Annotated in this window: 69 protein-coding genes, 1 pseudogene and 1 riboswitch (1 of these 71 cut by a window edge); of the genes and pseudogenes, 44 read left to right on the forward strand and 26 right to left on the reverse strand. The window is 62.9% G+C overall.

What is annotated here, in order from left to right:
- The first annotated feature begins 550 nt into the window (after positions 1-550).
- A complete protein-coding gene (locus S6FBBBH3_RS06815) occupies positions 551-2,065 on the forward strand; it encodes a flavocytochrome c (RefSeq protein WP_120177032.1) in 1,515 nt (504 codons plus the stop codon).
- A gap of 115 nt (positions 2,066-2,180) precedes the next feature.
- Here the strand turns inward: S6FBBBH3_RS06815 and S6FBBBH3_RS06820 are convergent, their stop codons facing one another.
- Positions 2,181-2,906, reverse strand: a complete 726-nt coding sequence (locus S6FBBBH3_RS06820; protein WP_120177033.1) for a carbonic anhydrase — start codon at positions 2,904-2,906, stop codon at positions 2,181-2,183.
- 482 nt (positions 2,907-3,388) lie between these two features.
- On the opposite strand from S6FBBBH3_RS06820, the gene S6FBBBH3_RS06825 reads away from it, so the two are divergent.
- The 6 genes from S6FBBBH3_RS06825 (at position 3,389) to S6FBBBH3_RS06850 (ending at position 11,980) form a co-directional block, all read left to right on the forward strand.
- On the forward strand, positions 3,389-4,537 hold the full coding sequence (locus S6FBBBH3_RS06825; protein ID WP_120177034.1) for an AraC family transcriptional regulator: 1,149 nt from the start codon (positions 3,389-3,391) through the stop codon (positions 4,535-4,537).
- A 412-nt stretch (positions 4,538-4,949) separates the two neighbouring features.
- On the forward strand, positions 4,950-6,206 hold the full coding sequence (locus tag S6FBBBH3_RS06830) for a M20 metallopeptidase family protein (RefSeq protein ID WP_120177035.1): 1,257 nt from the start codon (positions 4,950-4,952) through the stop codon (positions 6,204-6,206).
- A gap of 324 nt (positions 6,207-6,530) precedes the next feature.
- Entirely contained in the window at positions 6,531-8,651 is a 2,121-nt protein-coding gene (locus S6FBBBH3_RS06835; protein ID WP_120177036.1) for an acetate--CoA ligase family protein, read from the forward strand.
- Between the two features lie 267 nt (positions 8,652-8,918).
- Entirely contained in the window at positions 8,919-9,665 is a 747-nt protein-coding gene (locus tag S6FBBBH3_RS06840; protein ID WP_120177037.1) for an invasion associated locus B family protein, read from the forward strand.
- A gap of 672 nt (positions 9,666-10,337) precedes the next feature.
- Complete coding sequence (locus S6FBBBH3_RS06845) at positions 10,338-10,949, forward strand: hypothetical protein (protein WP_120177038.1); 612 nt, start codon at positions 10,338-10,340, stop codon at positions 10,947-10,949.
- A gap of 206 nt (positions 10,950-11,155) precedes the next feature.
- A complete protein-coding gene (locus S6FBBBH3_RS06850; RefSeq protein WP_120177039.1) occupies positions 11,156-11,980 on the forward strand; it encodes a ZIP family metal transporter in 825 nt (274 codons plus the stop codon).
- Positions 11,981-12,655: 675 nt separating this feature from the next.
- On the opposite strand, the gene S6FBBBH3_RS06855 is transcribed toward S6FBBBH3_RS06850, so the two are convergent.
- From S6FBBBH3_RS06855 to S6FBBBH3_RS06870, 4 genes are all read right to left on the reverse strand, one after another.
- Positions 12,656-12,967: a hypothetical protein gene (locus tag S6FBBBH3_RS06855; protein WP_120177040.1), complete on the reverse strand. Its 312-nt coding sequence runs from the start codon at positions 12,965-12,967 to the stop codon at positions 12,656-12,658.
- A gap of 229 nt (positions 12,968-13,196) precedes the next feature.
- On the reverse strand, positions 13,197-14,393 hold the full coding sequence (locus S6FBBBH3_RS06860) for an amino acid aminotransferase (protein ID WP_120177041.1): 1,197 nt from the start codon (positions 14,391-14,393) through the stop codon (positions 13,197-13,199).
- Between the two features lie 707 nt (positions 14,394-15,100).
- On the reverse strand, positions 15,101-16,798 hold the full coding sequence (locus S6FBBBH3_RS06865) for an amidohydrolase (protein WP_232008750.1): 1,698 nt from the start codon (positions 16,796-16,798) through the stop codon (positions 15,101-15,103).
- Between the two features lie 82 nt (positions 16,799-16,880).
- The gene (locus S6FBBBH3_RS06870; RefSeq protein ID WP_120177042.1) at positions 16,881-18,272 is read right to left on the reverse strand and encodes an APC family permease; all 1,392 of its coding nucleotides are present in this window, start codon (positions 18,270-18,272) and stop codon (positions 16,881-16,883) included.
- 195 nt (positions 18,273-18,467) lie between these two features.
- Positions 18,468-18,645, reverse strand: a riboswitch (Lysine riboswitch).
- 844 nt (positions 18,646-19,489) lie between these two features.
- On the opposite strand from S6FBBBH3_RS06870, the gene S6FBBBH3_RS06875 reads away from it, so the two are divergent.
- The 6 genes from S6FBBBH3_RS06875 to S6FBBBH3_RS06895 all read left to right on the forward strand — a co-directional run bounded on the left by S6FBBBH3_RS06875 (position 19,490) and on the right by S6FBBBH3_RS06895 (position 25,035).
- The gene (locus S6FBBBH3_RS06875) at positions 19,490-20,392 is read left to right on the forward strand and encodes a universal stress protein (protein ID WP_120177043.1); all 903 of its coding nucleotides are present in this window, start codon (positions 19,490-19,492) and stop codon (positions 20,390-20,392) included.
- A gap of 164 nt (positions 20,393-20,556) precedes the next feature.
- Positions 20,557-21,333 carry an AlkZ-related protein gene (locus S6FBBBH3_RS11260; protein WP_232008751.1) on the forward strand — a complete coding sequence of 259 codons (777 nt, stop codon included), beginning with the start codon at positions 20,557-20,559 and terminating at the stop codon, positions 21,331-21,333.
- Between the two features lie 139 nt (positions 21,334-21,472).
- Positions 21,473-21,793, forward strand: a complete 321-nt coding sequence (locus S6FBBBH3_RS11265) for a DMT family transporter (protein WP_232008752.1) — start codon at positions 21,473-21,475, stop codon at positions 21,791-21,793.
- 384 nt (positions 21,794-22,177) lie between these two features.
- Entirely contained in the window at positions 22,178-22,825 is a 648-nt protein-coding gene (locus S6FBBBH3_RS06885; RefSeq protein WP_120177044.1) for a TetR/AcrR family transcriptional regulator, read from the forward strand.
- Between the two features lie 217 nt (positions 22,826-23,042).
- Positions 23,043-23,783 carry an aspartate/glutamate racemase family protein gene (locus S6FBBBH3_RS06890; protein WP_120177045.1) on the forward strand — a complete coding sequence of 247 codons (741 nt, stop codon included), beginning with the start codon at positions 23,043-23,045 and terminating at the stop codon, positions 23,781-23,783.
- 397 nt (positions 23,784-24,180) lie between these two features.
- Complete coding sequence (locus tag S6FBBBH3_RS06895) at positions 24,181-25,035, forward strand: PI-PLC domain-containing protein (protein WP_120177046.1); 855 nt, start codon at positions 24,181-24,183, stop codon at positions 25,033-25,035.
- A 176-nt stretch (positions 25,036-25,211) separates the two neighbouring features.
- On the opposite strand, the gene S6FBBBH3_RS06900 is transcribed toward S6FBBBH3_RS06895, so the two are convergent.
- Entirely contained in the window at positions 25,212-26,168 is a 957-nt protein-coding gene (locus S6FBBBH3_RS06900; protein WP_120177047.1) for a DUF2156 domain-containing protein, read from the reverse strand.
- A gap of 199 nt (positions 26,169-26,367) precedes the next feature.
- On the opposite strand from S6FBBBH3_RS06900, the gene S6FBBBH3_RS06905 reads away from it, so the two are divergent.
- Entirely contained in the window at positions 26,368-27,270 is a 903-nt protein-coding gene (locus S6FBBBH3_RS06905) for a LysR family transcriptional regulator (RefSeq protein WP_120177048.1), read from the forward strand.
- A gap of 237 nt (positions 27,271-27,507) precedes the next feature.
- Positions 27,508-29,322, forward strand: coding sequence for a flavocytochrome c (locus S6FBBBH3_RS06910; RefSeq protein WP_120177049.1), 1,815 nt, complete (start codon positions 27,508-27,510; stop codon positions 29,320-29,322).
- A gap of 185 nt (positions 29,323-29,507) precedes the next feature.
- Here S6FBBBH3_RS06910 and S6FBBBH3_RS06915 read toward each other — a convergent pair whose 3' ends face one another.
- Entirely contained in the window at positions 29,508-30,761 is a 1,254-nt protein-coding gene (locus tag S6FBBBH3_RS06915; RefSeq protein WP_170143859.1) for an AAA family ATPase, read from the reverse strand.
- Between the two features lie 479 nt (positions 30,762-31,240).
- Here S6FBBBH3_RS06915 and S6FBBBH3_RS06920 point away from each other — a divergent pair, with 479 nt between their 5' ends.
- The 4 genes from S6FBBBH3_RS06920 (at position 31,241) to S6FBBBH3_RS06935 (ending at position 34,830) form a co-directional block, all read left to right on the forward strand.
- Entirely contained in the window at positions 31,241-32,242 is a 1,002-nt protein-coding gene (locus S6FBBBH3_RS06920) for a bile acid:sodium symporter family protein (RefSeq protein WP_408646501.1), read from the forward strand.
- Between the two features lie 470 nt (positions 32,243-32,712).
- Positions 32,713-33,429, forward strand: a complete 717-nt coding sequence (locus tag S6FBBBH3_RS06925; protein ID WP_120177052.1) for a CatA-like O-acetyltransferase — start codon at positions 32,713-32,715, stop codon at positions 33,427-33,429.
- 379 nt (positions 33,430-33,808) lie between these two features.
- Positions 33,809-34,048 carry a hypothetical protein gene (locus tag S6FBBBH3_RS11150; RefSeq protein WP_120177053.1) on the forward strand — a complete coding sequence of 80 codons (240 nt, stop codon included), beginning with the start codon at positions 33,809-33,811 and terminating at the stop codon, positions 34,046-34,048.
- Between the two features lie 182 nt (positions 34,049-34,230).
- The gene (locus S6FBBBH3_RS06935; RefSeq protein ID WP_120177054.1) at positions 34,231-34,830 is read left to right on the forward strand and encodes a lipocalin family protein; all 600 of its coding nucleotides are present in this window, start codon (positions 34,231-34,233) and stop codon (positions 34,828-34,830) included.
- 126 nt (positions 34,831-34,956) lie between these two features.
- Here the strand turns inward: S6FBBBH3_RS06935 and S6FBBBH3_RS06940 are convergent, their stop codons facing one another.
- Positions 34,957-35,274 (reverse strand): hypothetical protein, encoded by a 318-nt coding sequence (locus S6FBBBH3_RS06940; RefSeq protein ID WP_120177055.1) that lies wholly within the window; start codon positions 35,272-35,274, stop codon positions 34,957-34,959.
- A 618-nt stretch (positions 35,275-35,892) separates the two neighbouring features.
- Here S6FBBBH3_RS06940 and S6FBBBH3_RS06945 point away from each other — a divergent pair.
- Complete coding sequence (locus S6FBBBH3_RS06945) at positions 35,893-36,567, forward strand: TetR/AcrR family transcriptional regulator (protein WP_170143860.1); 675 nt, start codon at positions 35,893-35,895, stop codon at positions 36,565-36,567.
- 203 nt (positions 36,568-36,770) lie between these two features.
- Here S6FBBBH3_RS06945 and S6FBBBH3_RS06950 read toward each other — a convergent pair whose 3' ends face one another.
- The 13 genes and pseudogenes from S6FBBBH3_RS06950 to S6FBBBH3_RS07010 form a co-directional block, all read right to left on the reverse strand.
- Positions 36,771-38,096 (reverse strand): L-cysteine desulfidase family protein, encoded by a 1,326-nt coding sequence (locus S6FBBBH3_RS06950; RefSeq protein WP_120177057.1) that lies wholly within the window; start codon positions 38,094-38,096, stop codon positions 36,771-36,773.
- A gap of 227 nt (positions 38,097-38,323) precedes the next feature.
- A pseudogene (locus S6FBBBH3_RS06955) lies at positions 38,324-39,058 on the reverse strand (PaeR7I family type II restriction endonuclease).
- The gene (locus tag S6FBBBH3_RS06960; protein ID WP_120177058.1) at positions 39,055-40,659 is read right to left on the reverse strand and encodes an Eco57I restriction-modification methylase domain-containing protein; all 1,605 of its coding nucleotides are present in this window, start codon (positions 40,657-40,659) and stop codon (positions 39,055-39,057) included. Before S6FBBBH3_RS06960 ends, S6FBBBH3_RS06955 begins: the two are co-directional and overlap by 4 nt.
- A gap of 505 nt (positions 40,660-41,164) precedes the next feature.
- The gene (locus S6FBBBH3_RS06965; RefSeq protein ID WP_120177059.1) at positions 41,165-42,022 is read right to left on the reverse strand and encodes a pyridoxamine kinase; all 858 of its coding nucleotides are present in this window, start codon (positions 42,020-42,022) and stop codon (positions 41,165-41,167) included.
- 474 nt (positions 42,023-42,496) lie between these two features.
- A complete protein-coding gene (gene potE / locus S6FBBBH3_RS06970) occupies positions 42,497-43,813 on the reverse strand; it encodes a putrescine-ornithine antiporter (protein ID WP_120177060.1) in 1,317 nt (438 codons plus the stop codon).
- 127 nt (positions 43,814-43,940) lie between these two features.
- On the reverse strand, positions 43,941-46,121 hold the full coding sequence (gene speF / locus S6FBBBH3_RS06975) for an ornithine decarboxylase SpeF (RefSeq protein ID WP_120177061.1): 2,181 nt from the start codon (positions 46,119-46,121) through the stop codon (positions 43,941-43,943).
- A 1,210-nt stretch (positions 46,122-47,331) separates the two neighbouring features.
- Positions 47,332-48,051: a hypothetical protein gene (locus S6FBBBH3_RS06980; RefSeq protein ID WP_120177062.1), complete on the reverse strand. Its 720-nt coding sequence runs from the start codon at positions 48,049-48,051 to the stop codon at positions 47,332-47,334.
- A gap of 83 nt (positions 48,052-48,134) precedes the next feature.
- Positions 48,135-50,585 carry a TraM recognition domain-containing protein gene (locus S6FBBBH3_RS06985; protein ID WP_123957660.1) on the reverse strand — a complete coding sequence of 817 codons (2,451 nt, stop codon included), beginning with the start codon at positions 50,583-50,585 and terminating at the stop codon, positions 48,135-48,137.
- Between the two features lie 293 nt (positions 50,586-50,878).
- Entirely contained in the window at positions 50,879-53,617 is a 2,739-nt protein-coding gene (locus tag S6FBBBH3_RS06990) for a TraI domain-containing protein (protein WP_170143861.1), read from the reverse strand.
- Between the two features lie 851 nt (positions 53,618-54,468).
- On the reverse strand, positions 54,469-57,018 hold the full coding sequence (locus S6FBBBH3_RS06995; RefSeq protein ID WP_123957662.1) for a vWA domain-containing protein: 2,550 nt from the start codon (positions 57,016-57,018) through the stop codon (positions 54,469-54,471).
- Between the two features lie 620 nt (positions 57,019-57,638).
- The gene (locus S6FBBBH3_RS07000; protein WP_170143862.1) at positions 57,639-58,817 is read right to left on the reverse strand and encodes an AAA family ATPase; all 1,179 of its coding nucleotides are present in this window, start codon (positions 58,815-58,817) and stop codon (positions 57,639-57,641) included.
- 1,066 nt (positions 58,818-59,883) lie between these two features.
- Complete coding sequence (locus S6FBBBH3_RS07005) at positions 59,884-60,309, reverse strand: peptidase dimerization domain-containing protein (protein WP_232008754.1); 426 nt, start codon at positions 60,307-60,309, stop codon at positions 59,884-59,886.
- A gap of 12 nt (positions 60,310-60,321) precedes the next feature.
- Positions 60,322-62,049 carry a zinc-binding metallopeptidase family protein gene (locus S6FBBBH3_RS07010; protein ID WP_170143863.1) on the reverse strand — a complete coding sequence of 576 codons (1,728 nt, stop codon included), beginning with the start codon at positions 62,047-62,049 and terminating at the stop codon, positions 60,322-60,324.
- A 543-nt stretch (positions 62,050-62,592) separates the two neighbouring features.
- On the opposite strand from S6FBBBH3_RS07010, the gene S6FBBBH3_RS07015 reads away from it, so the two are divergent.
- Complete coding sequence (locus S6FBBBH3_RS07015) at positions 62,593-63,267, forward strand: GNAT family N-acetyltransferase (protein ID WP_120177067.1); 675 nt, start codon at positions 62,593-62,595, stop codon at positions 63,265-63,267.
- Between the two features lie 346 nt (positions 63,268-63,613).
- On the opposite strand, the gene S6FBBBH3_RS07020 is transcribed toward S6FBBBH3_RS07015, so the two are convergent.
- Entirely contained in the window at positions 63,614-64,216 is a 603-nt protein-coding gene (locus S6FBBBH3_RS07020; RefSeq protein WP_120177068.1) for a hypothetical protein, read from the reverse strand.
- Between the two features lie 421 nt (positions 64,217-64,637).
- On the opposite strand from S6FBBBH3_RS07020, the gene S6FBBBH3_RS07025 reads away from it, so the two are divergent.
- Both S6FBBBH3_RS07025 and S6FBBBH3_RS11085 read left to right on the forward strand, forming a co-directional pair.
- The gene (locus S6FBBBH3_RS07025; protein ID WP_120177069.1) at positions 64,638-68,063 is read left to right on the forward strand and encodes an SMI1/KNR4 family protein; all 3,426 of its coding nucleotides are present in this window, start codon (positions 64,638-64,640) and stop codon (positions 68,061-68,063) included.
- Between the two features lie 69 nt (positions 68,064-68,132).
- Positions 68,133-68,306: a hypothetical protein gene (locus tag S6FBBBH3_RS11085; protein WP_170143864.1), complete on the forward strand. Its 174-nt coding sequence runs from the start codon at positions 68,133-68,135 to the stop codon at positions 68,304-68,306.
- A gap of 169 nt (positions 68,307-68,475) precedes the next feature.
- Here S6FBBBH3_RS11085 and S6FBBBH3_RS07030 read toward each other — a convergent pair whose 3' ends face one another.
- The 3 genes from S6FBBBH3_RS07030 to S6FBBBH3_RS07040 form a co-directional block, all read right to left on the reverse strand.
- Positions 68,476-75,897, reverse strand: a complete 7,422-nt coding sequence (locus tag S6FBBBH3_RS07030; protein ID WP_120177070.1) for an autotransporter outer membrane beta-barrel domain-containing protein — start codon at positions 75,895-75,897, stop codon at positions 68,476-68,478.
- A 320-nt stretch (positions 75,898-76,217) separates the two neighbouring features.
- A complete protein-coding gene (locus S6FBBBH3_RS07035; RefSeq protein ID WP_120177071.1) occupies positions 76,218-76,805 on the reverse strand; it encodes a hypothetical protein in 588 nt (195 codons plus the stop codon).
- Between the two features lie 219 nt (positions 76,806-77,024).
- Positions 77,025-77,306 (reverse strand): HU family DNA-binding protein, encoded by a 282-nt coding sequence (locus S6FBBBH3_RS07040; RefSeq protein WP_120177072.1) that lies wholly within the window; start codon positions 77,304-77,306, stop codon positions 77,025-77,027.
- Positions 77,307-77,735: 429 nt separating this feature from the next.
- Here S6FBBBH3_RS07040 and traA point away from each other — a divergent pair, with 429 nt between their 5' ends.
- The 17 genes from traA to S6FBBBH3_RS07140 all read left to right on the forward strand — a co-directional run bounded on the left by traA (position 77,736) and on the right by S6FBBBH3_RS07140 (position 111,156).
- Positions 77,736-78,155 carry a TraA family conjugative transfer protein gene (gene traA / locus S6FBBBH3_RS07045; RefSeq protein ID WP_123957663.1) on the forward strand — a complete coding sequence of 140 codons (420 nt, stop codon included), beginning with the start codon at positions 77,736-77,738 and terminating at the stop codon, positions 78,153-78,155.
- A 28-nt stretch (positions 78,156-78,183) separates the two neighbouring features.
- Positions 78,184-78,462, forward strand: coding sequence for a type IV conjugative transfer system protein TraL (traL, locus tag S6FBBBH3_RS07050; protein WP_120177074.1), 279 nt, complete (start codon positions 78,184-78,186; stop codon positions 78,460-78,462).
- A gap of 215 nt (positions 78,463-78,677) precedes the next feature.
- Positions 78,678-79,310, forward strand: a complete 633-nt coding sequence (locus tag S6FBBBH3_RS07055; RefSeq protein WP_120177075.1) for a TraE/TraK family type IV conjugative transfer system protein — start codon at positions 78,678-78,680, stop codon at positions 79,308-79,310.
- A complete protein-coding gene (locus tag S6FBBBH3_RS07060; RefSeq protein ID WP_120177076.1) occupies positions 79,307-80,746 on the forward strand; it encodes a TraK domain-containing protein in 1,440 nt (479 codons plus the stop codon). The genes S6FBBBH3_RS07055 and S6FBBBH3_RS07060 overlap by 4 nt, the downstream gene beginning before the upstream one ends.
- Positions 80,739-82,250, forward strand: coding sequence for a TraB/VirB10 family protein (locus S6FBBBH3_RS07065; RefSeq protein WP_120177077.1), 1,512 nt, complete (start codon positions 80,739-80,741; stop codon positions 82,248-82,250). Before S6FBBBH3_RS07060 ends, S6FBBBH3_RS07065 begins: the two co-directional genes overlap by 8 nt.
- A gap of 2,219 nt (positions 82,251-84,469) precedes the next feature.
- A complete protein-coding gene (locus S6FBBBH3_RS07085; protein WP_120177081.1) occupies positions 84,470-85,492 on the forward strand; it encodes a hypothetical protein in 1,023 nt (340 codons plus the stop codon).
- The gene (gene traV, locus S6FBBBH3_RS11340) at positions 85,489-86,586 is read left to right on the forward strand and encodes a type IV conjugative transfer system lipoprotein TraV (RefSeq protein WP_120177082.1); all 1,098 of its coding nucleotides are present in this window, start codon (positions 85,489-85,491) and stop codon (positions 86,584-86,586) included. Before S6FBBBH3_RS07085 ends, traV begins: the two co-directional genes overlap by 4 nt.
- Positions 86,587-86,833: 247 nt before the next feature.
- Positions 86,834-89,734: a TraC family protein gene (locus S6FBBBH3_RS07095; protein WP_120177083.1), complete on the forward strand. Its 2,901-nt coding sequence runs from the start codon at positions 86,834-86,836 to the stop codon at positions 89,732-89,734.
- A complete protein-coding gene (locus tag S6FBBBH3_RS07100) occupies positions 89,731-93,141 on the forward strand; it encodes a hypothetical protein (protein ID WP_123957664.1) in 3,411 nt (1,136 codons plus the stop codon). Before S6FBBBH3_RS07095 ends, S6FBBBH3_RS07100 begins: the two co-directional genes overlap by 4 nt.
- 87 nt (positions 93,142-93,228) lie before the next feature.
- Positions 93,229-95,577 (forward strand): hypothetical protein, encoded by a 2,349-nt coding sequence (locus tag S6FBBBH3_RS07105; RefSeq protein WP_120177085.1) that lies wholly within the window; start codon positions 93,229-93,231, stop codon positions 95,575-95,577.
- On the forward strand, positions 95,577-98,300 hold the full coding sequence (locus S6FBBBH3_RS07110) for a TraU family protein (protein WP_232008755.1): 2,724 nt from the start codon (positions 95,577-95,579) through the stop codon (positions 98,298-98,300). Before S6FBBBH3_RS07105 ends, S6FBBBH3_RS07110 begins: the two co-directional genes overlap by 1 nt.
- A 72-nt stretch (positions 98,301-98,372) precedes the next feature.
- Positions 98,373-99,296, forward strand: coding sequence for a hypothetical protein (locus S6FBBBH3_RS07115; RefSeq protein ID WP_120177086.1), 924 nt, complete (start codon positions 98,373-98,375; stop codon positions 99,294-99,296).
- A 136-nt stretch (positions 99,297-99,432) separates the two neighbouring features.
- A complete protein-coding gene (locus S6FBBBH3_RS07120) occupies positions 99,433-101,145 on the forward strand; it encodes a hypothetical protein (RefSeq protein WP_120177087.1) in 1,713 nt (570 codons plus the stop codon).
- Positions 101,142-104,141 (forward strand): conjugal transfer protein TraN, encoded by a 3,000-nt coding sequence (gene traN / locus S6FBBBH3_RS07125; protein ID WP_120177088.1) that lies wholly within the window; start codon positions 101,142-101,144, stop codon positions 104,139-104,141. The genes S6FBBBH3_RS07120 and traN overlap by 4 nt, the downstream gene beginning before the upstream one ends.
- A gap of 106 nt (positions 104,142-104,247) precedes the next feature.
- Complete coding sequence (gene traF, locus S6FBBBH3_RS07130; RefSeq protein ID WP_120177089.1) at positions 104,248-105,747, forward strand: conjugal transfer protein TraF; 1,500 nt, start codon at positions 104,248-104,250, stop codon at positions 105,745-105,747.
- Between the two features lie 787 nt (positions 105,748-106,534).
- Positions 106,535-108,100 (forward strand): conjugal transfer protein TraH, encoded by a 1,566-nt coding sequence (locus tag S6FBBBH3_RS07135; RefSeq protein ID WP_170143866.1) that lies wholly within the window; start codon positions 106,535-106,537, stop codon positions 108,098-108,100.
- On the forward strand, positions 108,097-111,156 hold the full coding sequence (locus S6FBBBH3_RS07140) for a conjugal transfer protein TraG N-terminal domain-containing protein (protein WP_120177091.1): 3,060 nt from the start codon (positions 108,097-108,099) through the stop codon (positions 111,154-111,156). Before S6FBBBH3_RS07135 ends, S6FBBBH3_RS07140 begins: the two co-directional genes overlap by 4 nt.
- 52 nt (positions 111,157-111,208) lie before the next feature.
- On the opposite strand, the gene S6FBBBH3_RS07145 is transcribed toward S6FBBBH3_RS07140, so the two are convergent.
- Positions 111,209-111,535: a hypothetical protein gene (locus S6FBBBH3_RS07145; protein WP_120177092.1), complete on the reverse strand. Its 327-nt coding sequence runs from the start codon at positions 111,533-111,535 to the stop codon at positions 111,209-111,211.
- 154 nt (positions 111,536-111,689) lie between these two features.
- On the opposite strand from S6FBBBH3_RS07145, the gene S6FBBBH3_RS07150 reads away from it, so the two are divergent.
- From S6FBBBH3_RS07150 to S6FBBBH3_RS07165, 4 genes are all read left to right on the forward strand, one after another.
- A complete protein-coding gene (locus S6FBBBH3_RS07150; RefSeq protein ID WP_120177093.1) occupies positions 111,690-112,841 on the forward strand; it encodes a GIY-YIG nuclease family protein in 1,152 nt (383 codons plus the stop codon).
- Positions 112,842-112,967: 126 nt separating this feature from the next.
- Entirely contained in the window at positions 112,968-114,110 is a 1,143-nt protein-coding gene (locus S6FBBBH3_RS07155; protein ID WP_120177094.1) for a BMP family ABC transporter substrate-binding protein, read from the forward strand.
- 228 nt (positions 114,111-114,338) lie between these two features.
- On the forward strand, positions 114,339-115,175 hold the full coding sequence (locus tag S6FBBBH3_RS07160) for an HNH endonuclease (protein WP_120177095.1): 837 nt from the start codon (positions 114,339-114,341) through the stop codon (positions 115,173-115,175).
- A gap of 128 nt (positions 115,176-115,303) precedes the next feature.
- Positions 115,304-115,343, forward strand: partial view of a hypothetical protein gene (locus S6FBBBH3_RS07165; protein WP_120177096.1) — the 5' portion only. The gene runs 263 nt beyond the window's last position; the window shows 40 of its 303 coding nt (coding positions 1-40); it begins with the start codon at positions 115,304-115,306; its stop codon lies beyond the right edge, outside the window.

The following is a 115,343-nucleotide window of genomic DNA, read 5'->3' on the forward strand; positions in this document are numbered from 1 at the left end:
CGAACTCGGTTCGAACGCGGGGAGCGCCGTCGCAGAATCTGCATGACGGCGACAACAGGCGCTCGGATTCGTGACGCTCGGGGCGTTGCGAAGAAGGTTCGACATGATGTTTGGAAAGGCGTGTAAATGGGTGATTACCGAATACCTGACGAATTCTATCGGGATAACCCGTACGTTGCCTCGTACAAAAGTAGTAGTCTGCGTATCGGTTTGCAACGCATCGTTCCGTATTGACGGCTAAAATCAAACAACATGTTCGGAATTACCAAACATGAATGCGTTGACATATCTGATCAATATCTCCTTTCCTGCACGCGTTTTCAATGCGACCGAACCCCTACGGGAAGCATCCCACTTCGGGTCTACATAGTGTCTACGGGGTACGACAACCCCCGGTCCGCAAATGTCGGACTTCTAGGCACTTTCCTTAGGATATGCGCTCGAACCGAAAGCGCATACTTCAAACAAGCGCACGGGCTCGGGGCCCCGCGGCTTGGCCGTCGGAACACCGGGAAATCACACTGCTCGGGCGCAAACAAGGAGGAAAGTTATGTCCACTCAGATTTCTCGTCGCCATCTGCTCGGTTCCGCTCTCGCGGGCGGCGCCGCCGTCGTTGCTTCGCCGTTGATGGCCGCCCCTGTTCCGCAGAAATGGGACGAAACGGTCGACGTTCTGATCATCGGGTCGGGCTTTGCGGGTCTTGCCGCCGCCATCGAAGCGAAGAAGGCGGGCGCGGACGTGCTCGTCGTTGAAAAGATGGCCGCCTTCGGCGGGAACTCCATCATCAACGGCGGCATCCTGACCGCCACGGGTTGCCCGCAGCAGAAGATGCACAAGATCGAAGACTCGGTCGACCTTCTCGAAAAGGACATTCTCGTTGCCGGCCTCTACATGAACGACCCGAAGAAGGTGCGCGTCCTCGCCGAACACGCGCTTTCGAACTACGAATGGACCGTCAAGGAATTGGGCGTCGAATATCTGCCCGATGCGATCGGGCAGGAAGGCGGCCACTCCGTGCCGCGTTACGTGACGACCAAGAACGGTTCGGGCTCGGCCATCGTCACGAAGGAACTCGACAAGTGCAAGGAACTCGGCGTGAAGCTTCGCAACCGTTGCTACGTCGAACACATCATCCGTGACGAAAAGGGCGTCGTGCAGGGTCTGCAGGTCCGCGAAGGCTATCGCTTCCCGAAGAAGGACTCGGGCAAAACCAAGTTCATCAAGGCGACGAAGGGCGTCATTCTCTGCTACGGCGGGTTCGCCGCGGACGTGAAATTCCGCATGTACCAGGACCCGAAGCTGAACGAAACGCTCGACACGACGAACCAGCCGGGGGCGACCTCTGAAATGTGGCGTGAAACCGCCGCTATTGGATGCCTGCAGGTTCAGGCCGACTGGATTCAGTGCGGCCCGTGGGGGAACCCCAAGGAAAAAGGCATGGGGATCGGCTGGCAGTTCAATCAGACGGCCGCCGCCGAGTACGGCATTTGGGTAAACTCCGAGGGAAACCGCTTTGTCAACGAACTCGCCAATCGCAAGGTTCGCGCCGACGCAATCATGGTCGAGCAGGCGGGCGGCAAGAAGTGCTACGCCATTTGCAATGAGCCTAATTGTACTCCCTTCAAGAAACAGCGCCCGGGCTTCCAGGATCGCATGCTTGAGATGAAGATTCTCGACAAGTACGACACGCTTGAAGCGCTTGCGAAGGGCTCGGGCATCCCGTACGAGAACCTTAAGAAGACGGTCGACGCCTTCAACGAAGCCGTGAAGTCGAAAAACGATCCGCAGCTTGGTCGTTACATCAACAACGACCAGGTTCCGATGGTCGAAGGCCCCTGGTACATCGCCGAATGCCAGCCGAAGGTGCACCACTGCATGGGCGGAGTCATGACCGACATGGAATGCCGCGTCATCGACGTTCAGACCGACGAACCGATCCCGCACCTCTACGCTGCGGGTGAAGCCGCGGGCGGCGTGCACGGTGCCGTGCGTCTCGGCTCGGTCGCCATTCTCGACTGCCTCGTCTTCGGGCGCATCGCGGGCCAGACGGCCGCCAAGGCCTGACCTACGTCTCCTCATCTCCTCGGCATCCCTCGTAGGTTGGTCAGTTAGTTGAGGGATGCCACTCAAAAGCCGGCGACAGTGATGTTCGCCGGCTTTTTTTGATTGGGGTTGAGGGTTAATTTTCCGCGGTCCCCGCCGCCTTCCCTTCTTCAACAAGCCCCGTAAAGAGCCCCGTCGGCGAACACGCTTCGCACCGGCCGCTTTCGGAAAAGTGCCAGCTCGGCACGAAGTCTTCGCGCTGCGCGTCCCAGACGAGCAGGTTCCCGTCGTGCATGTCGTAGTAGAGGGCGTGAAGTTTCAGCGACCCTTCCGTCACGCGCTTCTTGATCCAGGGGTAAGAGAGGAGATTTTCGATCGAAAGCAGAATCGCCGCCTCCTCGCACCGACGACTGCGATCCGCATCGGTCGCGTCGGCCTCGACGTGCGAGAGGTCGTGGAGAACGGGACGGGCGTGCTCGAGCCAGCCGGCAATGTAGTCTTCGTCCGCCACGGCTTCGGGATGCATGAGCCCGTGAATACCGCCGCAGTTCGAGTGGCCCATCACAATCACGTGCTCGACTTCGAGGTGCTTGACGCCGTACTCCACCGCCGCCATGACGGCGTCGGCCCGTGCAGCTTCGCCGCAGGCGGGAACGAGTGCCGCGACGTTGCGCACGACGAAAAGGTCCCCCGGTCGGCAACCCGTGAGGAGCGCGGGGTCGACCCGACTGTCGCAGCACGCGACCACCAACGTTCGGGGATTCTGGCCCGACTTGAGCGTTTCGAAGAATTCGGCTTCCCGCAGCAGATAGTCTTCGCGGAAGTTGCGGAAGCCCTCAATGAGTTCGTGAAAGTTCGTCATGTTGTCGTTGTTCGTAGGAGCGGTTCCCGCCCGGAGGGATTCGGGGAAACACGGAGACGGAATATAGCGCTTTCGTCGCTCGTTTGCCGATACCTCGGGCGAGTCTCACGCCCGCGCATGCACGTTCCCGCTGCTTCCGAGAGGATCGGGCAGGCTCCGTCGCAAGCGTTTTTCCGACCTCGTCGCGGCTGCGGCGACCCGCCGCACCTTCTTGGTGAAGCAAAACCTCCGCACCATCTGTTGAGCCCCCCTCCAAAACGCCGAAAACGGGCTTTTGCCCGGTCCGAGCACGACGGGCCCTCCCTGCAGCCCGACCGCTCGAAGCGATCACGGTCGATATAATCGGGCAAGCTTTTGCGCATCCTGCCTCTTTTCTTCGCCCGGGCGCCGCGGGAGAATATTCGGCAACAGACAAGAGTTCCCCAAGGCGACTCGGGGTCTTCGCCCGCGGGTCGCCCTTTCTTCTTTGGAGACGAACAACCATGTCCGAAAGAACGCTTCCGTACGGTTCCTCGGCGACACCCTCCCCGACCGACGCGCAAGCCATCGACGCTTATCGGAGTTTCGGCACGCTCCGATCTTCCGCGAACGGTGCGAGTCTTGCTCCCGAAGGGGACAAACGACCCCTTCCGCAGCTCGTTCCGGCGGAAAACCTCATGGCCGAGCGCGAACGCGCGGCCCGCACGTCGGCTTTGCTCGACGAATTGGCCGCCCTGTTGGGCCGGCTCGTCCTCAAAGGCGGCTCCTACTCGACGACGATTCCGGACCTGACGATCACGGTGCGCGACCACCTGAACGAGAGCGCCTGCGCGGTCTACGACCGTGCTATCGGTCTCATGGTGAGCGGTCGGAAATGCTCCGTTATCGGGAACCGCCGCTACGAATACGGGCGCGGCGACATTCTCATCACGACGGTTGATATGCCGGCCCTCTGGCAGGTCCTCGAAGCCTCCGAAGCCCGCCCCTTCATGGCGGTCTCCGTTCGACTCTCGGAAGAAATCTTGCGCGACCTCACGAGCTCCGTTGAGGTCTCCTCGGATTCCGCCGAGGCCGCCCGCGAGGAAAAGACGGACGACCTTACCGATGAGAATGTCATCCCCGACACCGACACCGCGCACGTGGCCGCTGCGAGCCTCACCGTCACGCCGCCCGAAATGGTGGACGCGTACCTGCGACTCGTGAAACTCCTCGAGGCGCCCGAAGAAGAACGTCGTGAAATCGCACCGCTTCTCATTCGCGAAATTCACTATCGCGCCCTGAAGAGCGCCTCGGGTCCCGCCCTCGTGCAGCTCTTTTCGCGCGACTCGCGTGCGAACCGCATCTCGCGCGCGGTCGAATGGTTGCGGGAAAACTTCCGCGAACCCCTGTCCGTTACGGAGCTCGCCGACAAGGTGCACATGGCGCCTTCGACCTTCCACCGGCACTTCAAGGCCGTTACGAGCCTCTCGCCCTTGCAGTACCACAAGCGCCTGCGCCTTCACGAAGCGCGCCGCCTCATGATGGTCGAGCACGTCGACGCCGCTTCCGCGGGCTTCGCCGTCGGATACATGAGTCCGACTCAGTTCTCCCGCGAATACAAGCGCCTCTTCGGGGCGCCCCCGAAGCGGAGCCTCGAGCAGCGACCCGAGTGAGATCCAATCCCGGATCACGCAATGCCAAGCACCCGACCTCGTTGGAGATCGGGCGCTTTTGTTCGCAGGCGTTCTTCGTACCGGTTGTTCCCGACGACGGTCCTAGCCTCAAGCCGGAGCTGCCGGCACCAATTGTAGCGGGCAAGGGGTTCGGGCTCCCGCCCGATTTTCGCCTTAGCCGGCCCGTTCGGGCTTTTCAGACCGTCCGGGCCTTTCGGGCCGTTCTGACTCTTTCGCCTTCGCCCTTCGTTGATCTTCCGCCGCCCGTCTGCGCACTTTGCGGTAGGACCGTCGGGCCTCCTCCCTATACGATCGAAAGACACACTTCAATGTCCCGGGGAGAAGCAGACGGCTCTGCCCGCAACCCTGCTCTCCATCCCCTACGCCTTCTTCGCTCGAAAAGGAGACTTCCATGACCGCTTCTTCCGACTGCACTTCTTGCGATACGCCCTCTTCCAAGCCCGACGACGCCGCTCGCTTCGCGATCGACCCCGCGATCCTCGCGCGTGCGGAGGAGCTCGCGCGCTTCCGACGCGACATTCACGCGCATCCCGAGCTCGGATTCGAGACGCACCGCACCGTCGCGAAAGTGCGTGAGGTTCTGCTTGCCGCGGGCATTCCGGAAACGGCGCTCGACACGACGAGTCTTGAGGGGGCGCTCTTCGTGCGGCTCGAAGGCAAGGGCGAAGGCCCCGTCGTCGCGCTTCGCGCCGACATGGACGCCCTTCCGATGACGGACCTCGGAACGAATCCCTGGAAGAGCACGGTCGACGGGCGCGCGCACGCGTGCGGCCACGACGGTCACACGACGTGGCTTCTGGGGGCCCTTTTGCGACTCCATGAACTGCGTGACACCTGGTCGGGGCGCGTGATCGGCATTTTCCAGCCCTCGGAAGAAATCGGCAACGGCGCCGAAAGCGTCGTAAAAACGGGGATCTTCGAGCGCGAAGGGATTCGCGAAATCTACGGCGCGCACGACGAACCGTCGATTCCCGTCGGAAAGTTTGGCGTCAAAACGGGGCCGCTCCAAGCCGCGGCCGACTTTTTCTACCTCACCGTGAAGGGCAAGGGCTGCCACGGCGGGCGCCCGCACATGGGCATCGACCCGATTCCCGTCGCGGCGCAGTTGGTTGCGAACCTTCAGACGATCGTCGCCCGGAAGGTGAACCCCGTCGAAAACGCCGTGGTGTCGATCTGCTCGCTCAATGCCGGGCGCTTCGAAGCTCCGAACGTCGTTCCCCCCGAAGCAACCCTCTCCGGGACGGTTCGAACGTTCTCCCACGAAGTACGCGCCCAAGTCGAATCGGAAATCCGCACGATGACAAAAGGCATCTGCGAAGCGAACGGCTGCGGGTACGAGGTCCGCTACGACCGCCTGGCGTCCCCCGTCATCAACCACCCCGTCACCACGGACGCGGTGCGCGAAGTCGTCGCGAAAGTGTGCGGCGAAGAAGCGGTCGTTCCCAACTACCCCGTCACGATGGGGGGCGAAGACTTCTCCGAATACCAGAAGGTCGTGCCCGGCACGATGATCCGCGTCGGCATGGCGGACGATGAGCACACGGTGTCTCTGCATCACCCGAGCTTCGACTTCAACGATCGGCTCACTCCGATCGTCGCGACCGTCTTCGTCGAGACGGCGCTGGCGCGACTGAAGGCCTTGGCCTGAGACGGACGACAACGCGCTGTTTCCGATCCCGTCCCCGGAGGCCCGCCCCTCCGGGGCTTTTCGTTTTCTTTTCCTTCGAACGCCGTTCGAGCTCCCTCCGATCGCCCTTCCCGAGCCGGAGAGCCGCATCCTCGGGAATCTCCCTCACCGCGAACGCGCTAATGCGCGCGCACGGCACGCGTCCCGAAGTCCCCGAAGCGCGCCCGCCGTGCTATTGTCGCTACTATTCGCGCTCCCCTGCGAGCGCCGCCACATGCGTTCGCTCGGGCCGCACGCAAGCCGAGCCCCGGACGCACACCACTGCCCCGGAGGAATTTCACCATCATGAGTTTGTCCCACATCATGAAGCCCCGCGCCGTCGCCGTCGTCGGCGCGTCGACCCGTCCGCACACGATCGGCAACGACATCCTGAAGCGCCTCCTCGAGTACGGTTTCTGCGATCCCGTCTATCCCGTGAACCCCAAGGGCGGCACGATCGAGGGGCTCACCGTTTATGAACGCGTCGCGGACCTGCCCGACGGGGTGGATCTCGCGATCGTCGTCGTCAATTCGAGCTTCGTCCTGTCGGTCGTCGACGACTGCCACGCGAAGGGCATCAAGGGTCTCGTCGTGATTTCCGCAGGCTTCAAGGAAACGGGCCCCGAAGGGGCCGCGCTCGAAGCGACGCTCGCTGAAAAGGTGCGCGGCTACGGCATGCGCTTGGTCGGCCCCAACTGCCTCGGCGTCGTGAACACGCACCCCGCGGTGCGTCTCGACGGGTGCTTCGCCGAGAGCCTTCCCGAACGCGGTCACATCGGGTTCGTGAGCCAGTCGGGCGCCTTGGGGGGCGGGATTCTCAATATCCTTCGCGACCTCAACCTCGGTTTCGCGCAGTTCGTCTCGATCGGCAACCAGGCGGACGTCGACGCCGAAGACGCGCTCGAATATTGGGAAAACGAAGAGGACGTCACGCAGATTCTCCTTTACATGGAGTCGATCCGCGACCCGAAGAACTTCCGCAAGCTCGCCTCCCGCATTTCGAAGAAAAAGCCCGTGCTCGCCTTGAAGGCAGGTCGCAGCGCCGCGGGCGCTTCGGCCGCCTCTTCGCACACGGGGTCGCTTGCGGGCGCCGACCGTGCGGCGGACGCTCTCCTGAAGCAGTCGGGGGTCATTCGTGAGAAAACGCTTCGCGACCTTTTCTCAAGCGCGAAGGTCTTCGCCACGTCTCCCATCCCGAAGGGCGACCGCGTGGCGATCGTCACGAATTCGGGCGGCCCCGGGATTATGGCTACGGACGCCGTGAGCGAATACGGTATGCGCATGGCGGAACTCTCCGACGAAACGAAGGCACATCTGCGCTCGTTCCTCCCGGCCGCCGCCTCCGTCAAGAACCCCGTCGACATGATCGCTTCCGCCCCGATCGAACACTACAAGGCGACCGTCGAAGCGGTGCTCGCCGATCCGGGCGTCGACATGGTGATGGTGATCTACCTCCCGTTCCTCGGGCTCAAGGATACGGACGTCGCGCAGGCGCTTTGCGACATCAAGCGCGCGCACCCCGAAAAGCCGATCGTGGGCGTTTTCATGACGAAGAGCGAATTCTTCTCGGGGTTGGCCGACTCGGAACCCGAGATGCCCTTTTACATGTACGCGGAAGAAGCGGCCGAAGCCTTGGAGCGCCTCAACCGTCAGCGCCTCTGGGTTGAAAAGCCCGCGGGGGTCGAGCCCGCCTTCGAAGTCGACCGCGCCGCCGCCCGCAAGCTCTTCGCCAAAGCGAAGGCCGAGGGGCGTGCCGAACTCACCACGCGCGAAAGCATCGACGTTCTCGCCGCCTACGGCATTCGCACCTGCGGCGCGGGCTTTGCGAAGTCCGAAGAAGAAGCCGTCGCGATCGCGAACCGCATCGGCTACCCCGTCGTCATGAAGATGACCTCGAAGACCACCTCCCACAAGACGGACGTGGGCGGGGTGCGCGTCAACATCGGCTCCGAAACGGCGCTGCGCGTCGAGTACCGCGACCTCATGATGCGCCTTGAAAAGCTCGGTCTCTTGGACGGGCTCGAAGGCGTTCTCATCCAGGAAATGGTGAAGGGCACGCGCGAACTCGTCTGCGGCATCGCCACCGACCCGCAGTACGGTCCCATGATGATGTTCGGTCTCGGGGGCGTTTTCGTGGAAACCTTGAAGGACGTCACCTTCCGCTTGGCGCCTTTGACCGACATCGACGCCTCCGAAATGGTGCGCTCGGTCAAGGCCTTCAAGCTCCTCGAAGGCGCCCGCGGCACGACCCCCGCTCAGATCGACAAGGTTGAAGAGACGCTCCTGCGTCTCTCGCAACTCGTCACCGACTTCCCCTTCGTCGACGAGCTCGACATCAATCCCCTGATGATCTCGGAAAAGACGGGTGAGCCGATTGCGGTCGACGGTCGCATGAAGATGCGCCTCGACGAAGTCCGCCTCGACTGACACGGGCGCCGCGGGACGCTCGAAAAGAACGTCTCGCCTGCGCTTTTCCTCTCAACGAACCGCAACGGGCGAAAGTCTTTCGGGCTTTCGCCCGTCGGCTTTTCGGCGTCTCCCCGAAGGGCTCCCGACACGCCTCCCCACGCATTTTTCGAAATTAACCCTAGTAAAAACCCCAACTCCCTCCGTTTGTCGTTATACTCGCCCTCGCGCGACGCCCGAGCCCTTCGGCTCCGAAAGTACGTCGCACGCCCATTTCCGGAGGACCCCATGCCGACACGCAGCTGCCGCGACCGAACGACAACTCGCGCATCGAATTGTTCGATTCCCCCCACGAGTCCGACGCTTTCGGTCTTTTCGACGCACCCGCGTGCGCGCCTTTTCCAACGCACCCAACGCACCCGCCGTACCGCCGGGGTCGCCTCCCTCCTGACAGCAGGCTTCGTCGCGGCGCTTTCGCTCGCGGTCGCCCTTCCCGTCTCCGCCCGCACGAACGTACCGCGCTCCTGTGCCGACTGCCGATTCATCCGCAGCGAATCGGGTTTTCTCACCTGCATCGAGCGCTGTCTCGCGGGCGACGTCTGGTGCGGCGAAGACCGCATGACGCTCGCGCGCTGGGAAGGCTGGAAATTCAACCAGTCGCGCACCGTCGCACGACGCGAGAGCGAAAACGATTTCGAGGCCCTCTTCGGCGAACGCCGTCACGGGGTGCTCGAAGTGAAGCTCCACAACGGCAAGCCCGCCGTCGCATTTGCGATTCCCGAACTCGTTTTTCCGCTGCACGACCCGACCGTCACCATACGGGTCGAGGGTGAGAAGACCCGCACCTACCGGGGCGAGCGCTGGTCGGACAACATCCTGATCGTGACCGACCCCGAGCTCGTTCGCGCCTTCCGGCGCGGCTGCCGCGTGCGCGTCTCGACCGTCCCCTTCGGGCACGAGCGCGTCGACCTGCAGTTCGACCTCGCGGGCTTTCGCGATGCGGCGGACGTGGTCTTCGGCGGGAAGGCTCCGTAATCGGGCACCCGCATTTCCGATTCAAACAAAGTAAAGCGGCGCAACGGGCTTCGACCTCCGTTGCGCCGCTTTGTTTCCGAGTCTCCCGACGAGACTCAAGACCGGCAGAGAAAGCGCACGGCGGGTTTCGCGGGAGAAGGGATACGCAGATCCCCGAAAACGGCGAAAGCCCGCGGTACGTGCGGGCTTTCCGTAATGTGTTCGATCGCTTCGTTCTTCTTCGTGCGTTGCGTTTTCCTCGGAGCTTTCGTCGACGACGGCGTCGTCAAAAGCGCGGATGGAGAAACGTCAGCAGGAAGAAAGGTGCACCGACCGAGCCCGCTCGACCTCAAACGTCGAGCGGCTAAATCGGCCGGGGAGAGTCCGACGATCGAGCGTCGGATTCATGGTGACGGAAGGGGCGGCGGGTACCGAAGACCCGACTTGCGCCCGGATGAGAAGCGTAGTCATACGACTACTCTACCCGAAGTGCGGCCGCGCGACCTCGGGCGTCCGACCTAGGGGCTATCCCGAAAGCCGACGGCAAAGCGACGTGCGGACTCGGGTGCTCGCACAGCACGCATGTCAAGCCTTTGCGATTTTCCGGCTTTCGGTCCCGAAACCCGCTTTGTTAGAATGAACCCGAGGGCATCCGGTCGACCCGACACCGGTCCCGCTTTCGGAGGGACTCCCATGTTCGACCCCAATCGCTTTCAGCTTTTCGATGCCGCACGAACGTTGACGCTCACGATCGGCCCCGTTTCACGCTCCGACGTGCTCGCGGACTTTCCCGCCGAGCTCATCGTGTCGGACGACGTGCTCGCCGCGCGTCTCGGGGTCGAACCCGTGCCGCCTTCCGTCATCACCGCCCGCATCCCCGAGCTGAAGGCGCTCGACGAAGAGTCGGTGAGGCGCCTGTGGGTGAACCCCGTTCCCACGTCGGACGGGCGTACGGTGTTCGTGTCGCCCGTCGACGCTCTGCCCGACACCGGGGACGCGGCGGACTGGGGGTTGCGCTCCGCGGGCTTTCTCGTTTCGGACCCGGCGGTCCTCGGCGACTGGGTGGAAGAGAATTACGCTTCGGACGACATCGCGGCCGCCCTCTCGCACTTTCTCTCGATCGACCTGCTGCGGTCCGAGTCGGCCGTCCGTTTGACGGAAACCGCCACGGGGAACGTGCTGGCCCTCTGGCCCGTTCGAAACGACAACCCCTTGAAGGCCTTCGCCCGCGCGACCGAAAGCTATCCCGAGGTGCGCTACGACGACGAAGACTTCGAATTCCGACTGATCGAGCCCGGGCACTGAGTCGGCTTCGAATCCGTTTCGAGAATTCCGCTCCGCCTTCTCCCGGTCACTTCCCGGCCGCGCCGTCTATCATTTCGCCTCCGCTTCGTCCCCTCGTCCTCGAAACGACGACGGAAGCCGAATGCTTTCCACCCATCGCGCCCCCGTTTTGCTCGCTATCGGGCTATACTTCTCAATTGAGAATTACTATCATTTAGGAACCCCTCATGGATCTCACCGCTCTTCTTCCCGACTTGGACGGAAGCAATCCCTTCACGTATGCCCTCTTCGGGACGCTTTTCACGTTTCTGTGCACCATGCTCGGTGCCGCCACCGTTTTCCTCACGACGAAGAAAAGCTCCGCGCGTCTTGAGACCGTGTCGCTCGGCTTTGCCGCGGGGGTCATGATCGCCGCTTCCGTCTGGAGTCTTTTGATTCCGGGAATGGAGGCGGCCGAAGCCGCGGGGCACACTCCGTGGCTCGTCGCCTCGGCGGGACTTTTCGGCGGGGCGCTCTTTCTGAAGCTCCTCGACTCCACGATGCCGCACCTTCACTTCGGGAGCAACGAGCCCGAAGGGCCGAAGACGAAGTTGCGTCGTGCGCAGCTTTTGTTCCTCGCGATCACGCTTCACAATCTTCCGGAAGGGGGTTCCGTCGGGCTCACCACGGGCGTAGCCGCGCTCGCGGGCGAACCCGAAGCCATGGCGAGCGCCCTGGTGCTCGCACTCGGTATCGGGATTCAGAACATCCCGGAAGGTGCGGCGGTGTCGCTGCCGATGGCGCAGCAGGGGATGAGCCGCACGAAGGCCTTTCTCTTCGGGACGCTCTCGGGCCTCGTGGAGCCCATCGCCGCGCTGATCGTCGTTGCGGGTCTGGGCTTTTTCGCTCCCGCCATGCCCTTCCTTCTTGCCGCAGCGGCGGGCGCGATGCTCTACGTCGTCGTTGAAGAACTCATTCCCGCCTGCCACTTGTCGGAGCACGCCGACCTCGGCACCTTTGCCGTGATCGCAGGGTTCACCGTGATGATGGCGCTCGATACGGCACTGGCTTGAGTGCCGGCTTGAGTTTGAGACTCGGAAAGAAGAACGGGCGCCCTCCTCTTCTTTCCTTCGAGGTCTTCGCTGGAATCCCCTTCGGGCGGTCGGTCCGGAGGGGATTTTTTTCGTCGGACTCGATTCGTACGAGTTCGGCGGGTTCGGGTGAGAGCGCAGCCGGAACCCTACGTTTCACGGACCCTCGACGTCCCGGCGGCTGCGACTTCGCGAAATGATCAGCAGAGGTCCAGCGGGCGGCGAAAGCCCCGGGAATCGGGAGCTTCGACACCCTTCGCATTTTGTACTACGTTATTTTCCCGACGGGCCCTTTCCGGGAGTCGGGGTTCGAACCGCGAAAGAAAACCCGCCTCGCGGCCCGTCCGTTAGCGACAAGGGGATGTTGGAGTTGGGTTTGAGGCCGGCCGGCGGGCTTCGTTGGAAACGCAATACAAACATCGATACTTATGTTCAAAAGCTAGAGCCGAAAAACGGGTTGACCGGTCCGCGCAGCTCGACTTTTCGGGGTGGCGATCGGCGGGGAGGCTCGTGGGGAGGTTCCGGCGAGAGGCCGGCAGAGGGACGGTCGCCGCGAAAATCGCCCTATTCTGGGGCGGCGGCGCGGGCGGGGATGCGGAAACGGTGCGGACGAAAGAAAGCGCGCAGGTCCGAGCAATTTGGGCTGCGCGCGCAGGATCAATAGCCGTTCTGAACCCAGTTGTTGTATTCTTCGACGGCTCTGTTCGCCTTGTCGCGGGCTTCTTCGGCCGCCTCAATCGCTCGACGGGCGTCGTATTCGGCGTTCTCCATGTATTCCTCGGCTTTTCGAACGTATTCCTCCACTTCGTTGCGGTAGCGTTCGGCCTCGTATCGGTTGTTCCCGTAGGGTTTCGACGGCGGAAACTCGCTGAATTCAGGATAGTAATACCCGGGGAGGTTGGAGCCGCCCGCGACGTACGCCTGAGCGCAGAGCGGCGCGAGGCAGAGGAGAAGTGCAAAGGTGCGCATGATGAGGGTCTCGTGAGTTGACGTTTGAGTTGATCTTTGAGTCGATGCTCGGGTCGGCCTCTTTCGCCAACCCGCGGATCTTTCGGAAAGTATAGAGAGCCCCTCCCGAAGCGTCGGGGCCGGACCGAGCCCACCCGAAACACGCGTCCCACAGGCGCATGAAAAAACTCCGCGACGACCCGCAGCCGTCACGGAGTTTCTTTCATTTCAAAGTGCGGAGAATGAACCGTCAGCGGTCCGCCAACACCTTCGCGAAGGCCTTCGCCGCGTAGTCGACGTTCTTCGTGGTGAGGCCCGCAACGCAAATGCGCCCGTTCTCAACGCCGTAGACCGCGAACTCTTCGCGCAGGCGCACCATTTCGGCCTTGGTGAGACCCGAGTAGGAGAACATCCCCTTCTGACGAAGGACAAAGGAGAGGTCCGCCCCGTGGGCCTTACCCGCTTCGGCGAACGCGACGCGCATCGCGAGAATGCGTTCGCGGGCGCTCTCGACTTCGCTCTTCCAGAGGGCAAAGAGCTCGGAGTCGTTCAGGACTTCCGCCACGATCGCACCCCCGTAAGCGGGCGGGTTCGAGTATTCGCTGCGAACGAGCGCTTTCAGAATCGAGCGGATCGTTTCGGCTTCCTCCGCGTTCGACGCAACGACGTGGAGCGCCCCGGCGCGTTCGCCGTAGAGACCGAAATTCTTCGAGGACGACGTGGCCGCGAGGAAATTGATCCCCGACCGCGCGAAAAGACGCAGGGCCGCCGGGTCTTCGTCGAGCCCTTCGCCGAAGCCCTGGTAGGCCATGTCGAGGAAGGGCACCAGGTTCCCCTGTTCGACCACCTCAAGAATACCCTTCCATTGTTCGATCGTGAGGTCGATCCCCGTCGGGTTGTGGCAGCAGGCGTGGAGCACCACGAGCGTCTTTTCGGGCAAAGCCTTCAGGTCTTCGATCAAGCCCGCGTAGTCGAGCGACTCCTTTTCGGCGTCGTAGTAACGGTACTTCGCAACGCCGAGGCGCGCCTCGTCGAGAATCGCGATGTGATTTCCCCAGGTGGGGTTCGAGACGACGGCGCGCGTGAGGCCGAGGTACTCGTGCGCGAAGGCGCTCCCCAACTGAAGGCCCCCCGTGCCGCCCAAGGTCTGAACGGTCGCGATGCGGGCGTGGTCCGTCGAATCGCCGAAGACGAGCGTCTTCACGGCCGCGTTGAAATCGGGATTCCCCTCCATGGGACCGTAAGCGTGGGGGCGCTTGCGCGCAAGGAGTCGCTTCTCGGCTTCGGCCACGGACCGGAAAAGCGGCACCTCGCCCGAGTCGTCGAGGTACATCCCGACCGAGAGATTCACCTTTTCGGGACGCGGGTCCGCACGGTAGGCGCTCGAAATCCCCAGAATGGGATCGTCGGGTTTGGGTTCGAGATTCGAAAAGAGATTCGTGACCATGGGGCTCGTCCTTCGGGCGCTCGGGCTTGTAAAACAACGAGGACCGCGACCCGAGCCGTCGTCGGTCCCGAATTCCGGTCCGCTTGGGGCGAACGGAATCTTCTTCTTTCAAGGATAGAGGACCTTTCCTTCGGCCGCCTTAAGAAAAACGCCTAGTGCGCCGCTTTTCGGCCCGATTTTCGGGCTTTTTCGCGATTTCACCTCCTCAAAACGTCCTACCCGCGCGAACGGTTTGCGCGCTCCAACGGAACAGCCTTTTCCCCATCGCCCTCCTCTCGAGCGCTTCCCTCAGTCAAAAAAACGGGACCGTCGTCCGAGGGTCGGACGAGAGGTCCCGGTGGGTCCGCGGCGGCGTTCTCCTTGAGGCGCGAAAGGAGACCCGTGAGTCATCTTTCACCGCCGAACGGCGCCGAGCGAACCCGAATCTTCTTTCCCGATCGGCCCGAAGACCCTTCGGGAAAGAAGCGAGAAAACTGTCGGCCTGTCAAAGTCGGGAAGCAACCGGACGCCCGGCACTTCGCGAAAAACGTCAACACCGCGAGCGGTATTCCCGAGGGAGAGAGCCCAGGCCGGAAACCCTCTCCCTCGGGGCTCGGAAGTCGGTGTTGCGCGTTGCGGGGTATCCCGAGGGAGCGGCTCAGGCCGGAATCCGCTCCCTCGGGGCTCGGAAGCTTGAAAGCTTGTTTCGAAAAATCCTCAGTCGAAGCTCAGTCGAAATTCACGTCGGCCTCGCCTTCCGTATTCCAGACGATGCGCCCGCCCGTCATGGTGAGAACGGCGCGCGTACCGGCAATGCGGTCGGCGAGCTCCCCGGCAGGGAGCGCAAAGAGGTCCGTGTCGCAGACGACGAGGTCGGCGAGGTACCCGGGGAGAAGCCGCCCCTTCGTCTGCTCTTCGAAGCTCGCGAAGGCGCTGCCCGTCGTGTAGGCGTCGATGGCGTCGGCCACCGTCACGCACTCTTCGGGGTGCCAGGGGGCGGCGTTCCCTTCAAAGCGCGTGCGGGTGACGGCGCTCGCCAGGTTCTGCCAGGGGTTCAGGTCTTCGACGGGGCTGTCGGTGCCGTAGGAAACGGGGATCCCGATCTCGTTCATCGTGCGGAAGGCGTAGCTCGTCGCGGCGAGTTCGGGCCCGACGCGATCCTCGACGATCGTCGTATCGTACTGAAGGAAGATGGGTTGCACGTGAGCGAGAATCGAGCGGCGGGCCATGCGTTCAAGCAACGCCCGGTCCGTGATCTGCACGTGCACGATCCCGAGACGCGCGGGGTTCGAGCCCGCACCCGCGTTTTCCGTCGTGTGCGCTTCGTAGGCGTCGATCACGCGTTCGATCGCACCGTCCCCGATCGCGTGGATGGTCGTCTGGAGACCCGCCGCCACAGCGCGGTCGACGAGCGCCGAGAGTTCCGCGGGGGTGAGAGTCGCAATGCCCGAGGTCGTCGGGTCGTCGCGGTAGGGGGCGCGCAGCAGTGCCGTGCGGGCGCCCAGGGAGCCGTCGACGAAGAGCTTCAGGGGGCCGACCCGGTTCATCCGGTTCCCGGTCGCCCCCGCCGCATCCCCCGTGCGAAGGCCCGAAACGAGGAAGTTCTCGAGGAGCTCCGGCGTCATGAAGCACATCTGGTGATTGACGCGCAGGGTGGGAAGCTCGGAGAGGACCGTATCGTAGTCTTCGAGCGTCGCCCGCCAATTGTCCCCCTGGACGTCCATCGTATGAACGCTCGTCACGCCCGAAGCGGCCGCGTGACGAAGCGCCGCACGGAGGTGCCGGCGCCGGGCCGCACGGTCCACGGGCGGAATCGCCGCGTAGATCTGCGCGAGCGCGTTTTCGGCGAAGATCCCGTTGGGTTCGCCCGCTTCGTCGTGCCCGATGTCGCCGCCCGCGTTCGGGACCGTGTCGCGGGTGATGCCGGCAGCGCGCATGGCGACCGTATTCGCTACCGCCACGTGACCGCACGTGCGCTCAAGAACGAGCCCCACGTCGGGCGCAACCGCATCGAGGTCCGACGCAAGCGGCATGCGCGCGACGTCTGTGAAGAAGTCGTGATTCCAGCCGCGCCCGTGGAGGACCGTTCCCGGAGCGGCCGGGTGCGCCTCAATGTAGGCGCGGATCGTCTCGAGCATTTCTTCGAGGCTGCGCACGCGTTGCAGATCGATTTCGTCGAGCGTGCGGCCCGCCGACATCAGGTGGCAGTGACTGTCGTTGAAGCCCGGGATCACGAGACGCCCTCGGGCGTCGATCGTGCGGGTGCCTTCCGGGGCGGCGCGGCGCAGGGCCTCGGCGGGACCCACGGCGCGGATCGTATCCCCGACGATGAGGATCGCTTCCTCGAACCGGTTCGTGTCCGCATAGACGCGGGCGTTCTCAATCAGGGTGGCCACGGGGGCGCTGTGGGTGTTCGTGTGTTCCATGATCGTCATTCCTAAATTCACAATTCGCTTTCGGTGAGCGCGCCGGTGCGCGCTCGGAAGTTGTCTTTTCGGGGGCAGTCCGTCAGTCGTCGGCGGCGAGGACCGGCCGGGCCGAGCTCGTCTCGGTGCGGCGGCGGGCCGCTTCTTCGGAGGACTTTTCAAAGAAGACCTTGAAGATCACGAGCGCAATCGCCGGAACGATGAGGTTCAGCATCGCGGTGAAGGGGTCTTCGAGGAGGGTCGAAACGAGGAGCCCGACCATCACGGCGATCACGGCCCAGATGAGGTACGGATAGAGCCAGACCTTGTAGGGGCGTTCCATCGTGGGGTAGCGACGACGCAGAACAATCACGGCGTAGAACGTAAGACCGTTGAAGATGATCCCCGAGACCGCGACAAGGCTCGTCAGCCCCCCGAGGTCGCGCATGAAGACAAGACCGATCGAGATGGCGGCGGAAGCGAGAAGCGCGTTCACCGGAGTACGGAAGTTGCCGTGCAGCGTGCCGAGCGCTCGCACCATCGCGCCGTCGCGCGCCATCGCGTAGTAGACGCGGGGGAAGACCATCACGCAGCCGTTCAGGGAATTGAAGATCGCGAGAATCATCGCCGCGGCGACCACGGTGCCGCCGAACGTGCCGAAGAGGACGTTCGCCGCTTCGCGACCGAGGTAGTAGTCGCCCCCTTCGATCATGGCGCGAATCGTTTCGTAGGGCAAAACGCGGAAGATCGAGTAATTGAAGAGGACGTAAAGGAGCGTGACGCCGACGATCGAGAGAATGATCGCCAAGGGGAGCGTACGGCGCGGGTTCTTGATTTCTTCCGCGATGCTGTTCAAGTTCGTCCAGCCTTCGTAGGCCCAGAGGGTCGCGACGACCGCAAAGGCCACGGTGGAAAGGAGCGTCCCGACGGAGGGAAGTTCTTCGGGCATCGTGAGAATCGGCGTTTCAACGTCGCCGAGAATGAACCCCGCACCGAGAATCACCGCGATCGGAAGGAGCTTCAGAACCATGAAGACATTCTGGACGGCCGCACCCAAGCGCACGCCCCGGATGTTCACAAGCGTCAGAAGCAGGATCGTGCCTGCGGCAAGGAACTTTTGCGCCCAGGGCCCCATCGGAAAAACGGTCGAGAGGGCCGCGGCAAAAGCGACGGCGAGCGCCGCAATCGACGCGGAAGCGGAAAGGACGAAGCTCGAAAAGCCGCTCACAAAGGCCGTCCGTTCGCCGTAGGCTTCGCGAAGGTACACGTACGAGCCGCCGGCCTTGGGCATCATCGCGCCCAATTCCGCGTAGCAAACGCCGCTCATGAGCGTGATCAAACCGCCCGCGATCCAAACGAGAAGAGCGAGCCCCAAGTTCATGCCCGAACGCTCGAGCACGATCCCGCCGATATAGAAGATCCCCGAGCCGATCATGATGCCCGCGAGGACCGATATGCCTCCGAAGAGGCCGATTTCACGACGAAGTTCCGTCATGGTGAGTCTCCGAAAGATGAAAAAAAAGAAGCTGCATCGCGTATCGATGCAACTTCTTCTCCTTTCGGAGGCCGAAGGACCGCGTCTCGGGCGGATTCCGGCTGCAGGGTCGATGCGACAAACGCCCTGCCGGAACCCTCGATGGCGGTTTCGGCCGCCCTCCCGGAGGCACACTCCGAGAAAGCGAGCGTCGTCGCGATCGATAGCTCCTCCAAAAGCCCCTGCGGACTTTCGGGAGTCGCGGAAGTATTTCTCCCGCGCCCAACGCCCGACCGACGCCTCGATCGGAGTTTCGGCGGTTTGGCCTTTCCCGGGGATCGTCGACTGCCGTCTCCCACCCGGTACTCATCCGCACCGCGCCTCTATCTGCGAATGCGCCCCGCCTTCGAACCCGTGTTCTTCGGGAGGGACGGGTGCCTTGAAACGTTTCCGCCTCAGGGCGCCCTTTGTTTCCGGGAAGCGCGTTTTGCGTCTCCCGTTGCTTTTAATTTGCACGAATTCTTCGTAGGCGTGGTCCCATCCCAACCCGTTTACCCGACTTTTTTGCCCGCCCCGACCGAATTGATGATGTTCGGCAACGAAGCTAAGCCCTATTGCCTAAACGATTCCGCCGAGCTTTGCGCCTCGGGCGATTTTAAGAGTGCTCGGCGGGCGAGGGGCGACCGAAGAGCGTCAAAAAGCAGAAGACTCGAACGAAAAACCGAAAAAAACGCTCGGTGCCTTGACAATTCGATTCATTCGTCCTACGATCCGCGGCAAGCGTACCCCGCACAGCTCCGACTCGTCCGTGAGGACGGGACGTCTGCAACAAGCGGGGTCTTTTTTTTGCTTGTTTTTCGGGCTCTTCCGACGTGTCGGAGAAGAAGGACTTCCGGGCGCTCGAAAACCCTCAAAAGCCAAACCCCCGCACCGATCGTCGTTCGGTTCGACGTTCGGTTCGACGTTCAATGCGAGGGCCCGACCGTCACGCGACCTTACCTCGCTCCGCGCTCGCAGCTCCTCGAAGCAGTCTCCCTCATTCCCCTCGGGCGTAATCCAACCGTCTTCCATGTTAAAACGCCTTGGAAAACGCGCTCCCGCGCAAAGAGACGCGTTTCGACGGCCTTTCGTCGGGTTTTCCTCCGCGCGTCCTGCGCGCCGCGCGCTCTGCGTTATGTCAGAATGGAAATAAGGAATCGAGCTTCTCCGGCCCGATTTTCACCCCAGGAGGTAAGTCTATGCGCATTCTCGTTCCCGTCGACGGCAGCAACCACAGCCGCAAAGTCCTTCAGTTCCTCGCCGCCCGTCGGACGCTGCTCGGTTCGAGCCCGACGATCGACCTCGTCAACGTTCAGCATTCGGTTCCCGCGGCCGTGATGCAGTTTCTTGACCTGCAAGCCGTGCGTTCGGCCTCCGAGGCCGAAGGCCGCAAGGTGTTCGACGCTATCAAGGCGGACGTCGACCTTTCGGGCCTCGAGCCCGAAGAAAAGGTGATCCTCGGCGACGCGGGCACCGCGATTGCCGAAGAAGCCGACCGCACCGAGGCGGACCTCATCGTGATGGGGACGCGCGGCCTCAACCCCGTGAAGGGCCTTTTCCTGGGTTCCGTTTCGACGAGCGTCTTGGCCCACACGAAGACCCCCTTGCTTCTCATCCGAAACGACACGCCCGTTCCCGAAACGAGCGACGTCAAGGTGGGCATTGCGGTCGACGGCTCTGAAAACGGCATTGCCGCCGTCGAATACGTCCTCTCGAACGCCGAATTCTTCGGCCCGAACGCGACCTTTGAAATCATTCACGCGACGCCCGCCTACCATACGCTCCTTTCGACCTCGGCCTACATGGTCGATACGATCGGGCCGCTCGTGACGGAAAAGGAATTCAACGACGGTCAGGAAAAGCTCTTCGAAGAAGCCGTCGGACCCGCGGTCGACCTCTTCCGCGCGGCGGGTCTTCCCTGCGAAGCGCGTCACTTGACGGGCGACGCCGCCGTGGCGATTGCCGAATACGCGGACAAGAACCTCGACATGCTCGTCATGGGCTCGCACGGGCGCGGGAACTTCTCCTCGGCCGTGATGGGTTCGACCGCGATGCACATCGCCGCCGAAACGAAGGCGCCGATCCTCATCGTCCGTAAATAACCCGAGCACCCTTCGCCCTTTCCGGACGGCCCCCGGGCGGACCGTCCGCGCTTCGTCGAAGCCCAAGGCCGGAAACGCTCTCACCCGTGCATCGCACCGAGGCGCCGTTTCCGGCCGTTTTGCTTAATCGTTCATCGAGCACTCTTCACCGGAGGCACTCTGCCATGCGTGCACCCGTCACCGTTCGCAGCGGTCGCGACATCGCGGCCCTCGTGCATGAAATCGGCTTTCTGCCGTTTTATTCGACACCCGTCCCCGGCTTTTCGCTGCGGGACCTCACCGATCCCGCGATCTGGATTTCGAACGACCAGCGCGTCAACCCCTGGTACTACCGTCAGGACGTGGCGCTCGACGACCGGATCGTCTACGGGAAACTCTTCGACGGGAAGATGGGCTTCGTCGACCTCGACCTTTTCCCCGACTTCGTGCGCGTTCGTCGCGACGGGCGCGACGCGCGCGAGATGCTCGAGGCAGAGCTCTTGAAACCCGTCGACCTCGCGGTGCTCGATGCGATCCCCCACGGCGAAAGCCTCACCGAACCCCTCATCAAAGAGAACCTCATCGTCGAGCCGAAGGGCGTGCCCGCCGCGCTCGCTCGCCTTCAGACGGCAACCTTCCTCTATACGGCCTCCTTTGAATACAAGCTCACCCGCGGAGGGCGCCCGTACGGGTGGCCGCTTGCCGCCTACATGCGGCCCGAAGAAGAGCTCGGGCACGAACGCGTCTTTCCCGCGCCCGAGCGCTCCTACGAGGCGGCGCGCGCGACGCTCCTCGAGCGCGTGCTTGCGGTTGTTCCCGACGCGCTCGAACGGTCGCCCGAGGGCGTCGTGCGCCTCATCGACTTCGCGATGGGACCGAAGGCCCGGAAGGCGAAGGCGGCGCCCGAAACCGAAGAAGCAAAGACCGCCAAAGCCACTCGCAAAGGGAAGGCCCGAAAGTGAGTCCCTACTGCGGCGGATCACCCGTGCGCCCTGCGGTCCCGACTGCGGGGCTTTTTTCGACACCCGAAACAAACCGAACGCTCGTTATGTTAGGATTCGGGCTTCGCTTTTTTATTTCTTTTGTTTCGTGAGGTTCGTCGTGTACGGCTACCTGCTTCTCACCGCCGCCATCGTTTCCGAAGTCTGCGGCACGACCTGCTTGGGAAAGTCCGCGGGGTTCTCGCAACCGGCTTGGGCCGCCGGCGGGCTGCTTTTCTACGCCGTGTCGTTCGTGCTCCTTTCAAAAGTTATGACGTTGATGCCCGTTGCCGTCGCGTACGCGCTCTGGGCGGGACTCGGCAACGTCCTCGTGCTTCTCGTCGGATGGGTCGTCTTTTCGCAGACGCCCACGCTCTGGACCGTTGCGGGCATCGGGCTCATCGTCTCGGGCGTAGTCGTTCTGCAGCTTGCCGGGAAGTGAGTGCCCGCCACCGCGAAGGAGGCGGCACCCCGCATGCGGTCTTGCGTTTTCCCACCGATTCGGATAACCTGGGAAATGAATCCCGTCGGCTCCCTCGCTTGCTCGGCTTCTGGTAGAGCTTGCGAGCGTAGGCGCAGAATTAAGGAACGCTGATCTGCGTACACTCGACGGACTCCCATTTCGGAAGCCGCCGCCGTTACGGCAGAACGAACGAAAGAGCGGCTTCCTCACCGCGAGCCTCGGCCTCATGCGACGCCGGGGCTTTTTCGTTGGTGCGCCCCGAACGCGTTGCGCATGACGGTGTATGGCGACGTATGACGGACGAGCGGTGACTTCGCGGTAGACTTCTTCCTCTCTTCCTCGACTCTCGCCCCGGAAACCCCGATGTCGGAACCGGAAAGCTCGCAAAACCAGACCATGACCGCATCGAACGACGCATCCCGACGCAATGCCCGCAACGCCCACAAGCGCCCCAAGAAACCCGCCGAAGTGCGTCGCCGGGTGCTTGAGGTCGCCGAGGAGCTCGCGAGCACGGCGGGCGCCGAGGGGGTGCGGTTTTCCGAGGTCGCAAAGCGCGCCGACGTCACGACGGGCGGGATCGTGCACCACTTCCCGAACAAGCACGCGCTCCTTGCGGCCGTGGTCGAACTCCTCACCGAGGATATGGAGCGCGACGTCGATGCGGCGATCGAGCGGGGCGACCCCGCTCCTTATCTTGTGACGCGCGTCTATGTGAAGCATGCCCTCACGGAAACGAACGCACGCTTTGCGGCGTTGATGCGCCTCATGCTCTCCTCGGGCGAGCTCGGGAACCTCTGGAATCTCGGACTTCAACGGATGCTCGAGCGCGCTCACCCGACGGACCGCTCGACCAAAGCCTACCTCGTGCGCTGTGCCGCGGACGGGCTTTGGCTCGAAGGCATTGCGACTTCGGGTGCCGTATCGGACGCGCACCGGGAGGCCGCCCGGGCGCTTGCAAGCGAACTCGAAACGCTCGCCGCCGAAGCATCTGCCGCGTCCGAGGTCCTGTGAGACCGTCCCCGGCGGAAAGCCCGCCGATCGGGGAGAACGATCCGGTCGTCGGACGACCGTAACGAAACGTCGCACCCGTTGCCGATCGTTCAATCCTCCTTCCTTCGGTTCCGCAGCGGGAACGCCTGCGCTACGATGGTTCTCGGACGCCCGTTCCGAGGCGCTCCGCGCGTACGTCAGTACGCGACTCGCACGAATAAGAAGAAGGAGACTTTTCATGAAAACCATCGGCATTCTCGGCGGCATGTCCTGGGAATCCACCGTCACGTACTACAAGGTCATCAACGAACTCGTACGCGGCCGTCTGGGCGGGCTCCATTCCGCGCAAATCGTCCTTCGGAGCCTCGACTTCGAAGAAATCGAACGCTGCCAGAGCTCGGGCGACTGGGCCCGGGCGGCGGAAATCCTCGCCGAGGCCGCGCGCGGACTTGAAGCGGCGGGGGCGGACGTGATTCTCATTGCCACCAACACCATGCACAAGGTCGCGCCCGAAGTCGCGCGTGCCGTCACGGTGCCGCTTCTTCACATCGCCGAAGCGACGGGCGCCGCGCTCGCGCGCCGCGGGATCCGAAAGGTAGGCCTTCTCGGCACCAAGTACACGATGACGGAGGCCTTCTACAAGTGTCGCCTCGAAGCGCAGAATTTCGACGTCCTCATCCCGTCGCCCGAGGACATCAATCTTGTGAACCGCGTCATTTTCGACGAACTCTGCCTCGGCACGATTCGTCCCGAATCGAAGGCCGAATTCCTGCGCATCATCGAGGACCTGCGCCGTCGCGGCGCCGAGGGCGTGATTCTCGGCTGCACCGAAATCGGACTTCTCGTGACGCAAGAAGATACGGACCTTCCCGTTTTCGACACGACGCTCATCCATGCGGAAGAAGCCGTGCGCTTCGCGCTCGGGGAGTCGTCCGACGAAACGAAGGACACGAACGACACAACCGCCGAGAAGGCCTGAGGCGCGCTATTCGGACACGATTCGAAGACGAACGGCGCGCGAAGTAAGCGCCCCCTCACGAGCCTCCGCTTTTCCCCTAAGCGGGGGCTTTCCGCTGTTTTGCGCCCGCTTTTTTCCGTTTTCCCGTTGTTTTTCACGCACCGCCCCGCTTCCCTCGACCTTGACGGCAGTTGACCGCCGTACACCCCGCGAATTTCGTTAGAATAGCGCACCGAGGATTGAACAACCGTTCAGGCACTTTTCCCGACCGCCGCGCCCTCCCCGTTTTCCCGCACGCATTTCGACCCCGACCGCCATGACCCGCCGTTCGACCACAGAAGAAGACATACCCGGCGCTTTGCGCCGTCATCCCCAAGGCGAGATGCCGCCCGAACGCGCGTCCTGCGGCCAAGGGAGGATGAGAAAAGCGATACGCTTTCTTTGTCGAACCGCCGCGGCGGGTGCGGTCCTTTTCGTCGCGTCCTTTGCGTTACTCGAAACGAAAGCGGGCTTTACCAAAATCGTCGACTGGGGGCTCTACGAGATCGAACCCTCCTGCACGCTCTGCGATCGGCTCCCCGAAGCGTCCGCCGTCGACCTCATCGCGCATGCGGGCGGAGAAATCGACGGCTTCACCTACACGAATTCCCGCGAAGCGCTTGCGGCCTCGCTCGAAGGGGGATTTCGCTTCGTCGAGCTCGACCTGCGCCGAACGCTCGACAACCGCTACTTTGCCGCCCACCGCGTGAAGGAATTCAATGCGATGACGGGCCACCCCGAGCAGTTTGAGATTCCTCCCACCGCGTCGGACGTGCGCGAACGGACGATCGACGGAAAGTACACGCCGATTCTTCTCGAAGACCTCGTACCCGTTTTTGAAAATCACCCCGAGCGCGTGCTCGTCACCGACAAGGCGAACCGCTACCGCAAGCTTCTCGACGAATTTCCGCTGCCCGATCAGCTGCTCGTCGAAGTGCGGAACGTCGACCAATACGTGGCGGCCAAATTGGCGGGCGTCCCGAACGTCGCGGTCGACACGGCGGACCCCGAGCTCGTGCGTCGCTACGGGATCGAACTCGTCGTCGTGTCGGCGGACCTTCCCGCCGAAGCGCTCAAGGCGTTGCGCGACACGGGCGCGAAGGTGCTCCTTTCGACCTACGACAATTGCAACGACATCCCCGCGTCCGCCCGGGAGCTCGCGTCGCTCGCGTACGTGGATACCTGCTCCACGGGTCGGGTCGAAACGAAAGAGGCCGACCCGCAGCGGATCTGACGACGTCGGACGGACGCCGCGCGATTCCGATCGACAACCTCGAAAAGGCGGCTTCTCTCTGCGGCAGCCGCCTTCTTCTTTTACGGGTCGGACGAATCTCGAACGCAGTTCGGATGGAATTCGAACGGGATTTGATTGGAATTCGGTCGGGGCGGCGCTTCCCTTCTCGCGACGAATCAGAGCGAGAGAAGTTCGAGAACCCCTTTTTGCACGTCGCCGAGCGGCGCCCACTGCAATTTCGCGCGGCGCAGCCCCGGGACGTTGATGTCCTCCTCTCGGTTGAGGATGCGAATCGCTTCGGGGAGAGACGCCGCAAAGGCCGAGGAGAGCGCGGGATAGACGCCGGGGTCGCGACGGCCCTTTTCGATGTGCACGGCCGCCATCCGCGGCGTCAAGCGTGCGCCGTAGGAAAAGCCGTCGACGCGCGCTTCGGGCGTCCCGTCGGAAAAGAGGACGCCCCCGAAAAGTGCCGGAGCGATGTCGGGCGAAAAGGCGCGGTGGATCGTGGCGCGCTCTTCTTCGAGACTCGCGGAAAGCGCCCCGCCCTCGGTTTCGGTTGCGTACCAGACGTCGAGAAATTCGAGGGCCCGTGCGATCGTTTCCTCGTCGACCGTGCCGTCTTCGCGCACGAAGGGACGGAAAACCGCTTCGGGGTTCGCGGTGCGATAGCGTTTCGCGAGATTGCGCTTTTTCGCCATCGCGCGCCCCTCGAGCGTTTCGATGCGATCGCGCCGGTAGAGGTAGTCCCAGTCGCCCGAACTCGACACGACGCGGAAGCGCCGCTCGGGCACCGCACGCTTGACGGCACGCAGCAGATCGTCGACGGGCCCGTAGAGGCGAAGAGGCGTGCCGCCTTCCTTTGCCGCAATACCTTCGAGCATCTCGACGTGCGCGGCCGTGAGGTTCGTGCCGATCGGGAGGTAGTAGACCGGTTCCTCGACCGAAATCGACACGGTGCGAAGCCACAGAGCGCCCTGCGCCTGCGCCGCGGCCACACCCCGCTCGATCCCGCGCGTCAGAAGCGACACGATCGAAAGGTTGCAGTCGCCTCTGCCGCCCGCGGGCAGGTAGGTTTCAAGAAGCGAACGGCTTGCGGGGGTGAGCGGCTGAAAGTCGAGCGTGTCGGAAGACATAAGGAATTTCTAGTGTTCGGCGGAAATGCATAAATTCTACCAATTTCCAACCGCGTTGCTTGAGGCGAAATATCCGCGAACATTGCCCGATTCCGCCGCTTGAGCGCTCTCCCGTATACTTTCCGCATCGACCACCGCCTGCGGGCCGGAGGACGAGCGGCCCCGTTTCGTTCGTCGACCCGCACCATTTCGACCCGCCATGCATTACGACCTCACCGACCTACGCATGTTTCTCGCGCTCGCGCGCACGCTCAACATGGCTGCCGCCGCCGTCGAATCGGGCCGCTCGACCGCGGCCCTGAGCCAGCGACTCAAGAAGTTCGAAGCCGAAGTCGGCACCCCGCTTTTCGTTCGCGAAGCGCGGGGCCTCGCGTTGACGAGCGCCGGCCACGCCTTGAAGCCGCTTGCCGAAGACGTGCTCGCAACGAGCGCCCGAATGGAGTCGGCGCTCGCCGCCTTTCAACCGGGGAGCCGCCCGGTTCTGCGAATCGCCTCCAATACGTCCGGCATTCAAAACCACCTGCTTCCCGCCGTAGGCGCTTTTTTGCGCGAACACTCGGTGCGGCTCGTTTTTCTCGAGCGGCAAAGCCGCGCCGCCGTGGAAGCGGTGTTGGCGGGCGAGGCGAATCTCGCCTTTTCCGTCGAGCGCGCGGCCCGCGAATTCGAGCCCGAAGCGCACGTCGTGCCGTTCACGGTGGACCGCCACGTGCTCGTCGCCGACCCCGACCATCCGCTCGCGCGGGAAGAGTCCGTACGGCTTCGAGACATTATCGATTTCCCCTATGTCGGCCTCCCCGAAACCGCCCCGATGGGACGCGCGATGCGGGAGCGCACCCGCGCGCTCGGTCTTCGGTACGAACCCGTCGTCGAGGTGCCCTCCTTTTCCCTCATGCTTCGGCTCGTTCTCGACGGCGCGGGGATTGCGGTCGTTCCGCGGTCGGCGCTTCGCCCCTTCGGCGGGCTTGAAAAGCTCGCCGTCGTACGCATCGAAGAACCCTGGGCCCTGCGCCCGCTCGTTTTTGCCTACGCCGCAGCGCGTCCGCCCGTGGGGGCCGCGCGGGATTTTCTGGATTTTCTCGGGCGGGGCGGTCGCATCGGGTGAGGTTCGGGCGGCCGATGTCGGGGGCGCATCTCGATCGGATCTCGGTTGAGCCCCGGGTTGTGCCGGAGGATGTTTCAACACCCCGCTTAAGTCTTCGTTAAGTTTTTTCGAAGCGACGCGTACGTCGAAAGTCGTAGAGTGCGCTCACCGTGAAGAACGTCGAAGCGCACCGAAGCTCCTGAGGCTCTCGAAGCTTGCGACGTTCTCCATTTGCCCCAACACTCAACGGAGACCCCCATGTTCCAACTGAAAACTTTGATTGCCGCGCTCGGCTTCGCCCTCGCGGGCTCGGCCTTTGCCGCGGGCGCCGACCTCGCCTCGTTCCATTCCAAGATGGGCGGCTGCGCCGTCTGTCACGACACGAATACCGTCACGGCCGCCGCCGTTCCCGACGACGAACGCGACTTGAACGCGAAGTGCAACACCTGCCACGGCGGCTACAAGGCGCTCGCCGAAAAGTCGAAGAACCTTCCCTTCAATCCGCACGCTTCGCACCTCGGCAACATCAACTGCACCTCCTGCCACAAGGCGCACGAAGAGCCGAAGCTCGCCTGCAACGACTGCCACTCCTTCGACATGAAGATGCCGTTCGCGTCGAAGACCGACAAGAGCGCGAAGGCGACCGACGCTCGCAAGGCGGGCGAAGGTTCCTGGGACGAACGTATCGACGAAAAGGCGCTCGCCGCCGCGCTTGCCGCTCCGGCACGCGAAACGGTCGACGTAGTCGTGATCGGTGCCGGGAGCACCGGCTACAACGCCGCGATCAGCGCGAAGCGCGCGGGCGCCAACGTGCTCCTTCTTGAAAAGCACGCCTTCTCGGGCGGCAACTCGATGCTCGCCGCGGGCGGCTACAACGCCGTCGGCACGAAGCAGCAGGCGAAAAAGGGCGTTCACGACACGGTCGAATCCTTCATCGCCGACACGATGAAGGGCGGCCGCGGCAAGAACGACCCCGAACTCGTTCGCATTCTCGCCGAAGAAAGCGCTGCCGGGATCGAATGGCTCGAGTCGCTCGGCGCCAACATGGACGACCTGAAGCGCTCGGGCGGCGCCGCCCACGACCGTACGCACCGTCCGGCGGACGGGAGTTCCGTGGGGCCGCACATCATCGACGTCCTTCGCGCCGCGGCCGAAAAGGAAGGCGTTCCCGCCCGCGTGAATTCCCGCGTCGTGAAGATCAACCTCGACGCCGACCACAAGATCGAAAGCGTCATCGTGCACGGCAAGCACTCGGGCTACTACAAGTTGGCCGCCAAGGCCGTCGTGCTCGCGACGGGCGGCTTCGGGATGAATAACGAGATGGTGAGCTTCTACCGCCCGACCTTTAAGGGCATGACGAGCTCGAACAACGTGACGAGCACGGGCGACGGCCTTCGCATGGCGCTCGATATCGGCGCCTCCGCGACCGACATCGACTGGGTGCAGGCGCACCCGACGGTCGGCAAGGAAAGCCGCATCCTCATTTCGGAAACCGTTCGCGGCGTGGGTGCCGTGATGGTGAACGTCAAGGGCGAACGCTTTGTCAACGAACTCACGACCCGCGACCGCGCTTCGGACGCGATCCTCGCGCAGCCCGAACGCTCCGCGTGGTTGGTCTTTGACAGCCAGCTCTACAAGAAGGCGAAGATGGTGCGCGGGTACGACCACCTCGGGATGCTTCGCAAGGCCGATACGGTCGAAGGGCTCGCGAAGGCGATGGGGGCCGATCCGAAAACCCTCGAAAAGACGCTCGCCGACTACAACGCCTACCGTGCCGCCGGCAAGGACGAAGCGTTCGGGCGCGCCGACATGCCGCTCTCGATCGACAAGGCTCCGTTCTACGCCGTCGCCGTCGCACCCGGCATTCACCACACGATGGGCGGCGTTGCCATCTCGACCGAAAGCGAAGTGCTCGACATCCAGAGCCGTCCGATTCCGGGCCTTTACGCTGCGGGTGAAGTGACGGGCGGCGTGCACGGCTTCAACCGCTTGGGCGGCAACGCCGTCGCCGACACCGTGGTGTTCGGCCGCCGCGCGGGCGAACACGCTGCGAAGTACGCCCTCAGTAAGTAAGGGAAGTACGAACCCTCCGTGCGCGTCGTCCCGAAACGCGCACGGGGTGTAGCACTCAAGAAGCCGTCCGTTCGGATGCGATCCATGCGTCCGACGGGCGGCTTTCCGTTTTTCGCTTTCCGCTTCGTTCCTTTTTGTCCCGCTTCGTCCTCCTTTTCCTGCCGTCGTTTGTGCGGGCTGCGAGCTCATCGACCCGTCTTCTGCCACAGGATCGAAGCGCCCGCAAGCGGGGCCGAAAACGCGAGAACTCCGGGCACGCGTCTGTAAATAAGTCCTTTCTTCGTCATGCGTGTCACTTGGCGTGAAAGCTCGCCCTCTGTTTTTCCAAGAAGCGTCGCCACATCGGCCGCGGAGCACGTTTCGGAGCCGCTCTCGGCCGTCTTTTCCGCCATCACTTCAAGCAGCGCCATTTCCGCAGCCGTCGCCCCGTCGAGCGCCTCCGCGTAGAAGTCCCGATCCAAGGTGCGAAGAGCCTCGGCACGCGTCGCCTCGAAGTCCGCTGCCGTGAGGGTATTTGCTTCCCGTACCGCTTCCGGTCCGCCGCCGGCCGTCCGCTCGCACCAAGCCTTCCAAGCCGCAGAAGCCCACATCTGAAGAAAGAACGGATACCCCCGTGTTTCGCGAGCCAAGAGCTCGAGAGCCTCCTCCGTCACGGTCGTGCCCGAAACCGTAAACGCTTCAAGAGGCTCGACGATCGCGCGGCGCACGGCTTCAAGGTCCAAAGGCCCGAGCTTGCAAAAGCGAAAGAGTCGTTCGGCATAGGATTTCGCGTCGCCCGTCATCCGCAAAATCTGCGGGAGGCCCGTAGCAACGAACATAACAGGCAATTCGAGCTGCCCGACCCTATGAACGGCGGCCAGAAGCGCGGCGAGGTCTTCTGCATTCAACAGCTGAAGATCGTCGAGTGCAATAAACCAACCGCGGCCCGCTGCATGAAACGCATACCCGAGCGCTTCGAACAGCTCCGGGAGATCGACTTCGAGGCTGCCTGTTATGACTACATCGAAAGGATCTTCGTCGGGTTCGAACCGGTCGAAGCTGTCGCCCTCCCCGACCCCGTACGTCGCCTCGAACCGACACAGAGCAGAAAGGAATTCGTCGGCCTCGGCGCTTCCGAAACCATCGGAAAGTAGAAGCCACGTCGCCGCCGCCCGAATCTTCGGAGCGAGCAGAGCCGCGAGGTCCCTTTCGCTCTCGTCCTTCGGGCAATCGATGCTCGATACGACAAACCCGTACATCGACGCTTCTCGTGCAATCGCCCGCAAAAGCGCGGTTTTCCCCATGCCGCGATCACCGATGAGAAGCACGGGGCGACCCGAGCGGCCTTGGAGGAGCCTGCCGCAGGCCGTGAGCGCGGACGCAAGCGCTTCGTCGCGGCCTGCGAGTACGGGAGGCTCCGCTCCACGGCGGGGCGTGAAAGGATTTCGACGGGTGTCCATGAGCATTCCTCCGGGGGTGAAGATCTTCGGGGCGATTCGAGGCGACTCAGGGTGACTTGAAATGCAGGCATGGTACCGCGACGGGAAGTGCGGTGCGCGGCCTTCCGTTCGGCCTTCCGCAGCGCATAAGGAAAAAGTCGAATCCCCTTACTCGACATTTCGCCTAATCCAATCCGCCGAGCCCTCTTGCGCGGACGCAGGACTCGGACGAATTCCGTTTTTTTCGTGCACTTCGCCCTGAAAACGCGGAACACGAAATTATATCCCTCCGATAGATTGAAAGAACCGCGACGCAACTTGAGTGCCCGCAGCCGCCCGAATCCTTTCCATCACGGGGCGGCCCGAAGGCCCGCTCGCGGGACTTTCTCACCGAGGGCTCACCCCCTCACCTTTGGAACCATTGACATGACCCGAATGAACTTCCGCTTTGGGTTCCCGGCCGCAAAACGACCGGGATTTAGTAAGGAGTAACAACAATGTTGCAGGTTTTCGCTACGCTCAGCCGTTTGGCCAACAAATTCTTTGCCGTCCTCGTCGTCATTGCGGGCGTGATCGGCTTCATTTTCCCGGAAACCTGCAAACTCATTGCCCCCTACATTTCGATTCTGCTTGGCGTCGTGATGTTCGGGATGGGTCTTACGCTCTCACCTGACGACTTTCGTGAAGTCGTGCGCCGTCCGCGCGACGTCGCCCTGGGCGTTCTCGGGCAGTTCGTGATCATGCCCGTTTCGGCCTACGTCCTCTGCCTCGTTCTCAACCTTCCGCCCGAACTCGCGGTGGGTCTGATGTTGCTCGGCTGCTGCCCGGGCGGCACCGCCTCGAACGTGGTGACGTTCCTCGCCCGCGGCGACGTGGCGCTTTCCGTCACGATCACCTCGTGCACGACGCTTCTTGCGCCTCTTGCGACGCCCGCCCTCATGTGGTTCTTCGCGAGCGAATGGTTGGCCGTCGACCCGACCGCGATGTTCCTCTCGATCGTGCAGATCATCCTTCTTCCGATCGCTGCGGGCGTGCTCGTTCACAAGGCGCTCGGCTCGAAGCTTGACAACGTCGTCGCCGCTCTGCCGCTCGTTTCCGTGACCGCCATCGTCCTGATCGCCGCTGCGGTCGTGGCAGGTACGCAAAAGCAGCTCCTGAACGCCGGCCTCCTCGTCTTCACGGCGGTGTGCCTCCACAACGCCATGGGTCTTGCCTTCGGCTATCTCCTCGCGAAGGCCACGGGCATGGGCCTTGCGAAGCGCAAGTGCATGGCGATCGAAGTCGGCATGCAGAATTCGGGCCTGGGCGTGGCGCTTGCGACCGTGCACTTTGCTGCGAACCCGATGGCGGCGCTTCCGTCCGCGATCGGCGCCCTCTGGCACAACGTGACGGGTCCGATCCTCGCGTCGGTCTTTGTGAACTGGCGCGAAGAAGGCGAAGCGCCTTCCTTCTTCGACCGACTCGACGCCTCCGCTCGGAAGCCCGAAACGGAAGCAGCGTAAGGGATCAACTCGCTGCGCACGGGCACGAACGGCCTCCGAGTCCGACGTGCTCCACCATGAAATCAATCCCCCGACCGACGGAAGCGGCCGGGGGTTTTGCTTTTTCGGGCGCTCCGGATTTTCCCTTTTCCGACCGTTTCGGAGGTTGTCCGTCGGGGCTTCGTTTCTCGGAGAACATCCTTCGATGCGAACAACGCACCGGTCCGAAACGCTTGCGTGCAGTATTGCGGCACCGACCGCGATCCCGAGCGTCATGCGACGAGCCTCGTCTTCGAACCGTCGTATTCTCTCAAACGAACCGAAAAGTAGCACCGTAAACAAACTGAGATGGTGTTCCTCCTCTCCCTCGAGATTGGGTCTGTGTCCCGTGGTGAAGATGTCCGCGGAGTCCGCCCGAGGCCAGCTCCGAGGGAAGGCCATCACGCGGGTGGTAGACTTCGGGCTTTCGAAACCTCGACCCTCACCGACCCATGACTGCCTCCCCATCCGCTTTCTCCAACGCAGCCGCTCGTCTGGAGCCCGTTGACCTCGATCGCCTTCCCCGCGCCGACCATTTCCGCGCCTTTACCCAGGCCGTCCCCTGCACCTTCGCGATGACCGTGCCGCTCGACGTGACGGGCGCCGTGGCGCGACACCGCTCCAAAGGCGTGCCCCTCTATGTGCTTCTCATGCACGCCGTTCTCGGCGTCATGAACGCTCCCGACCTTCCCGAATTCCGATTCGATTGGTGCACCGGTCAACGCTCGCCCGACGGCAAGAGCGAGAGCAAGGATGACATACCGGGCGTCTGGTCTCGGGTCGGCGCGAATTTCACGCACATGAATCCCGAAACCCAAACCTTCATGTCCCTTTGGCTTCCCTGGGTCGAGGACGAGACCGATTTCGTCGCCCTATACCGCGAGACGATCGAGCGGTTCGGCCGGTCGCCGCGCATGGTCCCCCAAGGATCGATTCCGCCCAACAACGTGCCGATTTCGATGATCCCCTGGACGGCCTACACGGGCTTTCAGGTGAATTTCCCCAATTTCCGGTACCTGCGTCCCGTCGTCACGATGGGAAAGTTCGGACCGTCCGCCGCGGACCCCGCACGGCTGACGCTTCCCTTCACGCTTCAGCTTCACCATGCAACCGCCGACGGGTGGCACGCCTCGGAAGCCCACCGGCGCATCGAGCTCGCAACGCGTTGACACTTCCTCCGACTTCCCCGTCCGCCCTCCGACATTTTTCCGACATTTCTCTCTCAAAATTACAAAACTGTGACGGAAGGTCGGCGGGGCCGAGTCGCCCATGGCACGATTCGCTCGCGACCTTGAAAGCCCCCGATCGGGAAGCTCGGATATACGGTGAAGCCCCCGAAGTGCCCTTTTCCGCCCCCCGCAGATGCCTTCGGGCGGGGGCCGTAAGGCGGAAACATTCGGTTGCGGCTCGTTGCCTCGCGACACCCGCAAGGAATCCGATCGGGCTTAATGTAGACACATAGACGCAGACGAAAGCGTGCGAAGCACCCTCTCCGACGGCTTCCCGCTTTCTTCTCCCCTGTCCCGACAAAAACCAATGAGGTACACCATGCTCAAGCAATCGAAGAAGACCATCCTCTCGACCGTTGCACTCTCGGCGCTTCTCATGACGGCTCTTGCCGGGTGCGAACAGTCCGCTCCGACGGCGCCCGCGACCGAACCCGCTCCCGCGGCTCAGACGACCCCGGCTCCGGCCGAAGCGCCTGCTGCTCCTGCGGCTGAAACGCCCGCTCCCGCGGCCGAAGCCCCCGCCCCGGCTCCCGCCCCCGCCGAAGCTCCGAAGTCCTGATGATGTGATCTCAGGCCGTCCCGAGACGTCGAAAATTCCGAAGCTTTGACGCTCGAACATCCCCGCCCGGGGCGTGTCGCACACAGCGCGCACGCCCCGTTCGTGTAAAAGACGCCCGTAGGACAATCGCTTCGAACTTTGCTTCGTTTTCTCTTCGATCCTCTTTTCCCGAGCTCGCCGCCATGTCCCGTACCGAACACTCTTCGAACCGCAAGCGTTCGCCCTTTGTGCGCAACGCCTTCTTCCTTCTCGCCGCGGCGGTCTTCACGTCTCCGCTTCTTGCGGGTTGCGCCTTCAACCACGAGGCGGATCCGGAAACGGCGGCAGCGACTGCCGCGCAGTCGTCCGTCAAAGCCACGGCCGAAAACCGCGCCGTACTCGAAAAGCTCGCGGGTACGTGGCTTGCGCCTATCCCAGGCCAGCCCGGAAACGACTGGGGGTACGTGTTCGAATCGACCGGGGCGGCGCGCACGGTGAACGCCGCAACGCTCCAAGTGAAGCGCTGGTCGCTCGATGCCGCGGGGAAGCGCCTGACGATGGAAGGGGAGAGCATCGGAAACGGCATGACGACCCCCTTCATCCGCATCTATGAAGTGGAGGCGGTCGACGACACAACGCTCGTCCTTTTGAACGGGACGTTGAGGGAAACCTTCCGCCGCGCGCCCGATGCGGCTGCGGCAACTGAACCTGCGGACGAACCCGCGGCGACTGCGCCCGGGGCGAAGAGCGAGACCGAATCCCGGACGACGCTCGATACGCTTGACATGCTCGAAAAGCCCTGAGCGCTCTCAACCCTCCCCCGGGGTTGAGCCTCGGGGACTCCGTCGAGGACCGCAGCTCCGATAAAACAAAACCCCGCCGGGTCGTGGTACCCGAGCGGGGTTTTTCATTCGAGCGAACGAGCGAAATTACTTCGCTTCTTCCTTCGCGCCCTGTTCGACCGCAGCCGGAGCTTCCTGCTTGGGCTGCAGACGGCCCGTGAGGTAGCGGTACATGGAGACGTCCTTCACGCGAACGCCGAAGTGCGGGTCGTTCTTGGGCGAGAACCAGACGTCCTTCTTTTCGCGCCAGGCGTTGATGAAGGCGACGTAGTCGGCCGGGATGTCGGTCGAGTTCGTCACGGCGTTGAGCGTGAATTCCTGACCGCCGACGAGCGAGACGATCAGACGATGAACGACGGGTTCCTGAGCGGCCGCGGCGGGAGCGGTCTTCTGTTCTTCAGCCATTGGAATGTACCTCCTGAATCAGACAACGGGCGGATGCTCCGAAAAAAGAGCGGGCAGCCGCCCCGGAAAACGAAACCCCGACCGAGTCCTCGGCCGGGACGTATCGGGTGTCGGGCTTGCGGCCCGACCGTTAGGAAACATTTTGCCAGAGGGTTCGCGGGCCGTTCTGCTCGTTTTCCTGTATATCGGCCTGAAATACGATCCCGATCAAGGGTCGGGCAGGTTCGGGCAACGCGTGCCCGCTTGAGCTCTCGCAACGAAACGACCTCCGGGCTTGAAATTACAACAAAATTACAGCAAAATTACTTTTCCATACCCTATAAAGGTTAAGTACCACCCCGATAGGTAGTTTTGCGCGATCTTCGAAGATCCCCGTAAACCCGAATACTCAACGCAATACTTTAAAATTCCCGAACACCGTGCGGAAAAATCCGCACGAAAACCGGGAAATCGGTCATAATTACTTTGTAATTTTTTGCCCACCCGTTGGGTCGCCACTTCAAGAAAAAGAACACCATGCTTACCCGCACTCCACGTACTCCCGCCTTCGTCCCTACATGCGCAAAGGCGACCGGGCGGGCGGCGCCGCAAGCTCGATTTCGACGGGTTCGTCCCTACATGCGCAAAGGCGACCGGTCGCGCCGCGACATGCTCGACGCCGCCCGCCGTCTGATCCTTGCGGGCGGTCTCGAAGCCGCGTCGCACGCCGCGATCGCGGGCGAACTCAACCTCTCGAAGGGCGCGGTTCTCTACCACTTCCCGACGAAGCAGGCCCTCTGGAACGGCCTCATCGACGAGTACGCGAACCACCTCGCCGACGACGTCGTGCGCTTCTCGCAGCCCTTCCGCGATGCGGGCTTCACGTTCGAAGATTCGATCCTGCCGGCCCTTTACATCTGGTTCATCTACGACCGCGACCGCCACCCGATGTGGAAGGAAATCGGCATCGTGCTGATGAGCCTGCACCACAGCGACTCGAGCCGCTTGTCGCCCATCGGTCGCTTCTGGTACGACGCGGGCGAACGCGTCCTTTCCTCGAACCTCCCGCGCGCCGAAGCATACTGCACGCTCATGGCCTTCCACGGGTTCTTCCTCTCGATCATGCTCGGCAGCGTTCCGATGACGCCCGAAAAGGTAACGGAAACGATGCTCGCGATGGTGCTCGAGCTCTACGGCGACCGCGCCGAAGAACTCCGCAAGCTCATCGAATCGATCGACTTCGACGCGATTCCCCCCTCGCCCGATTCGGTCCGTCCGAAGCAGCTTCTGAAGTCGAAGTATCTGCGCCGCTAAGACGCCGCCGCTTCGCATCCGAGAGAGGCCTTTCCTTCCCGCAGCTCTGCCCGATCCTGCGGACAACGGAAAGGCCTTCGTTTTTTCGGGCTCCTCCGGAAAGCCCCCCCCCGGCAGCAGACGCAAAAAGCCACATGTGAAAAGCCCGAGCGGTGCGCCGCCCGGGCTTTCGGTTCAGATGGGTGTCAAGCTTTCGGCTGCGGTCACTTTTCGCCCAACATCACGCGAATGATTTCGCGGTCGGTCGAGACCATGCCGCGGCTTGCGATGCGCCCGACCGCTTCGGCCGTCTCGTCGACGGAGTGTTGCACGATCCCGTCCCCTTCGCGGAAGACCTGTTCGTTTTTCACCATGTCGAGTGCGACGAGCGCCCCTTCGACGCTCATGGCGATCTTCGCGGCGCACGAGGACTTGGCGCCGTCGCAGATGAGACCCGAGGTGATCGCGAGCGCATTCGTGATGACGCTCTCGATCGCACGGTCGTCGTAGCCCTTCAAAAGGGCGATCCCCGCGCCGCTCCCGCAGCCCGCGCTCACGGCGCCGCAGTAGGCGGAAAGCTTCCCGATCCCCTGCTTCAGGGCGATCGTGACGAGGTCCGAAAGGAGCACCGCACGAAGGCGCGCCTCCTCGTCCGACTTGAGGCTCTCGGCAAAAATGACGACGGGAACGCTCGCGGTGATCCCCTGGTTGCCGCTTCCCGAGACGATGACGACGGGAAGTTCGCACCCGTTCATGCGGGCATCCGAGGCCGCAGCCGCCCAGGCGCGGGCCTTGACGGCGGGGTCGTCGGGATTGCGCTTCAAAAGAACCGCACCCACCCGGGCGCCCCAGCCGCCTTTGAGACCTTCTTCGGCGATCGCCATGTTCATCGCGATCTGACGCTCGAGCAAGGGGCGCGCCGCATCCAAGGGCATCGTGCGCGCCGCGGCGATCAACGCCGCAATGCTCCAGTGTTCGCCCGAAGTCTCTTCCGCATGGGCGTCCCCTTCTTCGAAGACCGTCACGCCGTTTTCTTCGATGCGGGTGACGTTCGTGTGACAGGTGCGGATCGTGACCGAAACGGTTTTCCCGTCGCGCGTCCCCGTTACCTTGATGAAAAAGACGTCGGGTTCTTCGGTCGCGTGAACGCGAACGGGCCACCGGTCGGGCGCGTTCATGCGTTCGTGCACGATCGCCTTTTCCTCGTCCGAAACGACGGAGAGCACCTGAAGCCCTGCTTCGGGGCGCGAGACGGCAAAGCCCGCCGTCACGGCCGCTTCGATGCCGCGGAGCCCATCCGTGTTGGGTACGACGACGCTCTTCACGTTCTTCACGATGTTGCGCGAAACCTCCGCGTCGACCGTATCGGGCAAACCCCCGAGACGCGCGCCCGCAATCGCGGCGGCGTACGCGAGCGCGATGGGTTCGGTGCACCCCATGGCGGGAAGGAGTTCCGCGGCGAGCGCCCGGTTGTAGGAGGCGCAGGCGCGCTCGAAATCCGAAAGAGCCCCGTCGGTGACGTGGGTCTCGTCGTGGGTGGAGGTCGACATGATTTACGGTCTCCCGCAAGTGTTTATATGAGGCGCATTGTAGCGAAAGCGAGCGTCTCCGAACGTTTCGAAAGTACCGATTTTGTCCTCGCGGGACAAGCACAACCGCCGCTTTATAGGCCTTGCACGGTCATGCACAAGCCTTTTCGGGCACCCTCAATAGCGAAACCCCGGGGTTCGACGTTCCGGAGAACGCGCTGTGCCCGGGGCTTCTGTTTCGGCTTTTCTCAGAGGGGCGACGCCCAGCCACCCTTTCTCGCGGCTCGATGGATTCGAAGACCGGAAACGAGGTTCTCGCGGAACACCTCGTACGTCATGGCCTCGTCGGGCTCAACGACGCTCCCCGAGACGGGATCGGCGACGACAAACCACACCGCGTTGTAGAGGCTCGCTTTGCGAAGGCGTTCGCAAAGGAGACGGAACCGCTCGAGGAAGGAGGCGTTCTCGAACATCGGGTCGATTGGAAAGTGCGGCGAATAGACCGTCTTCCCTCGGTTGCGGCTCTCCGGACAATCGCGCACGATCATCACGTAGCCCATGACCGGAGGAATCTTGCAACTTCCGAAGAGTTCGCTCTTAAAGGCTTCCAGGATGTCGACAGCCGACCCGATGGACTCCTCCGCGCGGTTGTTCGCGTTGTTGCCGAAGGAGCTCCCTATGCTCTTAAGCTCGATGGCAGCAACAAGCTCGCCGCAATCGAACGCAAGCAAGTCCCAGTTTTTGGTAGGTCAAAACCAGCCCGGAAGCACGCATTGGCGCCCGGTGTCGAAAATTTCGTCGGGATTGAAATCCCTGTCGATCAAGTCGTTCTTGATGATCCGAACGAGCGGATCGAGGTGCTTGCCGGACGTGATGCCGCTTCGCCGCCCCTGATCCCTGTGTCCCTGCTTCGACTGCTCGTCCGCCGCACGTTGAATGGCTGCGTACATTCCGAGAATGGCTTGAGCCAAATCTTCCCTCATCGCAACACCTCCTCGTAGGCCATCTCCGCAAAGTAAGTGGCCGCATCCCGATTCTTTTCGTCAAACGCCCGCCGCAGGCCGTCACGGACCGTCTCGTCGAGCGACTCGTAGCGCGGCAGCCGCAGGAGCCTCAGATACTGCGCCTGAAAGCGCAGCGTCCCGCCGCGCATCTTGACGCCGAGCGCGTCGATGAAGCGTCGCGTCGTGTCGGCCATGAGAAAGCCGCCCAACACCCGAAGGTCCCAGGTGTCGGAAGCGATCCAATAGGTGTTGTGATGCGGGTACTTGCCGCGCGAAAGCACGGGATCGGGCTCCGCCGCCATGTCGGGCATGAAGAGGAGATCCCGCTCGACGAGTCCCGGCGTCAGTTTGTCGATCGTCCGATACCAGGCCGCAGGATTTTTCTTCGCGACGTGACGCATGCCGAGCCGTTCGCGATGCGCCTCCAAATAGGCTTTGAGCTTCGGATAGTGCTCGAGCTCGACAAGCCGTCCGTCGGTCGTCCACGGATTCACCAACCAGCGCTCCCGATTCAAGCGGCCGCGACGATAGTCGCGCATAAAAAAGAGCGGGAGCATCCGTTCGGGCTCGACGAGATGTTCGTCGTCGGTCAGGAAAATTTCATCGCACCCCGTGGCCACACCGATCCCGAGCCGAATGCCGGCCTCTTCAGGGTCGGGAAGCGCGGCGCGCGCTTTTGTCACGAACTCAACAAGCTCGGAACTTCCCAGAGGATAGACGTCGTCGCCCTCGGGGCGGGTGATCTCGAAAGCTTCGAAACGTTCGCCCTTCATGTTGCCCGAAGGATCGGCCAACCAGTCAAGAACGGCGCGCGTATCGCGTTCCGCGTCGACCTTCGCAAAGTCGCTCACGCAGTTGATGAAGCGAATCGGACCATGGGCAGCTTCTTTGCGAATGAGCGTGATGGCGGGATAAGCGTCCACATCGTCTTCGAAGGCGTCCACCCCGTGCATCCGCACGAGCGCTTCGAGGTTGCAGCTCGATCCCACGCGCCGGCGGAGCTTCCGCCCGTAGGCGTTCTGCAACCATCGGTCGGCGCACACAAATCCGAGACGTCCTTCCGGACGCAGGATGTCGAGACCGCGATCGAAAAAGCCTACATAAAGGTCGCAGCCGCTCGTCATAGAAGGAAGCGCCGAACAGTAAAGCGCGCGCTTCTCGCGGTCGATCTCGGTCGCCCGCACGTACGGAGGGTTGCCGACAACAAAGTCGCACTCGGGCATCGGATCGAGCAGAAAGTCCGCGCGGCGCAGCCACCCGCGGGCGATCTCGCGCGCCTCCTCTTCGGGGCAGCCGCGCGCGGCGAGCGTTCGGGCGACCTCGGCTTCGCAGCGCTCGAGCGCCTCGGCGTCGATGTCGAGCCCCAGGACGGATGTGCAAATGCGGTCCCAATCGCCCGTAGCAGCCACTTCGTCGGCAAGGCGCTCGGCAATCACGGTAAGAAACGCCCCGCAACCGCAGGAGGGCTCGACGATCTTCTTTTGGACGAGCCCCGTGCCGGAGCGGTAGCCGACCATGTCGAGTATCGTCTCAACTACCCATCGCTTCGTATAAACAACGCCGTGTTCGCTTTCTTTCATAAAAAAACGGGCACGACCTCTCCGTCCGTTCGGGAGATCGACATGCCGCCCTTGTTGGTTGAAGAAGGTGTTCCTTGAGGGGCGCCCTCAAAAGAAAGAGGATTGTACGGACGAGACGCATGTTAGCACCGCGCGTTTTTATGACGAGGGGCTCGCCGCGCGACGCAGAAAACGACGCAACCTGAACAAACGCCCCCGGCGCGGCTTGCATCGGGGGCGTTTTCGATTCTTTCATTCTGCGGACCGCTAACCGACGGTCCTCTCCGGGCCGCCCGCGTCGTCTCTTCGCGGAGTGACAAACGAAAACGCCAACCCTCACTTGTCTCCCGTGTCTGACAAGATTTTGGATTGGCGCCCTACGGCTTCACGAAGTTTGAACACCCTTGTACGGTGTCACGGCCTCAGAACGGGGTGTACCTCGTTGAGAGCTTTCGTTTTCGTTACGACAACGTTAACACCTTGCCGCGTCCATAAATTCCGTAAAACTACTTATTTTTCAATAGGATCAGTTCGTTCCGGAGCGCAGCCGCATAAGTTCGTCGAGGCACGGTTCCACGAGCACGCCTTCGCGCGGGTCGGTACCGACGTCGATCGTGTACTGAATGATGTGCGAGAGGAAGTGCATCGCGTCGGAGACCGCCGTTTCGAGCGACCGGCCGCAAAGGACCGCACCCGTCACGACGCTCGTGAAGATGTCGCCCGTGCCGCAGGTCGAGAAGGGCAAACGCGGCGTTTCGAATTCCATGAAGCGGTTCGTGGCAGCCTCGTAGGACGAGACCTTGATACGGTTCCCGTCCGCGGGAATGCTCGTAATAACGACGTTCGGGGAGCCGAGCTTCGCGAGTTCGCGCGACATCGCTTCGACGGCGCCCGCTTCGGGAAGACCCGCGTCGTAGGGTTTGTCGAGAAGGAAGCACGCTTCCGTGTAGTTGGGCGTGATGATGTCGGCCTTGCTCGCAAGGCGGCGCATCCGCTCGACCATCGCATCGGTGTAGATGGGATAAAGCTTCCCGTCGTCGCCCATCGCGGGGTCGACGACCGCAAGGCCCCCGTCGCGCTCGCGCAGCAAGCGGTTGATCGAGTCTTCGACGATCTCCATCTGTTCGACGTCCGCGAGGAACCCGCTATAGACCGCGTCGTAGCGGAAGCCGAGGCGAACCCACTGGTCGAGAATCCCCGGCATGTGTTCGGTGAGGTTCGTCGAAACGAAGGACCCGAACGTGAAGTTGTTGGAGAAAACCGCCGTCGGGAAGGGACACGCCTGGTGACCCATGGCCGAAAGAACGGGAACGGCGGCCGTAAGCGAGCACCGACCGAACGAGCACAGATCGTGAACGGCAAGAATGCGTTTGGGTTGGTTCATTTGTTTCCGCCTACCTATTTAAGAATGGGTTTCGAAAGAAGCCCGGGACTTCGGGCCGAGCTTCCGCGGTCGCGCGCGGCCCCTCGTGTGCGTGCGGCCGGGGCGCTTCTTGACCGACGAACGTTGCGGGCGCGGCCGGAGCCTGACGCAGGTCCCCCGCCCCCGCAACCGAGAAGCTCAATAATACCGAGATCAACTGCGGGCGCCGTCGTGATTTTTGTCACAATGTTCGGAAAAACCGTCAGGCTCGGATCCGCCCGCATCAATGCCCTCGGGAAAAACTTCGGCCGAAGCCGAACGAAAAGAGGCCCGCCCGCAGACGCCCGGAAATGTCGGGCGTCTCCCCGGGCGAGCCCGTTCGTAAGAGATCGGCGAGAGAGCCCTCGGAGAGAAAGGGCTCTGCTCCATCGACTCGGTCGATTCGAACGCCCTTCCCCCGCAGGTCTTTCGGCCGTCCTCAGCGTTCTCGGCTCATCAGGCCGCAACCTTCTTGATGAAGTTGTGTTCCGCAGCCATACCGTAGACGGCCCAGCCGAAGAACGTGGCGAGCGACCCGTACATCATCGCTTCGTAGCCCGCGGCGTAGAGCGCATAGAGGCTGTAAACCGTGCCGACGAAAGCGCAGAACTTGATGACGGTGCTCATGCCGGCGGAAACCTTCTCTTCCTTGAGAAGCACCGGAACCGCGGCCATCGAGAGGAGGTACGGCATCACGTTCGTAACAACAGCCAAGTCAACGAGCATGTTGAACTGTTTGTAGAGCGACGGGCTGATCGTGAGGAACGAAAGGCACGTCTGCGTCACCGTGATGATGATCATGCCGAGCACGGGCGCGTCGTCCTTCGTGACCTTCGAGAAGGCGCTCGGGAAGAACTTGGCATCCGACAGGGACTTGAAGACCTGAGCGATCGTGAACTGCCAGGAAAGGAGCGACCCGGCGCACGAGACGACCATCATGCCGATCACGACCTTGCCGACCGTTTCGTTGAACATCGAGGCGAAGACGAGACCGAACGGAGCCGTCGACTTCACGAGTTCGGCGTTCCCGACGATGCCCGCACAGATGTTCGTCGACAGGATGTAGATGACCGCCACGCCGATCGTCGCACCGAGCACGGCCTTCGGGACGTTCGTTTCGGGATTGTCGACGGCTTCGGAGTTGGCGCAGGCCGACTCAAGACCGAGGAAGGCCCAAAGCGTCATCGAGATGGAGGCGCTCAGCGCGTCGAAGAACGGGATGTTGTTCGGGTTCCAACTTTCGGCGTAGAGGGTCGGGCTGAACCAAAACCAACCGAAAATAGAGAGACCCGCAACCGGAATGATCGCCCCCCAGGCGGAGAAGTTCGAGATGTACCCCGTGATCTTCGGACCCTTGAAATTCAGGGACGTGCACACCCAAAGCGTGACGATCGTTGCCAGGCAAGTCCCGATCGGAGAAAGCTCGACGTCAAAGAATGCCGTGAGATAACCGACAACCGTAATCGCAATGGCGACATTCGCAATTACGAGCGAAACGGCATAGGTGTAATTCGCAAGAAAATTACCCGATTTTCCGAAAGTATATTCGGCGTAACCGCCCATACCACCTTGTTTACGTGAAAGCATGCCGCATTTTGCAAATGCGTAAGCGAGTGCCGTCGACCCCGTAGCAGTCACCAACCAGGACAAAATTGAGAATGTACCGACTTCCGCCAATTTGGTTGGCAACATGATAATGCCCGAGCCCATCATGTTCAGTGCGGTAAGAAGCGTGAGCTGAGTCACACTCATTTTATTGTTGTTGGAAGACATGGATTTTGTCTCCTCATTAAGAAATGAATTTCAATGAGGACGCACATTCGAGATTCAATGTGCGTCCTATTGGGTTTATGAATTTCGATTTCGCCGGATTGCCTCAATCGAATCCATTTACACGAACTCAGTCGACAAGCTCGGCTTCCTTTTCGCGTTCGAGCACGTAGCCGTAGGCGCGCTTGCGACCGTCGTCGTCTTCGCGGACGTACACACCCTGAAGTTCGGGCGCGAAGCCGGGGAACCGGTTGATGCCTTCTTCGAGCGCGAGGAAGTAGCGGAGAGCCGAGTCACCCCAGACTTCGCCCGGAACGACGCAAAGAACCCCCGGCGGATAGGGGAGCGCCCCTTCGACGGCGATGCGACCTTCGGCCTTTTCCAAGGGCACGAGTTCGGCGTTCCCGCGGATGAACTCGTAGTGCGCGGCCTGCGGCAGGAGCGGCGCCTTCGGGAGATGGTCGTGGCGGAACATTTCTTTCTGGAGCTGCTTCACGTTGTTCGACTTGTAGAAGTCGTGCATTTCCTGACACAGCATGCGGATCGTGTAGCCGCGATAGCGCGCTTCGTTCGCGCGGTAGATCGACGGGAGCACTTCTTCGAGCGGCGCGTCCGCATCGAGGAGCGCTTCGAAGCGGGCGATCTGCGAGACGAGATGCGCCATCTTCGCGTCGTCTTCCGCCGGCGTCATCAGGAAGAGGATCGAATTCAAGTCGCACTTTTCGGGAACGATCCCATTTTCACGGAGGTAGTTCGCGAGAATCGTCGCGGGCACGCCGAAGTCGTCGTATTCACCCGTTTCGGCGCGGATACCCGGCGTCGTCAGGAGGAACTTGCACGGGTCGACGAAGTACTGATGCTTGCCGTAGCCCTCGAAGTTGTGCCACGAGGCGCCCGGTTCGAATTCGAAGAAGCGCAGGTCGCGGGCGATCACGTCCGTGGGATGCTCTTCCCAGGCGCGGCCGTCGACTTCCTTCGGGATGAAGGGAAGGATGTACTTGCAGGTGCGAAGGATCTGCTTGCGCGCTTCGATGCCGACGCGCACGCAATCGGCCCAAAGGCGACGGCCCGATTCGCCTTCGTGCATCTTGGCGTTGACGTCAAGCGCCGCAAAGAGCGCGTAGAAGGGGCTCGTCGAGGCGTGCATCATGAAGGCGTTGTTGAAGCGCTTGTGCGGGCAGTAGCGGCGCTGGCCCTTGATGTGCGAGTCCTTCTTGTGAATTTGGGAGGTCTGCGAGAAGCCCGCCTGCTGCTTGTGAACGGACTGCGTCACGATGATGCCGGGATCGTCGGGACCGAGTTCAAGGAGAAGCGGCGAGCAATCCTTCATCATCGGGATGAACTGTTCATAGCCGACCCAGGCGGAGTCAAAGAGAATGTAGTCGCACAGGTGACCGATGCGGTCCACCACCTGACGGGCGTTGTAAATCGTGCCGTCGTAGGTGCCGAGCTGAATGACGGCGAGACGGAAGGGGCGCTTTTCGTCGGCGCGCTTCGGGTTCACTTCGCGGATGAGACCGCGGAGGTACTCTTCCTCAAAGCAGTGATCGTCGATCCCGCCGATGAAGCCGTAGGGGTTGCGGGCGGTCTCGAGATAGACCGGAACGGCACCCGCCATGATGAGCGCGCCGTGGTGATTCGACTTGTGGTTGTTGCGGTCGAAAAGCACCAGATCGCCCGGGGCGAGGAGCGCGTTCAAGACGACCTTGTTCGAGGACGAGGTCCCGTTCAGAACGAAGTACGTCTTGTCGGCATTATAGATCTTAGCCGCAGCCTGCTGCGCGGCGCAGGGAGCGCCTTCGTGAATGAGGAGGTCCCCCATCGCGACGTCGGCGTTGCAGAGGTCGGCGCGGAAGACGTTTTCACCGAAGAAGTCGGCGAATTCGCGACCCGCGGGGTGACGGCGGAAGAAGGCCCCGCCCTGGTGCCCCGGGCAGTCGAACTGGGCGTAGCCGCGACCGACGTAGTCTTCGAGAGCGCCGAAGAAGGGCGGCAGGACGCGCTTTTCGTAGCCTTCGGCGAGCGTGTCGATCTGGCGACCGAAGAAGTCGCGGTCGTTCGGGTTGCGGGTGATGACGGTATCGGCACGACCGACGAGCGTGTCGGGGAGCTTTTCCCCTTCGGTCACGACGGCAACGGGAATGCCAAAGCCCGTTTCGTCGAGCTTCTTGAGACCCCGAGCGGCTTCGGCGGCCGTCAGGACGACGGCGGAAACCTCGGTCAGATCGGCGTGGTCGAAGTCGACGATCGGACGCTCGCAACGGAAAGCCGTTGCGGCTGCGGGGGTGGCGGCAATGTGGAGCTTACGCATGGAAATACCTCTTTGGTGGTTGCGTTTGCTTAACACCCGCGGTCGAGGTACAATTGCTCCTGGCAATCGAGTGCCATAACCACGGGCTTCGTTTTGCCAAATCGAATCAAGGTTCAATCGTGTCTGCGAAACACAACTGTTCCTCGAGGAGAAAACACGAGCTGCAACCTCCGAAGCGAGCAAACTTGACGAGGTTGCGGCTCTTTTCTTTTTTATTCGATTTGACTTGGGAGTTTCCGGCGCAACAGTTCGGCGAGACCGAGTCACGACGGACGGACGGTGGTCTCGATGCGAATATCGAAACCACGGAAGACGCGAGGCTTAGAGCCTGCCGGTGGTGTAGCAATCGAGTGCCATAACCACGGGCTTCGTTTTGCCAAATCGAATCAAGGTTCAATCGTGTCTGCGAAACACAACTGTTCCTCGAGGAGAAAACACGAGCTGCAACCTCCGAAGCGAGCAAACTTGACGAGGTTGCGGCTCTTTTCTTTTTTATTCGATTTGACTTGGGAGTTTCCGGCGCAACAGTTCGGCGAGACCGAGTCACGACGGACGGACGGTGGTCTCGATGCGAATATCGAAACCACGGAAGACGCGAGGCTTAGAGCCTGCCGGTGGTGTAGCGATGGTAGTCGAAGCAGGAGCGGACGGCAAAGCACATGATGTGCTGCCGACGCCTGAGACCGATGTTATAGATTTGCATGATTCAACCTCGTTGTTTCTCATGCCCGAAAACCGGGTTTATCCCTGTGCGCGGGAAACTCGCGGAATATCGCCGAAGCCCGCGGGAAAACCCTCCGTGTCGGTTCGAAAACACTCGCGAAGCGAGCACTAACCATCGACAGGAATATAATGCAATCTCCCTAAGGGTTTTGTCAACATCTTTTTTCGATTTATTTGTCAAATAGCCGGAATGGGCTATTCAAACCGACCGCCGTAGGATAAATCGCGAAAAATCCACGCAAAAAGAGCGAAATTCCGAGCAGACCCTCGCAAAAAACCCGCAAAAGAGAAGCGGAATTTCCTCGACAAAAGTCACCGAAACGCGAGCGTCCAATAAGACACTTCCCCCTCGTCCCCTCTCCCGCAGCCGATCGAACCGGTGCACGGCAAGCGAACGAAATCCTCGTCCGATCTGTTCGACCCCCTCGAACAGATCGTTCGGCCGATTCGACCCATCCTCTTCGCCTCTTTTTTCGTCTCGTTCGCCTCACCGCCCCGTCGACCGATGCCGCACGATCGTCCGCAAGGCCGCCGCCGTGAGGAGTGCCGGCACGGGAAAGAACCAGAAGAAGGGATCCGTGAAGACGACGGGAACGAGCGTCGCCCCGTGCGCGAGCGCGACGATGAGGGCGAGAGCGCATTTGGCCCTTGCGTGCATCAGAGGGTTCGGAGGAATCCCCCGCATTTCGGCGCGGCGCCTTGCGGCCCGCCCGTCTGCGACGGCTGCGGGAATCAGGGGAAAGAGAAAGAAGAAGGCGGCCGCGAACTGCCCCATCCGGTTTTGCGCGAGCCTCAGGAGCGCGGCCGCGTCGAGGATCAACGGGTCCCGAGCGTGCCGGGCGAAGAAACTTTCCACGGCCGCGTTGTCGCGCACGGCACTTTCCGCCCCTTCGCCCGTAGGGGCTACGCCCTTCGCGCGGTAGTTCGAGGCCCAAAAGGTGAAGAAAAACCGCACCGCGTCGACGGGCGCTTCCGCAGCGCGCGTCGCAAGGCGCACGACCCCTTGGGCGTCCCCCGCGTAGCGCGCGTAGACGACCGTTCGGGTTTCTTCGCGCAGAATCGCATCGATCCGCGCGGAGTCGACGGCGGAAAGCACGTAGAAAAACTCGACGAGAAGAAGCAAAAAGAGTACCCCGACGAATCCCCCGGGGCGCCCGACGGTGTCGAGCCGTGCATCGCTCGAAGATCCGGAAACTGCATTCGGCATGGCGGTGTCCTTGATGTGCGTACCTTTGTTCGGCCTTTGTTCGGCCTCTGTGTGTTGTTCGTGTGTTTCTCCTGCGGCGTCGGTCAGCCGTTTGCTTTGAGCCACTCGCTTTCCGTGCGTGCTTCGCCCGTCCAGCGCGCCGCTTCGCGGGCGGCGACGGCGTTTTCGATCCGAACGCGCGCGGCGCGGGGCAAAAGACGTGCGAGCGCAAGGCGCAGACGTTCCCCGAACCTGCGGGCGGGCTTGGGTGCCCCGGCCGCGTTCAATGCAAGGCGCGCCGGCACCCCGGAACGGATCTGAGGAAAGCGCACCTTCCACACGGCCCCCGACAGAATCACGAACGCTTCCTGCGGAGGGAGCGTTCCGAGGTCCGCGGGTTCGACGAGCGGCACCTCTTCGGCGTCGATGCGGGTGCTTTTCGCGGCCGACCGATCCCCGAGGCGGGTGGTCGTGGCGCTCCTCCCCGCGGTCATGACGGGAACGCGCACGCGCTCGACGTGCTCGCACACCCACTCCTGGGTCGTGCGGTCTTCGGTATTGCAGACGATCACGTTTCGAAGGTTCCCGAGAACGGCCTCCGCCATTTCGCGGCTCCCCATGCCGATCCCGAGGTCGTTCACGGTCTGGGCGACGATCGTCAGGTGCATGCCCGCTTCGAGCCCCTTGTTGGCGATTTCAAGAAGCGGTCGGTTTGCGACGTTCGAGACTTCGTCGATGAAGAGTTCGATGGGATCGGCGTGCGTGCCCGACGAGGCCGTGTTGTAGAGGTCGCCCGCCAGGGTTACGAGCCCCGCGAGGAGGAGTCGCCCCACCGTGTCCGCGAGGTCGCGGTCTTTGAGGGCGTCGAGGCTCGCATAGAGAATCCCCCGACCGCGTACGATTCGCTCGAGCGTCACCACCGTGGCGTCGATCCGATCGACGCTAGGGGAGAGCAATCGCCCGAGTTCGCCTTCCGTCAATTGCGAAAGGGGCTTTCTCAACGACGAAATCGTCTTTTCCCGGTGCGTCACGTCGTGCCGGAAGTCGGAAACGAGTTCGCTCATCGCCTTTTCTTCCGCTTCGAGCCGCGCGGCGGCGGGATTGCCCCGTTCGCCCGCAAGGGTCGCAGCCCTCTCCGCTCGCATCGCGCGCCAGAGCATCGTGACGGTGCCGCGCAGTGCGAGAGCTTCGTCGGGATCGGTTTGGTCGAGTGCTTCGGCTTCCGGCTCAATCAGATGAAGCGGTGCCTTCACCGCCCCGGGACCGAGAAACGCCTCCCAGAAGGCGACCTTTCTGAGGGTGTCCGCGGATCCCGCACCGAGTTTTCCCCCGCGTCCCGGGATTTCTTCCGGAATCAGAGCCTTGAGCCGCTCGCGCGCCGCCGGGTAGCGTTCGATCCAGGGGTCGACGACGCGGTCGGCAAGGCGCGTCATGAGGCTCTCCAACCCGCCAGCACCGAATACGGCGTAGTGGATGGAGCGCAACGTCGGACCTTCCCCCAACACCATCATCGCTTCGCACACGACCGAGACGGCGAGAAGGCAGTAGCTGCGAAAGTCGGACGCTTCCATGCCCGTGGCGTCCACGATGCGCGTCGCGATTTCACCCGCGCGTTTGGCGCCCGCCAAGAGGTCGATCGCGACCGAGTCGGCTGCGAGCGGGTGAAAGCGAAACGCGTCCTTTCCGACGGCCTCGGCGCTCGCACGCACGAGGTCCCACATGCGGGGGCTCGATTTGGGGTCGACGACGACGGTCGTACGGCCCCAGAAGATCGACTGCGAAACGAGGTTCGTGAGAACGACGCCCTTCCCCGTTTGCGTTCCCCCGAGAATGACGGTTCCGGCGGGCACTTCCCCGATTTCGCGGACGATCAGGCGCTCTTCGCCCCCGCCCACGCCGTGCACGCGCCCCGAGGCGGTCTTTTCATTCCCGCGGCGACGTTCGTTCCGAAGCCACGCATCGCTCCATTCGGGCAAATGCCAACGGGCTTCGTCGGTGGCGCGCAAGCCTCGAAGCAAAATCGCGTGCCTGCGCGTCCACGGGAACCCCGAGCCGTAGACCACATGCCGAATGCGTGCGGCTTCGGAGGGCGTGATCCGAGGGGTTTTTCCGGTCGCGGCCGCGCGCAGTGCCGCGTGCAGGTCTTTGGCGCGGGCAATCGCCTCCGCTTCCGGAGCGGGATCGGGGTCGCTCGAAGGCAGCGCCCCCGCCGAAGCTCTTCCCGATGCAACACCCCCGGACGTCGCAGAAACCGAGGGAACGGAGGGCGCTGCGGGAAGCGTTCTTTCGAGCGTTTTTTCAAGTAACCCGACACCGCGCCCTTCCCCCGCCGTCCGCGTCCCTCGGGCGGTTTCCCGGTACATGAGCCCCGAACGAGCGCGATCTGGTCTTCCAAGCTCCAGACGAGCGGCAAATAGCCCGTCAACGAGGCCCGTGCCTTCCAGGCCGAGAAAGCCGACCGCCACCGAAGCAATGCCGCTGCGCCCGTCGCCGCACAGACCGTTCCGGTGAAGGCCGGGGGCTCGTCCCAGAGCGGCAGGAAAAACCCGATCCACGCGACTCCGACCGTGAGCCAAAGGGCGCTCGCCGCTTCGGGGGCCGTGCGGTAAAAGTCGGATTCGGTGATTTCAAGAGCGGTTGTGGCGTCCGACTCGGGGTGAGCGCCCGAGAAACGCCGCACGAAGCTGCGGGGAAGGAACGCGGTGCAGCGAAGAGCGGCGTTCAACACGGGATGGCGCTCGCGGAATTCGGGCGCGTGAGAGGAGGTTGGAGTTGGCTCGGAAAACATGGCAGTTCTTGGTCGAAAGGAAACGCTTGTGAGCGGGAGAGTCGTCGGACGTCGCAAAGGTCACTCTTCGCCCGCGAGCCGTCTCCCCGGCGCGGGCCAGGGCATTTCGGATTCGCGACCGTTTTTCCAGCGGCCGACGATCCGAACGCGCGTGGCGGGAATGACGACACCCAGGCGATCCGACGGGGCCGAGGGGCGCGTGCGCGGTTTCATCGGTTTCGCGGGGTTGGAGAACTTCGCTCCTCCCTCGCCCGCGGCGTTTCGAGCGGAGATCGCACCGCCCGCGATTTCATCCGCGGCCCAGAGCACGTCGAGCCCCTCGCGGTCGACCCGAGGACCGCGGGATTTGCGCTCGTTGAGGGAATTCCGGACGGAGTCGGACCCCGTCGCCCCGTTCGACGCCCCCGGGAGCACCGCACGCCCCGCGCTCGTACGCATGACAAAGAGGCCCGAGAGACGCAGCAAGGGTTCGATGTCGGAAAGATCCCCGTCGGGGAAAGCCGACTCGGGAATGAAAAGACCGAGGTTCGTCGCGAACCGCTCGGCATCCGGTCGATCGTTGAGGACGTCGACGGCGTCCGCGACGAGGCGAGCCACGGCGGGCGACGTTTCCGACCCCGTTCGCACCACCCACACAAGCCTCGGGCGCCCCGCCGCTTCCGGGCGCTCGGGGCGCCCGAGCGAGGGATCGCGCCCTTCGGCAAAGGCGCGCTCGCGCTCTTCGTCGCGCAGGATTTTCGTAACGGGCCCTTCGATCGGCTTCACTTCCACGCGACCCCGCGCGCTTTGAATCGCGAGGTCCACAAGAGCCTCGGGGTGCGCAAACGCAAGCGCATTCCAGGAGCGGATGCCCGAGGGCAATCCCAAGGCTTCCGCATCCCACCCGTCCGGGCACTCGACCCGGTGGAGAACCGTTCCCGCCGCGGCCGTACGCACGATCCCCGCTTCCGCCATGACGGCGGCAACAAGATGGATGTCGTCGGGCAAGTCCGTAAGACCGAAATGCTCCCGCAGGTAATTGATGACATCGATCGCCGTTTCGGGAAACTTCCCGTAAAGGCCGTCCGAGCCCCAGAGAAGCGCCCGCACGAAGGGTTCTTTCGTGCGGTCGACCAACCGATCGACGTCGTCGAGGTCGTCCCAGGCGTCGGCGTTCTCCCCGTGCGCTCCGTGCGCCCCTTCCGCGTCGTCCCTTCCGTTTGCCCCCGCACCGATCCGCGCCTCTTCCGGGTTGATGCGCCAGGAGAGATCCCGCACGAGCCCTTCGACCGCCTTTTCAATGAGGTCCGCAAAGGCGTAGTGGAGCTGCGTGCGCCCCGAAATCCGCACGGCCGCGGCGTCGCGGCGCTTCATGACATCGAGATGCGCCCTCAGGACCGCTTCGACGAGAATCCGCACGTCGCGCGCCAGGGGGCCGGCGGAAACCGCGGCCGAAGAGCGCAGAAGCACGCACTGCAAGGCCGCATAGACGGGTGCTTCGTCGATCCACGCGGAGGCGTTCCCCGTCAAACCGGAGTCCCCCGCATCGCGCGCCCCGGGTAGGCGCGTGCCGTGCGCGAGCCAGCGCACCGTGGCGCTCGGAAGGAGCGTCGGGAGAAGATGCAACACGAACGACCTCCCGTAAAACGCGTCCGCCCGCGGGGACGGCCGGTTGCGCGCGGCAAAGGCCGCCCAATCGGCGTCCGAAAGAGCGGAGGGCTCCGAATCGTCGGACGAATTTCCGAATCCCGGACGGCCCTCTTCGGCGTCCTTTTCCTCTTCGCTCGCGCCCGAATCGTCCTCGCGGATTTTGAGCGCCAACACCGCTTCGCGCCGCGCGCGCTCTTCGAGGACGGACTTCGTCCACACGAGCTCCAGGACGAACCCCGCATGGCGCTTCGCGAAGTCGCAGAGGGTCTCGGCCATGGGCTCGAACACCACGCGCCGCGTCGGAAAAGCAAAGGGATCGGCCGCCGGCGACCCCGCCCTCTTTGCATCCGCTTCGGGAATCGCTTCGATTCGAAGCGACTCGAAAACGCCCGCGTCGTAAAAGAGCCCCGCCGCACAGGCCGCAACCGTCATCTTGACGGTGTAAAGACGTCGGGCTTTGGGCTCCAGGTCCGTTCTCGGCAGCATCGCGTTGAAGTGTTCCACCGACCGCACCGCGGTTTCAAGCCCCGAGCGAAAGAGCCCGCCCTCTTCCGAAAAGGGACCCGACGGACTTCGAGGGAGAAGTTGCGCCGCTTCGGCCCACCGTACGACGAGGGGCCAGACGTGCGCGTAAAAAAGCGCTTCGTCCCCGACCGCCGTCGAAAGACGTCGCAAGACGCCCTCGTTCAACGCAAGAATCCGCTCGGGGGCTGCGGGTGCCAAAATCGGGCGGTGCGCTTCGTCCCAGGTCCAGGCGGGAATCGCTCGACGAAGCCGCGCCTTGGCGGCGCGCTCGGCTACGTCCTCGCGCTCGCGCTTTGCCAAGGCTTCGCGATCGCGCACATCGCCCTTCCCCCGGGACGAACGGGGGCCTTTTTCCGCACCCCGCGCGGCCTCGGCGACCGAAGGAAAGAATTTGAGTACGGGCGCCATTGCGGAAAGCAATGCCGACACCACGGCGGGGCGTGCTTCGGGCGGGCGGCTTCCCCGCTCGGGGGCGTCCTCGTCCTCCCGAGCGCGCCAGGAGCGAACGAGCACCTTGAGGCGCTCGTCGACGGCGCTCGGAGCGATGCGGGGGTGTTCGAGAAAACGCTCGACTTCGCGCGCAGACGAAGCGTCCGAGACGGAACTGAGGTCGGAGTGAAATTCGGGATGGTTGGGGTCGTGCATGGGAGGCGTGCGGCACGGACGGATCGGCGACCCCGCCCCGAAGCTGACGACCGACGATTCGCCGTCCGAAGCTCGACGGGCGGCGTCGCGTCGTATGGGGGGATCGGCCTTTCCGGGGCGATGCCCGAAGAGAAACTCGAAGAAAAAGTCGGAAAAAAAGTCGCAGAGAAGCTCGAAGAAAGGCCCGAGGCGGACGGCCCCGGGCGAAGGAATGAACGGGCGAAAAAGAAAGCGACGGAAAGGAACTGCAAGCGCGGCAATCGTCGCCGGCAGTTGAAGTCGTTGGGAAGAAGGGCGCGGGGCATCGGCCGGCACAAGCGGCACAAGAGGCACAAGAGGCACAAGCGGTACAAGCAGCACCGGCGGCAAAAGCGGCGCCGCCGCTCCCGCCTTCCGAACGATTCGTCGAAGGCCCGCCGCGGGGCTCGACGAAAGATCGATGAAGCGTTGAAGAAAAAGAAGATGGCCGCCTCGCGGAAAGCCCGACCGTCGGAGCCGAACGGGAGTCCGATCGAGGCACGAAGCCCCGAAATCGGTTTTCCCGTCCGAACCCCGGAAACGGTCGGAACTTTCCTCGAAGTCGGTATCCGCAGTCAAAGTCGAAATGCGCGCGCGACGAGGCTTTGCGGCCCCAAGACGAAGGGCGGCGGCGGAAAGCATGTTTCTCCCCGACCGCACGTCCTTCGAGCTCGCACGGTGCTCCCCGATTCGTTCCCGTAAAAGGGGATCGAAAACCGCGAGGCCGGGCCTCGGGGGCAAGCCCCCGAGACGGGCGACGCTTCCGACGGGAAGCGAAAGCGACGTTTCGAAAAAACGAACCGGAGACGAATCGAACGAAGCCCGAAAGAGCCTCAGCACCCGCGGCCTCGCGTCCCGTCGAGCGTACGCCTTACGAGAAAACGCACGCCCTTGGGGATCGATTCCACGCGGTCGACGAACACCGTCGGGAACCCGTAGATGTGGTCGCCCGACATGACGTCGGCCGGCTGCTCGACACCTTCCGGGCGCCCCACAAGGAGAAGCCCGAGTTCGATCCCGCTCATCCGAAGTTCGTCCGCGTAGCCTTGGAGCTGCTTTTCCGGAAACTTTCCGTCCGAGAGGACGAAAAGGATCCGACGTTCTTCGCGGCGTCCCGAAAGACCTTCGAGACCCCAGAAGGCCGCCTCCTGCACGGGCGTGGGCCCTCGCCCCGGAATCGGAGCGATGCGCACGTACGTGTCGTCGGCGGGCGTGTCCCAGTCGGAGACCGCGATCACGCCCATGCGCGTCCTCGAGGGAAAGACGGCGGTTCGCGCCGCAAGGCCCCGCGTCGTCTTGAAGACTTCTTCAAGACGATAGGCCGCGCACTTCAGAATCGCACCCGTTTCCGCGGAGACCGACCCCGAGAGGTCGACCGCGATCTGAAGCGCGACGGAAAAGCCCGGCGCCTTCCCCCGCACTTTGAAAACCCGAGAGTTTCCGGTGCGAAGGCGAATCGTCGCGTCCTCGAGCAACGTCCTCCCGCTCGTCCCCTTCCGAACGGGTTGGGTGACGGGCCGGCGGATGTCGTCGAGAAGCGCGGCGCCGAAGCCGAAGGTCTTCGTGCGAAGCTCTTCGGTCACCTGGAACGCGATCCGCGCTTCGAGAGCGTTCGAATCGTGCCCGGCGTGCTTTTCCCAAGCCGCGTAGGCGTCCCGTTCGGGAACGTAGCCGCGGGAGCGGTAGGCTTCGATAAAAAGCCGTCCCGCTTCCAAGCCCATGGCGAGCTGTTGCGCCTGCGAAACGTACTCCGCTTCCGGAATCGCGTAGGTCACTTCACCCACAAGGTTCCGAAGAGCGGAGGCGATCGGATCGGAGAAGTCGTCCGATCGCTCGCTTTCGCGCGCGACCGTTCGCAGGGCCCGCAGCCTTTCGAGCTTCGCCTCGGGCGAGTCCGCCCCTTCCGGAGCGGCCGCACCCGAGACGGAACCGTCGGGAGCAAAGAGGGCCGGCTGATCGGCCGAGTCCGCGTCGTCGAAGGAATCCTTCTTCGAGCGGCCCGATCGGGAAGCTCCCCGACCGCCTCGTCCGTCTCGTCCGCCTCGTCCGCGACCCGAACCCCGACCTCGGCCGGAGTCCGAATCGTCCGAGTCCTTCGATTTCGCACGGGCGTTGAAGTTTTCGATCATGAGATCGATTGCTTCGACGTCCGAGTCGTCGATAAGGCCCTGAGAACGGAGCGAGACCGCCTGAGTCGACGTTTCGCTTTCGAACGACTCGAGAACGTCGAAAGCGAGCTCTCGTGCGGCATAGGTGTCTTCGAGCGGAAACCGTCCGAGCACGAACGATTCCGTGCTCTTACGGAAGTCCGCCCCGAAGAGTTCCTCCGCGCGCAGGGCGGTCTTCTCGCGAAGCCGCGTCGGAAGTTTGAATTCCAACACGGTTTCCGTAAGAAGCGCCCAGAGCCAACCCGCCGCGACGAGCGCGGGGGTGTTGAGACCTTCGGCTCGCAGGAACCCCGCCGACGCGTCCGTCGAGAGCACCCGATAGAGGGCGTTGCGCCAGATCCGATAGCCCGCAAGGTCCCGATCCCCGAGTGCGTCGACGCGGATGTCTTCGAAGACGTTCGTGAGAAAGAGCATGAAGCCCTTCAAATCGCGAACGGCCCGAAAGTCCGAGTAGAGCACGTGGTTTCGCTCGTGGATGCCGGAGCCCCACGCGTAGATCACCCCGAGAGGGTTCGAGAAGTCGATTCGACCGAGTTGAATCACCTGCCCGTTCGTGCAGGGAGTCGCCCCGTCGAAACGGATCTCGATCCCGTCGTTGCGGCAAAGGACCCGCAGACCGACGCGCGCCATGCCTTGGGCAACGGTCGCGTCGCCTGCAAGGAGCTTTGCGTGAAGCATCGGACGAATCTCCTTGAAGATGTCCGCAATCACCATAAGGCGCGCGAGCGCCTTTTGGGCTTTCTTCACCTCTTCGAGGAGCATTCGGCCCTTCTCCCAGCGCTTCTCGACAAGCGACATCTTCGAATAGTCCGCCGCCAGACGGTTCGCTTCGAGGCGAGCCGCCCGCAAGGCGGGAAACGCTTCTTCCATCTCGCGTGTGAAGGCGTCGACGCCTTGGTCGGGATCGACCGTGTCGGGCGATCGTCGGACGCGGGCGTCGACGGGTGACGTCGCGGGAGAAAGGAGCGGCAAAGATGACGCAGCCGAAGGCAAAAGCGACGAAGCGGCCGGGATTTCCGGAGAAGTCGCCGCAAGGGCGACCGCTTCCGGCACCCCGAGGTGTCGCATCGCTTCCGCGCGCTCGGCGGCTTCCCGCTCGGCGCTCTCCTTCGCGGCACGCTTTCGGGCATCGCGTCGGTCGAGCGCCTTCAAGCGCTTTTCCTGCTCGTAACGGGCCTCTCCGAGCGAGAGGTCGTTGCGGGTGATGAGCGGCACTTGAACCGGGACCTTCGGATGACGAAGGATTCCCTCGGCGTACGAGCGTTCGGCGGCGACGCGCTCGGAAAGTCGAGCGGCGTGCCGGCGAGCGAGCTCGGTGCTCCGGCGCGTTGCGGCGTCGCGAGCAGCCGTGGGAGGTGCCTTGGGAGGTGCTTCGGGAGCCGGAGGTGTCGACGGAGCTTTCGCTTTCGCGCTCTTCGTCGGGCTTTGAACTTGGGCTTGGGTTTCGGTTGAGTTGGGTTTGTCGGTTTCGTTTTTTCGACCGATGCCGACCGCCGGAGCGGTCGACGTCGCGTCGTTCGCATGTGTCGAATGTGTCATTTGCCAAGTGCCTTCGCACCGACCGCAGGGACCCGCGCGCGCACGAGCCCCCCGAAGGCGGCGACGCACGGCGTGCGCCCCTTCGGCGATGCTCGTTTGTGAAAATGCGCGTAAATCGCGCGGGTTGAAAGTGCGGGATAGAAAGTGCGGTGCGCGGCGCCGCGATCGGGAAGTCGCCGAACCCGGCCGCAACCGCCCCCCGAGGACCGAAGTCCCCGGGAGAAGTTGCAACCGAGCCCGCAAGAGCCCCCTATGCCCCTACCCTGTTGCGCCCTTCGAATTCCTCCGAAGAAGAATCAAAAGAGCGTTCCGGAGCGGGGAGCGGGGTTTGCGCCTTCGGGAGACGCGTCATTCGACGCGCTCGTCGAAGCGGAAGCACTTCGGGGCGAAGCCCCGGGCGCGCTCTTTTGCAACCGAGCCGATTCGCGCTTCAGAGTCTCTGCGAGCTGTCCGAGGCGCGTTCCGACGAGCGTCACGAGGGCGGTTCGCGGTACGGCATCGAGTGCGTTGGCGATCCCCAATTCCACCACCCACTCGATCAGCTGCGATTCTCGATCGAGGACGATGTCTCCTGCGGCATAGCGCAAAAGCACGGTCGTCATGCGTTCGAGCGCACGATGAGAGAGCGGGTGGTTGCGGTTGTCGAATCCCACCGTTTTTTGCGCGGCGGCCTTTCTCGAAGCGGCGGCAATGTCGGCGAGCGCCGTCAATACGCTCAACGCTTCCTTTTCGGGAAGACGCGCGCGCAGGTCGTCGGGAACGCGCTTCCAGAGTAGGAGCGCCTCCTCGCCGACCGTGAGGCCTTCGAGACGGATGTGCCAGAAGCGGTCGATGACCGACAGGTCCATGACCGATCGGCCGAAGTAGCCCGCTTCGTGCTCCGAGGCGTGCCCGCGGGTGTTGTCGGTGACGACAACGCGCGTGAGCGGATGACGTTCCACGCGTTCGCCCGTCGAGTCGATCTCAAGCGGCGCCCCCTCCAGAATGTCGTTCGCGGAGACCCACATTTCTGCAGGAGCCGCGGAGAATTCGTTGATGAGGAGAAGCCACCCGTGACGCCAGCAGAGCGTGGCGGGACCGTCGACCCAGTCCATGCCGCCGCGGTCGTTGGCAACCCAACGACCGAGGAGTTCGTCTTTTTCCATCCCGGGACGCACGGTGACGCTGATGACGGGTTGACCGACAACGGCGCACCATTGCAGAACGGAGCTGGTTTTGCCCGCGCCCGCCGGACCGCTGATGTAGAGCGGTTCGTTGGTCGCGAAGTTCCACCAGGCGGAGGCCGAGATGAAGAACTGACGATTGAACCGATGGGTGGAATCGCGGCGAGGAATGCGGCGGGAGGCCTCGGCCTCGACGGCGCATTGGTTCGACATGCGGTAAGCCCGGCAGCCGTTGAGGTCGGAGAGATGACTCCCGAATTGGGCGGCCGGAACCGTGAAATCGGTGTAAACCGAGGTTTTTTCAATGGACATTTCGTTTTCCTTCTGAAAAAAGAGGACAAAAAAATGCCCCGGGACGAACGTCCCGGAAAAAACCATACGGTTCCCGAGGGCGTCGCCCTCGGGGCTCGTTGAGGAAGGTTCTGCGCGTCGTCGAAACGAACGGGGAACCCACAGTAGAAAAAAGCGCGCTTTTTTGTACCTGAGTTCCGGAGCGCAAAACCAACCGGGCTTGTGATAAGCCCGTCCATGGTGCCACGCGTAGCACGGAAAGGCAAATTTTCCGGCACTGGGGTTTCTACCAGGTTGGGTGTTCGCAGCGGTGGGAGAGAGACCCGTTTATGCAAACTAAAGACCACTTTCAGTTTGCATTAGAGATTTTTATTAACTCAATGTGGGTTTGAGTTTATAAAAGCGCAAGCGTCGCTGCGGACACGGTCCTCGCAGGCGCCCCGCCGCACGGGACCTTCGACGGCCCCCGAGAAAGCGCACCGGGAACCGCCCCGGGTCAGTCAAGCCGCTCGACGTCGGCCGCAACCTGCCGCTCGAAGCCGCCCCCGAAAATTCCCGAAAAAAATGCCCGCGAACCTTTCGGCGGGTTCGCGGGCACAACAGGTCAAAGTTTCCGGTTTCCTCACGGAACGTCCCTGCGCGGGTGTCAAGCGGGAGAGCCAAAACACCCGCGGCATCGGACGGAGGTTTCCGACGGACGTCCAGTGAGGATAGAAGAAGAAAACCGACTTCCTACAAAGCGACGAACATGACTCAAACGCCCAATATACGGGGCGAATACAAGAGAGTTGCGTCGGCGGAAATATTCGCATACTTTTTCGCCCTCTGGGACGCGCCCGTGCGCGTCTGACATTTTTTCGACATTTTTTCGAAATGATTTTGTAACTTTCCGAGGAGAAACCTGCCGAGAGGCACGTTGTCGATAGGATCGGCCAATACGAAAAAACCCGAAGATAGGGAAGCGTGTACAAAGACGCCCCGAAACGCGAATGTAAGGGGAAAAACCGTTCGGCTTCGGGGCGCCTTTGTCGGTGCCGCTATTGGTACTTGTCGGATCGTACAATGACTGCAGCGATCCGACAAGACCTCACTTCACCGTCGCGCGGATTTCCGCGGGCGCGCCGCGCACGGTGTCGCCCGCCTTGACCCCGCGGAAGTCGTTTTCGGCCTTGACCGCGTTTTGAACGGCCGCATCGACCGCCTGCTTCGCGGCGGCGATCGCCTTGTCGTCACCCGTGGCGGTAACGGTGAAGGTGCAGTCGCTCGCGATGGAGTTGACGGAGTTGCCTCCCTTCATCCCCGCGATCACCGCGTCGGGCGCCGTGCGGGTGAGTTCCATCACGGCGCGCGCCCCGGCGTGCACGGCGTTGACGTTGCCGTAGTTGCCGTTCGAGTGCCCGCCCGGGCCTTCGAAGGTGACGGTCCAGGTGGCCGTGGCGGCGGTGGCGGCACCGGCAGCGACGAAGGCAAGAAGAGCGACGGTGCGCTTCAAGGTAATCGTGAACATACGCATGGTCTTCTCTCCTTACTTGTACATTTCTTCCGTGGTGCGCGGACCGATCGGGGCTGCGCCCGGTTCGACGACCTTGCCGTCCGCGGTGTTGTAGCCCGAGGCGATGAGGCCCGAGAGGACGAAGCGGAAGATGCGCTTGCCTTCCGCAACGCCGTCACCCGGAATACCCCATTCGTACCACGTGTGGCCGCCGCCACCGCCCGCGTTCGTTCCGACGTTCATGTTGACGGTGGGCACGCCGAGCGCTGCGGGCACGTTGTCGTTGAGGCTCGCGGCTTCGGTCGGAATATCCTTCGTGATGTCGGTCCCTACCGTGAGGTTCGACTGCCACCAGGCCGCAACCGCAATGTCTTCGTAGTTCGGACGCTGATAAGCCGGGCGATCGCCGAACCAGACGACTTCCATCTTGACGGCGTTCGCATCGTCCGCCTTCACCTTGTGAGCGGCGTTTTCTTCGTCAACACCCGCCTTGAAGGCGGGTTCGATCTTCGCGCGGATGGCGCTCAAGGGAGCCTGCGTGGGGCTTCGCATATCGACCATGAAGCTGCACGTCGTGCTCCGTTCGCCCGGGTTCGCAGGTTCGTCGCACGTGACGACCCCCACCGTGTAGGTGGTCTTTTCGGCCTTCTTGTCCGTGTCCCAAGCGGTCTTCAGATCCGCAATCTTCGCGATCGCGCGGTTGGCGGCAAGCAAGGCCGACGGACGCGGCGCGTCGCCCGCCTTGAAGCCCGCGGGTTCGGTGTACTTCACCTCAAAGCGGTAGCTCCCGAGGTAGTTCAGAGTCGCGTCGCCCGGGCTCGTCGAGTCGGCACCGAAGTTCGCGACGAAGTTGAGCGCGTTGTTGCCTTTGCCCGTATCCTGCGAGTAGCCGTAGAGCTGCTTCATCCCGCAGAGGTTCCCCTTCCCTTCTTCGCCCGCGGTGCCGCAGACCCAGATGTCGTAGACGGGCTTGATCCCGTACTTCTTCATAAGTTTCGCGGCCTGCAGAACCGCGACCGTGTTGATCATCGCGTCGTTGTAGCCCGGAACGTAAAGGCGCACGGCTCCCGCCTTTTTCGCGGCTTCGAAGTCCGCATAGCGTTTATAGGCGCGCTTGTAATTTTCGTCCTTGATGATCTTCCCCGCCTTGTCGAAATGAATTTCGTCGGGAAGGTTCTTGAGTTCATCACGCGTTGCAACGACGGGATCGGTCGCGAGCTGAAGTTTCACGGGCTCGTAGGGGGTCTCGGCGGGCGGAAGCACCGCGGGATTCACCGTGTCGATGTGACCTTCGAGGAGCACCTTCGGGAACTGCCCCTTGTAGCTTTGCGCGTCGGGTCGGGCCCCGTAGGTCCCCGGAATGCGAACGCACACGTTGTAGACGGGAAGACCGTCCACCGTCTGAAGGCCGGCGCCTCGGATGACGCCTTCGGGCGTCGTCATGATGTCTTCGGGCGCAAAGCCCCACTCTTCGACGAGACGCTTCGTGATTTCCGTCTGGCGACGCATTTCGGAGCGCGAGGGCGAAGCGATGCGGGCAAGCTCAAGAAGCGTATCGAAGCGCCATTCCTGCGCTTCGGGGCTCGTCAACTCTTCGAGCATCGCCTTCATCGGCGCGTCCGCCGCGATGGTCGTTGCGGCCGTCTTCACCGACTCGGGAACGGTCGGGAGTTCGGCAAACGCCGCACTCGAAGCGGCGAACGCCAGAGCGGCCGCGCAGGCAAGCGCCGCGCGTGTGAGACGGGGACGGATTTCGATCATAAGAACCTCCTCTCTTCGGGTTATTCGAACGTTGAACATCTTCAACGCCGATCGGAGCCGAGTCTAGTTCGGGGACATCGAACAGACCATTCAGGAAAACCTTCTCAAGGAAAACCATCTTCTCGGTTTTCCCGTCCCTCGAAAGGCGTAGAGCGCGCCTGCCTCCTTCGGGCGACGGATAGGACGGGGAGAACGCGGAGGACGGAGCCGACGGAGGTGAAAGAGACGACAAAGAGGAACGGGGCGGGAGCTGCGGCAGCGCAAAGAAAACTTCGAAAACGGTCGACCTCGCGATCGGAGAAACGTCGACGGGGAGGAAACGCGGGGGCCGAAGCGCGAAAGACGGGGAGCATTGCGAAAATGCGTCGCATTTCCGAAAAAATGCTTCAAAAAATTTTGAAGCACCTTGGCTTGTGATTTTTAAGGGTTTTTACCTCTCCGAAGGGCCCGAGTGTTGTCGATTTACAACATTTCTCGCCTCGGGAACCGAGCAGGATTTCGCCGCATCGTGTAGGCTTTCAGGTTCGACATGGACCTACGACAATGCCGGCTACACACACTCTCCCCGCTAATTCCCGTCAGCTTCTTCGCACCCCCCGCGTGGTTTTGCGCACGTGGCGCACTTCGGACCTCGTTCCTTTCCGCGCGCTCAACGCCGACCCCGACGTCATGGCCGAATTTCCTTCGGTGCTGACCGCCGAGGAAAGCGACCGCCTGGCGCTTGCCTCCTACGAGGCTCACGAACGCAACGGCTTCGGCCTTTGGGTTTTGGAACTCCCGGGCGTTGCGGACTTTGCCGGGATCATGGGCTTCAACCGCCCCTCCTTCCGACCCGACGACGTGGAAATCGTCTGGCGACTCGAGCGCCGCCACTGGAGCCAGGGCTACGCCCGCGAAGCGGCCCGCGCCGCGCTCACGGCCGTCCTTTCCGAACGCGAACCCGCCGTCCTGACGGGTTTGCCGTTGCCCGTGAGCGTTTCGGACGAAATCCTCGAAGGCGTCTTCACGCAGCGCATCGACGAAGTCGTCGCCTTTACGGCTACGACGAACCGTCGCTCGATTCGCCTCATGAACAACCTCTCGATGACGCACAACCCGGCGGACGACTTCCTGCACCCCGCTCTGCCGCCCGACCATCGACTCGCCCGTCACGTCCTCTACCGCTTGAAGCGGCACGACTGGATGATGCACGGCGAAACGCGCATCGAACGCATGTGAGACATGCGATCGGTTGCGGTTGATCCGATTCGCTTTGCGGAATCGGACCGCAGGCCGAACGACTCCAAGGGGCGCTCGTCGAGAGCGCCCTTTTTGTTCGTCGAAACTTTCTTCGGGCGGCTCTTCGGCGGCGCTTCGATCGAATCCGAGCGCGGAGGAGCGTCTTCATCGAAGCCCCGTACCCAAAAAGGCCGAAAGCAAAAAGCTCCGGGATTGTCGGATCCTCGGAGCTTTTTTGTACTTGCGTCGTGCTTTCGCCGTGCCCCTGTCGGGCGTCGGCGGTTGTCCGACGGCCCGACGAGGGCCGACGGGCTCGCAGGAGCTTTTCGCTTGAGCCCGAAGCCGATTACTGCGCGACGGCGGGCTGAGCAGCGGGAGCGGCAGGCTGAGCCGCAGGAGCCGCTTCGGAGGCGGGGGCGGCGGCGGGAGCAACCTGAGCCGGCTGACCGTCTTCCGTCACGGCCTTTTCTTCGTCGCCCGAAAGCGCGTTGCTGATCGCGTTACCAGCGACGACACCGATGGCGGCGCCCGCGATGTTGCTTACGAGCCCCGCGGCCATGGAGGGCTGGGCGGGCGCGGCGTTGGCGGCGGGAGCGGCCGCAGGAGCGGCGGCACCGGGAGCCGCATTCGCGGCGACGGGCGCCTGAGCGGGAGCAGCCGCGTTCGCGGCGGGGGCGGCCGGACGGTTGAGGGCGGAGACCCCCGGCACCGGGGCGCTGCCGGCATTGGCGGCCGTGGGAGCGACAGGAGCGGCGGGAGCGGCAGCCGCAGCAGGAGCAGCGGCGGGGGCCTTCGCGGCGGGAGCCTGCACCGGAGCGACGGGCTTGGCGGTCTGGCTCTTGTACGCGGGCGTCGAAATGGCACGCTTCGGGGCCTTGCGCTTCGCGGCTTCGGCGGCACCCGCCATGCAAAGAGCGGTGACAACGGCCGTTACGACAATCTTCTTCATGTTGGTCTCTTCTTTATTGGACGTATGGTCGAATGGATTTCAAAAGCAAGCTCGGTCGATTGCGTCCGAGCGTCTTTCTTCGTTGGACACCATTGTACGGTGTCCGACCGATAGCTTCAGCTCGAAGGTCTTTTCCGATTGATAGAAATGTGTAACGGTCGTTGACCGAAACGCCGTCGGACTGGGGTTTTCGAGGCTTTTCGAAGCCCTTCAACTCCTTTGAGCCTCTTTCGGCGGCTTCCGGTCGGATGCCTTCGGGAGGATACGTCGGTTCGAAAAAAGACTTTTCTCCAAACACGGATTCCCCGTAGACTGAATCGGACGGGCGACCGACCTCAGGCCGTTTTGGAAGCCCTTTTTGCACCGCCCCGTCGGCCGCATCCCGACCGCCGCATCCCCGCAAACCGTGGAGGGAAAAGATATGGACCTCTTGCAACAATGCCAAATCTGGACCGAAGAGGACGAATTCCGCAAGATCATCGATGCGATCGAAGCGCTTCCGGACGACGAGCGCACGCCCGAACTCGATTCCGAGCTCGCTCGCGCCTACAGCAATGCGGCGACGGTCGACGACCGCGACATGCTCAAGCACGCCATCGAGCTCCTCAAACCCCATGAGGCGTATTTCCGAGGCGACCACCGCTGGAACTTCCGCATGGCCTACGCCTACTTCTACCTGGAGCAGGAGCACCGGGCTCTTCCCTACTTCGAGAAAGCGCTTGAAGCCCGGCCGGGCGACGAAGACACGGAAGAATTCATCGCGAAGTGCCGGCACTACGAGACGCTGCCGCTTTTCCGGTCTTGCTTCCGAGAACGCACGGCGAAGGCCTGGGAGGCGTTTGCCGAAACGGAAGCCGACCTTCGGAAGGCCCTGGCCGAAGACAAGACGCACGAAAACGCACACGAAATCGTCGAACAATTCCGGTCGATTTTCGACATTGCGTTCGACGACGTCGCTTTTGAGATCGGCGTCAACGAGCACAAGCACGAAGTGATCCTGAGTCCCCAAGGCGACAAGGTCAAGCTTTTCGAGCTTGTGTACTTCCGCGACCGTGCGCCTGCGTCGGTGCTCGAAAACTGGAATATCCTCGTCGGGCGCCAACGCGCGAACGACGTCGGCATGCGCACCGAAGACTTCGACATTTCCGGGAGCGACGTTCGCGTGTGGGTCGAGAAAACCGATGAGAAGCGCATCGGCCTCAAAGCCTACTGCGAGAAACTGCTCCCCGTTCTTAAGAACGAGGAAGGGAAGGCCTATTGGGCCTTGGAGACGCTCACCGACCAAATCCTGGGCGAAATCCCGCACATGCGCTGCGTCGACGCGTTCGAGGTTCTCGATCGACCGCTCGCAGAGCCGGGGATGCTGCTCGCAGACCTTCCCGCCGAACTCGAAGCCGAAGGGTTCGACCTCGACCCCGATCCCGCGCGGTGTCTCGATTCCGCTCTCTGCTACCAGTGCAAGCCCAACGACGACCCGGATGCGGATTGGCGGTTGGACGTCATGGCAGGGTCGACCTGTTGCGCGGCCCTCATCAACGACTACCTCGGGGGCGACACGGACTTTTCGGACGAACTCCTTGACGACGGCGCCGTGGCCGGCTTTTTCATCTATCCCCTCGACGGATTTTTCGGCGAAGATCAAAGCAAGCGGATTTTCGACTTCCGCGATCGACTCGAAGAGGCACTCGCCGCAGGCGACGGCCCGGAGATCGCGACGCTCACGGGCGGCGCGACCGGCACCCGGTGCGGCTATGTCGACTTCATCGCCTGGGACATTCGCGCGCTCATCGAGAAGGCCAAAGCCTTCTTCGACGCGTCGCCCGTGGAATGGGCGAACTTCCATGTCTTCCGCCGCGATGCAGGCACCGTCGCCCTGAAGGCGCCGCAAAGCACCGATCCAGAAGGCGATCCGGAAAAGAAACCGGATATGGAAGAGCATTCGGAAACGTTCGCGTCGAAGGCTTCTGGCGCAGAGGCGACCGCGCAGGGGTCATCGAAAGCGGAAACATCGGCATACTCGCCCGAAACAGCCGAAGCGTTCTTCGCTCAAATTGAAAAATGGAACGATGCGGACGATTTCTCGTCATGCATACGGGCTCTGGAGTCCGTCCCCGAGGATCAGCGGAATTACCGAACCGCCTACGCTTTGGCCCGGGCCTTGGAAAACTACGCCGTCCTCGGAGACCACCAGGAAGGATCGCCGCAGGACGAGGCGCAGGCCGCCCTCAAGCGTGCCGTGGACGTTCTGGAATCCGTTCGTGCGGAAGGCGTTGACAAAGCCGAGTGGCACATGCGCATGGCCTACGGCTACCAATATATGACCGACCAAGAGGAAAAGGCCGTTTCCTACGCCCGACGTTGGGCGGAGCTCGATCCTCGGGATGAGTGCGCGCCCATGGTGATCGAAGAATGTGCCCGCAGGATCCGTCGTCGGTTGCGTCGGGCCGGAAAGACGAAGTTCACGCCCGGGGCCACGCCCTTTGAAGGTTTCGACTTCACGAACTTCTGGAACGATTCTGAGTACGCGAAGAAGGAATACGTGAGTGCCGAGCCGTCCGACGAGCTGATCACCGAAATCGAAAGAGAGCTCGGCTATAAACTGCCGGCCTCATACGTCTGGCTTATGAAGCGGCATAACGGCGGGATTCCCGTCAACACGTGCTTTCCGACCGACGAACCGACGAGCTGGGCCGAAGACCACGTAGCGATCACCGGCATCTTCGGCATCGGACGCGACAAAGCCTATTCCCTCGGTGGCAACCTGGGCAGCCGATTCATGACGAGCGAATGGGGGTACCCGCCGATCGGTGTGGCCGTTTGCGACTGCCCGAGTGCCGGGCACGACATGATCTTTCTGGACTATCGCGCGTGCGGACCGGAGGGCGAACCCGCCGTTGTACACGTCGACCAGGAACTGGACTACCGAATCACGCACTTGGCCGACAGCTTCGAGGAGTTCGTTCGCGGTCTTCAGAACGACGCCGTCTTCGAAGAAGCGGACGAGGAAGAGAACAAGGGCGACGCTGTCGACAACGAAAACGACGACGCGACGGACGCAAAGGATGCGAAGGATGAGCCCGGATGCGGACCGTTTCTCGGGTTCGCGCTTCTTTCCAAAGGGTGCTGGGACAAAACCCGACTGATTGGCGACCTGAAGAAACTGTGGGACATCACCGTCCCGGAAAGCGATCCCGACGAAGACGAGCGGGACGATTCGCTGGTCTTCAACCTGGGCGATCGGATGGTCGCCATAAGCCTGATGCCCTTTCCCATCCCGGGCAACGAAGCTGAAACCAATGCCGAAAACAACTGGATGTGGCCCGAAGCCGTGGACGTCGCGAAGAAGCACGCCGCGCACATCATGGTTGCGGTCTGCGGCGGAGACGACGATCCGATCGAGCGCGGCAAACTGTTCGTCAAACTCATGGACGCCTGCAGCCGGCAACGCTACGTGAGCGGCATCTACACGAGCGGCGTCGTCTTCGAGCCCGACTTCTACCGGAAGGCGGCCGACGCATTGAGGAACGACGACCTTCCCGTGCACGCTTGGATTTGGTTCGGTCTCTACGAGACCGACCACGTGCTCGGCGCCTACACCTACGGCCTGGAAACCTTCGGTCGCCGCGAGATCGAGGTATTGAATGCCGAAGGTGCCGATGCGCGGGAGCTCTGGGCGTTTACATCATCGATGGCCTCCTACGTTCTCGAGTGCGACCAAACGCTTGAAGACGGCCAAACCATCGGTTTCTCGGAAAATGACAAGCACGCCATTACACTTTCCGAAGGAGCGGCTCTTCCGGGGATGACCCTCAAGTTCGCATACGGAAACGGGATGCCCGCCGCTTGATCCGACAACACGTCAACCGCGAAGGCGGGTCCGCGGCGAACCTGCCTTCGCCTCTTCGCTTTCCGAATCATGACGAACGGTATTCTCGCAGTCGCTCTTCTTCTCGCGGTCTTGGGCGTCGTCTTCGGCGGCATCCCATGGCTTCTCGACTGGTTCGAACATCCGGGCAGGAACCTGCTGATCGCGCTTGCCGTATGGGCGGGACTCGGCCTTTGGATCCTCTACCGATGGTGGCGCTTCTGACGCAGGCCTTTCGAGGGGCCGTCCTCCGGACGGCGCACTGAGGTTCTTCCGAGGTCATTCGGCCGCCATGCAAAAGCGGTCGGCCTCCCGCGCATGACGCGAAGAAGACCGACCGCCTGAGTGGCACATTCAAGGCGCCTTCGGAGAAAGCGCCTTCAGGTGTTCAACGTCAGAAGGTGTACCGCACCCCCAACGACCCTTCGCGGTTCGAGTACCCGTCGGAGCCCGACGTGACGCCGAAGTGGCCCCAGACCGTGAACGCATCGTTGATGCGCCAATCGGCACCGGCACGCACTTCACCCTGGTCCTCGGCACCGACCTGCTCGACCGTCACGTTCGACATCGTGACGCCGTACGTTTCGGTGTTGTGGATCCAGTTGAGTTCGACGTACGGGGAGAAGCCGCCCGAGTTCTTGCCGAAGGCGTAGGTCTTCACACCCAACTTCGTGCGGATGTTGTCCTTCCCTTCGAACGTCACGTCGTGGACGTCGTTCGAGACGTCGTCCGCTTCGTAACCGAACCACGTGACGGAGACGTGCGGTTCGACGTAGATGTCGCCCGCCTGACCGTGCGCGTTGTAGGAAAGGGCCTTGAAGCCCCAGCCCGCTTCGATCGACGCGGAGAGACCGTTCCCGTCCACCGTTTCGGAGACGTTCCCGCCCTTCACGTCGCTTTCGGCGTCGGTCCAGAGGATCCAGCCGTCGACGTAGGGACCCGTGCGGTCGGCGCCGTTAAGCTGCCAGCCCGCATAGAGACCCGCGGCCCACGCGTCCGTATCCGCGCGGGAGTCGAGCGCCGTACGGTTCGAACGGCTCTTCGTGTCTTCGGTCGCATAGGAGAACATCGCGCCCGCGTACCACGTGCCGCCCGCGGCAAGGCCCGAGAGGATATCGGAACCCACCGTGGTGGTCGAAGCCGTGTCGTGGACGTCGATCTGCCCCGTCGAATCGCCGTAGCGTTCGTTCGAGACGGTTTCGAGCACCCAGAAGCTGTTCGCAATCGATCCGTCGGCGTTCGCTGTCAACCACGAGCGGTTGCTCATGCGGTCGTGGAGCGAAATGTCGAAGAGCTGCGCGGCGGCCGCAACACCGAGGTAGGAACCGGCGGTGACCGTCGTATTGCGAACGTCGTCCTCACCCGTGATGCTCGAAAGGAACACGTCGGTGCCGTTCTGGGCGTCGTCCTTGCGAACGAGCGTGTAGTCGTAGGCACCGGCCGTGAGGGCCTCAATCCGAGAGCCGTTCGCGTCGACAAGGTTCACGGTGAAATTCCCGTCCTCGGCATGCGCCGCATCGACGAGCTGGATGCTTTCTTCCGCACCCCGGTCGACGTTCTTCGGCGTCACGGCGAGGTTGAGCGTCCCCGAAGCGGTACCCGTCACGCGGATGCCGTCGGAACCGTTTTCGCCCAGGCCCCAGATCGGCTTCGTCGTCGAGGATTCGCCTTCCTTCACGGAGACGGTCTTTCCGGTCACGACGTCGAGCGCGAAGATGCTGCCCGCATCGGCCGAGAGGCTCTGCGTCGTGAAGACGCCGTCCACATCAACGACCGTATCGGCGCGGGTCGTGAGACCCAGGATCGAAGCACCGCCCTTGACGTTCGTCGTGCCTTCGGCCGCAACGAGACGCATCGCGGCAAGGTTTGCCTGCGTGCCGTCGATGACAAGCGTCCCCGCACCCGTCTTCACGAATTCGCCCGCACCGATCGCACGCGAGCGTGCGTCGGTGTAGTAGAGAACGTCGTTCGTCCAGGTGTAGGAGCCGTCCGCCACCGTGAAGTCGACGGAAGCATCGGTATCGACGCGGAAGGCGCCCTTGAAGCCCGAAAGCGTGTCGAGCTTTTCAACGACCAGTTTGCCGCCTGCAAGACCGATCGTGGTCGAATCGTCGCCCGTCACGGTCGAATTCGCGGCGAGGGTCGACGTACCGGTGCCGGTCAAGAGGAGATCGTTGTCTTTGGCAAGTTCCACGGTGCCGTTCGAGCCCACGGTGAGTGCGTTCACCTTGAGAGCGTTCGTGTAAGTGCCGGTGTTGCCTTGCGACACGGACACCTTGAGAGTCGAAGGCGCGGAATCGGTTCCGTCGCCGTTCTCCATCGTACCGACGCGAACGAGCGAGCTGCCGCCGAATGCGTCCTCATTCGCGGCGGTAAGCGTCGCACCGAGGTCGATCACGGTTTCACCCGTGTAGGTGTTGCCGGCCGCAAACGTAATGCCGTCCGAACCCGCAGTACCGAGACTGTTCGAAACGATCACATTGCCGTCACCCTTGATCTCCGCGTCGACGACGTGAACACCCGACTCGGTCGAGGCCGCTTCGTCCATGCGCAGGGTCGCGCCCGAGACGATGTCGATCCCGGTGATGCCCGCACCGATCGCGATGCCGTTGTGAGCCTCGTCGGCCACGAGCTTCACGCCCGTCGTGACGTTCGCGACGTGCACCGTCTTGTCCACGTTGGGATCCCAGTTCGGCTGCCAGAATTCGACAACATGCTCGACGTTGTCGCCTTCAAGCTTCATTTCGGAAGCGATCTTCGCAAGGTCGCTCGTTTCACCGATGTTCTTGATGAGCGTGAGCACCGGATAGTCGGGCGTGTCGCCCAACATGTCGAGAATCGACCCGTGATACGTTCCGCCCGAGGGAAGACCGCTTGCAAAGTCGAGGTTGTCGACGTTCGCAACGACCGTCACCGTATGCTCGGCACCGGTCCCAACCACGTCGAACCCGTGTCCCTGCATGTCGATTGCGTTCACGGAAACGCCCGAGGTATTTCCGAGATATTCGTCGCCGCTCCCGGGAAGAACCCCGGCCGTGAAGTCGAGCGTCGCACGGTCGGAAATCGAGAAGTCGCCCGCGAGCTTCACGGGATTCGGCGTCACGGTACCATCCCCGCCGCGAATCTTGGCGTTGTTGATGTGAAGGACGGATCCTTCACCGACCTCAAGCTTGCCCGTCGACGTCGCAAATTGAGTGAGCGCCGAGTTTGCAACGGAAACATCGGTACCGATCGTCGCTTGGGCGTTCACAAAAGCGAGCGTACCCGTGAAGGCGGAAGAATCCGTTCCGATCGCCGTCACGTCGAGCGTTCCGACCGCTTCGGACGCAGGCGCATAGCTGAGAACGACCCGCCCGTCGCCCGAGATTTGCGAGAGGTCGGTCGCACCCGCCTTGCCTTGAATGTCGAAGTAGGCGCTGCTCGAATTGTCGACCGAAACCGTATCGGCCTCGAACGATCCGTCTTCGGCCGGAGTGTAAGGACCGAACGTAACGGAGCTTCTGTTTTCGAGGACGTAATCGGCCGAGCCCGAAGCGAGTGTGAAGTTCCCCGTCGATTCCCAGAAGGAAACGACGGCACCCTTTTCGGCCCTGACGGCACCCGCAAAGAGATCGGGACTGCCGACACGGTCCGCAATCAGAAGTTCGGCATTTTCACCCTCGGTCTCCGCATCAAGGACAATGCCGAAGTCCGTACCGGCATAAGAGCTCACGGCAAGCGTACCGCCCTTTACGACGAGCTGACCGTCGCCCGAAACTCGACCGTTCACCGTACCGCCCGCAGCCAGGATCTGATCATTCTTCAGAATGACCTCTGCGTCTTTTTCGACATCAAGGGTTCCGTAGGAATTCCGGCCGGCGAGCGTCACGATTTCCTTCTCGACCTTGATTCCGCTCGTTTCCGACCCCGTCACCGAAAGATCAAGCGTCGTATCGGCCGTCGGATCGGGCGAGCCGGTGAGGTTCAAGACCCCCGTGAGGGTCAACGAGTCGGCCTTCGTGTTGAAGCCCACGCCCTTGTCGGTCGTCACCTGCCCGAGCGTGTAATGGATCGTCCCGATCTGCTCGCCGTCCTGCATGAGATCGGGATCCTTATCCACATTGTCAAGACCCGTGATCGTGACGTTTGCGACTTCAACCTTGTCGCCCTCGACGAGCCAGGTGGTCTTCCCCTCGACGTTGTCGATCGAGAGAATGTCGGACGCATCCACGGTCAAGCCCGACGCGTCGGTGGAGACCTCGATCGTAACGTCGGAAAGGTTCACGTTCGTCCCGTGAAGCGCACCGCTCGCGATGTCGGCACCCGCCGTGACTTTGCCCACATTCAGAACGCCGCCCCGGAGGTCGATCGAATTGAAGACGTGTTCGCCCTTCGACTCGATCGTACCGCCTTCCTCGGTCATGACGAGGTTCGCACCCGACGTGGAGTCGGCATTCTCACCGTTGATCTCAAGGTGGCCGCCCGCGACCTTCGTGGTTCCGTTGAAATTGCCCGTCGTGTCGTGCTTTGCGTAGTCCTTGAGGACGATCGTACCCAGACCTGTGACGTGCGAAAGATCCGCGACGTCATCCCGGCCGTCTTTGTTGCCGTCGAGAACGAGTGTGGCTTCGCCGCCGACCCGAATCTCGCCTTGGTAGCCCGAGGTGACGTCTTCGATGTCCGTTACTCTGAGGGTTCCGCCGTTAAGAGCGAGAGTCGTGTCGGAACCGCCTTCGAGTACCGAGCCTTCGGCGAAATAGCCGCCCTCTGCAACTTCGAGCGTCAAGTGATTCTCGGTCGTGTTGCCGCCGATCTTCACGACGCCATCAACGGCAAGTTTCTCAACGATCTGATCACTCTTTTCATCCTGAGCACCGCTCAGAACGAAGGTGCCCTTCGCATCGACGTCAAGCATGCCGGTGCCGAGCGCACCCGCTTCCGCAATGAGGCAACCGCCTTCAACTACGGTCGAACCGCTCCACGTATTTTCCGTGTTCACGAGATGCAGGAACCCGTCACCCGTCTTTTTAAGGGTGCCCGTACCGGTCAATTTCGGTTGAACACCTTGGTACTCGGAACCCTCGACGGCAAGTTCGAGGGTTTTGCCCTCAAGGAGTTCGATTTCGTTCAGCTTGTGCGTGACGTGGAGCCCGGAGCCGTCGAGTTCCGTACCGTAACCCCAGGTTCCCTTGGCGGCGGCACCGACCGCGTTGTCGCCGATGAAGAGCCCGGAATCGCCGAAGTACCCCGTCAGTTGTTCATCGTGATCGGTGTCGCCGTCGACGATAACGTTGATGGTTCCACCCGCGGCTTCGGGGTCAAACCCGTTGGCAACGGAAATCACGAGCGTTCCCCCGTTGCCGTTGAGAGCGTCGAAAATCGAGTCGCCCTCGTCGCCCGTACCGACGGTAAGCCCCTGCACGGCCGATTCGTCAACCACGATCGTACCATTGCCGTTCACGGTGAGATCGTTGACCGTGATCGCGGCCTTATCGCTACCAAGGTTGCTGAAATCGAACTTCGAAAGGTCGATCGTACCCCCGGGATTCTTGCCGGTATCAGCCCAACCGAGGCGATTGAGGCGGGTCGTCTGATCGTTCGAAAGGGCGATCGTACCGCCAGTCCCTACCGAAACGCTGAGCTTTTCGGACAGGCCTTGCATGTTCGCCTGCGGGAGATGAAGGGTCGTGCCCGTCATGCGGATCCAACCCGCGTAGTTGTCGTCGACCTGAACGGTGTCCGCGAACGCAACCTCCCCCTTCCCCGAAAGCTCAATCACGTCTTCGGGAGCGGATCCTTCAACCGAGAAGCGGTTGTCGATCACGAACCCCCAATCCGACTTGAACGTAAGCAGATTCTGACTCTTCGCGGAGCCCGAGGTATTCGTCATCACGACGTGACCGAGACTCACGGCATTGTCGTATGCAAGCGTCAGATGAGCCTGGTCAAGGGTCGTCGTGCCGACGTTCCTGAGCCAACTCGTATATTCGACATTCGCATTTGTGAGCGAGACGTTGTACGCGGATTCCGAATTCAGTGCCGAGACCAAGGTGCCGAACTTGTAAACATCATCCGACGTACGGCCCTTGCCGACGAAAGCCAGCTCCTCACCCACCTTGAGTCCACCGACGGAGAAGTTCGAAGTATCCGTTTTGCTCCCGGCGGTACCCAGCGTGAGGGTGTGCTCAACATTCAGCTCGCCCGTAACGGTAAGCTTGGCATCGTCATCCACCGTCACGCTCGTGCTTGCGGTGAGTCCTCCACGGGCCACATCGAGACTCACGCCGTTCGCAAGTGCGACGTCCCCACCGCGAATGAACGCACCGTCCGTGGTGGAAATCGTATTCGCGCCCGAAAGGCTGACCGAACCCCAAGCATCAAACCGGGCGGCGTTAATCGCACTGTCGTGCATCACGAGCAAGTCGTTGACCGCAACGTTCTTGTCCGCAACGAGTTGCGTACCCGCGGCGAGCCGGGCGGTGTTCGCCGTGAGGTCGCCAGTTGCATGGAGGGATCCGTTTGCATTGAGAAGCAGGCTGTTCGCGGAGAACGTACCGGCCGTGACGGTATTCGCACCCGAAACCGTCGTGTTCCCGGTCACCGTCACGGAAGAAGCCGTCAGGGCCGCGTCGGAGATCTCAAGCGCTCCCGCCTTAAAAGTAGCCAACCCCGTCGTAAGGGACCCCGACGTGAGTTCCGCCCCGTTGTCAACCTCGAAGGAACCGACCACGTTTATCGTGTTCTGGCCAGCAAAGGTCGCATCGCCCGTAACTTCAAGCGACGTACCCGCCGTCGTCAGCGCCGTATTCGTGAAGTCGATCGTGTCGAGCTCGCCAAGAGCACCCTCGTTGACTTCGACGATGTTCGCGTCGGTAGCGTTCAGAATCCCCGAGCTGCCGAGCGACGTTTCGCGCTCAAGGTTGAGCGTGACGCCCTTGACGGTCGTCGCCCCCGTGTAGTCGTTCGCAAGATGCAGACGGTCGAGTTCCTGATCTTCCGTCTTGTGCGATTCGAAGTTTTGCTTGACCGTGACGACGTCTTCCGCTTTGTTGTCGCCAACGTACGCAACGTCACCCTCGCCCGTCAGGTGTGCACCCCAATTCTGCGAGCCCGAGACGTTGAGTTTGAGCGTTTGCCCGTCGTAAATTTCAAGTTCGGAAAGGACGGTGGCCGTGTAGAACGTGGTGTCGGTGAACATGATGCCATCGTGGTATCCGTCCCAGGTCTTACCATCGAGGGCCTTCAGGTTCTGAGCGCGCGTGCCGATGATGTATCGACCGCGAGCGACCGTCTTTCCGTTTTGTTCGATGAGTTGCTCGAAAATGTTCGAGTCAAGAGGGTCGCTGTTCCCCGTATCCACCGAAAAATGCGCTCCCGAGTGTACCGTCAATCCTCCCTTCACATGAACGAGCGCCTGATCGAACCCCCGAGATTGTTCGAAGACCGACATCGCATACGGGTCGTCGAGATTGAGTTTGACGGTCGGCGTCCCCGACGAATCGAGCCCGTTGAACCGGAAGACGTAAGGGTCAAAAGCCCACGACAAGACCGTAAGGTCTTCGTCGTAGGTCTTGGCCGCGAGATCAAGGTTCTTGTTACCGAAGGCGAAACCTGAACCGACGTGCGTGGTTCCCTCGTCATGTTCCTCATTAAGAATGACATCGTAACCGGTGTCCCAAGTTGCCGCTTCGATCCCGGAAGAGAGCGCGGCCGCAGCAACTGCGGCCACAGCGATTGCCTTGAGGCGGGAACCCTTGGTCCGACTCGTCTGAAGTTCGGATACCGCCGTCGCAGAGCCGGTCCGATGATTCTTCAGTGTTTTGAAAATCTTATTCATGGTGAATCCCCTTCTTTCCGACTCCGCGGAGACGACGACGCTCGGAGATCTTCCGCGCGAGGGCAACCTGACCTCTCGCGCGAGTGTCCCGTCCTACGGAGTCCTACGCGTAAAAGTTTCCGCGGACGGTTTCTCTACCTGTTTAGGGGTATCCACCAATTTGCGAAGGGGGGGGGGTAATTTACATAAAAATCAATCACTTACATTATTACAAAATCCTACTCGCGATCCTTTGGTTGTTGCGTAAACGAAACTACGCCTAACGGACTAGACCGAAAACGGATGGCTCCGAGCAAACTTTCAAGAGTTCCGACGAAGCCTTAACAACCGCTTTCAGTAGCTTTCGGAGCTTCGGCCGCTTTTTCGGCCTTCTCGGCCTCGCGCCGCAGATAGGCCTCCGCCGCGTCCATCGCCCAGACGCTCGCACCCGCGCGCGCCTCCGAGAGGTCTATTTCGGGAAGACGCCCTTCTTTGCGGAGGTTGTCGCGCATTTCGGCGTGCGCCCGCTGCATGGCCGCGACCGCGCGGAAGTAGTCGTCGCGCGGGGCGCGGGCGACGGCTTCAAACGCCAGCACGACCGCGTCCTTCAAGCCTTCGGCCGCAGCGCTTTGCGTCACCGTCCCCTCAATGAGGGAAGAGATGAGCTCGTCCCCGCGCGCAAGACGCGTACGAGCCGCTTCGGGATCCTCAAGGCCGTCGACGAGCGGTTCCGCGATTTCAAGCACCGAGAGAATCGTCGCAAGGTCGCCATTCGTAGCGTTCGAAGCCGCGAGTCGTTCCATCGCTTCGTCGATCGAGCCGCGCAGACGCGCCTGCGTTTCCTTGTCGACGGGAAGGCTCGCGAGGATGGAATTGGGACGACGGTTGGGCACGTACTTCTTGGTGCGCTTCTTCTTCGGCTTGGCCATGGGAACGGGTCTCGGTCGGAATGCGGGAAAAAATAGGGAAAGATTCGGGCGAAGGCCCATTGTAGAGCCTCGGCGGTCGGCGGGCAAAGACGGACCGAAGTCGAGGGACTCGCGGCCTTACGGCGGGTTTCCGCAAAAATAAAAAACCCCGCGGACGCATCCAGCGGGGCTTCGCTGCTCCTCACCGATTCGGGGCCTCGTGAGGAGAGACAAGCGGCATTACTTCTTGCCGTTGACCTTGTCCTTCAGGGCCTTGCCGGCCGTGAACTTCGGCAGCTTGCAAGCGGCGATCGTGATCGCGGCGCCCGTGGCGGGGTTGCGGCCTTCGCGGGCGGCACGTTCGGAAACTTCGTAGTTGCCGAAGCCGATGAGCTGGATCTTTTCGCCCTTGACGAGGGTTTCCGTCACAACTTCGTGGTAGGCGGCAACGAGCTTTTCGGCTTCGGCCTTGGTGGTGCCGGCCTTGGCGGCGATGGCGGCGACAAATTCGGACTTGTTCATTTGAGAATCTCCTAATTTGCAGGGTTTCCGGGCCTCCATCGCCCTATTGCCCTGCAATCGATCGAAGTATAGCGGCAGATTCGCGCGGCGGGGGAGCATTTTTCGCTCGAAACCCCCGAATCCTCAGGAACGGCGGGCGTTGGCAGGGGTTTGAGAGTCCCCGAAAGCCCGCTCTCACGCCCCCGACCGACCTCCGACACATTGAGAAGAACTATCGGGGACGCGCGAACGCACGGTTCGGCGATTTATAAATGCCACTGAAAACACCCCTAACCATCTGATAAACCTTTAGGTATACGAAGTCCATTCACCGAAATTCCGACGACGCGAATTTGAAACTCTTCGGCATAGTCTCACGGTCCTTCCACGGCGTAGGGACACCGGGGCGAAAGCCCCGTCTTTTCTCGCCGGAAACATTTGGTTTCAATCATGACCACCATCTCCATGACCGCGGCCGCTTCTGCCGCTTCTTTGATTCCTCGTTCGACCTCGCTTTCCTCCTTCAGCAAAGAAGCGGCCGAATTCCTCGCGCGCGAACGCGTTCGCAAGGTGCTCTTCGTCCTTCTTGCGGCGGCTCTTCTTTACGTCGCCTACGCCCTCATCGCGGACCCCGCCTTCGCGGCCGCGAGCCCCACGGGCACGACCGACTTCGACGCCCTCTACAACCGCTTGCTCGGCTGGGTCGGGGGCTCGCTCGGCAAGTCCTTGGCCTTGGCCTTCCTGGTCGTTGGCCTTGCGGTCGGGATCATCCGCGGCAACTTGACGGCCGCGATCGTGACGCTCGGCGCCGGGATTGCGCTTGCGATGTTCCCCGCGATCATCGAAAACCTCTTCACGCTCGGGAGCTGAGGCTCAACCCCGTCAAGGAAACGATGCCATGCGTTCGACACCCGTACCCAAAAACCTCGACGCGAAGCCCCGGATCCTCTTCTGGGATGCGGAAACGGTCCTTGCGGCCGTCGCCCTCACGGGGATCGGCACGGTACTCGGGCACGCGGTGACGGGCGCCATCCTCGGAGTCGCTGCGGGCTACGCCCTCCACCGGCTCCTCGCATCGCGCGTTCGGGGGTTTCCACTGCACCTTGCGTACTGGCACTTCGGGGCGGGGTCCTTCAAGAGAACTCCGCCCTCCGCGAAGCGCCGGTTCGTGGGGTGACGCGCAGGAGCGGACGGGCGGAGGGAATCGCAAGAACGCAAACCCCTCGCCCGTTCGCTCCGACTCTCCTACGGTTCGCCTCGTTTTCCCGTCGTTCGTTCAGCCGTTCGTTCACCCGTTCGTCACGTCGTCCGCCCGATCGCCGATCCGTCCCGCCCGAGGGCTGGAAAGCCCGAGGGCCCTTTTCCACTTCACTCACCCACTTCGTCGTACCCATGCCGCTTCTCTCCGACCGCGTATGCGAAGCCAACCGCACGAAACTCGTGCTCGAACTGACGGTCGCCGCGTTGTCGGTGACGACCGTCCTGCTCGCAGGCGCCGTTCTCTTTCGCAATCCTCCCGTCCAAACCGTGGTACTCCCGCCCTCGGTCGTGAAAGACGCCGGGTGGACCTTCACCGAATCGGGCCCCTCGGCCTCCTATCTGGAGCGGTGGTCCGCGGACCTTCTTTCTCTGGCCGCAAACCTCACTCCCGAAACGGCGGACGCCTCGATGCAGAGGCTCTTGGCGCACGTCAACCCCGAAGACGTCGTGCGGCTCCGAATCCTTCTCGAAAACCAAATCGAAGGCCTCAAAGCCGACCGCGCCTCAAGCGTCTTCTATCCCAACGCCGTCGAGGTGAACGAAAAGGCCCTGACGGCGGACGTCTCCGGCATTCAGAAGCTCTTGATCGGCACCCGCGTCACGCACTCGGAGTCGGTCGTCTATCGGTTGCGCTACCGCTACGAAGCGGGGCGCCTTTTCCTCCGGGCGATCGAACGGGTCGACGGCGGGAACGGTGACGGCGCGGCTTCTTCGTCGAACGCTTTGAACGCCGCCGACCGCACCTCCCGGGAGGCCGCACGATGACGGACCGCACCCGCCGCACCCTCTTTTCGGCGTTCGATCACGCCCTCCCGCGCGCGAAGCGCTCGGCCCTCTGTTCTTTCTTTCCCTTTGCCGCCTTCCTCACCGCGGGGACCGCGGCGGGAACGGGCGCGGCGCTCCTTTTCGGCCTTCTCCATCCCGCCGAGTGCGAGGCGCGCACGACGGACGCTCCCGCGCAGCCCGAATACCATTCGATTCTTCCGTTCTTGGACGGCTACGCCTATACGGGGGACCCCGACGGGGTGCCCGAAGAAGAGAGCGTCTCGACGAAACCGTCGACGGTCGAGCCCGCAAAGACGGAACCGCGAAAAGCGGATTCTCACGCTGCAAACGCCGCCCTCCGCAACGAAGCGCCCGTCGCCCCCGAAGGGCGCGCCGTTCCCGATGCCCTTCACTCGGGGGAAGCCCCGGAAGCACCCGAACACCGGGAAGCCTCCCGCCCGATGGAAGACGGAGAAGACGGAGAAGATGCGAAAGAAGCACCCGCGAAGGCGCTTGCGGAAGAGCTCGCCGATACGCACGCAAAGCACGCAAACGAGCCCGATACCGCCCCGTCGCAAACGAGCAACGCGTCGAGCAACTCGGCGAGCGATGCGGCGATCGACGAGGCGCCCCAAGCGATCCGAACGACCGAAGCAACCGAAGCGAACGATGTGAACGAAGCGGCCGGAGCGCTCACCCCCGCCCGAACCGTCGAACCCGCCTTCCGCGCGGCTCCTCGGGCGCAAAACCCCTTCGTGCGGCAGCGGGAAACGGTGCCCTCGTTGGTCTTTCACATTTCTCCCTACCAGACGAGCCGCCTGGCGGTTGAGGGCGAGCGCATCGCATCCGCCATCTGGGATCAGGCCGATTTAACGCTCGAAGCCGAAAGCCGCACGGGCGAAGTCTATTTGCTCCCGAAGCGCCTCGGGAGGATGCAGCTCTACGTCACGACCGAGTCGGGCGAAACCGCGGGGATCACGATCGTCGCGGACGAACGGGCCGAACCCGAGAACATCGTCTTGGAGCGCCGACGCTCGCGCAATGCGACCGAACAGGCCGAACACCGTACGGCTCCGACCCGACAGCTCCCCGCCCTTCCCGCTTCGGATTTCGAAGGGGCGCTCAAAACCTTTGCCGCGACGCTCGCGCGCGGGGAAGAACCCCCGGCCGTCGAAAAGCGTCCGTGCGTCGAGACGGAAGCGGTGCTCCACGCCCGAAAGGTCCTCGCAACGCTCGCCCCGAAGGCGGAAGTCTGCTACGCGGCGCGGGGCCTCTTTGCAACGCGCATTCGCATCAAGAACCGCTCGATCCGACCCGTTCTTGTTCGGGAATCCGCCCTTCTCGCACCCCAAGTGCTCGCCGTCACGGCCGAAAAACCCGTCCTTGCCGCGGGCGAGAGCACCGTTTTTCACATCATCGAGGCTACGCATGACTGATTCGACCGAGAATTCCGCCGGATCGAACCCCCTCCGCGATTCGGGCACGACCGCCGATACGGGATCCATCGCCCACCGCCTTCGCGGGCTCTTGGCGAGCGCCGCCCGCTTCGGAAAAGATATCGACTCGACGGATACGGGCACGAACCCGCCCCTTTCGAACGCGGCTTTGCGCACCCGTCAGAAGCGCCTCGGGGCCGTCACGGTGCTCGTTTTGACCCTCGTTTCGATCGGGGCCATTTCGAGCGTCGACTCGCCCGAGCCGCTCGCACGCCGCGAACCCGAAGAAACGACGAAGGTCGACCTCACCTTGGCGCCCGACCGCACGCAGCGCGAACGCTACTTCATCGCATTCGAAAAAGACTTTTCGAAGCTCGAAAACGAAGTGAGTCGCCTGAAGAAGGAAGCGCTCGAGCGCGAACGGCGCGACGCGGCGGAAACGAAGGCCTTGAGAAGCGAAAACGCGACGCTCAAAGAAGACCTCGATCGTTTGAACGAAGAACTCGTTGCCGCCAAAAACACGGCGGCCGTGACCGAGCGGACGCTTGCGGACCTCTCCGAGCGCGTTGAGAACGGTACCGCAGGAGACCCCCGACGTCGTCAGGCGAAGGGAGCGGTGGGGGCCTTCGGGGCCGAACCCCTTCCTCCCGACGCGCGCTTTGCGGGTTCGGGCGGGGTGAGAACGGGCCTTCCGCCCGCCGTCGGAGGCTCGGTGAAGGGAGAAAGCGACCCGACCGCCCGCTCGGGGCTCGCCGTGCTTCGCATGCCCGAACCCGTAAAGGACGAAAAGCACGCCGTTGCCGCCGCTCCCGCAGCCCCGGCTCCGTTTGTCGAGCGCGACTCGCCGATCGCTCTCAACCGCGCGGCGGGCAGAACCGTGGAAACGTACCTGCCGCCCGGCACCTTCACGACGGGAACGCTCTTGACGGGCGGGCTCGTCGCGACGGGAGGCGGCAGCGGCGGCCGCCCCATGCCCGTTCTTCTTCAGGTGGAAGACACCGCCTTTCTCCCCAACAACTGGAGGAGCGACGTCAAAGACTGCCGCGTGACGGGGTCCGCCTCGGGGGACCTTTCGACCGAACGCGTTCAGGTGCGCTTGGACCGTCTCTCGTGCGCGGGACCGAACGGCGAGGCGCTTGACGTGCGGGTCTACGGCTACGCCGTGGGGGCGGACGGGCGGGTAGGCCTCAAAGGGAAGCTCGTCACGAAGAGCGGCCAGGCGATCGCAAACGCCCTGAAGCTCTCGCTCCTCTCGGGGTTCGGCAAAGCCGTGTCGCTTTCCGCCGAAGAAGTGCAGACGTCGATTACGGGCACGCAAACCCACACGTACGAGAACGCCTGGAAGGCGGGACTCGGACAGGGGCTCTCGGGCGGCATGGACCGACTCGTCGCCTACTACCTGAAGTTGGCCGACCAGGTGATGCCGGTCCTCGAAATGAACCCCGGCCAGCGCGTCGACATCGTCTTCAGCCAGGGGGTGCACCTTGCGGCGGATCCGCGGTGAGGAGCTCGAAGTGGTTCCGGGAGGTTCCGAAGAGCCCCCGACGGGCCGATCCGGAGCTTGGGGCCCGAAAGCAAACACTAGGAATATCCCTAAGAGGGCCGGCAGACAGACCCGATTCCCGGCCGTAAATCTAGGTGGTTTCCCGCATTCACAAAATCAAAGCAGATGAAAAACCTTTACATTTTCTTACATTTAGACGGCAACACAGCCTCCTCCGGATGTGTTTACACCCTCCCGGCATCGCTTCCGCTGCGCGTTTCGGGGGCCTCGTTTCGGCTCGGCGGGGCGGAGGCCGGGCTCCCCGTCGGGTCCGACCGTGCGCGCAGGGGGTCGCTCACCGCGTCGGCCGAGGGGGCGATCGGGGGCTCGAACGGGGCTCGAACCGCCCTTTCGACGACCTCGCTCGAGTGCCTCCGAAAGGCCTTCGTCAATCCGATCCTCGCAGAAATCCCGACCCCGAATGTTTTCAAATCCGAGCTCATGAAAGCTCGATACGGACTTTCGCCCGTATCCAACGGGGCGCCTCGCGCACCCTACGGTATTTCCCCGACGTTTTATTTCGACACGGGTAGGAAAACGTCTACGAAAAGTTCATGTCCGTCGAAAAACCACCCTATTGAGGGTCGGTTCGGACCGATTCGACTCGTATATTCGGCCGTGTTTTCGGATACCCGGAAAGCCGCCGGCGAATCCCCCGCGACGAGGTTTTCGAACACTGCCGTATACGTTGTTCGGCCTACCGAGACGCTCGTTTCGATGAGTCTCCCGACGCAATGCTTTCCCTTTTCAAGGGTCTCGCAATTCGCTCTCGCCCCCCTCGGCGGCACGGCCGTCGCCCAGGAAGCAGGCGCCGCCTCTCGCGTTGCCGCGCCAAGCCGTGCGCAAGTTGCCGCGCAAGCAGAGTGCGTCGGTACCCTCGGCAAACTTTTTCGAAACTTTTCAAAGCATTTCATATTGTTGCGAAGCGAAAACCGATCGCGTTTCCCCGCAAGAGGAACTTGCTCGGGAGCTTCGACGCGGGACCAGGAGCGCAACCGCCGGCCCCTTCGAGCACGAGCCCTCGGGTACCGAACGCGCCCCGAAATCCATCCGCAAGCGAATGAACCGCAATCCCCTTTCCCTTGCGAATGTGTTTCGACGATTCGAAATCCGCCTCTTTTCGGTTGCTGAGAAACCGGCGAAAGAAAATTCGAAAAACGGAATCGCACATCGAATGAAAATCCAAAAATATACGTCGAAACGACTTTCTTCGTAATCAACCCTCGAATTTATAAACGTATCGTTGATGTACCTCGGAATACTTCGAATCCGAATTCTTGACGAAATGCTTTTGAAATTATTTTGAAATTCCAAAATCGAACTTTTAATTCCGATCATGATGCCCTCGATTTTCCTTTATATGAGCTACTTGAAATATCGTTGTTATATTACCCATTGGTATTATCAATACCTCCCGACACAGAGGTATTCCGTCGATCGAACGAGGCTCGCTCTTGCGCGTCTGCGAGGGCTCGCGCGAATAGCACATCCGAGAAAAATTTGCAAGAGCATTTACCTATCCGCTCGGTCGGTTTTTAGGATCCCGACGGCCGCTTTCGACTCTATGGTAGCTGAAAACCGCCTTTTGCAAGAATCTCCGTCCGGGCGTATATTTCGCTTCGCTGTCGGACAATCGGGACCCACCCCGAATCCTTCCACACTCGAAGGGAGCTTTTTGCCGTCGACACGCACCCCTTTCGGGAGACTCTCTCGGTACGCCGAAGAGCCCCTACGAAATCGATGCGCGCTCAGTTTGGAAGCGAACTTTGAAGGATCGAATTCGGCTCGGTCGCGATGGATCTGCGAGGATTGTCGGGAGCCGTCAAGAACGATCGGCAAGGCATCGATCGGATCGTTGCCAAGCCTGTCGAACGCCTTTCCGAGCGCCTCTCTGCGCGCCTCTCCGCGAGCCTCGTTTCGGGATTCTCTTCCCGCGTGACGCAACGCTTTGAGACTCGATTTCGTCGATTCTCGGCCCCCGGCAAAGCCTCGTCGGCATTCCGTTTCGGAACCCGATAGGTACCGCCGCGGTACCTCCGAAGCGCCCCGCAGGATGCCGTCCGACGAGCAAACCGTCGGGCTGAAAGAGCGCCCGGCATCCGTTCGAGCCCCTTCGGCGGATGCCTCGTCGAACCCCTCAACCCTTGTCAAAAAATTTCTTTTTTTCACTCCCGACGACCATGTTGGAAGCTAAAAAAATTTTCGGTGCGATCAAAGAAGCTTTCGAAACGACCGCAGAGCCCGCACCCACGACGTCGCTTCAAGCGTCCCCCGAGGTTGACAATCACAGCGACGCGACGTACGACACGCCCGCCGACCCCGCGACCTACGGGTCGAACGAAGCGCCCGTCAACGAAACGCCGCCGAAGACCATCCGTCGAAAGTACAAGCGCTCGGCCCGGTCCAAAAAGCGTGCGGTCCCGTCGAACCTTTCCACGAAGCGCGCTCTCGACCCCGAAGCGCTTTTCCGGGCGACGACCTCGCGCCTTGCGACGCTCACGCCCGAGGAGCTCGAAAGCATTCCGGAAAACCTCGCCCCCGGGCACGAACCGCGCCTCACCGAAGCGGGCACCCTCGTAAGGAACCTCCCGCGTCCGATGCGTCGGGGCATTCTCGCGCGGTTGGGTGCGTACTGCTCGGAACTCGTTCGTCCCCGGTTCGATACGAAGTCCGCGGAGAGCGGCATGCCCGTTTCGCCCGGCTATTGCGTGAAAATCCTCACCGAGACGGACTGCTACGTGTTTCACGCCGCGATTGAAAACGACCTCGTTCGTATCCGCGAAGTCCTTCGCATCGAACTTCCCGTGTGGCTTTTGAAAAAGTTCCTGCGCGGGCAGCGGCCGCTTTTTCGCCACCTGACGGCCTTTTTCGGCCGTACGCCCGAAGAGCGCCGGGCTTTGCTCGACATGGTCGAAGCTCAGAAGCTTCACGGCGACGAGCTCGTGGCGGTTCCGGTGCATCTGGAGCAGAAGGTGCGCGCTCCGCGCACGACCTCGCAGCTGCGCAATGAGGTTCACTACCACCGCACGCTCCTTGCCGCCGTCGACCTCGAACTCGAACTCTTTCTCGGTCGCAAGGCCAATCCGACGAGCGAACGCACGGCCATCGACCTTTTCGACAACCTCCCGACCGCGAAGCCCAAGTCCGACAAAGGCTACGTGACCTCGTTCTCGAAGAAGACCGAAGAGGGTTCCGACAAATGACCGCCGACCTCAAAACCCGCGTGCGCCCCGTCGTCGGCTCCCTCGCGCTCGGTTCGATCCTCGTCCTTTCGGGCTGCGTCACCGACCTCACGGGGATCGGTGCGGGATCGGACTTTGCCTGCCCGATGGACGACGGGACGCTTTGCGCCTCCATGGCGGATATCTCGCAGATGAGCCGCCGCGGGGAACTCCCCTGGGAGGAGCGTCGCGAGGCCGCTCGTGCGCGTGCCGAAACCGAAGGGCTCGAAGCCGCGAACGCTCCGGGCGGTTCTGCCGACTCTTCGTCTGCCGCCTCCGCCGACACGCAAACCGCGCGCGTCAAAGGCGTCGCCAACGCCGTGAGTTCGACCGAAACCTCGGACAACTCGTCCGGCCAATCGACCTCGTCCGCCAAGGGCGCTCCCGCGAAGGGGACCTCGGCTGCCGAAGCGCATGAATCCGACGGCGTCGAAACCGAACTTCGTCCCGGCTTCCGCCCGAACCGGCCGCTCGGGGCCCGCCTCACGGAATCCTGGGGACGCTCCCCCTTGACCGCCTGGGCGACGCCCGAGCGCACGCCCGAGCGCCTTGTTCGGATTTTCGTCGCCCCGTGGACCGATCGGGACGGGGACCTGCACGACGCGCACTACGTGTACGCGGCCGTGACGCCTCCCGAGTGGAACACCGCAAGGAGGCGCCATCCCGACGGACGGGCCGTGGTAAAGCTTCCGTTCGAACTCAATCGCCCCGTCCGTTCCCACCGCTCCGACCGCTCCCGCGAGGTCGAAAACCTCGATGCGGCTTACGGAAATTACGGTACGGTCGGATCGTACGGCGAGTTCGATGCCCACCGCGCGGACGACGTGAAGGACCCCTTCGGCCATTCGGCGGATTCGGACACCGAATCGGACCCTTCGGGGGCCGAACGACTCCGCACCGATCGGGCCCGACAGATGGCCGCCGCCCGAAAACTTGCGGCACCCGCCGCGGCCTTCGGCGTTGGGGACCGGTCGGAGACATCGGACGCACCCGCAACGGCCGAAGTGCCTGAAGCGCAGGAAGCACCTGAAGCACCTGAAGCACCGGAAGCACCTCACAAGGCCGACGGCTCGTAACGCATAAGGCCGCATGAGACCGCATAAGGTCGCATGAGGCCGAATAAGGCGACGCCGTCGTCTTCAACCCTTTTCTTCCTCCGCCCGGGGGGTGCGCTCCCCGCCGTTTTTTGTCCTTGCCTGCCTCGCGGCGGGACCTCCGGGCGGACGGAAGAAGCCTTTCGAATTTCACAAGAACCCTCAACCCTCACAACCCGCGAGCATCACGCAACCCCCCGGAGCTCACGCCCTCGGGGTCGGAAACGCCATGAGTCACACCACCGACACGCTCCCGACCGGGCACGCCTTCCGTCCCACGGCCGATACCGTCAAGAACCTCTCTCCCTCCGAAGCGCCCGCCGCCTCTGCAGCCGCTTCCGCCCCCTCCGCCGCCCCTTCCGGCCCCGGCGGTCTTCGCCGGCGCCTGAAGGAAAAGTTCCGAGCCCTCTTTCCCGACTCGAACCTTCGCATCGACCCCGAGCAGTCGCCCTACGGGGCGGGGCTCGGACCGTCGGATCCCCCGCGCGCGGACCGCTTCGGCGACCTCCTCCCGCATATGGGTACGGTGACGCAATTCCGTTCCGTCCCGCGGGAACGCGAAGTCGATGCGGGAAGCCTCTTTCTTCTCGAAGGCCCCGTCGCGGGGAAACCCGAAGCACTCGGCTTTGCCCTCGCCGTTTTGCCTCAGACGGGGGTTTCGGACGAAATGCTGGAGACCCTCAAAACGCTCGGGTTGAATCTCCCTTTGCACTCCACCGTCACCGTCACGACCCACACGATCGCAAGCGTCATGCCGCGCCTCAATCGTCTTCGCGACGTGTACACGCACGGGATCCGTGCGTTCGAGACGGGGGACAAAGAGGTCTTGACCCGCATGGTCGAAGGTCGCACCGAGTTTCTTGCGCGCGTCTCCCGCGGGGAGCCCGTGGCAACGAGCGCGCCGTTGCTTGCACGCGAATTCCGTACGGTGGTCTCGGTCGTGATTCCGTTCGACAACCCGCTCTCGGACGCGGCTCTGTCCGAAATCTCGGACGCCCGAAGTTCCGTTGAAGCGACGCTTCTTCAGGCGGGGCTTCCCTCCGCGCGGATGGAAGCGCAGAACCTTCTTGAACTTCTTCGCGCCATGGCGAACCCCGAAAAACACCTCCGAGACGAGCTTGGCGGCCGCGCCTTCAACCCCTTGGAGGAGCTTCGTCACCAGGTGATGGACGCCGACACGGAGGTGACGATCGGAAAGCACGGGATCGAATTCCGCGGAGGGGTGTCGGAGTGGAAAGAGGATGACGGCCGGGCGACCTCTCCTCACGCCTCGGACCCCGTCACGGCCTTGGCCTTCACCGTTCAAGGGTACCCGGCCGAGATTTCCGTCGCACACGTTTCCGCTTTGCTCGGCGATACGGGTCGCGCGGGGGCGCAGCTCCCCGGGCGCTTTGCGTTGGCCGTCTCCTGGCAGGTCTTGGACCAACGTCGCGAAAAGGACCGCATGGGAACGCTTCTCGTGCGCTCCATTCAGATGTCGCACTCTCAGATGGCGGTCTTTTCCACCCAGTACGGCGAAAACATGCGCCACTTCCGTACGGCTCTGAAGAGTTTCGAGTCCGAAGGGGGCATCGCCTACGTGCGCCACGCGCTGCTTCTCTTTACGAAGAAAAGCCGCATGAAGGCGGATGCGCAGACGGCGGTGGCGTTGGGAAAACGGTTGTCCTTCGACCTCATCCCCGACACGGCCGTGATGGGGCAGTCCTTTTTGATGATGTTGCCCTTGGGGCTCACGCCCGCCCTTGCCGCGGACGCCCGCCGCATGGAGCGCTTTGAACGCCGCACCGTCTCCACCGCCACGAACGGCGCGCCCTGGATCGCGGGGTGGTCGGGAAACGGCTGCCGCGCGGGGCTCGGTTGGGAGACGCCCTTGGTGACGCTCCTTTCGCGCCGCGGACAGATCTTTCACGTGGATCCGTTTGCGAACGTCTCGGGGAACTATTCGGTAACCGTAGTCGGCAAATCGGGTTCGGGGAAATCCGTCCTCATGAACGAACTCTGCGCTTCGGCTTTGTATGGAAACGGGGTCGTGTGGGTGATCGACGTGGGTCGCTCCTACGAAAAGCTCGCTCATCTCGTGGGCGGGACGTATCTTGACTTTGCGAGCGACCGCGTGCGGGACCTCAATCCCTTCCGATTTGCGCTGGCTGCGGCGGGAGCTCAAGCTTCTCAAACCGCTCAAACGGCTCAATCCGTTCAATCCGCCGCCGACCTCGCGCGCGAGACGCAGGAGATGGTCGTTCGGATCATCGAGGCGCTCTTGACCCTCAAGGAGCTCCCCGACCGGGAACTCTCGATCCTGCGTGCGGCGGTCGACCGCGTGGTGACGAAATCGACCTCCGAAGGACGCGTCGCCACGCTCGACGACCTTTTCAACGAGCTCATTCTCTATCGCCTCCCCAACGACCCCGACCATACGGTCGACGAAGCCGTGCACCTGGCGGCGATGCTCTCGCCCTACACGAAGAGCGGTCCCTTCGGGCGGTGGTTCGACGGCTCGGGCGAGCCCGTCGATCTCACGAACCGCTTCACGGTGCTGGAGTTGGAAGGCTTGGGAACGCACAAGCCCCTGCGAAACGCCGTGCTTTTGAGCCTCATGCTCGCGATCGAAGGCCAGATGATGAAGCTCCCGAAAGAACGCGTGAAGCTCGTCGTGATCGACGAAGCCTGGGATTTGATGGGGGAAGGGTCGGCGGGCCACTTCATCGAATCGGGCTACCGCCGTGCGCGAAAGCTCAACGGCGGCTACGTCACCGCCACCCAATCGATTGCGGACTACTGGAAGTCCCCCACGGCCCGCGCAGCTTGGGACTGTGCCGACACGCGCATCTATCTGCGACAGGATCCGGACGCGATCGAGTCGCTGCGCCACGACGGGAAACTCGCATCCGACGAGGGTCTTCGCTGGGCGATCGGAAGCCTCACCACCATCCGCGGGGCCTATTCCGAAATGGTGGTGAAAGTGGGCGACGGCCCCTTTGAGATCGGGCGCCTGGCGCTCGACCCCTATTCGCGCGTCGCCTACTCGACGCTCCCTGCCGAGCGCGCGGCCTTGGAAGCCCGCCTCAAGGCGGGGATGACCTTGTCCGACGCCATTGCCGACGTCGCCCGCGGGGAGGTTGCGCCGTGAGCCGAAAGAAAGCCGCCGTGGAGGCGATCAAGGCGAAGAAGGCCCAAGAACGGGCCGAAGCACGAGCCGAAACACAAGCGAAGGCGCGGACCGCGAAGAACAAAGGAAGAACGGCATCGACGTCGTCGGCGTCGAACCTCCCGCCCTCCGCACCGCACGCAGCCCCGACGAGTACGGGCTTTGTCGCCGCGAAGCGCCTCGAAGACGCGACCCCCGAAGAGTTGGAGCGCCTCCGTTTGACGCCCGACGGACGGATGTTCCGGCGGGAAGCGTTGAGTTCGAAAGTCCGCCCCCCGAAGGCCGAAAGTCCGAGCAGAACGGAAAGCGAGGAAAGCGCGGAGAACGCGAGAACGGCGGCAACTCCCACCCCCGCCCCGCTCGACCCCGCGGACCGGACGGGTCGCCCGCACACGCCCTTCAAAACGCGCCTTTACGACCAGTACGCGCGCAACTCCGCCGCCCGCGCGACGCTCCTCGACCGCTTCGCGGAGATGGAGCGGGAGCGCAAAGAAAGAGAAGAGCAAAAAGAAAAAGAAGACGACGAGGATGCCGCCCGAGCGGCCTCAAGGCAAACCGAAACCGACGAACACGAACCCCCTCAACCTTCCGACACCGAAGACGCCATGACGAAAACGAACCGCACCGCTTCCGAATCGACGGAAGCGAACAAAGACGACGAAACGCTTGATCCCCGCCCGGAAGTGCACGACGGCGAAGTCGACCTCGACGACTTCGACTACAACCCCGAGGGGCTCGCTCGCATGATTTCGGACGGGTATTCGGACGAGGAAGAAGAGGAAGAGGAAGAGGAAGACGACGAGAGCGATTGCGCGTCGGAGGATGACGAGGAGAACAAGGAAGACAAGGTAGAAGGCAAGGCAGAAGACAAGGACGAAGACGTCGATCCCGCCGCGGGCGTTGCCGGTGCGGCAGGAGTCGTTGCCTCCGCCGCGAGCACCGCGAGCGACTCGAAAGCGGAATCGAAGACGGAACCGAAGCCTGCCGCGAAGACCGCAATGAAGGCGACCGCTCAAGCGCCGAAGGCACAGAAGGCACAAAAGTCACAAAAGGCACAAACAACACCAAAGGCCGCCCCTTCGAAAGAAACGGCAAAGACCTCCGCGAAGGCCGAGTCTCCCAAGACCGCCGCGAAGAACGCCACGGCGAAACCTCAGGCGAAGAAGGCCGCTCGGCAATCGAAGGCTCAAGCCAAGCCTCAGTCTCGGCAACCGAAGCCCGCGGCGTCCGCCCCGAAGACGACCGAACCGAACACGCCGAAGGCTTCGAAGGCTTCGAACACGGAAGCGAAAGCCCCCGAGATCGAGCCCGCCGCCCCCGTCGTGACGGAGGCTCGGGTGCCCGCGGACGTCGTTGAAGCCGCCCTTGAGCCCGACGCTGTTCCCGACATGGATTCCGCCCCGGATTCCGCTCTTCTCGAAGAAGAGCCGGCGTCCGTTGCCCTCCCGGAGGCCCCTGCAACCGCCCGAGCCGCCGAGTCCGATGCGTCTTCGAAGCCCGAGAAGCCCGCGAAGAAGCTCCGCGACAAAACGGGCCGTCGCGCGCACGGGTACGCGGATGCGCTGCGTCATGCGGCGGACGTGAAAGCCGCTGCGGAAGCGCGGGTGGAAGTGTCGCTCGGGCGAACGTTCGACGAAATCCATGACGCGGCCGACGAGGATGACGAGGATGACGATGAGGAAACGGAAGCCGAAATCGAAACGATGACGCCCGCGCTCCGCTTCTCGACTGCGAACGCCACGCTCGAAGCCGACGAACCCGCGCCGATGCTTGCCGCTCATGGGAGGCGGGGTGCTCAAGGTGCTCGGTCGTCCCGCGACGGGATGCTCCCCGAAGTCGAACGCATCGACGGGCGTCGCGCGACGCTGCCCAGGAACCGTACGGGGAAAGCGCTTCCGCGCATTACGCCGCTTTATGCGGACGACCCGGCTCCCGTGGATGTCGGTCGTGCGTACCTCTATGCGGTCGACGAACGGGCTCGCGCCCTCATGGACGAAGATGCCGACCGTCTGATGGAAGAAGGCTTCCGAGACCGGTATGTCGTGCGTACCGAGTGGGACGGTCCGTCGCCCGTCGAAAATTGCCTCCGTCTTGAAGCGGAAACTCCGGCGATTCTCGATGCGGAAGCGGCCCGACGGTGTGCGCGTACGGAAGAAGAGCAAGAGAACGAAAAAGCCGATCGCGACGCCGACGGCACGATCGAGGGCAACACGCGGGAACCCCGCAAGAGGGTTCGCTTCGGGCGCTTTCCCTTTGCGCTTTTGCCCGGGAAGCGTCGCGCGCGAGGTGCCGAGACGATGAACGCGACCACCGCGACGAATGCCGCGAAAGCAACGAACGCGGAAACGACGTCCGACAAAATCGAAGGCCACAAAGCCCGCGACGTAACCGAAGCCGCGGACGTTGCGAAAGCCCGCCCGGCTCCCGAAAAGGATGCCGTCGCCGAGGCGACGGAAGGAAATACGACGGCAGGCAGCGTTCCCGCCGCCGAGGCCCGGAGCTGCTCCCTCGAAAGCTCGGCCGACGAAGCGCCTGCCGCTCACGGCGCCCGTACCGGGAAAAGCTCGAATGCGTCCGATGCGTCCGATGTGTCGAACGCCGCGCAAGGCTCTTTCTCCGTAGCAGCCTCGAAGGCGCCTCTCTCCCGCCCCTCGAAAACGACGGTCGTCCTCGGTTTGACCGCCCTCGTCGCGTCGGGTCTGGCCGTCGCACTCGCCTTCACGCACCCCGCGGTGGAAGCGGGCGTCCAGAAGGCAACCGAAATTCTGAAGTCCCGGGTTCCCGCAGTCCTTGGGGGCGGGACCGCTCCCGATCGGCTTCACCCCGCAATTCTCGTCGTCGACCGCGGGGCGGTGGAAGAACGCGCGGCGCTCGCACGACTTGCCGCCACCCGCCCGGGAGCTCAAGCCGCTCGCGACGCTCATGAAGCGAACGCCTTCGCCTCGATCGACCGCGAAGCGATCGATCGCGCGATTGAAGCGACCGCAGCGGAGAACCGCGCGATCGTTCTGGACCGCCGTCTCGTCTTGGCCGCCGCACCCGAATTTGCGCTTGAGAAGACGACCACCTCCGAGACCTCTCCCGTGATGCGTCTCGACGCCACGCCCGAGGTCCTCCGCCGTCTCGGGCTCGACAAAACCGACCCCGCCGCTCTGGAGCGCGCCGTGATGGAGCACTGGTTCCCGAAAACGAAAGAAGCCCGGGGAGCCGAAAACGAGCTCGAAGCGGCAACCGCGTCCGAATCCGCAGGGGCCGCCGCACCTGCTGCGCCGGCCGCACCCGAGAAGACCCTGCGCGACCTCGCGGCGTTGCTTCTGCCCGAAGGCGCCGAGCCCGCCGCCACCGATTCCGCTGCGGGATTTCTCCCCGTGAAGCGAGTCCGGAAGTGAGTTCGCACACGCTTCGTTTTCATTGAAATCCCGACGCAATAAAAGCAATCAACACACCCGTCACCTCCCGAACACGAGAACGTTCCCATGACCGCCCTTCACGACACAGAATCCGACAATTTCGACGCCGTCGATGCCTCCCGCCATACGATCGAGCCGATCGAGCCGATCGAGTCGCTCGACGCCGATACGTCCCCGAGGGCTTTCGCCCGCACGAGCACAAACCGCTCCGCACCGCGCTTTGACATTCGCGACGCGCAAAGGCCCGCCGAACCCGCCATGCAGCGCTTCGAATACGCCGTTGCGGCTTTTGCGACGGGCGTCCCCTTCGAGCGCCGACCCGTTTTCCTTCAGAACGCCTTCCTCGCGGAAGCGAGCACCCGCTCGGCGGGGGCCGCGGACGTCGTGCAGGCGATTTTGGGATACGCCACCGTAGGCCGCTCGCTTTTGGCTGCGCTCGACATTTCCCGCACCGAAGCGCGCGAGCTCGTGACGCGCGAAATCAAGGGCGAAAAGAATCAGGCGACGATCGACGCCGCGGAGCGCCTCGTGCAGTGGTGGCGTCGTCGGTCGCACCAGATCTACGCCGACCTCTCGAAAAACAACCGCCCGGCGACGCCCGCAGCCGTTGCGGCCCTCTATCGGAGCCGCTTCGGCGACGCCCTTCCGCCCGCACTGCGTCCCCGCATCCACGCGGATGCCGGCAAGGGCTTCTACCAAAAGGGCGGCTACACCCCCTACGACGCGCACTTCGACGGGTCGCTCGTCTCGTCCCGAGCCCTCTGGCAGGCGGGGATCGTCCGTTTGGCGCGAGCGGTCACGCCCGAGACGAGCGACCGCATCACGACGATCGTCGCGGACGCGGCGGCAAGGTCGGGCGCGACGGGCCGAGCCTTGAAAGACGCGGCCGCCTTCTGGAACCATCGCGCGACGACCGTGCTTCTCGACCGCTTCACGCCCGAAGCACTCAAACTGATCGACGATCTGCGGCTCACCGACCCGCGAATCGCCGTGGTCTTGACGGCCTCCGACGAACGCATCGCCGCCGCGCACGCGGGCGTGTCGCCCGAGGCCGCGGAACTCGCGGACGAAGCCCGTGCGGATGCGCCCCTGACCGTGCGGTCTTCCGCTTCTCGGATCGAGTCCTACCGCCGGAGTTTTGCGGACCGCCGCATTCCCCTGATCGTCGACACCCACGGGGCGTTGCGCTCGATGCTGCGCGTCGACCGTTTGCCTGCCGTTCTCGAACACCGCCACGGGGGTTATGCGCTCTACATCCCGACGGGGGCATTGCGCGATTTGGGTCGCAACAAAACCCGAAGCGCGCCGGTTCTCCCCTCCTGGATCCGAACGCTTGCCGAAACCCGCCTCATGACGCTCCTTCGCGAAGTGCTTCGCGAGTGGAAGCAGGTGGAGGGGGCCCGGAAAGCCGCGGACGACGCCCGCGGGGCCCTTGAAGAAACGATTGAAGCGCTCGAAGTCGCCGAAGCCGAAGTCGAAAACGCAAACGCCGGAGCTGAAAAAGAAAGCGCGGAACGTTCGTACGATGCTGCTCGGGCTCAGGCCGGGGCTCCCCTTCCGATGCCCCCTCTCCTTCCGACGCTTCCGCGCACGGTCGATCCCGCGCCCACGCCGGCCGAAATCGAACTCCTCGACAAGCTCGAACGCTTGGAAGCGCTCCTCGAGTGTCCGCTCCTTTGCGAATCGGACCTCACCGCCCGCGTCCCCGCCGAAGAGCTCGAAGGAATCAAGGCGCGCCGCGCCGCGTACGTCGCCGCCCGAAATGCGATTTTCGAAACGGTGCGCTCGGTCACGGCCGAACTCGCCGCGGACCTCGCTTACGAAAAGCGCTCGGTTCACGTCTTGAGAAAGCGCCTGCGCGACGCGCGGGTCGAGGCCGCGCGTCGGATGGAGCGCCTCCAAAAGGAGGGGACGATCGGCAAGGGAAAAGCCCGGGCGGTCGACTCCGCCTACCACTACGCCGCGTGGCCCGCGGGGTTCCGCACCGTGCGCTTCAAGCGCCGTACGGATGCCGAGGCGCAGAACGCCGGTTCCCAAGCGAAGAACGCGGGGAAGATTCCGGTCGATCGAACGGTGACCGATGCGCACGCTTCCGGGGACGCCGCAACGGACGCCTCGGAGAACGCTTCCCGCCGCCATGCGGGTCGCCGTCAGGTCCCGGGCCGCGCCGTCCTGCGGCTCAACGCCTGCGTGCACGCGTTGACGGTCGCTCGCAAAGAACGAAAGCGCATCGAAGCCGCTCGGAAGATGCGCAACGAAAAGCGAAACGAAGCAAGGACCGAAGCATGGACCGATGCGCGAAACGACGCCCGAACCGCTGTAAGCCTAAAAGCAAGCCCGAAAGCACATACAGCACATACAAAAGCGAGCACTTCGTATCGGGAAGTCTCGCGTAAATCGGGAGATGCGTCGTGATGTCCAACCCGTTCGGCGCACACAACGAAGCCGCCCTCGAGGAAGCCGAGGGCGCTTGGACCGCGCTTTGCGTACTGCTTCGCCCCGTGCTCTTCACGTTCTTCCTTTGGACGACGGCCGCCATGGCGGGGACGCTCGGGCTCGGGGCGACGGACGCCCGTGCGAGCGTGACTGCGAGCGAAACTGCTGCCGTGACTGCACGTGCGAATGCGGGACTGAATGAGGAAGCTCCCCTTCCCCCCTCCGAGCGCGTGCGCGACCTCGAAGCGAAGGCAAGGACTCTCGCGGACGAAGCCAAGCACCGCCGCGAAACGCTTTTGAAGCGCTCGCGCGTTGCGCGCGAAACCCCGGGCGCCTGCTCGGGTCGGGTGCCCGATCCCGTCACGGACCTCTGCTGGTCGTGCATGTTCCCGATGGTGCTCGGGAAAACGATTCCCGTCTCGGTTTCGGGGAACCTCCCCGACGTCGAAACGGACGCCACGGCCTTTTGCCTTTGCGGCTCGGACATCAACGTCGAAGGGGGTCTCAATTTCTCCTTCTGGGAGCCGCTGCGCACGGCCGAGGTCGTACGTCACCCGTGGTGCTTTCCGCAGCTCGGAGGGATCTCCATGGAGGGGCCGGGCTCAAGCGACCACGCCCGCACGAGCCGCACGGAAGAAACCCGTCGTCGCACGGCCTTCTGGAACGTGCACTGGTACCAGTCGCCGTGGTTCTTCATTACGGAAGCGGTGGCCGACACGGGGTGCCTCGAAACCGCACCCTGGGACCTCGCCTACTTGTCGGAACTCGACCCCCTGTGGGACGACACGGTGACCTCTTTTCTCCTTTCTCCCGACGCCGCGCTCTTTACCTCCGCCGCTTCGGGCGGGGCGTGTGCGGTCGACTGTGCGACGGCGTTGCTCGGCACGTCCCTCAATTCGCTCTATTGGTGTTCGGGCTGTCAGGGGCGCGTCTTCCCGCTTTCGGGTTGGATGGCCGCGATGACGGGATCGGTGCAGGCCTGGCACCTGATGGCGCACCGCTTCGCGCAGAAATTGACGCGCGAAGGCGTCCTCTTTTCGGGTCACGGCGCGCGCGGCCAGTGCGGTCCCTACATGCAGCCTCTTTTCCAGAAGGACGTCTGGCGTACGCAACTCATCTATCCGAGCCGAAACGCGTCGGGCTCCGCCTGCTGTCAGCCGCTCGGGCGCTCGACCGCACCTCTCGGCCCCTACAAGACAACGCCCATGACGGGCGAAGACGGCGCGATCCTCCTCTGGCGCAAGCGCGACTGCTGCATGACGAAGAAAATCGACACCTCAATCGTCGCCCCGGGCACGGAAAATTTCGGACTCGGTCGCGTCCCCGAAGAAATCCGTCCGAAACCCGCGAGCCGCGACGCGTTCTCGGCCTTGTCCGCCATTGCGAATCCGGACGCGAACCGCGCCCGACCGACGGCCTCCGACCGTGCGCACAAAGAGAACGGCAAGGACAATCCGACCGACGCCTCGACGCAACCCCGCACGGATCGAGGTGAGCGTATCGAACCCGCAAAGCTTCTGCCCGAAATCCGCGAGTTCGACGGATACGGCGAACGCAACGACCGCCATGAAGGCAACGACTCGAACGGGTTCCTCCGGGAAATCCGCCCGACGGCCGATGCAAGCGACTCCGCGAACATCCTCACGGACCTCCGTCGCACGCAGGTAGCCCGTGCCCTTTCGGCCTTCACCGCAATGGTCGCCCGCATGACAGCCATGACGTCCATGACCGCTGCGACCGCGCATGCCGCCCCGACCGAAGAGCCCCGTACGGTCGGGGGCCTCCGCCGTCTGGAGATCGCGCCCGAAGCGAAGAGCCTCTTTCCGAGCCGAGAACCGGCGGCCGAGATCCCCGAGGCTCCCGCTGTTGCCGATCCATCGAATGCTCAACCCCGCTGCGACGCACGGGTGTCGGTGACGGTGCACCCCGCGGAAGGGCCGCTTTACCCCCACACCGACCCCGACTTCCTGGAGCTCCTTCACGCGACCGCCCGCCGGTGGGAGAAGTCGGGCCTCTGGCAAGAGGCCCTCGAGAAAGAAATCGCCGCGGTGCGTCAAGCGGCCGAAACCCCGACGGGCGCCCGCGTATTGCCTCGCGAAACCCGCTCGCGCCTTCACGTGCGACACGTCGCGTGGGAAGAGAAGGACCGTCGGCGCTTGGAGACGCTCCTCGGCCCCTTCGAGCGGCGGTTCCTCTTCATCGATGCCGCGGACCCCGTGCAGCTCGCCTTTGCGGCTCGACTCATGAAACTCGATGCAAAGACGACCGACGCCTCGACCGACAGCCCGAACGATTCACCGAACGAATCGCCTGACGACCTCGCGAAGCTCGCCCGCCTCACGGGGGCTGCGGGTACGTCGAGGGCCTCAAAGGGAGTGAACGGAGCCGACGCCCGAACGGATGCTCGCAAAGACGCCGAACACCTCCTTCCGCTTCGCGTCGTTCTGACGGCGGGCTCCCGGAGCGCAGCCGAGCGTGCCTTGCCCGGAACCCGAATCTGGTTCGACCAGGGCGGAGCTCTCACGCGCCGCCTGGGGCTCAACGCGTTGCCTGCGTTCGTGCGCTTGACGCCCGAAGCCCACGTCCTCTTTCAGGGGGCGCTCACCGAAAACGGGTTCCTGCGCTTTGACGCCCCGACGGATGCGGACGGGGTCGAGCGCACCGAGTCGACGAGCGTGATGCCTTCTCTCGGGGCGCGGTGACCGACCGAGCCGCCGAACCTCTTTTGTTTTTCGCCTTTTGTCTTTCGCTTTTTCCGTTTCGAGTTTCCTTCCATGTCGAAGTTCTTCTCGTCCTTTGCCGAACTCATCGCCCGACGCTTCGCACCCGTGAACCTTCCCACGGGCCTTCCCGCAAACCCCGAAGCGAAGTGCGCGCTTACGTACGCGGGCGGCTCCGCCCGTGAAAGAAAGCGTGTGCCCGCTTTCGGTTTTTCCCCTGTAAGCCGTGCTGTTCTTCCCGCTCTGCCCGCTCTTTTCGGCCTCCTCGGCCTCATCGGTCTCCTTGGTCTCGCAAGCGCCGCCCTCGCCGCCGAAGTCCCGACCCTCCCGGCCCTCTCGGCTCAATCGACGCGCCTCGCCGACATGACCGACCGCATCGGGCCTCAAACATTGCAGAGCCTTCAAGAGGCGGGCCCCGACGGTTCCACTCCGAACAGCTCCGAACACCTCACGCCGCTGCGCACCCGGCGCTCGGGGGAAATCGTCCTCTACGTCGACAGCCGCATGCCCGAAGCGGTGCTTCTGCAACTCGCACGCTCGGCCGAGCGCCTGGGCGCCACCGTCGCCGTGACGGGCTTTCCCGTGAAGCCTCGCGACAGGAATCCCGCGTTCCGGAAGGAAACCCTCGAAATGAGCGACGTCCTCAAAGCCGAGGGCCTCTTGCCGCGCGACAAATTCGAGCTCGGAAACGCGGCGGCGCTCGTAAAGGCGGGCATCAACGTTTCCGTCAATCCTTTGCCATGGGAAGCGATCGAGCGAAGCCTCAACGCAAACCGCGCCCCCGAAGACCGCGTCGCTCTTCCGATGCCCGCGCTCGTGGCGATCTGCGGCAATGCCATCGAAGTTCTGCCGGGAGCGGTCGATCCCGTCTACGGAGCCGCCCGCCTCGCGCAGCGTGCCAGAGATCACGGGGTGAGGGCTTACTTGCACGAACACCTCCGAGAAAAAGGATTGAACGTTCACATAGCCGAACCCTGAGAGGAGCCCTGATGGTACCCTGAAGGAGTCTCGTGAAGAGCGCATCAAGCGCCCTCCCCTACTCCGCTCGAATCTCGCCAAACCCTCAAAACCCTTGAACCCGACAACCCCCGTAATTCCCGAAGCGACTTTTCCCATGACCCGCCGATACACCACCGCCGAAGTCGAAACCGAAGACGCAACTCAACCCATGCGCGCCCCCGTGCTCGAAACCATACCCGTAGCCGACGCGTCCGCAACCCGCTCCGCTCACTCCTCTCACACGACTTGGGATCCCGAATTCGAAGCCGACCTCGCGCCCTTTCGCCGCGCGTCGCTCCGCCGAAAACGCCTCTCCCGCGCGCTCGACCTCCTCGCCGGAGCGTCCCTTCTCGCGCTCTTCGGCATGCTCCTCGCAGGCATGATCCGGCCGGGCCTCATTCTCAACGACCCCGAAGAGGCGAACCGCGCGGAGGCGCAAGCTCAGGCCCGGCAGAAAGCGCAAGAAACCAAGGAAACCGACGCGACCCGAGACGCCGACACGAAGACGCCCGAAGGAAACCGCACCTCGACCGCCCCCGAAGGCCGGCTCGTGCCTTTGAATGTCGTTCCCTCGATTCTCCCCGCCTGGGTCCCCGAAGTCCGCGCCGCGATGAGCGCGTCGGACGCCGTCACGGCCGCAAACGGCACCGAAGTGCCCGATGCGAACGACGTGATCGGAGGGTCGTCAACGTCCGAGATGCTCGGGGGCTTCGGCTCCGGGGACCTCACCCTCGTCGAAGACCAAACGAAGCTCTACCAAGGCGGCTACGGGTCGCTTTTCAATCCCGCGACCGACCGGGTCGTCGTCTGCCGCAACGAAAACGACCCCGAGTGCCTCGCGATTCAGGAGCTCGACCACGGGTTCCCCGAGCGCCCCGACATCGACGACTCTGTGCTCGACGACAAGAACGACGCCGTTCACGATCAGGTCGTGGAGGTCCCGGGGATCGGCAGCACCGAAGACTGCACGCAGTTCGTCGTCACCACGGACCCCGTCAAAACCACCGAAACCTGCCGCCCGGGCGGTTGGTACGTCACAAACGACTGCACCTCGGGCTGGCACGTCACCGCCGGCGAAAGCTGGACCCGCTGGACCTGCACGAATTCGCTCGCCTTTGCGACGACCTTGGCCTGCCGCATTCCGGCGTCGCTTGAAACCACGCCCGAAACCACCGAGCGCTGCTACTTCGATGCGAACGCCCTGGCGCCCGTCTCGACCGTGAAGGAAACGACGACCGCCACCGCCACGGGTGTGTGGCCCGCCACCTGCCGCGCGACGCAAATCGTCGAAGAAAACCTCACGTGCGAAAACGTTCTCACGGTGACGGTGACGCCCGACTCCTGTTCGCTCGGGGAAAAGGCGACTTCCACCACGACCGGGGACTCGTCGCTTTTCGATGACGGCTGCCCCGGGGCGGACACGGCCACGATCACGACGACCTGTGCGAAGCCGTCCCTTTTCGGGAAAAGCTTCATGCTGAAGCTGAACGGCGGCTACCCCGAAACCAAAATCACGGGGACGACGAGCCGCGAGATTGCCGATACGGCTTCCCCCTGCCGCGCGAAGGTGACCGTTGCCGAACACAGCTGCAACGGGACCGACTGCCTCGTGCGGGCAACGATCGACGTCTACTACCGATCGGGGACGACGAACGACTGGAAGGGGACGATCAGCCTTCGCCACCCCTACCGCGGCTACGACGAGAACGCAGGGTCGTCGACCTCCGATGCGTGGGAAAACGGCTGCGCCGCGCTCGAAGGGAAGAAGTCGGCCGAAGCGCATGAAGCGCATGAAGCGACCGAAACGACGGAAGGAGCCGCCCGATGAGCTTCACCACCCGCTCCGTCCGCTCCGTCCGCTCGATCCGCACGACCCGCTCGTACGAGAAGTCCACCGAAGTGAATGCCCGCTTCTCGGAAAAACTCGAAAGCATCGCCCCTTCGACCTCCGCCGCCGACCTCGTCTCTCCCCTCTTCCGGGAGCTTCGAGGGTTCCGACGTTTCGGTCTTACGAGCTTTACGAGTTTGGCGTGCTCGGCGTTCTTGGCCGCGCTCCTTCCCGCAACCTCTGCAAGCGCCGCCCAAGAGCGCAACTGCGTCGAAGTCTCCCGCACGTGCGTCGACACCAAAGACCGCGTGATCGACGGCGTCACCGTGCACCGCGACTGCTGGCGCTGGGAGAAGAAATTCCGCTGCACGCAACCGTCCCCGGAAGCAAACCGGTGCGACGCCGCCCACGTCCCTTCCTCCTGCACGATCACGAAGACGACCTGTACGAAAAAGAGCACGACGGGCGAGTGCCTGGCGGTGGAAGCGCAACTCCGTTGCACGACGAAGCCCTCGGGCCCGGGGATCACGGCGGGGAAAATCGAAGTGTCGATCGCGTACGAGACGAAGACGGGTGCGCCCGTGCCGATTGAAAAGATGGAGAAGACGAAGAACGTCGGGACGGACGACTTCGACGCTCTTCTTCGCAACGGCCGCATGGACCGCATTGAGCGCATGGACGGGAGCATCGCGAATGCGGCCCCTCTCCCCTCGTCGTTCTCCGCACGCTCTTCTTCGTCGTCTTCGCGAGCTTCGTCCTCTTCCGACGACGGCTGCCGCGTCACCGCCGAGCGCTGCATCGATTCCGCACCCCGCAAAATCCCCGTCTCGAACGCCCCGGGCGAATACGTGACGGCCGCCCCTGCCTGTTGGGTGAAAGAGAAAACAATCTCCTGCCCCTCGATCGACGAAGCGGCGTCGTGCTCGAAGTTGGAGAGCGCCGGCTGCCGCCGAACGGGCGACAAAACCAGCGCGCAGAAGGTCGGGGGCACATGCGTGCGGTGGTCCGCGACGTACGTCTGCCCCGGCGTCCCCGTGACGGGTCCCGACATCGATGCGGACGACACGGTGGACGTTCCGACGGGGGGCGTCGTCGAAGACGAGTCGCAGTGCGAAGCGGCGGTCGAGGACGCCCGAAAGGAGGGCCTTTCCTGCACGACGGAGTCGAAAACCTGCGTCAAAAAGGGCGGGAAAGTGACGATCGGCGGCGTCACCGTGACGCTCCCCTGTGCCGAGTACGAAGTCAAGATGAACTGCACGGCCGAAGGGAAAAACGGCTGTGCGGCGCTCGAAGCCCTGGAGCGCGACAAGACGTGCCGCCGAGAGGGCGACGTCGTGTGCGTGAAAAAGAACCCCGACGGCACGTGCCGAGAGCAGAAAGCGACCTACGTCTGCGGCGAAGGCGTTTCGGAGGATCAACCCCCTCAGGGCGGCGACTTCGTCGACTCGGGCGATACGTCAACGGTCGAGCCCGTCGACACGTGCGGCGACTACAAGAAGGACCCGAGCTGCACCCTTTCGAACTCCGTCTGCACCGACGGCCCCGGGATCAAGTACGTGAACGGCAAACCCGTCTACAAGGACTGCTGGCAGTCGACCGACACCTACGTCTGTCAAGCCTCGGGCGAAAACGAGTGTGCGGCCTTTGAAAAAGACCCCTCCTGCACCCTCCAATCCTCGGGCTGCCCCGAGGGAGAGACGAAGTGCGACCGCCCCGTGAACGTCTACGTGTGCGAGAAGGAGGGGTCGGAAACCGTGATCGGTGAAACCTGTCAGGGCGAAGCCTGCATCGCCGGCATCTGCACGCCCGTCGACTCGGATGCGAACGACGACTTCGCGGACGCGGTGGTGGGCTTTGAAATCGGTCGCCAGGGGTCGATCTACGGGGACGTCACGGGAAACCGCTTCTTTCAGGGGCATCTTTCGACCTGCAAAGACCGCGTGGGGGCGACGTCCTGCTGCCGCACGGAAGAAGTGTCGGGGACCTCGAACGCCGGGGGCTTTTCGATTTGGCTGAGTTTCGGGCTTCGCGCCGGCTGGGAAGCCGTCAAGTACGTGGGCTCCCCTTACGTCTACGACATCCTCTCCTACTCGGATTCCACGAAGTGGCTCTTGAATTCGCTTTACGGATCGGCGAGTTCGGGGCTCTACAACCCGAGCTTCAGCTGGTGGGGGGTCTCCGTCTCCTACTCCGCCGCGGAAGGCTTTGCCTTCGACTTTTCGCCCGCAGGCTTTTTGGCAACCGCCTTGGCGCACTTCTACGCGGGCTACCGCTCGTGCGACGCCGAAGACCAGCAGACCGCTTTGCAGCGCGGTCAGCGCCTCTGCCACTACGCGGGGACGGTGTGCGAGAAGAAAGCGGCCGGAAAGTGCATCACGACCCGTCAGAAGTACGTGTGCTTCAACTCGCGTCTTGCTCGGATTTTGAACGAACAAGGTCGCCCGCAGCTCGGGCGCGGCTGGGGGACGCCCGTCAATCCCGACGTGCGGGGGTTCACGCAGGAGGAACTCGAGCTTCTCGACTTCACGCAGATGGACTTGCAGGAGTTCGTGCGCGACGTCATTCACGAGGCGATCGAAGGGGCGGACGCCGGAAAAATCGACCTTGAGGCCGCGAGCCAACGCGCCCAGGAGCGCGTCGACGCGATGCTCGAAGGGGTGATCGGGGCGACCGAAGCGATGCCGGGGCCCACGGGCAAAACGCGCGATCCGTCGACGCCCCCTGCCGAGGCGCAGAGCCTCGGGCGTGCCGCCGACGGTTCTAAAGAGAAGGGATGGTCGCACCGGACGCACCGCTCGCCCCTCTCAACGGACGCACTTCTTCCCGGCACGCAGTCCTTCCGCAGCCCCGCCCGGGAGCACCCCCTCTGGGGGCCCTACTCGCTCGAAGGGGAAATCGCGCGCGCGGCGCGGGAAGCGGACGAGGAGCGGCGGCGGATCGACGCGATGAGCGGACAGGGTACCGGCCCGGGGTTTCGGCTGCCCGATCCCTTCTGAGGGCTCTCCTACGCGAAGGGCTTCGAACGGCTTCAAGCGGCTTTGAGCGGCCTCGCACGGACTTCTTCGACTTCTTTTGACTTCTTCCTTTTTGGGACTACTTTCGATGATTTCGACTTTCACGAGTGACCGACGGGCCCGACCGGACCGACGGCAGCGGCAACACCGCAGCGTGCTCCTTGCGAGCCTGGCGGGGCTCTTTGCGTGCGCTTCGGCGCTCTCGCCCGTATCGTCTGCCGGGGCCGCCCCCGCGACGACTTTTTCAACGACCCCTTCCACCGCCCCGGCGGGCGTGCTCGCTTTTCCGGCCGTGACGGCCGGTGCGGATGGTGCGGCCGGTGCGGACATTGCGGGCTCTGCGAGTTCTGCCGCCGCTTCCCAAGACCGCTCCCGCTCCGACTGGTGGACCGAGGACGTCTGGCAGGATCCCGACCGCCCCTTTCTCTTTTACGGGAACCCCGATGAGGAAGAGAAAGCCGCCCGTCGCCGGAAGGCTCGTACGGAGGAAAACGACGAGAAAGCGCGCCGCGAAGTGCGTGAAGAACATGAAGAGCCAAAAGCCCCGACCTTCGAGCAACTTGAACACGTTGCAGAAAGCGCTCCCCGGAAAGAAGACGCCCGGAAAGCGGCAACGCCCTCGAACGCCTCTCCCCTCAACGACCCCGACCTCACGACCTTCACGACCGTCAAGGGTCTGCGCGCCGAAGTCGAGCGGCGTCTCGAGCGCGCCCTCATGGACCCGACACCCGAGCACGTGTCGGCCTACCTCGAAGCCAACGCCTTCATCCTCGGGAAAGCCCACCGCTTTCAGGTCGCGTGGGAGCGGACGCGCTTCGCGCACCCCCAATACGACTGGACGGCCTCGCACCCCGTCGCGAACTTCGCCACGGCCGAAGAAAACGAGCGCGTGATGCGGGAGAAGTCGGTCTTTTTGAAGTCGCTCGGCGAAGAAGCGGGGATTCTCTTCGTCGTGCGCGCCGACGACCCCTTGAGCGAACTCGCGGCACGGTCTCTTTCGAGCTTCGCGCGCACGAACGGGATCGAGGTCCTTGTGGCGTCCGACCGCCCCGTCACCTACGCGGGACTGCCTCCGTCGAAACCCTACAACGCGCTCGTCGCCTCCTTGGGACTCACGCGCCTTCCTGCGGCGGTGCTCGTTCCGAACCCCGCGACGGTTGCGGCGGGAGCGCTCAGGCACCCCGCGCTTCAGGCGAATCCCCGCCCGACCCTCTTTGCGACGGGGGTGGTGTCGGTGGAAGAGCTCGGGAGCCGCCTGATGCTTCTCCTTGCGCCTCCGGCCACGGAAGCGACCGACGCCGTGGCGGCGACCCGCAACGGGCGGGCGCTGACGACGGGAGAAGCCTGGGAAGCGTGGAAAAAGCAGGAGAAGTCGGCCGGATCGACCGGAGCAGTCGTAGAGGGTACTCCCGCGAGCGCGCGCCTCAACGCGTCCGAAACGCTTGCCGCACAAGACTTTGCGAGCTCCCGCGCGGCGCACGAGGGCATGGCAGGAGAAGCATCGCGTGCCTCTTCGAATGTGGCTTCGGATGAGGCTTCGCATGCAGCGTCGCATGAGCTTTTCCCCCGAGAGGAGCGCGCGCGATGAGGGGCTTCTGGAAGTCGCCGACGGGCGGGAAGAATGCGTCGGAAAGGGATCCTGCAACACTCGAAACGGCCGTCCTTTTTCAGGATGGCGCAAGGGATACGGAGGAGCTTTCGAGACGACATTTCGATTGCTGTTTCATAGGTCTCCGTCGATTCGTTGCACGAGCTCTTGAAATCTGATTTTTAAGCTTCCCGAAGAACTGCTTTCAACTGCATTTAAACCGTCTTTAAAACGCTTGTCAAGAGCTTTGTTTGTCTTCTTTTTGTTGATTTCAGCATCTTCTCAATTACGCACTACGGACCGAACCACACCGTCATTCACCGTTATTTTTTCAACCATGTTGTCCGACCTCTTTCCAATCACCCCGACGTCGTCCGATGCGGCGAACCGCCCCGCACCGAGCCCAACCATGCAGGCTCGGCAGGACCTCTGCGCCCTCTCTTGCGGAGCCCGAGCCCGAACCCGCGCCCGCCTCGAATCCCGAGAGGATGTTCGATCCGAATCCTGATGCACGAATCGAGCGCCCGAACACGCTCGTACCGATTTCGATATTTTCGTCTTTTCTCGGGGTTGTCTTTCGACCTTTGAATGGCCTTCCCTTATCCGACCTATGCCAAATTTTCATTCTCAATATATGAACTATTTTTCGAGCTCCTTATACGAGCTCTTGTTAGGTCTTTCAAGCGGTTGCGTGAAAAGGTTTGAAGACACCTTCCGTTCGTCGTCGTCTTTCCGGTCGCAGAGCTCTCAAGAAGTGCGCTTCGCGAGGGCTGAAAGCGTCAAGTCTTTGACTGAGAAGTCCCTCTCCCGGGCGCTGCGGTGCGCGTTTCCGGTGGCGGACGTCGAGGGCTTCGCGTGCGCCTTCGGACGCACGCTTCGCACACTCGTAAAAGGAAGTGCGAGGCTCGATCGACTTCGCCGCACCTCCGGTCGGTTTTTGCTTGGGGCTGCCGTCGCCTCGTCGATCGCCCTCGCCCTTTCCTCTCCCGCCCGCGCGGGGTTCCTGGAGGACTACTACGACTCGGTCGGCGCCCAAGGGGCGGTGACGCCCGCGGGGGTCTACCAGTCGCAGGGGATGGGGGTCGCAACGGGCGGCAGTTTCGTCGTCAAGGTGCCGAGGAAGGATTTCACGCCCGTTGCGATCGAAGCGCCGCACCTCAAAGCGGGCTGCGGCGGGATCGACGTCTTTCTCGGAGCCTTTGCTTTGCCCTCGCGCGAAGAGTTCGTGAGCTTCTTGCGAAGCATCGGAAGTGCCATGCCGGGGCTCGCGTTTCAGTTGGCGCTTCAGTACCTCTCGCCCGACCTCAATGAGCAGGTGACGTCGTTCCGAGATCTCATCATGAAGATGACCGACAAGTATTCCGACAGCTGCGTCGCGGCGCAGACCGTCATGCAGGGGGCGGCGGAACTTTACATGTCGAACCGTCAGGAGCGCGCGAAGACAAGCCTCGTCGCCTCGGGCGAAGTGTCGGACGCTTCCGAAGCCGACCGCGTCACGCGAACGGACGGCTCGAAATCCCTCACCGCCGCCCCCACCCGCAAGGATGCGAACGGGAACATCGTCGAAGCGACCGAACTCAACCTCACGTGGAGTCTCTTGAAGGGCGGCAAGTGGGGCTCGAGCGTCGACGAGGAGACGCTTGAAACCATGATGACGCTCCTTGGCACCGTCATCTACACGAAATCGGGCACCGGAGAGTCCGCCGTGATCGCCGACCGCACGATCGGGGCGCGCGACATTTTGAACGACCTCTACGGGGCCGTGGGCGAAGCGAAGACGAAGGGCAAGCGCCTCGTCTGCGACGAGCCCGTCAAGTGCCTGAACCCCAAAGAGACGGACGCCTCGGACCTCAACCTCGTGAACGCCGTCTACGAGGCGGCGCTTCGCTACCGAAAGAGCTTGGTGGAGCGCAATCGCGCGGCGGTGTCCGAGCGCGACATTCTGCTCCTCGGCAACGTCTCGAGTCTCCCCTTGTTGCGCCTTGTCGAAGTGTCCTCGTCGCCGCGCATTCCGGCGCTCTCCGACCAACTTCTTCGGATCTATTCCGAAGCGGCCGCGTACGAGGGGTTGACGACCGCGCTCTCGGCGCTTACGGACGACGTGCGGCGATTGATCGAGTCGTCCTCGGCCCGGTCCGCGACGTCGTTTAACGAGCAGCACGCGAAGAACCTCGAAGACCGTTTGAAGACCGTCACCGCGGAACTTCACGCGCGCGAATCGCACCTCTACGAAGCGATGAGTCGCGCGCAGGACTACGCCCTGCAGGTGGAGCACATCGAGCGCTCCGTCTTCGGGACGGCGGCCGTCAAGACGGTGACGGCGCTCCCTGCGATGACGGGAGGTGCGCGATGAGCGTGGCACTTGACTTTTACGCCTACTGGAACGGCTCCCAGGTGGCGGACGTCCTGCAAGCGGTCGTCGGCATCGTCGGCACCGACGGCTACCGCACCGGGATGAGTTTCTTGGCGATCGCGGGGTTTCTTACCGTCATGACGGTTGCGGCCGTGCGCTACCGGGGCGGAGACGTCATTCAGTGGTTTGCGGCGACCGTTTTCTTTTTCTTCGTCGTCTTCGTACCGAAAGTGAACGTGAACGTGCACGACGTGCGCGCGATGACCGTCAAAACCGTCGCGAACGTGCCCATGGGGCCCGCGTTCGTCGCGTGCGCGACCTCGCAAATCGGAAAGTGGACGGCGGAACTCTTCGAGACCGCGTTTTCGGACGTCGACGCCGCGCGCTTTACGAAGTTCGGGGCGGTCTTCCCCGAGCGGGTGGTGGCGGCCCTTCAGACGACGGGGCCGGTTTTGCCCGAGACGCGGGCGCTTTTGAATCCCTTCATCGAGCACTGCATTGCGCCCGAGATTCTCGATTCCGACGCGAAACTCACCGCCCTCATGCAGAGTACGAACCTCCTTTCCACGATCAAAACGTCGGGGTGGCTCAATCCCGCACGGTTTTTCCTTCGCGAAGACGGGACGCCGCTTTATTGCACGGATGCCGTTTCCGTCATTGAGACTCAGCTCAAGACCGTTGAAATCCCCGCACAGGAGCGCAAACTCCTCGTGCGCCTGGCAGACGGCTCTGCGACCGACGCCGTTTTCGAAACGGCGCTCCGGAAAGCCATTCCGGAAGCGGAAACGCTTCTTCTCGGGATTTCGCGCTCGATGTCGGAGAGCCTCGGGCATGCGCTGCTCATGACGGAAATCCCCAAGGGGCTCGCGGACTACGCGGGAACGTCCGCCGCCGGTTCGGGCGCTGCGGCCTTTGCGGCGAGCATCGAACTCTCGAAAGCCCAGGCGCATCTCTCGACCGAAATTTCTTTCCGAACGATGGGAGAACTCGTGAAGGTGTATCTCCCGAAACTGCGCAACCTCCTTGAAGCCGTTCTCATTGCGGCCTTTCCCTTGGTCTTTCTCGTTTTGGTGGGGTTGGGTTCCCAGGGCGGGGCGGTGGCGCGCATGTATGCGGTTCTTTTCATCTGGATTTCCCTCTGGGCGCCGCTTGCGGCCGTCATGAACCACCTGATCGTACACATGGACGCCGAGCCCATGAACCGGCTCGTCGCCGAGTACGGGGGCACCACGCTTCTTGCCGCCGACGCCGTACGCGTTGCGGGCACGACCTCCCAGGCGATGGCGGGCTACCTCATGATCTTCATCCCGATCATCGCGTACGCCATTGCCAAGGGCTCCGAAATGGGTGCGGTGTCGCTCGCGTCCTCCGTCTTGTCGCCCGCCAACTCCGCCGCTCAGGCGCAAAGTTCTTCCGCCGCGATGGGGAACGTCACGACGGGTGCGAATGCTCAGGGGTCGACGACGCTCGGGGCGGTTACGACCGGGAAAACCGATTATTCGAACGTCTTCGCTTCGCCCGACACCTCCCGCACCACCACCCCCTACGGGACGGTGACGCGGGACTTCTCAACGGGCGACGTCACGGCCCTTCAGGTCGTGCGCTCCGACCTCGGGGTCGAATCGTCGAGCGCCTTTACGAACACGCTCTCGAACCAGAACATGTCGTCGGCGTCCTCCACAGTCGCAAGCGGCGCGACGGTGGCGAGCGGCTCGCAGCAGAGCTTCTCGACGGGGTCCTCCACCTCCGCCGCACGCAGCACCGACACGGGCACCTCGTCCGTCGTGGCGCAGAGCGGCCAGACCACCTACTCGAGCGGCTCGACCTACGCCGAGTCGATCGACAACCGCTCGAGCTCGGGCTTCGGGCAGAGCGGACGGGTGGATGAGAGCTTGGGGTTGAGGACGAGCGGATCCGTTCGGGCGCATGGCTCTATCGTGGACACCACGAGCATCAGCAACACTCCTCTTACCGGTCAACCGAATCAATCCGTCTCCGCTCCCGAAGTCACGCTCGAAGGCAATGAAGCTTCCGATGTTCTCATCAGCGTGCCTGGTAGCACGCCGAGCGTCTTCAACCTTGCGGCCAATAGCTCGAATAATGGAGTTTCTAAGAGGCAAGGTAGTCAGGTCGCTCAGCTGATGCAAGGCGATGCGGGCCTGGCCGTATCGACGACCGTCGGCCACGACAACTCGGCCTCGACGACCCAGCTCACCTCGTCGGGCAACTCGTGGAACCAAAATTCCGGCTTCAACCGATCGGATACGGAAAGCTCGCAGGACGCCTTCCAGACGGCGGCGCGCGCTCAGACGTCATCCTCGGACAACGCCTCGACGACGGATACGCAGAGCTTCAACCGACAGGAGCAGACCTCGTCGGGCATGAACACGTCGACGGGCTCTTCCGAATCGCGAAACCGCTCGGGCTCCGTCTCGACGCGTACCGCCTCGGACCCGATGGTGCGCGATCGCGTCATCGACCTCTACGGCTCTCCGGAAGAAGCGCTGCGAGGCCTCTCCACTGCGGAAGGGCGGCGCGCGCTCGGGCGCGATCTCGGGTACCGATCGAGCGCGGAAGCCGATGCCCTGCCGCACTTGAGCGAAGTGAAGACTGACAACGGCAACAGCACCTTCCGAGCGGCCGAAACGCTCGCAGCGGCGGATAAACGCAATGCCGCCGTGGAGCACGCGTCGGCCGTGCACGCCGTTGAGGCCAAGGGAGCGGCTCAGGCTGCGGCCTTCTCCGCGCCCGCAGCCGCGCAACGAGGAAACGAACACGACATACAACGGGATGCCGTCGCCCTCAGTGCGGGCGCATCCAAGGTAGTGAGTGCTTCCTTCCAGGATGAACTCGGATTCAAGACTCTGATGCAGGTAGGGGTTTTGGCCGGGCTCGCGTACGACACCCCGGGCGAGCGCTTCACCTCGTTGATGACTCAGGCCAACAACAACCCCGAACTGCGCCAACACCTCATCGACATCGGTTCGAGCTCCGAGACCAACGCCACGGCGATCCTGAAGGCGCTTGAGACGCCGTCACCCGACGCCCAGCAATGACATTCCCACAGATCCGAATTCTCGGGCTTGACTTTGAGTTCGAGAGTTCGGCTCAAAACCGACGCATCATCAGGCTGATAGCAAAGTTATGTTCACGAAAAGCTTCCTCGGCTTGTGCCCGAGTCATCTTGATCCGAGAGCCTTTGGGGGACCGGAAAGGCCGCCCCCACAGCCACGGGTACTTGACCATCCACTGCTGCGCGGTCATGCGGGGACCGATCTTGCCCGCGCGGCGCAGGAGGTTCGGGATTCGGGTGAATTCGAAAAGCTCCCAGACATAGAAGACCGCGAGGAAGGCCACGCTTCGGAAAGGCGACTGCACGTAAGTGATGTCTTCGGTCTCGGTTTGAACGTCGTAGGTAACGAGATGATCGGTCATGGGGGTTTCTCCGTTTCCTGAAATTATCCCGCCTTGAATTTTGTAGCTCGCGGGTCGGGCGCCTCAGGGAGGCCCGTCCCGCAACGATCTTTCCTTTTCTTGTCATAGATCAAAACTCAATTTTCGCGGATCGATTCGATCCGCCCCCTTTGCCATGGAATCCACCGAAGCAAAAGAAATCGCCCGTCAAATCGGCTTCAAGAATTTTCTCGACCTCTCCTCGGGCGTGAGCCTCGCCGCGGTCTTTCGCGAGGCGGGCCTCGCGGACACGCCCGCGGTCTACCTGCTCTTCGACTCGGAAACGAAGCGTCTCTATATCGGGCAGACGAAGCGCCTCCTCAACCGCTACGCCCAGCACGTCTACGACGGCCGCACGATCGACTACATCGCCTGGATCGTCAGCCCCGTAAAGCAGCTCGACGAGAAGGAGACTTCCTACATTGAGCGAGCGCTCGCACTCGGCTACAACCTTGTGAACAAGATGAAAATGCCCGCCTTCCGGACGGAGACGGCGCCCTACGACGACATCGTGCTCCCCGTTCGCCAGGACGAGCATCTCAAAAACGTGGGCCTCGGGCTCTTCTCCGACGCGCACCGCGTGCAGCGCGTCTTCGAAGGCTCGGACGCTCAGCAGCAGGAGCGGTGGGAGCGGCTGCGCGAGCACCCCCGTCACAAGGAGATGCTCGACGCGGCGCGACGCTACATCGAAGTGTCGATCCCCGACTATCGGGAGACGGTCGGGAACTTCTGGACGCTCTTCGTCGCCCCGGCTTCGAAGCGCAACGCGGTGCTCCCCTGCGTTTCGATCGTGACGGGCCCCGTTCAGACGTTCGAGATCTACTGCTACAGCCGTTCGAAAGAGGCGTGCTTCGTCTCGATGGAGCTCTCGGCCTACACCCTTTTTCAGGCGCCCTCGATGCTCGCCGACTTCCTGCGCGCTTTTCCCTGGGCGGACCTCGTCTGGGGCGAGACGCCCCTGCGAAGCGGCATGCCGCTTCCCGAATGGCAGGAACCTACGGCCGAGGAGCTTCAGCAGTTTCTTCCGCTCCGTCGTCCCTACCCCTCTTACGAAGATCGGGAGGAAGACATCGTGCGTCCCGTGAGCCTCGCTCGCCTTCGACCATCCGTGACGCTCACCTGCACGCTCGAACACTTCCCCATGATCTTCGAGAAGTCCCTCTTGATCGAGACGGCCGCGTCGAGCTACGCCATCGCCTCGATGCGCCACAGCCGCATCGTGCATCCTGAAAACCACAATCCGATTGCGATGGCGGCAGTGCTCGGGGAGGCGAACATTGGTGAGTGAGGGCTCACCTCCGACCCTTCTCCGATCGTCTCACCGCCCTTCGGAATTTCGGTACAATAGGGCACTGTGTTTACCAATTGGCCCGCGCCAACCGCGCGGGCTCTCCCTCCCATTTGGAGAAACATAGTGCAGAAACGTACCGTGTTCAAGTTCGCGCTCGCGGGCGCCGCTTCCCTCGTACTCTCGGCCTGCGGCAAGGAAGAAGCCAAAACCGCGGCTCCCGCCTCCGCTCCCGCTTCCGGAGCGGCTCCTGCCAAGGCGGACGGCCCCCTCAAGGTGGCCTTCATCTACATCAGCCCCGTGAGCGAAGAAGGCTGGTCCTCGCAGCACGACCACGCCCGTCGCGAGCTCGAAAAGCATTTCGGCGACAAGATTTCCGTCACCGCGATCGACAACATTCCCGACACGGCCGACGCCGAACGCGTTCTGCGCGACCTCTGCAACCAGGGCAACAAGCTTATTTTCGCGACCTCCTTCGGCTACATGAACGGCGTTCAGAAGGTGGCGCGCGAATTCCCGGACGTGAAGTTCGAACACTGCACGGGCTACCAGACCGCCCCGAACGTGGGCGTCTATATGGGGCGCTTCTACGAAGGGCGCTACCTCGCGGGGCGCCTCGCGGGTGCGACGACGAAGTCGAACGTTCTCGGCTACGTCGCCGCCTTCCCGATTCCCGAAGTCGTGCGCGGCATCAACGCCTTTACGCTCGGCGCTCGCTCCGTCAACCCGAACGCTCAGGTTCGCGTCGTGTGGACCTCGTCCTGGTACGACCCAGGTAAGGAAAGCGACGCCGCCAAGTCCCTTGTCGGGCTCGGCGCCGACATCCTCACGCACCACACCGACTCCTCGGCCGTGGCGCTTGCCGCCGAAAAGCTCGGCGTTCAGGTGATTTCCTACAATTCGCCCATGACGAAGGCCGCTCCGACGAAGCTTCTCGGCGCGTCGGTTCCCGAATGGACCGCCTTCTACATCGATCGCGTCAACCAGGTGCTCGAGGGCTCCTGGAAGTCCGAATCGACCTGGAACGGCGTCGCGGACAAGATGGTCGACCTCGTGGCCGTCAACGATGCCGTCCCGCAGAACGTGAAGGACGACCTCGCCCTCTACCGCACGAAGCTCGCGAACCGCGAATTCCATCCCTTCACCGGTCCCATCAAGTCGAACGAAGGCAAGGAAATGATCCCCGCCGGCAAGACCGCGACCGACAAGGAGCTTCTTGAAATGAACTGGCTCGTCGAGGGCGTCGTCGGGAAGCTGCCGCAGAATTAACCTCGGAGGGCCCGACCGAATTGCCCGATCTGTTTTGAGGTCGGGCCCGTCCGAGCCTTATGGCGGAAAAAGGCCGCGCTCCGGTTGGAGTGCGGCCTTTTACTTGGCCCGCACGTTGCGGTCGCAGCGTCTCTGAAAACGCTCTCACTCCGGGAAAGCCATCCTTGGCGGAAACCTCACCTTATGGGAGAATCCCCATATTGTTCCTCGTGAGGAAGGAAATTTTCGATGACGAAGCGCACTCCCTGGTCCGAAGACGAAATTACGCTGGCGCTCGCGCTCTACTGCGTGACGCCCTACTCGCGCATTACGCCGCACACACCGGGTATCGCTCGGTTGGGCGAACTCTTGGGGCGCACGTCCGGAGCGGCGTCGATGAAACTCGCGAACCTCGCCTTCTTGGACCCGGCGGTCGCCGCAAGCGGTCGCAAGGGATTTTCGAACGGCTCCCGCGCGGACCGGGTCGTCTGGGAGCGGTACACGGCGTCAGGGAACCTCACGCAACTCGTCGAGGACGCTCAAAAAATTGCAGAGAATCTTGGTTTCTCGCTCGACGAAATCCTCGGAGACGCCTCCACGGTGTCGTTGAATTCTGTAGCCTTTGCGCACACGGAAACGCCCAAACTCCTTCCGGGCGAAACCGAAGCGATGGCTCAAATTCGCATTCGACGCGGTCAAGACTTCTTCCGCCGCACCGTGCTCGCGAAGACGGGCGGCGCCTGTGCGATCACCCATTGCCCGATCACGCAGTTGATCGAAGCCGCTCACATCCTTCCCTGGTCGGAATACCCCGAGCACCGGCTCGATGTGCGAAACGGCATCATGTTGAGTTCCACATTCCACCGGGCCTTTGATACGAACCTCTTTGGTATCACGCCCGACGGGCTCATCGTCATTTCCGACGGCTGGCTCTCGAACTGCGGGGACGAGCGGCAACGCCATTACCTCGACCAAGTCAACCATACGAACATTGATTTCGGTGACCGCTTCCGGGTCTCGCGCGAGTTCCTCGACGAGCGTTTCAGTCGGTTCGTGAAAGAGCACGGCTCGAGCCACCACGGCTGACCCCCTCAAGCGTCCGCACCCCGAGAGCAAAATCCGCTTCAAACACTGCTCCCTCGGATCCGAGCGCTCAACGCGGCGACCTTCACAGGTCCTCGATCTTTCAACACTTCGATCACCCTACTCGCCCCATGCTCGACTCCGAAATCGCACTCGTTTGCTTCCTCGCTC

Origin of the sequence: Sutterella megalosphaeroides (assembly GCF_003609995.1) — a bacterium.
GTDB classification, from domain to species: Bacteria; Pseudomonadota; Gammaproteobacteria; order Burkholderiales; family Burkholderiaceae_F; genus Sutterella; species Sutterella megalosphaeroides.

Bases quoted from the DNA above. Each gene is read 5' to 3' on its own strand.
- S6FBBBH3_RS07020 (WP_120177068.1), bottom strand. From the start codon at position 64,216: ATGAAGAAGATTGTCGTAACGGCCGTTGTCACCGCTCTTTGCATGGCG.
- S6FBBBH3_RS07095 (WP_120177083.1), top strand. From the start codon at position 86,834: ATGAGTCACACCACCGACACGCTCCCGACCGGGCACGCCTTCCGTCCC.
- S6FBBBH3_RS06820 (WP_120177033.1), bottom strand. From the start codon at position 2,906: ATGACGAACTTTCACGAACTCATTGAGGGCTTCCGCAACTTCCGCGAA.
- S6FBBBH3_RS06960 (WP_120177058.1), bottom strand. From the start codon at position 40,659: ATGAAAGAAAGCGAACACGGCGTTGTTTATACGAAGCGATGGGTAGTT.
- S6FBBBH3_RS06870 (WP_120177042.1), bottom strand. From the start codon at position 18,272: ATGACGGAACTTCGTCGTGAAATCGGCCTCTTCGGAGGCATATCGGTC.
- S6FBBBH3_RS11260 (WP_232008751.1), top strand. From the start codon at position 20,557: ATGCGTGCACCCGTCACCGTTCGCAGCGGTCGCGACATCGCGGCCCTC.
- S6FBBBH3_RS06925 (WP_120177052.1), top strand. From the start codon at position 32,713: ATGACTGCCTCCCCATCCGCTTTCTCCAACGCAGCCGCTCGTCTGGAG.
- S6FBBBH3_RS06980 (WP_120177062.1), bottom strand. From the start codon at position 48,051: ATGCCGAATGCAGTTTCCGGATCTTCGAGCGATGCACGGCTCGACACC.
- S6FBBBH3_RS06890 (WP_120177045.1), top strand. From the start codon at position 23,043: ATGAAAACCATCGGCATTCTCGGCGGCATGTCCTGGGAATCCACCGTC.
- traF (WP_120177089.1), top strand. From the start codon at position 104,248: ATGATTTCGACTTTCACGAGTGACCGACGGGCCCGACCGGACCGACGG.
- S6FBBBH3_RS06915 (WP_170143859.1), bottom strand. From the start codon at position 30,761: ATGGACACCCGTCGAAATCCTTTCACGCCCCGCCGTGGAGCGGAGCCT.
- S6FBBBH3_RS06945 (WP_170143860.1), top strand. From the start codon at position 35,893: ATGCGCAAAGGCGACCGGTCGCGCCGCGACATGCTCGACGCCGCCCGC.
- S6FBBBH3_RS06840 (WP_120177037.1), top strand. From the start codon at position 8,919: ATGCCGACACGCAGCTGCCGCGACCGAACGACAACTCGCGCATCGAAT.
- traA (WP_123957663.1), top strand. From the start codon at position 77,736: ATGACCACCATCTCCATGACCGCGGCCGCTTCTGCCGCTTCTTTGATT.
- S6FBBBH3_RS07040 (WP_120177072.1), bottom strand. From the start codon at position 77,306: ATGAACAAGTCCGAATTTGTCGCCGCCATCGCCGCCAAGGCCGGCACC.
- S6FBBBH3_RS06965 (WP_120177059.1), bottom strand. From the start codon at position 42,022: ATGAACCAACCCAAACGCATTCTTGCCGTTCACGATCTGTGCTCGTTC.
- S6FBBBH3_RS06855 (WP_120177040.1), bottom strand. From the start codon at position 12,967: ATGCGCACCTTTGCACTTCTCCTCTGCCTCGCGCCGCTCTGCGCTCAG.
- S6FBBBH3_RS07005 (WP_232008754.1), bottom strand. From the start codon at position 60,309: ATGCGTATGTTCACGATTACCTTGAAGCGCACCGTCGCTCTTCTTGCC.
- S6FBBBH3_RS07115 (WP_120177086.1), top strand. From the start codon at position 98,373: ATGTCGAAGTTCTTCTCGTCCTTTGCCGAACTCATCGCCCGACGCTTC.
- S6FBBBH3_RS06815 (WP_120177032.1), top strand. From the start codon at position 551: ATGTCCACTCAGATTTCTCGTCGCCATCTGCTCGGTTCCGCTCTCGCG.
- potE (WP_120177060.1), bottom strand. From the start codon at position 43,813: ATGTCTTCCAACAACAATAAAATGAGTGTGACTCAGCTCACGCTTCTT.
- S6FBBBH3_RS06935 (WP_120177054.1), top strand. From the start codon at position 34,231: ATGTCCCGTACCGAACACTCTTCGAACCGCAAGCGTTCGCCCTTTGTG.
- S6FBBBH3_RS06875 (WP_120177043.1), top strand. From the start codon at position 19,490: ATGCGCATTCTCGTTCCCGTCGACGGCAGCAACCACAGCCGCAAAGTC.
- S6FBBBH3_RS07105 (WP_120177085.1), top strand. From the start codon at position 93,229: ATGACCGCCCTTCACGACACAGAATCCGACAATTTCGACGCCGTCGAT.
- S6FBBBH3_RS06895 (WP_120177046.1), top strand. From the start codon at position 24,181: ATGAGAAAAGCGATACGCTTTCTTTGTCGAACCGCCGCGGCGGGTGCG.
- S6FBBBH3_RS06850 (WP_120177039.1), top strand. From the start codon at position 11,156: ATGGATCTCACCGCTCTTCTTCCCGACTTGGACGGAAGCAATCCCTTC.
- S6FBBBH3_RS07030 (WP_120177070.1), bottom strand. From the start codon at position 75,897: ATGAATAAGATTTTCAAAACACTGAAGAATCATCGGACCGGCTCTGCG.
- S6FBBBH3_RS07085 (WP_120177081.1), top strand. From the start codon at position 84,470: ATGTTGGAAGCTAAAAAAATTTTCGGTGCGATCAAAGAAGCTTTCGAA.
- S6FBBBH3_RS07010 (WP_170143863.1), bottom strand. From the start codon at position 62,049: ATGATCGAAATCCGTCCCCGTCTCACACGCGCGGCGCTTGCCTGCGCG.
- S6FBBBH3_RS06865 (WP_232008750.1), bottom strand. From the start codon at position 16,798: ATGGAACACACGAACACCCACAGCGCCCCCGTGGCCACCCTGATTGAG.
- speF (WP_120177061.1), bottom strand. From the start codon at position 46,121: ATGCGTAAGCTCCACATTGCCGCCACCCCCGCAGCCGCAACGGCTTTC.
- S6FBBBH3_RS06885 (WP_120177044.1), top strand. From the start codon at position 22,178: ATGTCGGAACCGGAAAGCTCGCAAAACCAGACCATGACCGCATCGAAC.
- S6FBBBH3_RS07145 (WP_120177092.1), bottom strand. From the start codon at position 111,535: ATGACCGATCATCTCGTTACCTACGACGTTCAAACCGAGACCGAAGAC.
- S6FBBBH3_RS07055 (WP_120177075.1), top strand. From the start codon at position 78,678: ATGCCGCTTCTCTCCGACCGCGTATGCGAAGCCAACCGCACGAAACTC.
- traL (WP_120177074.1), top strand. From the start codon at position 78,184: ATGCGTTCGACACCCGTACCCAAAAACCTCGACGCGAAGCCCCGGATC.
- S6FBBBH3_RS07120 (WP_120177087.1), top strand. From the start codon at position 99,433: ATGACCCGCCGATACACCACCGCCGAAGTCGAAACCGAAGACGCAACT.
- S6FBBBH3_RS11150 (WP_120177053.1), top strand. From the start codon at position 33,809: ATGCTCAAGCAATCGAAGAAGACCATCCTCTCGACCGTTGCACTCTCG.
- S6FBBBH3_RS06950 (WP_120177057.1), bottom strand. From the start codon at position 38,096: ATGTCGACCTCCACCCACGACGAGACCCACGTCACCGACGGGGCTCTT.
- S6FBBBH3_RS06900 (WP_120177047.1), bottom strand. From the start codon at position 26,168: ATGTCTTCCGACACGCTCGACTTTCAGCCGCTCACCCCCGCAAGCCGT.
- S6FBBBH3_RS07110 (WP_232008755.1), top strand. From the start codon at position 95,577: ATGTCCAACCCGTTCGGCGCACACAACGAAGCCGCCCTCGAGGAAGCC.
- S6FBBBH3_RS06860 (WP_120177041.1), bottom strand. From the start codon at position 14,393: ATGGTCACGAATCTCTTTTCGAATCTCGAACCCAAACCCGACGATCCC.
- S6FBBBH3_RS06940 (WP_120177055.1), bottom strand. From the start codon at position 35,274: ATGGCTGAAGAACAGAAGACCGCTCCCGCCGCGGCCGCTCAGGAACCC.
- S6FBBBH3_RS06835 (WP_120177036.1), top strand. From the start codon at position 6,531: ATGAGTTTGTCCCACATCATGAAGCCCCGCGCCGTCGCCGTCGTCGGC.
- S6FBBBH3_RS07025 (WP_120177069.1), top strand. From the start codon at position 64,638: ATGGACCTCTTGCAACAATGCCAAATCTGGACCGAAGAGGACGAATTC.
- S6FBBBH3_RS06910 (WP_120177049.1), top strand. From the start codon at position 27,508: ATGTTCCAACTGAAAACTTTGATTGCCGCGCTCGGCTTCGCCCTCGCG.
- S6FBBBH3_RS07060 (WP_120177076.1), top strand. From the start codon at position 79,307: ATGACGGACCGCACCCGCCGCACCCTCTTTTCGGCGTTCGATCACGCC.
- S6FBBBH3_RS07150 (WP_120177093.1), top strand. From the start codon at position 111,690: ATGGAATCCACCGAAGCAAAAGAAATCGCCCGTCAAATCGGCTTCAAG.
- traV (WP_120177082.1), top strand. From the start codon at position 85,489: ATGACCGCCGACCTCAAAACCCGCGTGCGCCCCGTCGTCGGCTCCCTC.
- S6FBBBH3_RS06845 (WP_120177038.1), top strand. From the start codon at position 10,338: ATGTTCGACCCCAATCGCTTTCAGCTTTTCGATGCCGCACGAACGTTG.
- S6FBBBH3_RS06905 (WP_120177048.1), top strand. From the start codon at position 26,368: ATGCATTACGACCTCACCGACCTACGCATGTTTCTCGCGCTCGCGCGC.
- S6FBBBH3_RS07015 (WP_120177067.1), top strand. From the start codon at position 62,593: ATGCCGGCTACACACACTCTCCCCGCTAATTCCCGTCAGCTTCTTCGC.
- S6FBBBH3_RS07035 (WP_120177071.1), bottom strand. From the start codon at position 76,805: ATGGCCAAGCCGAAGAAGAAGCGCACCAAGAAGTACGTGCCCAACCGT.
- S6FBBBH3_RS07065 (WP_120177077.1), top strand. From the start codon at position 80,739: ATGACTGATTCGACCGAGAATTCCGCCGGATCGAACCCCCTCCGCGAT.
- S6FBBBH3_RS06825 (WP_120177034.1), top strand. From the start codon at position 3,389: ATGTCCGAAAGAACGCTTCCGTACGGTTCCTCGGCGACACCCTCCCCG.
- S6FBBBH3_RS07000 (WP_170143862.1), bottom strand. From the start codon at position 58,817: ATGTCCATTGAAAAAACCTCGGTTTACACCGATTTCACGGTTCCGGCC.
- S6FBBBH3_RS06830 (WP_120177035.1), top strand. From the start codon at position 4,950: ATGACCGCTTCTTCCGACTGCACTTCTTGCGATACGCCCTCTTCCAAG.
- S6FBBBH3_RS11085 (WP_170143864.1), top strand. From the start codon at position 68,133: ATGACGAACGGTATTCTCGCAGTCGCTCTTCTTCTCGCGGTCTTGGGC.
- S6FBBBH3_RS06990 (WP_170143861.1), bottom strand. From the start codon at position 53,617: ATGCACGACCCCAACCATCCCGAATTTCACTCCGACCTCAGTTCCGTC.
- S6FBBBH3_RS07160 (WP_120177095.1), top strand. From the start codon at position 114,339: ATGACGAAGCGCACTCCCTGGTCCGAAGACGAAATTACGCTGGCGCTC.
- S6FBBBH3_RS07140 (WP_120177091.1), top strand. From the start codon at position 108,097: ATGAGCGTGGCACTTGACTTTTACGCCTACTGGAACGGCTCCCAGGTG.
- traN (WP_120177088.1), top strand. From the start codon at position 101,142: ATGAGCTTCACCACCCGCTCCGTCCGCTCCGTCCGCTCGATCCGCACG.